The sequence below is a fragment of the Cellulomonas sp. P1_G12_2 genome (assembly GCF_056405535.1).
Window position 1 is genome coordinate 644006 of sequence record NZ_JBFUBX010000002.1, and the last position, 110688, is coordinate 754693.

The following is a 110688-nucleotide window of genomic DNA, read 5'->3' on the forward strand; positions in this document are numbered from 1 at the left end:
TGGTCCCGGGCCTTCTCGCGTCCCGTCCCGCGCCTAGAGTCGGAGGCATGAGCCTGCCGGTCGTCCTGGTGCACGGGCTGCGGACGTCTCGCACGATGTGGCGCGCGCAGGTGCGGGCGCTCGAACGGGTGGGCCGACAGGCGATCGCCGTGGACCTCCCGGGTCACGGCACCCGGATCGGTGAGCCGTTCACCCTGGACTCGGCGGTGGACACGGTCGCGCGGGCGATCGACGGCGTCGGTGGCCGGGCGTTCGTCGTCGGACTCTCGCTCGGCGGGTACGTGGCGATCCGGCACGCCGCCCGGCACCCCGACCAGGTGGCCGGCCTCGTGGCCGCGTCCTGCAGCACGCAGCCGCACCGGGTGCTGCTGGCGGGGTGGTCGGTCGGCGCCCAGGGCATCGCCCGGCTGCCGGACCGAGGTGCGCGCCTCAACCAGTTCTTCGTCGACCGCGTCCTGCCGCTCGAGGGCGCCACGGACGTCGCGGCGGGGGGCTTCGCGCTGGACGCCACGCGGGAGGTCCTGCGCGAGATGATGGTGGCGACGCCGCTGGAGGACCTCGCGCGGATCGAGGCGCCGGTCTGGCTGGTCAACGGGGCGTTCGACCACTTCCGCGGCGAGGAGCGACGGTTCCTGGCCGCGTGCCGCGACGGACGGCTCGTCGTGGTGCCGCGGGCGACGCACCTGGTGAGCCTCGTGGCGCCGGCGCGGTTCACCCGCGTGCTGCTCGAGGCGGTCGACGAGGTCGAGCAGCGCGAGCGTGCGGGTCGCGCCGCAGTCAGGCGTTGAGCGACCAGGCTCGTACGCCCCCGACGATCCCCGCCTGGTTGGGCACGACGACGACGTCGTCGCCGAGCCGGGCGAGCGTCGTGGCGGTGACCTGCCGGGCGTTCCCGCCGCCGAGGTAGAGCCGGTCCCAGACGAACACGGGGCGGAAGCCCTCGACCACGCGGCGCACCCGCCGGGACCAGAGGCCGTCACCGAGCCGGGCTCGCTCGACCTGCCCGATGTACGCGTCGTACGTGGTACCCCACCGGACGGGTGCGTGCGAGAGCTCCAGGTGCGGCGCGAGGACGCCACCGTCGAACAGCGCGGTCCCCAGCCCGGTGCCGAGGGTGAGGACCAGCTCGATGCCCGTCCCGGAGATGACCCCGGCGCCGTGCACCTCCGCGTCGTTGAGGACGAGCGTGGGCAGACCGAGGCGCTCCTGCACGGCCGCCCGGATGTCGTAGCCGGCCCACGCCGTGAACAGGTCCGGGTCGACCGCGGTGCGAGGGCCGGCGCGGGTGACGTAGTGCGGGGTCGCGACGACGACGCCGTGCCGGATCATCCCCGGCATCCCGACGGTGACGCGGTCCGCGGCCGGCAGCCCGGCGGCGATGTCCGCGATCGTGGCCACGAGGCGCTCCGGCGGGAGCGGGTACGGCGTCGGCACCCGCACGGCGGGGGCGTGCAGCGTGCCCGCGGCGTCGAGGACCGACGCCTTGATCCCTCCGCCACCACAGTCGACGGCGAGGGTGAACGGGTTGCTGGACACGGGCCCACGCTAGCGCCGAGTACCGTGTGGGCCCGTGAGCGAACGCCTGGACCCCGCCGAGTCACCCGCCGAGCCGCCCGCCGTGCGGTTGCGACTGGACCTCGCCTACGACGGGACGGGGTTCGCCGGCTGGGCCATCCAGCCGGACCTGCGGACCGTCCAGGGTGTCCTGGAGGCCGCCCTGGGGACCGTCCTGCGCACCGACGGCCCACCGCGCGTGACGGTGGCCGGGCGCACCGACTCGGGCGTGCACGCACGCGGTCAGGTGGCGCACGTCGACGTCCCCGCCGGGCTCATCGAGAAGTCGCGCGGCCGGTCGCGGCGCCCGGTCGACGAGGTGCTGCTCACCCGGCTCGGCGGCATCCTTCCCTCGGACCTGGTCGTGCACGCACTGAGGCGCGCGCCGGACGGCTTCGACGCGCGGTTCTCGGCCTTGAGCCGGCGCTACACCTACCGGATCTGCGACGACTCCGCGCGGCGTGACCCGCTGTCCCGCACGCACGTGCTGTGGCACCGTCGCGCCCTGGACGTCGACGCCATGGCGGCGGCCGCGAAGCCGCTGGTCGGTCGGCACGACTTCGCGTCGTACTGCAAGCCACGGCCCGGGGCGACGACGATCCGGACGCTCGAGGCGTTCGCGTGGTCGAGGCCGGTCGACGGGCCGGACGCAGGACTCGTCGTCGCCACGGTGCGGGCGGACGCGTTCTGCCACTCGATGGTGCGCTCGCTCGTGGGCGCCAGCCTGGCGGTGGGCGAGGGGCGGCAGGCATCCGGCTGGCCCGCCGAGCTGCTCGCCGCCCGGCGCCGCGGGGTGGGGGTGCACGTGGTGGCCGCGCACGGGCTCATGCTCGACGAGGTGAGCTATCCCGCCGACGACGAGCTGGCGGCGCGGGCGGTCCTGACCCGTGCGCGACGGGCGGCCGAGGACCTGCAGCACCCGCCGGGCGCGGGCGACTGCTGCGGCTGAGCGGGCTCAGACCTCGTCGGTGGTTGGTCGGAGTGACGCTCCGCGCCCCTCACCCTCCGCGGCGCTCCAGGTCAGTCGTCGACGTCGTCGCGGTACCGGCGGTCGTCGACGTACTCCTCCTCGATGAGGTGCACGGCGGCCTCCTCGGCGCTCGCGGCGCCCCCAGAGATGCCGGCGTCGATGGCGAACCCGTCGGTGCCGCCGGCCTCGACGGCGCCGTCGTCCTCGATGAGCCGGCCGGCGCGGAACTCCTCGCGCTCGGGACGCGGCCGCGCCTCCCAGACCTCGGGCTCCTCCTGGCCGATGCGCTGGTCGATCGTCTCGCGGTGCGCCTCCTCCCACGCCGTCTCGCCGTAGTGGTTGGCGCGCGGCCGCAGCGGGACCGTGTAGCCCTCATCGAGGAGGTCCTCGACGCCGCGGTCCATCAGCGTGTCCTCGCTGGACAGCTGGTCGGTGTCGCCCTCGCTGTCGAGCTCGGGGTCGGGACTGGTGCCGGAGGTGTCGCTCATGTTCCGACGATAGACCGCGGACCCGCGCTCGGCAGCGAGGCTGTGCGCCGTGCCACAGGCAATGAGATGGGCCGTCGACCGGGCGGCAGGGACACTGGGCGCATGGGCCACCTCGACATCGGCGGCATCGGGTACTTCCTGCCCGACGGACGCCCCCTCCTCGACGACGTGTCGTTCCGCGTCGCCGACGGCGCGCGCGTCGCGCTCGTCGGACCCAACGGCGCGGGCAAGACGACGCTCCTGCGGATCATCGCCGGGGACGAGGCGCCGCACGCGGGATCGATCGGGCGCAGCGGTGGCCTCGGGATCATGCGCCAGGACATCGGCCGCATCGACGACGACCGGTCGATCCGCGACCTGCTCGCCTCGCTCGCGGCGCCCGCCGTCCGGGACGCCGCGGTCGAGCTCGCGGCGGCGGAGCTGGCGATCATGGAGACCGACGACGAGCCGGCGCAGATGAGGTACGCCCAGGCGCTCGTGGACTGGGCCGACGTCGGCGGCTACGAGGCCGAGGCGGGCTGGGACCGGGTGACCGACGCCGTCCTGTCCATCCCGTTCGACGCCGCCCAGCACCGCGAGGTGCGCACCCTGTCCGGCGGCGAGCAGAAGAGGCTCGTCCTGGAGGCGCTGCTGCGCGGCCCCGACGAGGTGCTGCTGCTCGACGAGCCGGACAACGCGCTCGACGTGCCGACCAAGCGGTGGCTGGAGGACAGGCTGCGGGCGTCGAACAAGACCGTGCTGTTCGTCAGCCACGACCGCGAGATGCTCGCCCGCGTGGCCACGCAGGTGGCGACCCTCGAGCCCGGCGTCATGGGGGCCGCGGTCTGGGTGCACGGCGGCGGGTTCGCGTCCTACCACCAGGCGCGCGAGGACCGACGCTCACGGCTCGAGGAGCTGCTGCGGCGCTGGGAGGAGGAGCACGCGAAGCTCAAGGAGCTCGTGCTCACGCTGCGCACGAAGGCCGCGTTCAACGACGGGCTGGCGTCCCGCTACGCCGCCGCGCAGACGCGGCTGCGCAAGTTCGAGGAGGCCGGCCCGCCGACGCTGCTGGCCCGCGAGCAGAACGTCAAGGTCCGGCTCCGCGGGGGCCGCACCGCCAAGCGCGCGGTGGTCGCGACCGGTCTCGAGCTCACCGGGCTCATGCACCCGTTCGACCTGGAGGTCTGGTTCGGCGAACGGGTGGCCGTCCTCGGGTCCAACGGGTCGGGCAAGTCGCACTTCCTGCGGCTGCTCGCCGCCGGCGGCAGCGACCCGTCACCCGAGCACGAACCGGCAGACGACCTCCCTGTCGAGCCCGTGCGGCACACCGGCAGGGTCGTCCTGGGCCCGCGTGTGCGACCGGGCTGGTTCGCGCAGAACCACGGGCACCCCGAGCTGGTCGGGCGGACGCTGCTGGAGATCCTGCACCGCGGCGAGGGTCACCGCGCGGGGCTCGGGCGCGAGCAGGCCAGCAAGGCGCTCGACCGGTACGAGCTCGTGTCCGCCGCGGAGCAGCGCTACGAGACGCTCTCCGGCGGTCAGCAGGCGCGCCTGCAGATCCTGCTGCTCGAGCTCGGGGGAGCGACGCTGCTGCTGCTCGACGAGCCGACCGACAACCTCGACCTGCACTCCGCCGAGGCGCTGGAGACCGGGCTGGCGGCGTTCGAGGGGACGGTGCTGGCGGTGACGCACGACCGCTGGTTCACGCGCACGTTCGACCGGTTTCTCGTGTTCGGCGCGGACGGGGACGTGGTCGAGACGCCCGAGCCGGTGTGGGACGCCGGCCGGGTGGACCGGGTGCGCTGAGCCTTCGACAAGCAGGCTCAGACCAGCAGCAGGACCGCGAGCGCGGCCATCACCACGGCGATGACGACGTCGAGCACCTGCCAGGCGCGCGGGCGGGCGAACACCGGCCGCAGGTAGGTGGCCCCGAAGCCGAGCGCGGTGAACCACACGACGCTGGCGGTGACCGCCCCGGCACCGAACACCCAGGCCCCGGGGTCGTGCTGGTGAGCCAGCGAACCGAGGAGCACCACGGTGTCCAGGTAGACGTGCGGGTTGAGGAACGTGAGCGCGAGGCAGGTCGACACGACGGCACCGAGCGCGGCGGGGCCGTCACCCGCGGGGTCGAGCCGCTCCGGTCGGCGGGCTCGCAGCGCGGCGCCCACGGCCAGCACGAGCAGGAACGCGGCACCCGCGTACCTCGTGACCGCCAGCACCACCGGGTGGTCGGTCACGAGCGCCCCGAGGCCCGCGATCCCCGCGGTGATCAGCAGCGCGTCCGCGACGGCGCACACCGCCACGACGGGCAGCACGTGCTCGCGCCGGATGCCCTGGCGGAGCACGAAGGCGTTCTGGGCGCCGATCGCGACGATGAGGGACAGGCCCGTCAGGAAGCCCGAGAGGGCAGCGGTGGTCACAGGACGACGGTAGGAACCGACGATGGTGAAGTCCAGTTCAGGTTGCTGGAGAACCGTTAGGATCATTCATGTGGCGTTCGACGCGGACCAGCTGAGCGCCCTCGCGGCCGTCGTGCACGAGGGCAGCTTCGACGCGGCCGCACGGCGCCTGCACGTGACCCCGTCGGCCGTCAGCCAGCGGATCAAGGCCCTCGAGCAGCAGGTGGGCCGCGTGCTGGTGCTGCGCACGCGTCCATGCCGGCCCACCGAGGACGGCGAGGTGCTCGTGCGCCTGGCCGGTCAGGTGGAGCTCCTGGGGCGTGATGCGATGGGTCTGCTGGTACCGGCACCGGGAGGCTCCCGGGCCCGGCCGGCCACGCGCCGGCTCCCCGTAGCCGTCAACGACGACTCGATGTCCACGTGGTTCCCCGCCGCGGTCGCCGACCTGCCCGCCGACGTCCTGCTCGACCTGCGGCGCGAGGACCAGGACCTGTCCGCCGACCTGCTGCGCGACGGCACGGTGATGGCCGCGGTCACCGCCGACCCGCGCGCGGTGCAGGGCTGCCGGGTCCGCCGACTGGGCGCGATGCGGTACCTCGCCGTCGCGGCACCGGACCGGCGGGAGCGCTGGTTCGCCGACGGGCTCGGGGCGGAGGCGTTCGCGGCGGCCCCTCTGCTCGCGTTCAACAGGGAGGATGGCCTGCAGGAACGCTTCGTCGCGTCGGTCGTCGGCCGGCGCACGGTCACCCCACGGGTGCACTACGTGCCGTCGCAGTCGGCGTTCGTGGGGCTGGTCGAGGCCGGGCTCGGGTGGGGGATGGTGCCGGAGGTGGCCGCGGCCGAGCGGATCGCCGCCGGTGCCCTGGTGGAGATCCGGGCCGGTCGCCACCTCGACGTCCCGCTCTACTGGCAGCACTGGGCGCTGCGCACGCCGACGCTCGACGACCTGACCGAACGGGTCGTCCAGGCCGCGTCGGCGGCCCTGCGGCCGGTGCGACGCCACGGGCCGCCCGCCACCGCGGGGCGGGAGGGGTGACGCGTTTTGACCCTCCGGCGGCACGGCGGCTACCCTGGTGTCTCGTTGTGCGTCCCCGTTCCGGCGGCTGCTAGTGCCCTCTCAGCACTCAGCACCGAGCCAGAGCGGCAGGGCTGGTGCGTTCCCGCTCGCCGCCCGGAAGCCGACGGAAGCATGCATCGGCGGACCCGCACCCTGCGGAGCTCCGCCCCGACAAGATTCGCAACGAAACGAAGGCTGACGACCGTGCGCACGTACACACCGAAGCCCGGCGACGTCGAGCGGACCTGGCACATCATCGACGCGAACGATGTCGTCCTGGGTCGCCTGGCCACACATGTGGCCACGTTGCTGCGCGGCAAGCACAAGGCAACCTTTGCCCCCCACGTCGACGGCGGTGACTTCGTCATCGTCATCAACGCGAGCAAGGTGGCACTGACCGGCAACAAGCGCGAGAACAAGCTCGCGTACCGCCACTCGGGCTACCCGGGTGGTCTGCGCGCCGTGGCCTACTCCGATCTTCTGGAGAAGCACCCCGAGCGCGCGATCGAGAAGGCTGTCCGCGGCATGCTCCCCAAGAGCTCCCTCGCGCGTCAGCAGCTCACCAAGCTCAAGGTCTACGCCGGTGCGGAGCACCCGCACGCGGCGCAGCAGCCGAAGCCCTTCGAGATCACCCAGGTCTCTCAGCAGGCGTGAGCCGGCTGAGTACAGAGAACAAGGACGCGAGGACACCAGTGGCAGAGACCACGGTCGACATCGACCTCGAGGGCGATGACACCCCCACCAGCTACACCTCCGAGACGGCTGCCCCGACGGGCCGCGGTCAGAGCATCACGGCACCGGCGAACGCACTCGGCCGTCGCAAGGAGGCCATCGCGCGCGTGCGCCTGGTCCCCGGCACCGGTCAGTGGAAGGTCAACGGGCGCACGCTCGAGGACTACTTCCCGAACAAGGTGCACCAGCAGCTCGTGAACTCCCCGTTCAAGCTCGTCGACGTCGAGGGTCGCTTCGACGTCGTCGCGCGCATCACCGGCGGCGGCGTGAGCGGCCAGGCCGGCGCGCTGCGCCTGGGCATCGCCCGTGCGCTGAACGCGATCGACGAGGAGCACAACCGCCCGGCCCTCAAGAAGGCCGGCTTCCTGACCCGCGACGCCCGCGTCGTGGAGCGCAAGAAGGCCGGTCTCAAGAAGGCCCGCAAGGCACCGCAGTACTCGAAGCGCTGATCGACGCACTTCGGCCCGATGGCCCTGCTGGTCTCACGACCAGCGGGGCCATCGGCATGTCTGCGACCATCAGCGAGGGCGGACGCGCGGGGCATGCATCAGCAGCGCCGTGCCGCCAGGACGAAGGAGTCTGACCATGGGCCGACTGTTCGGGACCGACGGCGTGCGTGGGCTCGCCAACCGGGACGTGACCGCCGAGCTCGCGCTCGACCTGTCGGTCGCGGCCGCGCACGTGCTGGGTTCGCTCGGCCAGTTCGAGGGGCACCGGCCCCGCGCGATCGTCGGGCGTGACAGCCGTGCGTCGGGGGAGTTCCTCGCCGCCGCCGTGTCCGCCGGGCTCGCCTCGGCCGGCGTCGACGTCAACAACGTGGGCGTGCTGCCGACGCCGGCCGTCGCGTTCCTCACCGCCGAGCTCGGTGTCGACATCGGCGTGGTGCTCTCCGCGTCGCACAACCCCATGCCCGACAACGGGATCAAGTTCCTGGCGCGCGGCGGGCACAAGCTGGACGACGAGCTCGAGGCCGCCATCGAGGCGCGCATGGGCGAGCACTGGGAGCGGCCGCTCGGCGGTGACGTCGGGCGCATCCGCGTCGACACCGGACGCGCGGGCGAGCAGTACATCGAGCACCTCGTCGGCACCATCGACGTCCCCCTGACGGGCCTGCGCATCGCGGTCGACTGCGCGAACGGCGCCGCGAGCGAGGTCGGACCGGCGACGCTCCGGGCGGCCGGTGCCGACGTCGTCGTCATCAACGCCTCGCCCGACGGGCGCAACATCAACGAGAAGTGCGGCTCGACGCACCCCGAGCAGCTGCAGGCCGCGGTCGTGGCCTCGGAGGCGGACCTCGGGGTCGCGTTCGACGGGGACGCGGACCGGTGCCTGGCCGTCGACGCCGCGGGCAACCTGGTGGACGGCGACCAGATCATGGGCATCCTCGCGATCGCCATGCGTGACCGGGGTGACCTGGTGGCGGACACCCTCGTCACCACCGTGATGAGCAACCTGGGGCTCAAGATCGCGATGAGCGAGGCGGGGATCGCCACGATCGACACCGCGGTCGGCGACCGCTACGTGCTCGAGGCGATGCGCGCCGGGAACTACTCCCTCGGCGGCGAGCAGTCCGGTCACATCATCATGGCGGCGCACGCGACCACCGGGGACGGCGTCCTGACCGCCCTGCAGCTGGCTGCCCGCGTGGCGGCGACCGGGGCGACCATCGCCGACCTGGCGGGCGTGGTCCGGCGGCTGCCGCAGACGCTGGTGAACGTTCCCGGTGTCGACAAGCGGCGTGCCGGGACCGACGAGCGGCTCCTCGACGCGGTGCGTTCCGCCGAGGAGGGTCTCGGCCGGACCGGGCGCGTGCTGCTGCGGTCGTCGGGCACCGAGGACCTCGTCCGCGTGATGGTCGAGGCCGGCACGCAGTCCGAGGCGGACCGCGTCGCGCGCGAGCTCGCCGACGTCGTCCAGCACCGGCTGGCCCTCTAGTGCCGTCCGGGCCCGAGTGGGACCAGGCGCTGCGCGACGTCGCGCTCTGGATCATCGAGTCGGGCACGCGCTCGCCCGAGGGGGTGGCGCCCATCGTGCAGGCCGGGCACCCGGCCCTGCGTGCGGTGTCGACGCCGTACGACGGCCAGCTGTCCGACGAGGAGCTCGCCGTGCTCGTCGACGTCATGCACCGGACGATGCGCGCGGCCCCCGGGGTCGGCCTCGCGGCGCCGCAGCTCGGTCTGCCGTTGGCCCTCGCCGTGCTCGAGGACCCGGGCTCCATCTCGCCGGAGCACGCGGAGGTCCGGGAGCGGGAACCGCTGCCGTTCCGCGTGCTGGTGAACCCGCGGTACACGCCGCTGGACGAGGAGCGCGTCTCGTTCTACGAGGGGTGCCTCAGCGTCGTCGGCTACCAGGCGGTGGTTCCCCGCGCGCGGCGCGTGCACCTGACGGGAGCGGACGAGCGCGGCACCGCGGTCGACGAGATCGTCGAGGGCTGGTCCGCGCGGATCGTGCAGCACGAGACCGACCACCTCGGCGGGACGCTGTACCTGGATCGCGCGGAGCTGCGCTCGCTCGCCGCGACGGACGAGTTCGGTGCCCGGTGGTCGGCCGAACCCAGTCCCGAGGCGGCCGCCCGCGCCCTCTCGTTCCCCCTGGCCTGAACAAGGTCCTGAGGGAGGACCCCGGGTCCGACCCCGGGTGGAATCGGGGCTGCACCAGGGATGAACCGGGGGTCACCCCTATGTCATCCAGGCATCGACGCGCCTTACCGTGGAGCACGACACCGGACGGATCGACCGACGGTGCACGACGCAGGAGCTGATGTCACGTGCTGGAGGGGTGGGCCCTGGCCCTCGTAGGTTCCCCGTGGATCTTCGTCGTGCTCTACCTGTTCGCCACGATCGACGGCTTCTTCCCCCCGATCCCGAGCGAGTCCATCGTGATCGCCCTGTCGGTGGTCTCGATGGCCGAGGGCACGCCCAACCTGGCGTTGATCATGCTCGTAGCAGCCGCCGGCGCGTGGACAGGTGACCAGATCGCCTACCAGATCGGTACCAAGGTCAAGGTGCGGGAGCTGCGACTGCTCCGCACCACCCGCGGGCGGGCGGCCGTCGACTGGGCGGAGAGCGCCCTGGCCAACCGCGGCGCCGCCTTCATCATCGCCGCTCGCTACATCCCGGTGGGCCGCGTGGCCGTCAACATGACGGCGGGTGCCGTCAAGTACAACCGCCGCCGGTTCATGGGGCTCACCGCCATCGCGGCCGTCACGTGGGGCGCCTACTCGTCGCTCATCGGCATCGGCGCGGGCGCCTGGTTGCACAACCACACGATGGTCGCCGTGGTCGTCGGGGTGGTCGGTGGCCTGGTGATCGGGGTAATCGTCGACTGGATCCTGCGCAGGTTCACCGGGCCTCGCACCATCGCCCCGGCGCCGCCGGCAGCGCTCCGACCGGCCGTCGAGGACACCGAGCGGGAGACCGAGACCGCCCCTCCGGTCACAGGACGCTCACGATCCGACCCCGCCGCCTAACGATCCGGTCTCACCCGGTCATTTGCCCCATGACTGTGCTTACTCTCTGACTGTGCCGACGTCGCTGTCGGCGCTCCCGCGCCTGTCGACACCCCCGGGGGTGTGCACCGGCGTGGGCAGAGCAGGCAGGGGGCGAGATGAACGCGCGCGCGCGGTGGGCCATCGGCCTCGTGCTGCCTGCCGCCCTCGTCGCGGGGCTGGCGTCGTCGTGCAGCGCGCCCGACCCCGCGCCCGACGCCCCGACCGCCGTCGTCGCCCCCGCCGCGGACTGCCTGTCCGCGCGGGTGCTCGCCGACCTGGGTCTGGTCGCGGTCGGGGAGTCGGCCGAGACCGGCACACCGCACGCCGACGCCCCTGAGGTGGGGCGCGTCCCCGACGACTTCCGGGCCGCCAGCGTCGTCGTCTGCTCGCCGGGGGGCACCCTGCACGACTCGTCCGGGACGTGGGTGGCGCTCACCGCGAGCTGGCGTGAGGGCGACCTCGACCCGCTCGTCGCGGCGCTGCGACGCGCCTCGGCACCCCAGGGCGGCACCTGCAGCACCGCCGCGGTCGTCCCCCCGGCGCTGTGGCTCGTCGACGCCCTCGGCCGGGCCATCCGGCCGGTGTGGCCGACGGACCGGTGCGGCTCCCCGCAGCGGGCGGTGGCTGACGCGCTCGACGCCCTCCAGGAGACCGACAGCGAGCAGTACCCGGTGCGGCTCATCGCGCCCGCGGACGGGGCCACGACCAGCCCCTGAGCTAGAGCTTGCGGAGCCGGACCCGCTCCACCGAGTGGTCGCGTCCCTTGGTCAGCACCAGGGTCGCCCTGCTGCGGGTGGGCAGGATGTTCTGCACGAGGTTGGGCTCGTTGATGGAGTCCCAGATCTCCTCGGCGAGCTCGATCGCCTCGAGGTCGCTCAGCGCCGCGTACCGGTGGAAGTACGACTCCGGCCGGGCGAACGCGGTCTGCCGGAGTGCCAGGAAGCGGTCCACGTACCAGCGGCGGACGTCGCTGGTACGCGCGTCGACGTAGATCGAGAAGTCGAAGAAGTCGCTGACCGCGAGGTTCGAGGTGCCCTCGGCGGTGGRCCGGGCGGGCTGCAGGACGTTGAGGCCCTCCACGATGAGCACGTCGGGGCGGTTCACCACGATCTCGCGCCCCGGGAGGATGTCGTAGGTCAGGTGGTCGTACACGGGCACGCGGACCTCGGGGCGACCGGCCTTGACCTTGGACACGAACCGCAGGAGCGCCCGGCGGTCGTACGACTCCGGGAAGCCCTTGCGGTCCATCAGCCCGCGACGCTCCAGCTCGGCGTTGGGGTAGAGGAAGCCGTCGGTGGTGATCAGCTGGACCCGCGGGGTCGCAGGCCACCGGGCGAGGAGCTCGCGCAGCAGGCGAGCGGTGGTCGACTTCCCGACCGCCACGGAGCCGGCCACGCCGATGACGAACGGGGTGCCGCCGACGTCCTCGCGCAGGAACGTGCTGGATGCCGCGTGCAGGCCGCGGGTCGCCTCGATGTGCAGGTCGAGCAGGCGGGAGATCGGCCGGTAGATGGCGTCGACCTCGGCCAGGTCGATCGGGTCGCCGAGACCGGCGAGGCGCTCGACGTCCGCGTCCGTCAGGGGCAGCGGGGTGGACGCGGAGAGCCGCGTCCAGGCGTCGCGGTCCAGGTCGACGTAGGGCGTGGCCGGGGTCAGCGACGGTGGCACGGGGACGATTGTGCCTGAGCGGGGAGGAGGAGGCGCACCCAGGGACCCCCGTGAGCCCCGGTAGACTCCCCGCCATGTGTGGAATCGTCGGTTACGTCGGTAGCCAGGTAGCCAGCGATCATCCGCTGGACGTCGTGCTGGAGGGCCTGCGGAGGCTCGAGTACCGCGGGTACGACTCGGCGGGCGTCGCGCTCGTGAGTCCGGACGGGAGGCTCTCGACCGCGAAGAAGGCCGGCAAGCTGGCCAACCTCGTCGAGGAGCTCGACCTGCGTCCGCTCCCGGTCTCGACCGCCGCGATCGGGCACACCCGGTGGGCGACGCACGGCGGCCCGACCGACGTGAACGCGCACCCGCACGTGGCCGGCAAGCTCGCGGTGATCCACAACGGCATCGTGGAGAACTTCGCCTCCCTCAAGGCCGGGTTGGTGGCCGACGGCGTCGAGTTCCTCTCGGAGACCGACACCGAGGTCGCCGCGCAGCTCATCGCGCGCGCCTACGAGTCGACCGGGAACCTCACCCAGGCGATGACCGAGGTCGCCCGCTCGCTGCACGGCACGTTCACGCTGCTGGCCGTGCACGAGGACGCCCCCGACGTCGTGGTGGGCGCCCGGCACGACTCCCCGCTGGTCGTCGGGATCGGCGAGGGCGAGAACTTCCTGGGCTCCGACGTGGCGGCGTTCATCTCGCACACGCGGGAAGCCCTCGAGCTGGGCCAGGACCAGGTGGTGACCATCACGCCGGACACCGTCACGGTCACCGGCTTCGACGGGCTGCCCGCGCAGGCGCGCCGGTACACCGTCGACTGGGACGCCGCCGCCGCCGAGAAGGGTGGCTTCGCCTCGTTCATGGACAAGGAGATCCACGACCAGCCGCACGCCGTCGCGGACACCCTCCTGGGCCGGACCGACGCGCACGGACGCCTGGTCCTCGACGAGGTGCGGATCGACGAGTCGGTGCTCCGGTCGGTCGACAAGATCATCGTCGTCGCGTGCGGCACCGCCGCGTACGCCGGGCACGTGGCCAAGTACGCGATCGAGCACTGGTGCCGGATCCCCGTCGAGGTCGAGCTGGCGCACGAGTTCCGCTACCGCGACCCGGTGGTCAACGAGCGGACGCTCGTGGTCGCCGTGTCGCAGTCCGGCGAGACCATGGACACGCTCATGGCCGTCCGGCACGCGCGCGAGCAGGGCGCCAAGGTGCTGGCGCTGGTGAACACGCACGGCTCGACCATCCCGCGTGAGGCGGACGCGGTCCTCTACACGCACGCCGGCCCGGAGATCGCGGTGGCGTCCACCAAGGCGTTCCTCGCGCAGATCACCGCCGCGTACCTGCTGGGCCTGTACCTGGCGCAGCTGCGGGGCAACAAGTACGCCGACGAGGTGGGGGAGATCCTCTCCGAGCTGCGTGCCATGCCGGACAAGATCCAGCAGGTGCTCGACCGGGCGGACCGTGTGCGACAGACCGCGCGGTCGATGGTGGACACGACCTCGGTCCTGTTCCTGGGCCGGCACGTCGGCTTCCCGGTCGCCATGGAGGGCGCGCTCAAGCTCAAGGAGCTCGCGTACATCCACGCCGAGGGGTTCGCTGCCGGGGAGCTCAAGCACGGCCCGATCGCGCTGATCGAGGAGGGGCAGCCGGTGTTCGTCATCGTGCCCTCGCCGCGGGGCCGCGACTCGCTGCACTCCAAGGTGGTCTCCAACATCCAGGAGATCCGCGCGCGTGGTGCACGCACGCTCGTCATCGCGGAGGACGGCGACACGGACGTGCTGCCGTACGCGGACGAGGTGTTCTACGTGCCGCAGTCGCCGACCCTGCTCGCGCCGCTGCTGACCGTGGTGCCGCTGCAGCTGTTCGCGTGCGAGCTGGCCACCGCCAAGGGGCTCGACGTGGACCAGCCGCGCAACCTCGCGAAGTCCGTCACGGTCGAGTGACGACCGCGTGAGCGTCGCGTGATCATCGGCGTCGGGATCGACGTCGTCGACGTCGCGCGGTTCGTCGACACCCTGCACCGGGTGCCGGCGCTGCGCGACCGGCTGTTCACGCCCGAGGAGCGCCAGATGCCGGAGACCTCGTTGGCCGCGCGGTTCGCGGCCAAGGAGGCGATCGCCAAGGCGCTCGGCGCACCGGCGGGGATGAGCTGGCAGGACGCGACCGTGCGGCGGACCGCGGGCGCCCAGCCGGTGGTCGAGGTGGTCGGCACGGTCGCCGCCGCGGCGGCCGCGCTCGGCGTGGACCGGTTCCACCTGTCCATCTCCCACGACGCGGGCATCGCCTCCGCCGTGGTCGTCGCCGAGCGCGACTGACGCTCAGCGCAGCGCGGGGGCGACCTCGTTCTCGAACAGCTCGATGCCGGAGCGGTCGTAGGCGGCCTCCGAGAAGTAGGTGATCGCGTAGGTCATGCCGAGCTTCTCCAAGGCCTGCAGCTTCTCGACGATCTGCTCCGGCGTGCCCACCAGGGTGCCGTTGCGGAAGTCCTCCGCGACCTCGGCCGCCTTGGCGGGGACGGTGTTGCTCAGGTGCTCCTCGACCCAGGCGATGCGGTCGTCGACCTCGGCCTGCGTGGACCCGATGACCACGTTGTAGTTGGCGGACCGGGTGATCTCCTCGAACGGCCGGCCGATGGCCTCGCAGTGCCCGCGCAGGATCTCGGACTTGTGCGCGAAGGCCTCAGGGGTCCCCGCGAAGTTGGTGTACTGCGCGTGCTCGGCCGCGATGCGGAGCGTCTTCTTCTCGCCTCCGCCGGCGATCCACAGGGGAGGGCCGTCCACCTGGAGGGGGAGCGGGGACAGCTGCGCGCCGTCGACCTTGTAGTGCTCGCCGTCGAGGGTCGCGGTGCCGTTGGTCCACATCTGCTTGAAGATCTGGACGCCCTCGTCGAGCATCGCGATCCGGGTGCCGGCGGACGGGAAGCCGTAGCCGTACGCGAGCCACTCGTGCTCGTACCAGCCGGCGCCGATGCCCATCTCGACGCGACCGCCCGAGATGATGTCCGCCGTGGTGGCCACCTTGGCCAGGTAGGCGGGGTTCCGGTAGGCCATGCAGGTGCACATCTGGCCCAGCCGGACGCGGCTGGTGGTGGCGGCGAACGCGTTGATGAGGCTCCACGCCTCGTGGGTGGCCTCGCCGTTCGGCTCGGGGACCGAGTGGAAGTGGTCGTAGACCCAGATCGAGTCGTAGGTGTCGCCCTGGTCGGCGTGCGTGGCCAGGCCGCTCATGGTCTGCCAGTGGTCGCGGGGGTCGATGCCGGTGAGGTCCTGCCGCCAGCCCTGAGGGATGAAGAGTCCGAAGCGCATGCTCGGCACGTTACCTGCGCATCGGCCGCGGTGCCGGGGGATCGCTCGAATCGATCCGATCGGACAGCCGCCCGCCTGACCCGCCAGGATGGGAGGCGTGCTGCAGACCTGGACCTCCGCGCAGGTACGTGCCGCCGAGGAGCCCCTGCTGGCTGCCGGCGTCCCGTTGATGGAGCGGGCCGCGTTCGCCCTGCACGTCCACGTGGTCGCGGCTCTGCGCGAGCTGCGCGGCACCGTGGCGGGCGCGCGGGTGGTGGTGCTGGTCGGCTCCGGCAACAACGGGGGCGACGCCCTGTACGCCGGGGCGCTGCTCGCCCGGCGGGGCGTGGAGGTCCGGGCGGTGCTCACCGGCGCGCGCGCGCACGAGGGCGGGCTGGACGCGTTGCTCAGGGCGGGGGGACGGGTGCTGCGCCTCGAGGACGCTCCTGAGGCGGCATCGGGCGCCGACGTGCTGCTGGACGGCGTGCTCGGCATCGGCACCGACGGGTCCGGGCTGCGCGGGGCAGCGGGCGACCTGGTCGAGGCGATCGTGGCGCGGGGCCGGCCGTACGTCGTGGCGGTGGACGTGCCGTCGGGCCTCGGCGTCGACGACGGACGCCGCGAGGGCGTGGTCCTCGACGCCGACCTCACGGTGACGTTCGGCGCCGCCAAGCCCGGGCTCCTGCTGCCGCCCGGCGCGCGCGCCACGGGACGGGTCGAGCTGGTCGACCTCGGTCTGCGGCTGGGCGGCGCCCCCGAGGTGGTCCGGCTCGAGCCGGCCGACGTCGCCGACCTCTGGCCCGTGCCGGCGGCCGATGCGCACAAGTACACGCGGGGCGTCCTCGGGGTCGTCGCGGGGTCGCGGGCCTACCAGGGGGCCGCGGTGCTGACGACGGGTGCGGCGGTCCGGGCCGGTGTCGGGATGGTGCGGTACCTGGGCGACGCCGGGGACGCGGTCGTGGCGGCACACCCGGAAGTGGTCGTCGGCCACGGACGCGTGCAGGCGTGGGTGTTCGGGCCGGGCGTCTCCCCGGACGACGCGGGGCAGCGACGTCGCATCGAGTACGCGTTCGAGCACGTGCTGGAGCGCGGGGAGGCGGCGGTGGTCGACGCCGGCGCCCTGGAGCTGCTCCCGCCGCACGTGGGACCGCACGCGGTACTCACGCCGCACGCGGGCGAGCTGGCGCGCGTGCTCAGCCAACGGGGCGAGGACGTCGACCGGCGCGCCGTCGAGGCCGAGCCGCTGCGGTGGGCGCGCCGGGCCCACGAGCTCACGGGGGCCACGGTGCTGCTCAAGGGTCCGGTGACCGTCGTCGCGGGGGCGCAGGGGGCGGTCTACGCCCAGGCGGACGCCCCCGCGTGGCTGGCGACGGCGGGCGCCGGCGACGTGCTGGCCGGCCTGCTGGGCGCCCTGCTGGCGGGCCGGGTGGACGACGTGCACGACGACCCCTCGCTCGCCGCGGCGCTCGCGGCCACGGCCGCGCTCGTGCACGGTCGGGCGGCTCACCGCGCCACCCCGGGCGGGCCGGTCTCGGCACGTGCGGTGGCCGACGCCCTGCCCGGCACGATCGCCGAGCTGCTCCACGCATGACCCTCGCCCCCGATCTCCGCGCCCGCGTGGACGCCCTGCTGGCGAGCGGTCCCCGGCGGCTCCTCGGCATCGTCGGGGCGCCCGGCGCCGGGAAGTCGACCGTGGCCGCGCAGGTGGTCGCCGCGGTCGGTGGCACCGCCGTCGCCGTGCCGATGGACGGGTTCCACCTGGCGCAGACCGAGCTCGAGCGGATCGGCCGCGCGGACCGCAAGGGAGCGCCGGACACGTTCGACGCGGACGGCTTCGTCGCGCTGCTCACCCGCCTGCGGGACCCGGCGCGGACGGTCTACGCACCCGAGTACCGCCGCGACCTGCGCAACCCGGTGGCGGGCGCGATCGCGGTCCCGCCTGAGGCTCGGCTGGTGGTGGTCGAGGGGAACTACCTGCTGCTCGACGACCACGGGTTCGGTCCGGTGGCGGGCCTGCTCGACGAGACGTGGTTCCTGGCGCCCGACGACGGCCTCCGGCTGGACCGGCTGGTGGCGCGGCACGAGGCGTTCGGCAAGTCCGCGGAGGTCGCCCGCGCCTGGTCGCACGGTCCCGACGAGCGCAACGCCCGCCTCGTCGCGGCGACCGCCGGGCGGGCCGACCTGATCGTCCGTCCCGCCTGACGGACGGTGCGAGACTGGTCGCCGTGAGCTACCCCGCACGCGCTGTCGTCGATCTCGCGGCCGTCCGCGCCAACGTCCGGTCACTGGCCGCCCACGCACCGACCGCCCAGGTCATGGCCGTCGTCAAGGCCGACGGCTACGGGCACGGGCTCCTGCCGACCGCCACGGCGGCCCTGGCCGGAGGCGCGACCTGGCTCGGTGCCGCGCAGGTGGACGAGGCCCTGGCGCTGCGGCGCGGGGGGATCGCCCACGCGCGGGTGCTCACCTGGCTGTACGCACCCGGAGCCCCCTTGCGCGAGGCCGTCGACGCCGACATCGACATCTCGGTCTCCGCACCGTGGGCCCTGGCCGAGCTCGCCGCCGCCGCGCGAGCCGCGGGCCGGACCGCGCGAGCCCACCTCAAGGTCGACACCGGCCTCGGCCGGAACGGACTGACGCCGGGCGACCTGGCCGAGCTCCTGCCCGAGGTCCTGCGCCTTCGGGCGGAGGGTGCCGTCGAGGTGGTCGGGCTGTGGAGCCACTTCGCGTTCGCCGACGAGCCCGAGCACCCGACCGTCAAGCTCCAGGCCGAGGTGTTCGCGGAGACCCTCGAGACGGTCGAGGGCGCCGGCCTCACCCTCGAGGTCCGGCACCTGGCCAACTCGGCGGCCACGCTGACCACGCCCGCCGCGCACTACGACCTGGTGCGTCCGGGGATCGCCGTCTACGGCCTCTCGCCGGTGGCGCAGCTCGGGGGACCCGACGACTTCGGGCTCGTGCCCGCGATGACGCTGGAGGCCGAGCTCGCGAACGTCAAGCACGTCCCTGCCGGGCAGGGCGTCTCGTACGCGCACCTGTACGAGACGCCGACGGACACCGTGCTCGGCCTGGTGCCCCTCGGGTACGCCGACGGCATCCCGCGGCACGCGTCCGGCACTCAGGAGCGGCCCGGCGGACCCGTGCGGGTGGGCGGTCGCACGCTCGGCGTGGCGGGCCGGGTCTGCATGGACCAGGTCGTGCTGGACCTCGGACCGGGCGCCACGGAGCAGGCGGGGGACCGCGTCGAGCTGTTCGGCACCGGACGCGACGGCGGACCGACCGCGGAGGACTGGGCGCGCGTCGCGGGGACCATCTCGTACGAGATCGTCACCCGGGTCGGTGCGAGCGTGCCGCGCGTGCACGTCGACAGCGAGCTCCCGGCATGACCGCGGTGACCGTCCGGCTCCCCGATGCCGACGCCACCCGCGCGTACGGACGCGCGCTCGCGGGCGTGCTCCGGGCGGGCGACCTGGTGGTGCTCACCGGCGATCTCGGGGCGGGCAAGACGACCCTGACGCAGGGGATCGGCGCCGGTCTGCACGTGCGGGGGCAGGTGGCGTCGCCGACGTTCATCATCGCGCGGGAGCACCCGCCGGTCGCGCGCGAGGACGGCTCGACCGGACCGACGCTCGTGCACGTCGACGCCTACCGGCTGGGTTCGCTGGAGGAGGTGGACGCGCTCGACCTCGACGCCGGCCTGGACGAGGCCGTGACCGTGGTCGAGTGGGGCGAGGGGTGGGTCGAGTCGCTCGCGCAGGACCGCCTCGAGGTCACCCTGCAGCGGCCGCGCGGCGGAGCTCTTCCCGACGACCTCGACGACGCGGACGCGGGCGAGCGCGTGGTCACCGTGCGGGCCGTCGGTGCGCGGTGGGCGGACGTCGCGCTGCCCGACGCCGACCCGGTGGCAGGCTGACGTCGTGCCCGTCCTCGCGCTCGACACGTCCGCAGCCGTCGCGGTGGCCCTGACCGACGATGCCGGGGTGGTGCTCGCCGCCCGGTCCGACGCGCAGCAGCGGCACCACGCCGAGCTGCTGGCCCCGATGATCGCCGACGTCCTCGCGGAGGCCGGTGTGGACCGCCGCGAGCTCTCCTCGGTCGTCGTCGGCACCGGACCCGCCCCCTTCACCGGGCTGCGCGTGGGGCTGGTCACGGCCCGCACGCTCGCGCTCGCCCTCGGCATCCCCGTGCACGGCGTCCCGAGCCTCGACGCGGTCGCACTCCAGGCGTCCCGCGTGCTGCCGTCCGGCACGGACGTCCTCGTCGCCACCGACGCCCGGCGCCGCGAGGTGTACTGGGCGCTGTACCGGCTGGTCGAGCCCGGAGTGATCGAGGCGCTGGCGGGCCCCGAGGTCGCCGCAGCCGTCGACGTCGCCGCCGACCCGCGCACGGCCGGCGCGGTGGCGATCGGCCGCGGTGCCGTGCTCTACCCGGACGTCCTGCGCGGTGGACCGACGACCGGGTTGCTCGATCCCGACCCCGCGGAGCTCGCGCGGCTGGCCCTGACCCGGACGGCGGCGGGCGAGGAGCTCGGCACCGAGCCGCTCTACCTGCGCCGTCCCGACGCGGTGCCGCAGGCGGCGCGCAAGCGCGTGCTCGGATGACCGAGCAGCCGGGCGACGTCGTCGTCCGCGCCCTGCGCCCGGCGGACCTGCCGGCCCTCGTGCGCATGGAGGTCGAGCTCTTCGAGGCGGCCGCGTGGTCGCCCGAGAGCCTCGCCTCCGAGATCGGCGGGACGGGGCGCTGGTACGTGGGCGTGGTCGTCGACGGGGCGCTGGTGGGGTACGCGGGACTGTGGTTCGACGGGTTCGACGCGCAGGTGATGACGATCGGCACGGACGCACGGTTCCAGGGGCGCGGGCTGGGGCGACGGATGCTGGAGAACCTGCTGGACCGCGCCCGGACGCTCGGTGCGGCCGTCGTGCTCCTCGAGGTGCGCGTGGACAACGACCCCGCCATCCACCTGTACGAGAGCGTCGGTTTCGAGAAGCTCGGGATGCGCCGGGCGTACTACCAGCCGGGCAACATCGACGCGTGGACGATGCGTCTGGTGCTGCGCCGGGACGAGGGAGGACCGGCATGACGAGGGACGCGGTCATCGTGGACGCCGAGACGCTCGCGGCGGCACTGGCGGGCGACGAGCCACCCGTGCTGCTCGACGTGCGCTGGGCGCTGGGCCAGACGGACGGTCACGAGCAGTACCTGTCGGGCCACCTGCCCGGCGCGGTCTTCGTGGACCTGGACACCGAGCTGGCCGCACCGCCGACTCCGCAGGACGGCCGGCACCCGCTGCCCGATCTCGCCGCGTTCGAGGCGGCGGCGCGGCGCTGGGGCGTCTCGGGCGATCGGCCGGTCGTGGCGTACGACGCGGTGGGCGGCACGTCCGCGGCGCGCGTCTGGTGGCTGCTGCGCTGGGCCGGCCTCCGGGACGTGCGGCTGCTGGACGGCGGGCTCGCGGCGTGGACCGCGGCAGGGCTCGCGCTCGAGGCCGGATCGGTGACGCCGGAGCCGGGCGACGTGGTGCTGGTTCCCGGTGCGCTGCCGACGATCGACGCCGACGGGGCCGCCGCCTGGACCGGCTCCCTGCTCGATGCCCGCGCGGCCGAGCGGTACGCCGGAGAGGTCGAGCCCGTCGACCCGCGTGCGGGCCACATCCCGGGGGCGATCTCGGTGCCGACCGCCGGGAACGTGGGCGCCGACGGCACGTTCCTGCCCGACGACGAGCTGCGCGCACGGTTCGCGGGGATCGACGGACCGATCGCCGTGTACTGCGGGTCCGGGGTGACCGCCGCGCACGAGGTCGCCGCGCTCGCCTCGGTCGGCGTCGAGGCGGCGCTGTACCCGGGCTCGTGGTCGCAGTGGTCGAACGACCCCGCGCGCCCGGTGGAGACGGGGAAGGCCGCGCCCCCCGTCTAGGGGATCGCGGCCTCCGGTGTCCGGTCAGACGGTCAGGGACGCCTGCGTGTAGGAGAGGCGCTCGGCGCGCGGGTAGTGCGTACCGGCACCCTGGACGTGCCCGACGTTGACGACGAGGAGCGACTTCCAGCCGTTCTCCGCGAAGAACTCGGCGTCGATGCCCTGGGCGTCCATGCCGCCCATGGGGCCGGCGGCCAGGCCCGCGGCGCGCAGGCCGACGATCAGGTAGCCGGCCTGGATGAGGGCGTTCATGCGGGCCATCGACTCGCGCTGCTCGGGCTGGCCCTCGAGCGCGTCGGCGAGCGCGGCCATGTGCGGCGCGAGCGTCGGGATGTGCGCGTGGAAGCCGGTGTCGGCGGCGAGCACGAGCGAGACGGGGGCCTCGAGCACGCGGTCGCGGTTGCCCTCGTTCATGTGGGCCGCGAGGCGCCGGCGGGCGTCCGGGGTGCGGACCACGAGCAGGCGCAGGGGGATGGTGTTCAGGGCGGTGGGGCCCCACTTGACCAGGTCGTACACCGCGGCGATCTGCTCGTCGCTGATCTCGTCGGGGGTGAACGCGGCGGCGGTGCGGGCCTCGCGGAACAGGAGGTCCGCGACGTCGTCGCCGACGGCCAGACCGGAGGTGGGGAAGTCGAGGCCGTCCAGGACGGTGGAGTCAGTGGTCATGCACGGTTGAAGCGTCAACTACCTGCGGTTGTTCCGGGCGACGGTGTGGCGGTCGTCACCACGTCGCGGCCACCTATCCTGGTCCGCATGGCTGACCCCCTCGTGCTCGGGATCGAGACGTCCTGCGACGAGACCGGCGTGGCCCTGGTGCGTGGCTACGACCTCCTCGTCGACGCCGTCGCCAGCTCGGTGGACGAGCACGCGCGGTTCGGCGGGATCATCCCGGAGATCGCGTCGCGCGCGCACCTCGAGGCCATGGTGCCGACGATCGAGCGGGCGCTGGCCACGGCGGACGTCTCGCTCGGCGCGGTGGACGCCATCGCGGTGACGGCCGGCCCCGGCCTGGTCGGACCCCTGACCGTGGGAGCCTCGGCCGCCAAGGCGCTCGCGCTCGCCCTGGACAAGCCGCTGTACGGCGTCAACCACGTGATCGGGCACGCCGTCGTGGACGAGCTGGTCGACGGCGCCTTCCCCGAGCGCGTCATGGCGCTCGTCGTCTCGGGCGGCCACTCGTCGCTGCTGCTGCTCGACGACACCGTGCACGTCACCGAGCTCGGCTCGACGCTGGACGACGCGGCGGGGGAGGCGTTCGACAAGGTCGGTCGTCTGCTCGGCCTGCCGTACCCGGGCGGCCCGCACATCGACCGGCTGGCCCGCGAGGGGAACCCGACCGCGATCCGCTTCCCGCGGGGGCTCACCGCCGCCAAGGACCAGGCCGCGCACGCCGCCGACTTCTCGTTCTCCGGCCTGAAGACCGCCGTCGCCCGCTGGGTGGAGGCCCGGCAGGACGCGGGCGAGCAGGTGCCGCTCCCCGATGTCGCGGCGTCGTTCGCGGAGGCCGTCGCCGACGTGCTGACCGCCAAGACGATCGCCGCCTGCCGGGCGCACGGCGTGGACACCCTGGTGGTCGGCGGCGGGTTCTCCGCTAACTCCCAGCTGCGGGACATGGCCGCGAAGCGCTGCGCGGAGGCCGGCATCGAGCTGCGCATCCCGCCCATCCGCTACTGCACCGACAACGGAGCGATGATCGCCGCGCTCGGCTCGGCGGTGGTGCGGCGCGGGCTGCCGCCGTCGTCGCTGGACCTGCCCGTCGACTCCTCGATGCCGCTCACCCAGGTACTGGTCTGAGGACCTTCTGCTCTGTCGCGCCACGACGCTCCGGCGTGCCATCAGGGGAAGGGGTCCCGCGCCGCGGGGCGCCGGACCGGAGGCGGTGGGTGCGGTGCGAGGTGCGCGAGTCCTGGTGGCGGTGGCCTCGGCGGCGGTGCTGGCGGGCTGCGTCACGGTGAACCAGCAGCAGGCCGGTCCCGGCATGATGCACGGAGGTGGGCCGGGTGTGTTCCGCTCGACGTGCACCCCGACCGTCGACCCCTCGGGTTCCACCGTCGCGGTCATGCTCGGCGACGGAGGCATGGTCCGCAGGATGCACGGCAGCGGCGCGATGCTCCGGGTCGTGCCCGCGTCGGTCGAGGCGGGAGAGGTGACGCTGGTCGCCCGGAACATGGGCCGGCGGACCCACGAGCTCGTCGTCCTGCCGCTGGCCCCCGGCGCGTCCGTCGGTGAGCGGCCGCAGGGCGTCGACGGCTCCGTGGACGAGACCGGCAGCCTGGGTGAGGCGTCGGCGCCGTGTGCCGAGGGGGCCGGCGACGGCCTGCCCTCCGGAGCCGTCGGATGGGTCACGCTCGACCTCCCCGCCGGACGGTACGAGGTCGTCTGCAACCTGCCGCACCACTACGCCGCGGGCATGGCCGACGAGCTCGTCGTCACCGACGCGAGCTAGGCGGTCGTCGTCGACGGCGCGCGGCGCGGGTTGCGCGTACCGGTCGGCCGGCTCCACACCCGCCACACGCGGGCGCCCAGCAGGAACGGCACCGTGAACACGACGGCGTAGAACACGAGCGCCTGCCACGTGAAGGTGGTGCCCGCCGACACGCCGCCCTCGGTGCTGGTGAAGACGGCCGTCGCGCCCAGGAACTCACGCTCGATCGTCCCGCCGCCCAGCTGATCGAGCGTGTCGAGCGTCCCGAAGGTGTACGCCATGACCAGGTAGACGACCGCGCCGACGGCGAGGCCTCCCCAGACGGCCCCGGTGTTCCAGCGCGGGACGGGCCGGCCCAGCTCGGTGAGGTAGCCGTCCGCGAGCACCCGCGGGTGGCCCAGGTCCGCGACTGCCTGCCGCATGCCCACCTCGGACGCGGCGGCGGTGAGCTCGGTGCGGAGCTCGCGCACGACCGTCTTGTGCTTCGGGAAGTCCTGCATGGCCCAGTCGAACCGCAGGAGGTAGCGCTCGCGGACGAGGGCGTCGCGCAGGGAGGTGCTCATGAGGACTCCTTCGTGGTGGCACGGGCGAGCAGACCGTCGACCGTGAGGGCCAGCTGCTGCCACGCCCGGGCGGTGCTCCAGAGCTGCTCCGCGCCGGTGTCGGTGGGCAGGTAGTACTTGCGGGCGGGGCCCGCGCTGGAGGCGACGAGGCGCGACGAGATCTGGCCGTCGCGCTCGAGGCGGTTGAGCACCGGGTACAGCGTCCCGGCGCCGAGGTCGTCGAGGCCGGCCTCGTGCAGGCGGGTGACCAGCTCGTACCCGTAGGACTCGCGCTCGGTGAGGAGCGCGAGCACGAGCATCGGGAGCACGCCCTTGAGGAGCTGGGGATCGCGGGGCTCGTCCATGACGCCCACGCTATGCCTAGTAGTAGGTATTGACAAGTAGTGGGCGTGGCCCAGTTCTGCTAGAGCGGGCGACCGGCCTTGAGCTCGGCGACGAGGGAGCGCACGACGGCGTCGAGCTCACCGGCGTGACGCCGGGCGACCGCGCGCTGACGCTGGTACGACGCGCCACGGCGCAGGATGACGCGCACCTGCTCGAGCTCGGCGGCGCAGCCGAGGCGCTCGGCGACGGGGGCCAGCTCGACCAGCCAGCGGCCGATCGCGTCCGTGACCAGCTCCTCGTCACCGGCCGCGTTCGTGATGATGATGGCGTCCATGCCGTACCGCGCGGAGCGCCACTTGTTCTCCTGGGCGAACCACGGCGGCAGCGTCGGCAGGCTCTCCCCGCGGTCCAGCATCGAGGAGAAGTGCTCCACGAAGCAGTGGGTCAGCGCGGAGATCGCGGCGACCTCCAGGAGGTTCGAGGCGCCGTCGGCGATCCGCATCTCCAGCGTGCCGAACCGCGGCGACGGGCGGACGTCCCACCGGATCTCGTCGAACTGGTCGATGACGCCGGTGTGCATCATGTCGCCCACGTACTGCTCGAGCTGCGACCACTCCTCGAAGGCGAACGGCAGGCCCGCGGTCGGCAGCTGCTGGAACAGCAGGGCGCGGTTGGACGCGTAGCCGGTGTCCTTGCCACCCCAGAACGGGGACGACGCCGACAGCGACAGGATGTGCCCGAAGACGCCGAGCATCGCGTGCGCGATGGGCAGCACCTTGTCCCGGTCCTCGATGCCGACGTGCACGTGCACCCCGTAGATGAGCATCTGCCGGCCCCACCACTGCGTCCGGTCGATGAGGGTCGCGTACCGCTGCTTGTCGGTGACCTTCTGCTGCGCCCAGTTGGCGAACGGGTGCGTCGCGCCACCCATGAGCTCGATGCGCAGCGGGGACGCGGCCGCCTCGACCTCGTCGAGGGCCTGCTGCAGGTCGGCCGTCGCCTCCGCGATCGTGCGGCACTTGCCCGAGCGGATCTCCACGGTGTTGAGCAGCAGCTCCTGCGTGATGAGGGGGTGCTCGGAGCCGTCGGCGGGCCGGACGGCCGCCAGGATGGCCTCCGCGGCCTGGCGCAGGTCCCCGGAGTCGGCGTCGACGAGGGCGACCTCCCACTCGATCCCGACGCTCGACCGCTCGGAGTGCGCGAACGGCACCCGCACCGGCACGGCCATCAGACGGGCTCCACCACGAGCACCTGCTGGCTGCCCGCGACGCGCGTGAGGATGATCGTCCCCGTCGCGCTGCCGCGCAGGTCCAGCTGCCGGCGGAGCTGCTCCGGCACCACGGCCGTCCCGCGCTTCTTGATGGTCAGCTTCCCCACGTCACGTCCTCGCAGGTAGGTCCGGAGCCGCTTGAGGCCGAACGGCATCGTGTCGAGCACGCGGTACGCGGTGGCGGTGGGCAGGGGCGTCAGCGCGTCCGAGGTCACGTAGGCGATCGTGGGGTCCACGAGTCGTCCCTGCACCTGGTGCGCGATCTCGCCGACCAGCCCGGCGCGGATGACGGCCCCGTCGGGCTCGTAGAGGTAGCCGCCGACCGGGCCGGACGCCGGACGCTCGTCCGAGGTGGCGCGCACGACGTGGGCCTCGCCGGCGCGGAGCACCAGGGCGGACCGGCCGGGTCCCTCCGGCGCGAGCGGGCCGAACCAGAGGCCCACCTCGACCACGTCGCCGTCGACCGAGACCCATTGGGCCTGCGCGTCGTCGGGCAGGGCGGTGTGCGGGATGCCGGGGCCGAGCTTGAGGCCGAGCGCGGGTACCCGGTCGCGCACCGCGAGGACCGCGTCGAGGGACGGCTCGTAGGCGGACGGGTCGAACACGCGGCTGCCCGACGAGGTCCGGCGGGCGGGGTCGGCGTACACGCCGTCGACCCCCTCCGCCTCCAGGTCGAGGGCGAGCCCGTCGCCGTGCCGCACCTCGGCGTCGGGGAAGTGCCGCAGGTTCACGGTGGCGATCGCCGCGGTCGCCTCGTCGAGATCGATGGCCAGCACCCGCAGGCCGATGCCCGCGAAGGCCATCGCGTCCGCGCCGATCCCGGTGGTCAGGTCGGCCACCCGGGTGCTGCCGGCGTCGCGGAACCTGCGCGCGTGGTGGGCCGCGACGGTGAGGCGCGTCGCCTGCTCGAGGCCCGCGGCGGTGAAGAGCATGCCGTCGGCGAACGTGCCGAACTTCGCGGCGGCCTTCGCGCGCAGGCGCGACTGGGTGAGCGCGGCGGCGACCAGCGCGGGATCGATGCCCTCGTCGCGCATCCGCTCCGACAGGGCGAGCGTGCGGCTCTCGTCGTACGGCGGCAGGGCGGACAGCAGTGCCCAGCCCGCCGGGCTGAGCAGCTGGGCGATGCCCTCGCGATCCATGCGGCGATCCTCGCACGCAGAGACTCGCCAGGACCGCTCGTTGGCACTCGCCTTGACCGAGTGCTAACCGGTTCCTAGAGTGAGTGGCTGGCACTCTCCCGGTGAGTGTGCCAGCAGCGCTCCAGGGCACGGCACCCGCGACGACGTGTCCGAGAGCGCGCACGTACCTCAGAGAACTACTCACATGCGAAGGGGAGGTCCGCTGTGTCGGTCTCCATCAAGCCCCTCGAGGACCGGATCGTCGTCAAGACGCTCGAGGCAGAGGCGACGACCTCTTTCGGTCTCGTCATCCCGGACAGTGCCAAGGAGAAGCCCCAGGAGGGCGAGGTCCAGGCGGTCGGACCCGGCCGTGTCGACGACAACGGCAACCGGATCCCGCTCGACGTCGCCGTCGGCGACAAGGTCATCTACTCCAAGTACGGCGGCACCGAGGTCAAGTACGACGGCGAGGAGTACCTCATCCTCTCCGCGCGCGACATCCTCGCGATCGTCGTCAAGTGAGCTGAGGGGCGCCACGCGCCCCGCTCGCTCGCGAAGGCCCCCCACTGCAGCTGCCGTGGGGGGCCTTCGCGCGTCCGGGGCCGGACGCACCAGAGCCCCTCTCCCCGATCGTGCCGACGAGGAGAGGGGCTCTGGTCGTGCAGCTCTGGTTCAGCCCACGCGGCTGGCGCGGCCGCGCTGGGCGAGCACCGCGGAGCGCTCGTCCTCGGAGAGGCCGCCCCACACGCCGTAGGGCTCGCGCACGGCGAGGGACTGCTCGAGGCACTCCTTGATCACGGGGCACGTGGCGCAGATCGCCTTGGCCGCCTCGGCGCGGCGCCGGCGGGCCGAGCCGCGCTCACCCTCGGGGTGGAAGAAGAGGTCCTGGTCCTCGTCGCGGCAGGCTCCGTCGAACTGCCACTCCCACAGGTCCATCACCGGTCCGGGAAGGCGCGAGATCTCGGCCATGAGTTCCTCCTCAGTCGATCCGTCGAAGTCCGCCGTGTGGGCGGCTGCGCCGGGAAGTCGTGTACACGGGAACCAGATGGTGTCCACCGGGGTGACGCGTTGGAGAGGACGTTACAACCGCGCCAGAAGTTGTTCAAGACCCGTTCGCACATTGATTCGGTGGCGCGATTGTGCATGAAGCCCCTGGTCGGCGTGTCGGGCGCCGACACGCCCGATGAGGCCGAATCGCGTCGGCCTGGCAGAATCGCGCCATGGTGACGCGCGAGGACGACGAACCGACGGGGCCTCCGGCGCCGGCGCTCGCCGTCGCCGCCGTCGCGCGGCGGCTCGGTGTGGCACCCGCGACGCTGCGCACGTGGGACCGCCGGTACGGGCTCGGGCCGTCGGAGCACTCCGCCGGGGCGCACAGGCGCTACTCGGCGGTCGACGTCGAGCGGCTGCTGGTCATGCGGCGGCTCACGCTGGACGGCGTGGCACCGGCGGAGTCCGCACGGATCGCCCTGGCGACCGACGTGACCGCCGGGACCCCCGCCCGGTCCCAGGACGGGGGCGTGCCGACCACACCGACCGCGGTCGTCGACGCCGCGCTCGCCGGTGACGTCGCCGGGTGCGCGCGGCTGCTGGCGATCGACGAGGGAGCCGACGTCGCGCTCTGGTGGACGGGCCTGCTGGAGCCGGTCATGTCCGCGCTCGCTCGTCGCACGGTCGTCGACCCGCCCGGGGTCGACGCGGTCGCCGCGGTGCACGCGGGCGCCCTCGCCGCCCTGCGGGAGCACCAGGTACCGCTGACGGGGACCCGCCGTCCCGTCGTCCTCGTGCTCGTCGTCCCCCGGGAGGCGCGGCCGCTCGTCGCGCACGCCCTCGCCGGGGCGCTCGCGGCGCAGGGGGTCGATGCGCGCATCGTCGGGGGGCCGGTGGGTCCGCACCACGCCGTCGAGCTCGCTGCCATGACACGCGCACGGGCGGTCGTGACCATCGGGCTGCGGGCCGACGCGGACCTCGAGGTGGTCGACCGGCTCGCGCGCGAGCAACCTGACCTCGCACAGTTCGTCATGGTCCCGGACGGTGCCGCCGACGCGGTCCCGCTGGACCGGTCCGTGCATCGCGCCCGGACGTTCACCGGCCTGCTCCACGAGGTGCTCGCGGTCGCGACGTCGAGCGGTGAGCCCTGAGGGCACGGCCGAGTGGGGGAGACATTCCACGCAGGCGTCGCAGGGGCGGACGAAGCCCCTCTCGCAGCGGGGACGGATCGTCTCTCCGGCTAACTTCAGCGTGATCATCAGCCGATAGCACTCAGGTGCCCCACACGGGGCCCGAGAGGGGAACCAACATGGCGGGAGTCGTGGTCTGTCACGGCTCGGCGGTCGTTCGAGAGCGGCTCGTCGTGACCTCCATCGGCGTGCCCGCGCTCGGTCCGGTCCGTGCGGCGTCGTCGGTGGACGAGCTGCTGAGCCTGGCTCGGCGCATGCCGCCGACGGTCGTCCTGCTCGACGCGCACCTGGCGGCCCCCGGTGCGATCGAGGCGATCCGCCGGCTGCGCGCGGTCGCGCCCGCCGCCGCCATCGTGCTCCTCGCGCTGCCCGACGACAGCGTGGCGCTCGACCGGGCGCTCGCGCTCGGTGCCCGCGGGTTCCTGGCACCCGACGTCGGCCGCGCGGAGCTGTCCGCCGTGGCGGCGCACGTGCTGGCCAGTCCCGTGCTGCCTGCGCAGACCGTGCCCCGCACGCAGCCCGTGGACGTGCCCAGCCAGGGCAGCTTCCGCGCCAGCGACCTGCGCACGCCCGCGGCCGGGGTGTCCACGGTCGGGGCGCCCGACGCCAACGCAGCCCCGGTCGGTGTGCCCACCACGGGAGCGATCCCCGGCGTGCCGCTGACCAAGCGAGAGATCGAGGTGCTCACCGGCATGAGCCACGGTCGCTCCAACGCGCAGATCGGCGCGGAGCTCTACCTGTCCGAGGACACGGTGAAGACCCACGCGCGCCGGCTGTTCCGCAAGCTCGGTGCCAACGACCGGGCCCAGGCGGTCGCGATCGGGCTGCGCCGCGGTCTCATCCAGTAGGGCGGGACCCTCAGCACGCGTGCGCCCGCGTATCCTTGCCGGATGACGGAGCACTCGCCTGCCGACCCGTTCGCCCGCGTCGGGCTCACCTACGACGACGTGCTCCTCCTGCCGGGGGAGACGGACGTCATCCCGAGCGAGGTGGACACGTCCTCGCGCCTGACGCGCGAGATCACCGTGCGGGTCCCGCTGCTGTCCGCCGCGATGGACACCGTCACGGAGTCGCGCATGGCCATCGCCATGGCGCGCCAGGGCGGCATCGGCATCCTGCACCGCAACCTGTCCATCGAGGACCAGGCCCACCAGGTCGACCTCGTGAAGCGCTCCGAGTCCGGCATGATCACCGACCCCGTCACGGTGGGACCGGACGCGACGCTCGCCGAGCTGGACCACCTCTGCGGCATCTACCGCGTGTCCGGGCTGCCGGTCATCGACGAGATCGGGCTGCTGCTCGGCATCATCACCAACCGCGACCTGCGGTTCGTGCCGCCGCAGGAGTTCGAGACGCGCCGCGTCCGCGAGGTGATGACGCCGATGCCGCTGGTCACCGCGCCCGTCGGCATCGCGCGCGACGACGCGGCGGCGCTGCTGGCCAAGCACAAGATCGAGAAGCTCCCGCTCGTCGACGACGCGGGCATCCTGCGCGGGCTGATCACCGTCAAGGACTTCGTGAAGTCCGAGCAGTACCCCGACGCGACGAAGGACGGCGAGGGACGGCTCGTCGTCGGCGCCGCCATCGGCTTCTTCGGGGACGCCTGGGAGCGGGCCTCCGCGCTGGTCGAGGCCGGCGTCGACGCGCTGGTCGTCGACACCGCGAACGGCCACGCGCGCCTGATGCTCGACATGGTCCGCAAGCTCAAGTCCGACCCGTCGACCCGCCACGTCCAGGTCATCGGCGGCAACGTCGCCACGACCCCGGGCGCGCAGGCGCTGGTGGACGCGGGCGTCGACGCGGTCAAGGTCGGCGTCGGACCCGGCTCGATCTGCACCACCCGCGTCGTCGCCGGCGTCGGCGTGCCGCAGGTGACCGCGATCTACGACGCCGCCCGCGCGTGCAAGCCCGCCGGGGTCCCGGTCATCGGCGACGGCGGCCTGCAGTACTCCGGGGACATCGCCAAGGCGCTGGTCGCCGGCGCGGACACCGTGATGCTCGGCTCCCTGCTGGCCGGCTGCGACGAGTCGCCGGGCGAGCTCGTGTTCGTCAACGGCAAGCAGTTCAAGCACTACCGCGGGATGGGTTCGCTCGGCGCGATGGCGTCCCGAGGCCGGATCTCCTACTCCAAGGACCGGTACTTCCAGGCCGATGTGTCCTCCGACGAGAAGATCGTCCCCGAGGGCATCGAGGGCCAGGTGCCGTACCGCGGCCCGCTGTCGGCGGTGGCGCACCAGCTGATCGGTGGCCTGCACCAGTCGATGTTCTACGTCGGTGCGCACACGATCCCGCAGCTGCAGGAGCGGGGACAGTTCATCCGGATCACCGCGGCCGGGCTCAAGGAGTCCCACCCGCACGACATCCAGATGACGGTCGAGGCGCCCAACTACACCGGCCGCTAGGGGAGCAGGGGCAGCTTCCCGACGATCTTGTCCACGCGGTTGCGCGGTCCGACGATGCTGACCGCGTAGTACGCGGGCGCATCAGCGGTCGCCACCTCGGCCAGGTACTCGTCGTACACGCGCGTGTGCTGCGCGGACGCCGGCATGTCCGCGACGAACACCCCCAGGGAGGCGGCGGCCTTCGCGCGGACCTGCGCGAGCTGGTCGGCCGAGGCGGACAGCACCGAGCAGCCGGCCCAGGGGAGCCCGGGGTGGTCGGAGCCCGTGGCGTCCCGGGCGGTGGGACCGAGCAGGCCGTCGACCCCGCTCGAGGTCGCGGCCGACACGCAGACGGCCGCGTTGGCCGCGCGGCCCGGCGGCAGCGACTCGTCGACGACCACCACCCACTTCAGGCGCGCGGCCCGGGTCGGCTCACCCGTGCGGATCTCGTCGGGCTCGAAGCCGACTCGTGTCGGGGTGTCGATCGACATGCTGCGCTCCTCGTTCGTACGTCAGGACATGAGAAGGGTAGGCATGGATCCGGTGCGCTATCAATCAGCCCGTACGACATACGGATAGAGTGGCCGGATGGCGCATCTCGACGCACTTGATACGGCGATCCTGCGGGAGCTGCAGGTCGATGCACGGCGGACCAACCGCGACGTCGCGGCGGCGGTGGGGGTGTCACCGACCACCGCGCTGGACCGCACGCGCTCGCTGCGGGACCGCGGCGTCATCCGCGGGGCGGTCCTCGACGTGGACCTCGCGGAGATCGGTCGACCCGTGCAGGCGCTCATCGCGCTGCGGGTCCGGCCTCCCACGCGGCAGAACATCGAGGGGTTCCGCACGTGGGCGGCGGCGCTGCCTGAGGTGATCGGCGTGTTCGTCACCAGCGGGTCGGAGGACTTCCTCCTGCACGTGGCGGTGGCGGGGAACGACCGGCTCTACGCGTTCGTGATCGACCGGCTCACCGAGCGGCCCGAGGTCGCCGACGTCCGGACGTCGATCGTGTACGAGCACCTGCGCAGCGGGGTCGTCGAGCCGGTCCCGGTGCTAGGACGCGACTAGCCGGCTCGCTCCGGCGTCCGGACGGATCGCCGCCCACACGTCGTCGAGCGAGATGCCCAGGGCGGTGGTGATCGCGGCGATCGTCGAGAACGACGGGGTGGGCACGCGTCCCGTCTCGATCTTGCGGAGCGTCTCCGGTGAGATGCCTGCGGTGAGGGCGACCTCGACCATGGAGCGGTCGGAGCGCGCCTGTCGCAGGAGCGCACCGAGGCGCTCTCCGCGCTCGACCTCGGCGGGGGACAGGGGCAGTCGGACCATGACGCCAATGATAATACCGGGATATGATTACCGGTATACCTATCCCCTCGTCTGCAAGGTGGCCAGCATGATCGAGCTCTTCAGTCCCGCCGAGCTGCGGCGCGCGACCGCCAGCGGAGCGTTCGTCGGCGGTGTCCTGCGACAGATGCAGGAGCGCACCGCGGTGGGCACCAACCTGCTGGAGATCGACGCGTGGGTGGCGCAGCTGATCGCTGACGCCGGTGCGGTGTCGAGCTACGTCGACTACGCGCCCTCGTTCGGGAGCGGACCCTTCGGGCACGTCATCTGCACCTCGGTGAACGACGCCGTGCTGCACGGGCTCCCGCACGACTACGCCCTGCGCGACGGCGACCTGCTCACCCTCGACTTCGCCGCGTCGCTCGACGGCATCGTCACCGACTCGGCGGTGAGCTTCGTCGTCGGGGACGCGGTCGACGAGGCGGACGCTCGCATGATCGACACCACGCGCGAAGCCCTCGACGCGGGCATCGCGGCAGCGGCGCCGGGCGCGCGGATCGGCGACCTGTCGCACGCGATCGGCAGCGTGCTCACCGCGGCGGGCTACCTGGTCAACACCCAGTTCGGCGGGCACGGCGTCGGGTCGACCATGCACCAGGACCCGCACCTCCCGAACGCGGGCCGGCCCGGCCGCGGGTACGTCCTGCGTCCCGGCCTGCTCCTCGCCATCGAGCCCTGGGTCATGGCCGACACCGCGACGCTCGTCACCGACCCCGACGGTTGGACCCTGCGGAGCGCCACCGGCGCGCGGACGGCGCACAGCGAGCACACCGTGGCGATCACCGACGACGGACCGGTCGTCCTGACGGCGTAGCGAGGGCGTCAGTCGCGGAACGTCTCGATCTGCGCGCCGAGCTGCACCAGGCGGTCCTGCAGCTGCTCGTACCCGCGGGCGATGATGTCGACGTCCCGGAGCACCGAGGTGCCCTTGGCGGCGAGCATCGCGAGCAGGATGACCACCGCGGGGCGCAGGGCCGGCGGGCACGACACCTCGGCGCCCGACCAGTGCGTCGGCCCGGAGACCTGCAGGCGGTGGGCGTCGAGCAGGCGGACGTCGGCGCCGAGGCGGGTGAGGTCGGTCAGGTGGATCGCGCGGCCCTCGTACACCCAGTCGTGGATCAGGGTGGAGCCCTCCGCGCACGCCGCGATCGCCGCGAAGAACGGCAGGTTGTCGATGTTGAGCCCAGGGAACGGCATCGGGTGGATCTTGTCGATCGGCGCGCGCAGCTCGCTAGGGTGCACGGTGACGTCGACCAGGCGGGTGCGGCCGTTGGCGGCGGCGTACTCGTCGGACAGCGTGTAGCGCAGGCCCATCTCGGCCAGCGTCGCCAGCTCGATCTCCATGAACTCGATGGGCACGCGGCCGACCGTGATCTCGGAGCCCGTGACGATGCCGGCGGTGAGCAGGCTCATGGCCTCCACCGGGTCCTCCGAGACGGCGTACTCCACGTCGGCGTCGATGTCGGCCAACCCGTGCACGCGCAGGGTCGTGGTGCCGATGCCGTCGATGCGGACGCCGAGCAGCTCCAGGTAGAAGCACAGGTCCTGGACCATGTAGTTGGAGCTGGCGTTGCGGATGGTCGTCACGCCCTCGCGCCGGGCGGCCGCCATGATGACGTTCTCGGTGACGGTGTCCCCGCGCTCGGTGAGCACCACCGCGAGGTCCGTCGCCCCGCCACGGGTGACCAGCCCGTGGTAGTCGCCGGCGGTGGCCGTGACGTCCAGGCCGAACGGGCGCAGGCCGATCAGGTGCGGCTCCACGGTCCGGGTGCCCAGGTCACAGCCGCCCGCGTAGGGCAGCCGGAACTCGTCCTCGAGGCCCAGCAGCGGGCCGAGGAACATGATGATCGAGCGGGTGCGGCGGGCGGCGTCCACGTCGATCGCGTCGAGCTGGAGGTGCTCGGGAACGACGATCTCGAGGTCGCGGCCGTCCGTCGACCAGGTGGCGCGGACGCCGATGGAGCGCAGGACCTCGACGATCCGGTCCACCTCGACGATCCGGGCGACGTTGCGCAGCCGCGTGGTGCCGCGGTTGAGCAGCGAGGCGCACAGGAGCGCGACGGCGCCGTTCTTGCTGGTGTTGACGTCGATCCGGCCGCTCAGCGTCTGGCCACCGTGCACGCGCAGGTGCGTGCGCTGCGGACCGCCGAGCGTGACGATCGGGGAGTCGAGGGCGGCGCCGATGCGCGTGAGCATCTCGAGGCTGACGTTCTGCGCGCCCTGCTCGATGCGGTGGATCGCCGACTGGCTGGTGGCCAGGCGCTCGGCCAGCTGGGCCTGGGTGAGGCCGCGGTGCTGGCGCGCGGAGCGGACGAGGGAGCCGACGTGCGCGAGCTGGTCCTCGATGATCGGGAGCGATCCCGTGCTCGTCGGAACCGGGGTGGTCGTCGTAGTCATGGGGAAGACGCTAACTCATGGATGAGATATTGCCACGGCGAACGGCATCATCGAATCGGTCAGATCCGTCACGTCGGTGCGCATCGAACTCAGCCGCGATATGACGCGCGTCTCACCAGAGTGTCCCGACGGGCTCACGCGTCGGCCACGCGTCCGAGGCGCCGGGTCCGTCGAAGCCCTGCTCAGCGCGCCACGCGTTGAACCCCTCGGCCCAGGCCTGGTGTGCCGTGGACTGGTACTCGTGCAACGTGTCGAGGTCGAGCGCGGCCAGGTGCGGGAACCGCCCGACGATCCGCTCGAGCACGTCGAGCGTCGCGACGACGTCCACGTCCGCAGTGTGCAGGTTCCCCGACTCGACCACCTCGTAGTAGCCGCACAGGTCGACCAGCTTGCGCTTGCCACGCCGGAACTGGTCCTCGGCGCGGTCGAGCACGAGGGGGTCGATGACCGGGCGGGCGTCGCTGCACAGGCGGTCCGGCAACGTCCGCAGACGGTGCCGCCGCAGCTCCGCGTCGAGCAGGCACAGGTCGAACGCGGCGTTGTAGGCGACGACCGGGACGCCACCGCGGAAGGCCTCGGCCAGATCGGTCGCGATCTCCTCGAGCGCCTCACGCGGGGGCCGGCCGTGCTCGCGGGCGTGCTCCGTGCTGACGCCGTGGATGGCGGCCGCCGCCTCGGGGATGTCGACCCCGGGGTTGATCAGCCAGCTGCGGACGTGGGTCCCGGAGGAGTCGCGGCGGACGAGTGCGGCGGTGACGATCCGGTCGTTGTCGACGTCTACGCCCGTGGTCTCGGTGTCGAAGCCGAGCAGTGGCCCGTCCGTCCAGCTCATCGTGTCCCGCTCTCGTCCTGCGTGGTGCGTGCAGAGCCAGACTCGCACCGAGGTCCGACATCGCCGGGGAGGGCTGCCCGCGTGCCGCGGTTTCGGGTCCGCACCCTGCACCCCGGTAGCCTGGCCGGGTGAGCAACGAGATCGAGATCGGCCGCGGCAAGCGCGGACGCCGCGCCTATTCCTTCGACGACGTCGCGGTCGTCCCGTCGCGGCGGACCCGTGACCCCGAGGAGGTCTCGGTCGGCTGGCAGATCGACGCCTACCACTTCGACCTGCCGATCATCGCGGCCCCGATGGACTCGGTGATGAGCCCGGCCACCGCGGTCGCCCTCGGCAAGGCCGGCGGTCTCGGCGTGCTGGACCTCGAGGGCCTCTGGACCCGGTACGAGGACCCGACGCCGCTGCTCGCGGAGATCGCCACGTTCGACAGCGCCCGCGCGACCGCCCGCATGCAGGAGATCTACGCGGCACCGATCCAGGCGGAGCTGATCACCGCACGCCTCAAGGAGATCCGCGCCGCGGGCGTCACCGTCGCGGGCGCCCTGTCGCCGCAGCGCACCAACGAGTTCTGGCGCACCGTCGTCGACGCCGGCGTCGACCTGTTCCTCATCCGCGGCACCACCGTGTCGGCCGAGCACGTGTCGGGCCGGGCGGAGCCGCTCAACCTCAAGCGGTTCATCTACGAGCTGGACGTCCCGGTCATCGTCGGCGGCGCCTCGACCTACACCGCGGCCCTGCACCTCATGCGGACGGGTGCGGCGGGTGTCCTCGTCGGGTTCGGCGGCGGCGCCGCGCACACCACCCGCCTGTCGCTGGGCATCCACGCGCCGATGGCGTCGGCGGTCGCGGACGTGGCGGCTGCGCGACGCGACTACCTCGACGAGTCCGGGGGCCGGTACGTGCACGTGATCGCCGACGGCGGTGTCGGGCGTTCCGGTGACCTGGTCAAGGCCGTCGCGTGCGGCGCGGACGCCGTGATGCTCGGTGCCGCACTCGCCCGGGCCACCGAGGCGCCGGGCCGGGGCTGGCACTGGGGTCCCGAGGCGCACCACCCGCAGCTGCCCCGCGGCGAGCGGGTCGAGGTGGGCACCGCGGGGTCGCTCGAGCAGATCCTGTTCGGGCCCGGTCACACGGCCGACGGCACGCTCAACCTCATCGGCGCCCTGCGCCGCGCGATGGCCACGACCGGCTACTCGGACCTCAAGGAGTTCCAGCGCGTCGAGGTCGTCGTCAGCCCGTACCAGCCGCACTGACCCCACCTCCCACAGACGCCCGGAGGCGCCCCGCAACGGGCGTCGCCGGGCGTCGTCGTGTCCGGATGTCCGAACAGGTCCGATGCCCGATCCGGATCGGCCAGAGGTCCTAGCGCGTCTGCGTTTCAACCTGCTATGCGCGAGGAACGAATGTTGGTTTAGCCCTGCTTGAGTCCGAGTCTGCTTGACGTTGTCCGCGTGGCTGCTGCATGCTGCGTCTCGGCAGGCGTCACCGACGACGCCTGCCGGCACTCGACGGAGACGTCGGACGTGCCGCGCACGGACAGAGAGGCAAGGCATGTACGCACAGGAGCGCCACCAGCAGATCCTCCTTCGTGCGCGCGCCGACGGCCGGGTCGACGTGGCTCACCTGGCGGCCGAGCTGGACGTCACCCCGGAGACCGTGCGCCGAGACCTGAGCGCCCTGGAGCGGCTCGGCCTCGTGCGTCGCGTGCACGGCGGGGCGATCCCCGTCGAGCGGCTCGGCTTCGAGCCGGGCATCGCCGACCGGGAGCGCATGCTCGCGGGGGAGAAGGAGCGGATCGCCAAGGCGGCGCTCGACGAGCTGCCCGACGGCGGCGCGATCATCCTCGACGCCGGCACCACGACCGTGCGGCTCGCCGAGATGCTCCCGCAGGACCGCGAGCTGACCGTCGTCACGCACGCGCTGCCGGTAGCGATCGTGCTGGCCACCCGGCCGAACATCACGCTGCACGTCGTCGGCGGCACGATCCGTGGACGCACCCTCGCCGCGGTCGGCACCTGGGCCGAGCGGGCTCTCGCCGACGTGCGCGTCGACACCACGTTCCTCGGCACCAACGGCCTGACCGTCGAGAACGGGCTGACCACCCCCGACCTCGCGGAGGCCGCCGTCAAGCGCGCGCTCGTCGCGGCCGGCCGGCGCACGGTCGTCCTGGCCGACCACACCAAGGTCGGCCGGTCCGACCTCGCCATCGTCGCGCCCCTGTCGGCCGTCGACACCCTCGTCACCGACACCGGCATCGACGCCGAGCTCGCCGACGAGATCGAGTCCGCCGGACCACGCGTGGTCCGGGCCTGACGCACCCACGCCTGACTGAACAACGCACCGCACCGATCGAAGGAGAACGATGAAGGTCTTCCGCTTCTACGCCCCCGGCGACACCCGGATCGAGGACGCCCCCGAGCCGACGACCGGCGCCGGCGAGGTCAAGATCCGGGTCCGTGCCTGCTCGATGTGCGGCACCGACGTGAAGATCTCCACCTCGGGCCACCAGCGCATCCGGCCGCCCCGCGTCATGGGCCACGAGATCGCCGGCGAGATCGTCGAGGTCGGCGAGGGCGTGACCGGCTGGGAGCCGGGCGACCGCGTCCAGGTCATCGCGGCCATCCCGTGCGGCGACTGCGAGTTCTGCACGTCCGGACTCATGACCATCTGCCCGAACCAGGTGTCGATGGGCTACGACTTCGACGGCGGGTTCGCGCCGTTCATGATCGTGCCGCCCGCGGTGCTCAAGGTGGACGGCCTCAACCGGATCCCCGAGGGCGTCGGGTTCGCCGAGGCCTCGGTCGCCGAGCCGTTCGCCTGCGCGATCAACGCCCAGGAGCTCGTCGACGTGCACGACGGCGACACCGTCGTCGTGGTCGGCTCGGGCCCGATCGGCTGCCTGCACGTCCGGCTCGCCCGGGCGCGCGGTGCCGCCGAGGTGTACCTCGTCGAGCTGAGCCGCGAGCGCCTCGACCTCGCCTCCGAGGTGGTCAAGCCCGACGCGGCCATCTGCTCCGCCGAGGTGGACCCGGTGGAGGCCGTCCTCGAGCTCACCGGTGGCAAGGGCGTGAGCGTCGTCATCACGGCGGCGGCGTCCGGTGCCGCCCAGGAGCAGGCGCTGCGCATGCTGGCGCCGCGCGGTCGGTTCAGCCTCTTCGGCGGACTGCCCAAGGACAAGCCGACGATCACCCTCGACTCGAACCTCGTGCACTACAAGGAGCTGATGCTCATGGGTGCCAACGGCTCGAGCCCCGACCACAACAAGCAGGCGCTCGCCATGATCGCCGACGGGCGCGTCCCGGTCTCCGATCTCATCACCCACCGGCTGCCTCTCGACCAGGTCGTCGAGGGCATCGACATCGTCCGCTCGGGAGCGGGCATCAAGGTCACGATCGAACCCTGACGATCGCGACCGTTCCACACCAGATCAACGACGATCACAGAGCGGAGTGAGCCGCACATGGCCACCACAACAGCAGGTGCTCCACCCGTGTCCCGAGGCAAGGCCGCGCAGGTCCATGTCCAGAGGTTCGGTGCCTTCCTGACCGGCATGATCATGCCCAACCTGCCGGCATTCCTGGCATGGGGCCTGATCACTGCACTCTTCATCGCCGTCGGCTGGCTGCCGAACGGCGTGCTCGGCGGGTTCGGCAACGCCGACCTGCCGGGCGCCTGGTCGGGCGCGGCGACGCAGCTCGTGATGGCTGACGACGGCACGACGTTCCACCAGTACCTCGGGCTCGTCGGCCCGATGGTGACCTTCCTGCTCCCGCTGCTCATCGCGAACGCGGGCGGCCGGATGGTCTACGGCGAGCGCGGCGGGGTCGTCGCGTCCATCGCGACGGTCGGCATCATCGTCGGCAGCACGGTCCCGATGTTCCTCGGCGCCATGATCCTCGGCCCGCTGTCGGCGTGGATCATGATGAAGATCGACTCGATCTGGGACGGAAAGATCAGACCCGGGTTCGAGATGCTCGTCAACATGTTCTCGGCCGGCATCGTCGGCGGAGCACTGTCGGTCGGCGCGTTCTACGGTGTCGCCCCGATCGTGACCCAGATCAGCACGTGGCTCGGCAACATCGTCCAGCTGATGGCCGACAACCACATCCTGCCGTTCATGAGCGTGATCGTGGAGCCGGCCAAGGTGCTGTTCCTCAACAACGCGATCGGCAACGGCGTGCTCGTGCCCCTGGGCGCGGCGCAGGTCGCCGAGCAGGGCAAGTCGCTGCTGTTCCTCGTCGAGGCCAACCCCGGCCCCGGCCTGGGCATCCTGCTCGCCTACACGCTCCTCGGTGTCGGTGCGGCGCGCTCGACGGCCCCCGGCGCGATCATCGTGCAGTTCTTCGGTGGCATCCACGAGGTGTACTTCCCGTTCGTGCTCATGAAGCCGACCCTCATCATCGCGGCGATCGCCGGTGGCATGACGGGCATCGGGACCAACGTCGTGATGGGCAGCGGGCTCGTCGGTCCGGCGGCACCGGGCAGCATCTTCGCGGTCTTCGCGCAGACGGCCCGAGGCAGCTTCCCCGGCGTGATCCTGTCGGTCGTGCTCTCCGCGACCGTGTCGTTCCTCATCGCGGCCGTCATCCTGCGGGCCACCCGCAAGCGTGACCTCGCGGCGGGGGAGAGCGGCGACCTCACTGCCGCGATCGCCCAGACCGAGGCGAACAAGGGCAAGAGCAGCGCGGCACTGAGCGCGCTGGTCGTCGAGCAGCACACCGCCGAGCAGGCAGAGGCCGCCCTGGCGGCCGGTGGGACGACGACGGTCACCGCGGTCCGACCGATCCGGTCGATCGTGTTCGCGTGCGACGCCGGCATGGGGTCGAGCGCGATGGGCGCCAGCGTCCTGCGCGACAAGCTGCGGAAGGCCGGCGTCGAGGGCGTGACGGTGGTCAACAAGGCCGTCGCCAACCTGCAGGACGACGTCGACCTGGTGATCAGCCAGCGCGAGCTGACCGACCGTGCACGCAAGCACGCACCGAGCTCGCGGCACGTCTCGGTGGACAACTTCATGAACAGCCCCGTGTACGACTCCGTCGTGCAGGAGGTCAAGGAAGGCGCTGCCGGGGACGGAGTCACGGCATCGTGAACGACATCCTGACCAGGGACCTCGTCGTCGCGTCGGGGCGGGCGACCACCCGCGACGAGGCGATCCGGGAGGCGGGCGAGCTGCTCGCGTCCTCGGGCGCGGTCACTGCGCAGTACCTCGACGCGATGGCCGAGCGGGAGCGCACGGTGTCCACCTACATGGGCAACTTCCTGGCGATCCCGCACGGCACGAACGCCGCCAAGGACGCCATCGTCCGCTCGGCGCTCTGCCTGGTCCGTTACGACGAGCCGATCGACTGGGCCGGCAACCCGGTGCGGGTCGTCGTCGGGATCGCCGGCGTCAACGACGAGCACCTCGGCATCCTCGGCAAGATCGCGGTGATCTTCGCCGACGAGGACGAGGTACGCCGCGTCCTGGACGCGTCGACCGCGGACGAGCTGTACGACATCGTCCAGCGGGTAAACACGTGAGCACCGACTGACGGCCGAGGCCCCGGCGCGGGCACGACGCGCCGGGGCCTCGGCACCCTGGACCACCACTTCGACGGAGCACACCTTGATCATCACGGTCACCCCCAACCCGAGCCTCGACCGCACCTTCGACGTCGACGTCCTCGCGGTCGGCGAGGTCACCCGCGCGCACGGCACGCACGTGCACGCCGGCGGCAAGGGCATCAACGTCTCGCGGGCGCTGGCCCGGCACGGGATCCCCACGCGCGCCGTCCTCCCGGTTGGCGGCGCCGACGGCGCCGAGCTGGTCGAGCTGCTCGGCGGGCTGGGCGTACCCGCCCGAGCCGTCCCCGTGCGGGGCGCCACCCGCAGCAACGTCGCGGTCGTCGACGCCCGCGGCGTGACCACCAAGGTCAATGCCGCCGGTCCGACGCTCGACGACGACGAGGCCGCGGCACTCGTGGCCGCCGTCGAGCGCGAGCTGGACATCGCGGGGGCTGCCGGTTCCTGGCTGGTGCTCGCCGGCAGCGTGCCCCGCGGTGCGGGCGCCGACCTCTACCCCCGGCTCGTGGCGGCGGCCGCCGCCCGCGGCATTCCCGTGGCGGTGGACGCCTCGGGCAAGGCGCTCGAGGCGACGGTCCGGGCGGGCGGCACCGCGCTGCTCAAGCCGAACCTCGACGAGCTCTGCGACGTGCTGCGCGCGTCCCTGACCACCGTCGGCGAGATCGTCGCGGGCGCCCGGTCGGTGCTCGCACGCGGCCACGACAGCGCGCTGGTGTCCCTCGGCGCCGATGGTGCGCTGCTCGTCACGGCGACGCGGAGCTGGTGGGCCGGCGGCTCGCCGATCGTGCCCCGCAGCACCGTCGGCGCGGGCGACTGCACGCTCGCCGGCTTCCTCGCCACCGACGGCGAGCCCATCGAACGCCTGCGGGCCGCCGTCGCCTGGGGGCGGGCGGCCGTGGGACTGCCGGGCAGCGCGATCCCCGGACCCGACGACCTCGACCTCGCCGCCGTGCAGGTGGTCGCCGAACCCGACGCGGCACTGGACCCCGTCGACCTGTTCCGGACCGCCCCCGCCGGTCTCGCCTGAGACCCCACGCCTTCCTCGTCACCACTGCTCCAAGGAGAACTGCCATGACCGAACGCACCGTCGCGATCGCCTCCGCCCAGGGCCTGCACGCGCGGCCCGCCTCCCTGTTCGCGCAGGCAGCGGGTGCTGCGGGCATCCCCGTCACCATCGCGAAGCAGGGCGGTTCGCCCGTGAACGCCGCCAGCGTGCTGATGGTCATGACGTTGTCCGCCGGGCACGGCGAGGAGGTCGTCCTGACCGCGGACGGGCCCCAGGCCGACGACGTGCTGGACTCCCTGGTCGGGCTGCTGGCCACGGACCTGGACGCAGACGCGTGAGCGTCGCGGCCGGACACCGCACCCTCGTCGGCGTGGGGGTCGGGCGTGGGCTCGTCGTCGGGCCGGTCGCCAAGGCGTACCCGTCGCCCGTCATCCCTGCCCAGGGCGGCGGCGACCCCGCGCAGCTCGGGCCCGCGTTCGACCAGGTGGCGAGCTCCCTCGAGAGTCGCGCGCAGGCCGCGACCGGTGCGCTCGCCGCCGTGCTCGGCGCGACTGCACAGATGGCCGCCGACCCTGCGCTGCGCGCCGAGGCCGAGCAGCGCGTCGCGGCGGGGGAGACCCCGGCCGAGGCCGTCGACCGCGCCATCGCGCGGTTCGTCGACATGTTCACCGCCGCGGGCGGGGCGCTCGCGGAACGGGTGACCGACCTGCGCAGCGTGCGCGACCGCGTCGTCGCCGTGCTGCTCGACCTCGACGAGCCCGGCGTCCCTCCGCTGACCGAGCCGAGCGTCGTGGTCGCAGCCGACCTGGCACCGGCCGACACCGCGGAGCTCGACGTCCGCCAGGTCCTCGCGATCGTCACCGAGCGCGGCGGGCCCACGGGCCACACCGCGATCATCGCCGGCCAGCTCGGCATCCCGTGCATCGTCCGCACGACCGGGATCATGGACCTCGAGCCCGGCACCGAGGTGGCCGTGGACGCCGTCGCGGGGACGGTCACCGTCGACCCAGGTCCGGAGATCCGGGAGCAGTCGCGTGCGCGCCGGGCGGCGGCGACCGCTCTGGAGTCGGACACGGCCCCCGGGGCGACGGCCGACGGTACCGCCGTGAAGCTGATGGCCAACATCGGCACCGGCAAGGACGCCGACCGGGCCAGCGCGGTCCCCACGGAGGGCGTCGGGCTGTTCCGGACCGAGGTGCTCTACCTGGGGCGTGCGACGGCTCCGTCGCAGGCCGAGCAGGTCACCGAGTACAGCCGCGTCCTGCGGGCGTTCGAGGGCGGGAAGGTGGTGGTGCGCACGCTCGACGCGGGTGCCGACAAGCCGCTCCCGTTCGTGACGCAGGCCGGGGAGGAGAACCCGGCGCTGGGCGTGCGTGGCTACCGCCTGGTGCGGTCGCACCCGGAGCTGCTCGACACCCAGCTCGAGGCGCTCGCTCGCGCGCAGGCCGAGACCGGCACCACGCCGTGGGTGATGGCGCCGATGGTCACGACCCCCGCCGAGGCGCGCGACTTCGCCACCCGGGCACGGGCGGCGGGGATCACGATCGTCGGGGTGATGATCGAGGTCCCGGCGGCGGCGCTGCGCGCGCGGGAGATCCTCGCCGAGGTGGACTTCGTCTCGCTGGGCACCAACGACCTTGCGCAGTACACGATGGCCAGCGACCGGCTCCGCGGCGAGCTGGCCGACCTGCTGGACCCGTGGCAGCCGGCGGTGCTCGACCTGGTGGACAGCACGGCACGGGCCGGTCTGCGGGCGCGCAAGCCCGTCGGGGTGTGCGGGGAGTCGGCGTCGGACCCGGTGCTTGCCCTGGTGCTCGTCGGGCTCGGGGTGACCAGCCTGTCGATGTCGGTGGGCGCCATCCCCGCGGTCCGGTACGCGCTGCGGCACCACACGTCCGCCGAGTGCGCGACGATGGCCGCCGCCGCGCTGGCGGCCCAGTCGGCGGGCGAGGGGCGCGCTGCCGTCCTGGCCCTGGTGCACTCGGACGTGCGCGAGACGCTGGGCGTGTGAGCGGGACGAGGTCCCGTGGATCTCGATAACCCGCGCGTACTCTCGCCGGTATGGCGCACGACCCGGGACACATCGAGCTCCACGACCCCGAGACCGACCCGCTCGCGACGTACGTGCTCGAACCGGACGACGTCCGTCCGCTGCTGAGCCGCGTCGTCTCGTCCGCCGCGGCCGGGACGTTCACGTCGCACGCCCCGTTCACGGGCGGCCCGATCGCCGCGATCCCGCTGTCCACGCCGGACGACGTGGCGCGTGCCGCGAAGGCGGCGCGCGCCGCCCAACGGCTGTGGGCGGCGCGGCCGCTGCGCGAGCGGACCGCGGTGCTCTCGCGCGTGCACGACCTGGTGCTCGAGCGGCAGAGCGACGTGCTCGACCTCATCCAGGTGGAGTCGGGCAAGGCGCGCGCCTCGGCGTTCGAGGAGGTCTGCGACATCGCGCTCGTGGCCCGCCACTACGCCGCGCGCGCAGGCCGCTACCTCGCGCCGCGCCGGGTCCCCGGCCTGATCCCGGGCGTGACGACGACGCGCGTGCTGCGGCACCCGGTCGGCGTCGTCGGCATCATCGCGCCGTGGAACTTCCCGCTGACCCTGACGCTCGGGGACGTGCTGCCCGCGCTGGTGGCCGGCAACGCGGTCGTCCTGCGGCCCGACCCGCAGACCGCTCTGACGTCGCTGTGGGCCGCCGAGCTGCTCGAGGTCGCCGGGCTGCCCGACGGGCTGCTCCAGGTGGTCGTCGGCGACGGACCGACCGTCGGGGCGGCCGTCGTGGAGAACGTCGACCACGTGAGCTTCACCGGCTCCACCCGCACGGGCCGGGTCGTCGCCGCGCACGCCGGGGAGCGGCTGGTGCCGGCCACCCTGGAGCTGGGCGGCAAGAACCCGATGTACGTCGCGGACGACGTTGACGTCGAGGTCGCCGCCGAGGGTGCCGTGCGTGCCTGCTTCGTCGGCGCCGGGCAGGTCTGCGTGAGCATCGAGCGGATCTACGTGCACGAGGACGTGGCCGACGCGTTCACCGCGGCGTTCGTCCGGCGCACGAAGGCGCTGCGTCTCGGGTCCGGGCTGGACTACCGGTCGGACATCGGGTCGCTCACGTCCGCCGCGCAGCTGGCCACGGTCGTCGAGCACGTCGAGGATGCCGTCGGGCACGGGGCGACCGTGCTGGCCGGCGGGGTGCACCGCTCGGACGTCGGGCCCTGGTTCTACGAGCCGACGATCCTCACCGACGTGCCGGACGAGGCGCGGCTGGTGCGCGAGGAGACGTTCGGGCCGGTCGTGGCCATCTCCCGCGTGGCCTCCGACGACGAGGCCGTCGCAGCGATGAACGACAGCGACCTCGGTCTGAACGCCAGCATCTGGACCGCGGACACCCGGCGCGGCGCCGCCCTCGCCGAGCGCGTCCGCGTGGGAACCGTGAACGTCAACGAGGGCTACGTGGCCACGTGGGGCTCGGTCGGGGCGCCGCAGGGTGGGGTCGGCGCGTCGGGCATCGGCAGCCGGCACGGCCGCGAGGGCCTCTGGGCGACCACCCGGGTGCAGACCGTGGCGGTCCAGCACGGCGTGCACGGGGTGCTCGGCGGCCCCGGCGTCGGGCTGCACCGGATGTTCGACCTGGGCCCCGAGACGTGGCCCCGCTTCTACACCGAGGTGCTGCGGACGCTCAAGGCCCTGCGGCTGCCCTGACGACCCGTCAGGCGTGCCCCGCGGCCGCCGGAGCCGGGTCCGACTCGTCGCTGGTGCCCTCGTACCCGGCCGCCTCGACCGTGGCGACCGCCTGGCGCGCGATGGCGAGCTCCTCGTTGGTCGGGACCACCATCACGATCGTGCTGGCCCAGTCCGGAGAGATGATCGTCGGCTCCTTCTTGCGGCCCTCGTTGCGCTCCAGGTCCACCGCGATGCCCATCGCCTCGAGCCCCTGCAGCGCACGCGCGCGGACGATGTCGTCGTTCTCGCCGACGCCCGCCGTGAACACGATGACGTCGACCCGGCCGAGGACCGCGTGGTACGCGCCGATGTACTTGCGCAGCCGGTGCACGTAGACGTCCAGCGCGAGGGTCGCGTCCTCGTCGCCGGCCTCGACGAGCTTGTGCAGCTCGCGGAAGTCGTTCTCGCCCGCGAGCCCCTTGAGGCCCGACCGGCGGTTGAGCAGGTCGTCGATGTCGTCGACCGACATGCCCGCGTTGCGCTGCAGGTGGATGAGCACGGCGGGGTCGACGTCGCCGGACCGGGTGCCCATGACCAGGCCCTCCAGCGGCGTCATGCCCATGGACGTCTCCACCGCCACGCCCCCGCGGACCGCCGACGCCGACGCGCCGTTGCCCAGGTGCAGCACGATCTGGTTGAGGTCCTCGAGCTTGCGCCCGAGCACCCGCGCGACCTTGCCGGACACGTACTGGTGCGACGTCCCGTGGAACCCGTAGCGCCGCACGTCGTGCGCCTTGGCCACGGCCCGGTCGATCGCGTAGGTGGCCGCCGCCTCGGGCAGCGTGCGGAAGAACGCGGTGTCGAAGACGACCACGTGGGGCACGTCCGGCAGCAGCTCGCGGGCCACCTGGATGCCCGTGAGGTTGGGCGGGGTGTGCAGCGGCGCCAGCGGCGCGAGGGCGTCGATCTGCGCGACGACGTCGTCGTCCACGATCACGGGGGACCCGAAGACCGAGCCGCCCTGCACCACGCGGTGACCGACCGCGACGACGTGCGCCTCGGCAAGGTTCGGACCGACCTCGTCGAAGAGCGCGAGGACCGCGCGCAGGCCGGCGCCGTGGTCGGGGACCGCGTCGGTGCGCACGGTCGTGTTCCCGGCGTACGTGTGCTTGACCAGGCCCTCGGTCTCGCCGATGCGCTCGACGAGACCCGAGGCGATCGCCTCGCCGCCGACCGGGTTGACGAGCTGGTACTTGATCGACGACGAGCCGGAGTTCACGACGAGCACGCTGCCGTGAGCGCCGTGCGCGGAGCCGGGGTGGGGCTGGGTGATCGGGGTCACGAGGCTTCCTCTGCTTGCGCCTGGATGGCGGTGATCGCGACGGTGTTGACGATGTCCTGCACCAGGGCGCCGCGCGACAGGTCGTTGACCGGCTTGCGCAGCCCCTGGAGCACGGGGCCGATGGCGACGGCTCCGGCGGAGCGCTGCACGGCCTTGTAGGTGTTGTTGCCGGTGTTCAGGTCCGGGAACACGAAGACCGTCGCACGGCCGGCCACGGCCGAGTCCGGCATCTTCGTCTTCGCCACGGAGGCGTCCACGGCGGCGTCGTACTGGATCGGGCCCTCGACCGACAGATCCGGCCGACGCTCCCTGACCAGCGCGGTCGCCGTGCGGACCTTCTCGACGTCCGCGCCCGAACCGGACTCACCCGTGGAGTACGACAGCATCGCGATGCGGGGCTCGATGCCGAACTGCTGGGCGGTGCCTGCGGACGAGATCGCGATGTCCGCCAGCTGCTCCGCCGTCGGGTCGGGGATCACCGCGCAGTCGGCGTAGACGAGCACCCGGTCCTCGAGGCACATGAGGAACGCGCTCGACACGCTCGACGTGCCGGGCGCGGTCTTGATGATCTCGAAGGACGGCTTGATGGTGTGCGCCGTGGTGTGCGCGGCGCCGGAGACCATGCCGTCGGCCAGGCCGAGCTGGACCATCATCGTGCCGAAGTAGGAGACCGACGAGACGATCTCCCGCGCCCGCTCGACCGTCATCCCCTTGTGCTTGCGCATCTCGGTGTACGCCTCGGCGAACTTCTGCAGCAGGACCGGGTCGTGGGGGTCGATGATCGCGGCGGCGTCGAGGTCGAGGCCCAGCTCCGTGGCGCGCGAGCGGATGGCCGGCTCCTCGCCCAGGATCGTGATCTGGGCGACCCCGCGCTGCAGCAGGGTGGACGCCGCGCGCAGGATCCGGTCGTCGCCGCCCTCGGGGAGGACCACGTGCCGCTTGTTCGACCGGGCGCGGTCCAGCAGGGCGAACTCGAACATCAGCGGCGTGACGACCTCGGGCCGCTCCACGTCCAGCGCCGCCAGGAGCGCGGAGCCGTCGACGTGCTGCTCGAACAGGGAGAGCGCGGTGTCGATCTTGCGCTGCGAGTCGCCGGTGAGGCGGCCGTGCGTGTCGGCGACCGCGCTCGCGGACCGGAACGTGCCCAGCTCGGTGCTGAGGATCGGCAGCCTGCTCCCGAGGCCGTTCACCAGCCGCGCGATCAGGGGCGCCGGGCGGAACCCGCCGTTGAGGATGATCCCGGCCAGGGACGGGAACCCCTCGGCCTGGTGCGCCATGAGCAGCCCGAGCAGCACGTCCGACCGGTCGCCCGGCGTGATCACGACGGCGCCGTCGGTCAGCTTGCCCAGCAGGTGCTCCATGGACATCGCGCCGACGATGACGTCGAGCACCTCGCGCTGCAGCAGGGACTCGTCGCCCGCGATGAGCGTCCCGCGCACCGAGTCGGACAGCTGCCGGACGGTCGGGGCCGTGAGGATCGGGTTCTCGGGCACCGCCCACGACGGCAGGCCGGTGCCGGCACGCAGGGCGTCCCGGACGCCGCTGACCGAGCCCGGGGCGCAGCGGTTGGCGACCACCGAGACCACCTGCGCGTGGTTGGCGTGCATCTCGGTGACGACCACGTCGGCCACCTGGGCGATCACGGCGGGCTTGCGGTGCCCCCCGTTGATGACGAGCACCACGGGGGCGCCGAGGTTCGCCGCGATGCGGGCGTTGTAGGCCAGCTCGGTGGGTCCCGCGACGTCCGTGTAGTCCGTGCCGACGACGACCACGGCGTCGCAGCGCCGCTCCACGTCGTGGTACCGGGACACGATCTGCGCGAGCGCCTGCTCCGGGTCGTGGAGCACCTGCTCGTACGTGACCCCGACGCACTCCTCGTACGTGAGGTCCACGCCGTCGTGCTGCAGGAGCAGCTCGAGCACGTAGTCCCGCACATCTGTGGAGCGCGCCACCGGTCTGAACACCCCGACGCGCTGGACCGTGCGGGCCAGGAGGTCCACCAGGCCGAGCGCGACCATGGACTTGCCGGAATCTCCCTCGGGGGAGGTGACGTAGATGCTGCGGGCCACGGTGGGCTTCTCCGATGTGGGTGGAACGGGTGGAACGGCTGCTGCGGTGGTGCGTGACCGTGGGGCGGGCAGCGGCGCCCGCCCCACGGACGTGGGGGTGCTACTCGTTGTCGCCGCCGGTCGAGAGCGTCGCCGCCACCTGACCGGAGTCGGACTCGTCCTGCGCGTCGGGCCAGACCCAGTCGCGGACCTCGGGCAGGTCGTCGCCGAACGCGCGGGTGTACTCGCGGGCCCGGAGGCGCTCGTCGACCATCTTCTGCCGCAGGTTGGCCTGGGCCGTGCGCAGGTGAGGCACGTTGTCGATGACGTCGATGACCAGGTGGAACCGGTCGAGGTCGTTGAGCATGACCATGTCGAAGGGCGTCGTCGTGGTGCCCTCCTCCTTGTAGCCGCGCACGTGGATGTTGGTGTGGCCCTTGCGGCGGTACGTGAGCCGGTGGATGAGCCACGGGTACCCGTGGTACGCGAAGATCACCGGCTTGTCGTCCGTGAACAGACCGTCGAACTGGGCGTCGGACAGGCCGTGCGGGTGCTCCCGCGCGTCCTGCAGGCGCATCAGGTCGACCACGTTGATCACGCGGACCTTGAGGTCGGGCAGCTCCCGGCGCAGGATGTCCGCCGCGGCCAGCACCTCGAGCGTCGGCACGTCACCGGCCGCGCCGAGGACGACGTCGGGCTTCTCGCCCGGCACCTCCGAGCCCGCCCAGTCCCAGATCCCGAGCCCGCGCGTGCAGTGCGCCACGGCCTGGTCCATGGTCAGGAAGTTCGGTGCCGGCTGCTTGCCCGCCACGACCACGTTGACGTACTGCCGGCTGCGCAGGCAGTGGTCGTACGTGGACAGCAGCGTGTTCGCGTCCGGCGGCAGGTAGACGCGGATGACGTCGGACTTCTTGTTGACCACGTGGTCGATGAACCCCGGGTCCTGGTGGCTGAAGCCGTTGTGGTCCTGGCGCCACACGTGGCTGGACAGCAGGTAGTTCAGGCTCGCGATCGGGCGGCGCCACGGGATGTCGTCCGTGACCTTCAGCCACTTGGCGTGCTGGTTGAACATCGAGTCGATGATGTGGATGAACGCCTCGTAGCAGTTGAACAGGCCGTGGCGCCCGGTCAGCAGGTACCCCTCCAGCCAGCCCTGGCACTGGTGCTCGCTGAGCATCTCCAGCACGCGGCCGGCGCGTGCCAGGTGCTCGTCGACCTCGGCACCGAGGAACTCCGCGTTCCACTGCTTGTCCGTGGTCTGGAACACCGACTGCAGGCGGTTCGACGCGGTCTCGTCGGGTCCGAAGATCCGGAAGTTGTCCGGGTTGAGCCGGATCACGTCGGTCAGCCAGTCGCCGAGCACGCGCGGCGCCTCGCTCATCGAGCCGCCCGGCACCGGCACGTCGACCGCGTACTCGCGGAAGTCCGGCAGGCGCAGGTCCTTGAGCAGCAGGCCGCCGTTGGCGTGCGGGTTGTCGCTCATCCGCAGGTGTCCCTGGGGCGCGAGCGCGCGGATGTCGTCGTGCAGCTTGCCGTTCTCGTCGAACAGCTCGTTGATCCGGTACGACTCCAGCCACTGCCGCAGCACGTCGAGGTGCTCCGGGGTGTCCCGCGCGCTGGCCAGCGGCACCTGGTGCGCCCGCCACGACCCGGTGGTCTTCTTGCCGTCGATGTAGTCCGGACCGGTCCAGCCCTTGGGCGTGCGGAACACGATCATCGGCCACTGCGGGCGCTGCTCGTTGCCGGCGTGGGCGCTGCGCTTGATCTCCGCGATCTCGTCGAGCACCTCGTCGAGCAGCGTGGCGAACCGGCGGTGGATCTCCTCGTGCGACTCGTCGTCGAAACCGGCGACGAACATGTGCGGCTTGTGCCCGTAGCCGACCATGAGCGACGCGAGCTCGTCCTCGGGGATGCGCGCCAGCACGGTCGGGTTGGCGATCTTGTAGCCGTTGAGGTGCAGGATCGGCAGCACGACGCCGTCGTTCTCGACGTTGACGAACTTGTTCGAGTGCCAGCTGGTGGCCAGCGGGCCGGTCTCCGCCTCGCCGTCGCCGATGACGGTGGCGACCAGGAGGTCCGGGTTGTCGAACGCGGCGCCGTAGGCGTGGCTCAGCGCGTAGCCCAGCTCGCCGCCCTCGTGGATCGACCCCGGGGTCTCGGGGGCGACGTGGCTCGGGATGCCGCCCGGGAACGAGAACTGCCGGAACAGCCGGTGGACGCCCTCGGTGTCCTCGGTGATGTCCGAGTAGTACTCGGAGTAGGTCCCGTCGAGGTAGGCGCTGGCGACGAGGCCGGGGCCGCCGTGACCGGGGCCCGTGATGTAGATGGTCGACTGCTCACGCTCGGCGATCGCGCGGTTCAGGTGCGCGTACAGGAACGTCAGACCGGGCGTGGTGCCCCAGTGCCCGAGCAGACGCGGCTTCACGTGGTCGCGTGTGAGGGGCTCGCGCAGCAGCGCGTTGTCCAGCAGGTAGATCTGGCCGACCGACAGGTAGTTGGCGGCTCGCCACCACTGGTCGATGCGGTTCAGGGTCTCGGCGTCGAGAGCGTCCCCGCTCCCGGTCCGCCACGTGCCGCGATGCGACGTCGTCGTGCTCATGCGCGCTCCCCAGTCGTCGTTCCGGCGAACGCGCCGGTCCGGTGTCAGCCTTGCGTCGGGCCCCGTGGCCCCCGGAGGACCTTGGTCCTCCCCGGGGTGCGCGGGACTACTTGTCATACAACCGCACTCAGCCCTCCGGCGCAGGAGGGGCAGGCGAACGGATTCCGAACGTCCGATGGCCCGCCGACCGGACGGCTGCGCAGGTCAGCGGGGTTCTAGGCGGCTCGAGCAGGGGTTGCGGGTGCGGGGAGGGCGGTCCCTGCGAGGTACCGTGAGGCGTGACCGAGCAGAGCCCCGCAGCCGTTGCGCGCAGCCGCGCGACGGGGTCGGTGCCGGGCAGTGACGATGGTCACGGCCGCCCGCCCGGGCGCGTCGCCGGGCCGCCGGTTCTCTCCGGGTGGTCGCAGGCCGAGAGGCGCCCGCCGACGACGATGCTCCGCGCCGCGGTCCGGCCCCGCATGCTCCTGCTCCTCGTCCTCCTGCTCGCAGCTGCCGCGCTGTGCGCCCGGCTCGGTGCGTGGCAGCTGGACCGCGCGCAGGTGCACGGCTCGGCCGCGGCGGAACGGCACACCGCCGAGCTCGTCGCCGCGCCGGCGGTCCCGCTCGACGACGTGCTTGCGCCGCAGACCACGTTCACCGGCGACCTCGTCGGCCGCAAGGTGTCCGCGGCGGGCACCTACGACACCGCCGGCCAGCTGCTGGTCACGGGCCGCGCGCACGACGGGACCACCGGTCTGCTCGTCCTGACACCGCTGACGACGAGCGACGGTGACGTGCTCCCGGTGGTGCGCGGCTGGGTGGCGACGCCCGCCGACGCCGACGAGCCGCCGGCGGGACCCGTCGAGGTCACCGGGTACCTGCAGGCGTCCGAGCAGGCGGGAACCGGGGTGGCCGACGGACGGACCGACGCCATCAGCTCCGCCGAGCTGCTCAACTCCTGGGGCGGGCCGATCTACACGGGGTACCTGGTGGTCTCCTCGTCCGAGCCCGCCCAGGCGCCCACCGTCGCCCTGCTGGACCCGCCGACGAAGCCGGGCGCGGGGCTGAACATCCAGAACCTCGCCTACGCCGCGCAGTGGTGGATCTTCGGCGCGTTCGCGGTGCTGCTCTGGCTCCGCCTGGTGCGCGACGAGGCCCGGGGCCAGGCTCCGGTCTCCGAGCCGGACCGGGGTGGCGGCGCGCCCGCCTGAGGCGCCACCTCCACCCCGTCGGGTCAGCAGCCGGGCCGTCAGGCTAGATCTGGGTGCAGTAGGACTGCGCCATTGCGTCGAACTCGTCCGCCGTGTGGGCGCGGGGCGTGTGGTCGTCGACGCCGCCGATCGCCCAGATGGACCCGACCGGGAGGTCATCGATGTCGACCGACGTGAACTCCGGGCCGTCCGCGCTCCATGAGTTGTCGGACGAGCCAGCGAAGGCGCGGTACGTCGAGGTCGCGTACAGGCTCCGCTCGAACTCTGCACCGAGGGGCACGGCTCCCCGGTCGGTCACCCGCTCGAGGAAGTCCCAGCGGCCGACTTCGTCGTCGGAGGACGTAGCGCCCCCTTGCACGGCGTAGACCACGACCGTGTCGACCCCGCCCTTGCACATCTGGACGATGGCCGACACCGTCCCGTCCGCCTCGCGCTCGAGCCCCACCACGCCGCCTGAAGATACGGTGCAGCCTGCGACGAGGGCCGTGACCGCGGCACCTACGGCGGCGGCGAAGGCCAATGATCGAGCGTTCATGCAGGTGAGAGCAGAGGTCCGTGCATGCCTCTGTGCTCACGGGCCGATCACGACTCAGATCCGATGAGCGTCTGCTCAGCCCAGCGGAGGACGGCGGCGCAGCTCCTTGACCGCGCGGCGCTTCTGCTCGCCCTGCACCCGGCGCACCTGCGATCCCCGGCTCGGCCGGGTGGCGCGGCGGGTCGGTCCCGGGGGAGCGAGGGCGTCGTCGAGCAGCGCGTGCACCCGGGTGAGCGCCGCCTCGCGGTTGCGCAGCTGGGACCGGTACTCCTGGGCGCTCAGGGTGAGCAGCGAACCCCGCAGCCGGCCGGCCAGTCGTTCCAGGACGCGGTCCTGCTGGGTCGGGCTGGTCCAGGGGATCCGCGCCAGGTCGACCGTCAGCTCGACCCTCGAGTCGGTGGTGTTGACCGACTGACCCCCCGGGCCGCTGGAGCGCGAGAAGCGCCACGCGAGGGCGTCGTCCGGAACGACGACACCCCCGCGCAGCACCAGTGGACCGGTCACGTCAGTCGTGCTGCCACGAGTGCCACAGCGCGGCGTAGTCGCCGCCGGCGGCGACCAGCTCGTCGTGCGGGCCGATCTCCACGATCCGGCCGCCGTCGACCACCGCCACCCGGTCCGCGTCGTGCGCGGTGTGCAGGCGGTGTGCGATGGCGACGACCGTGCGCCCGGCGAGAACGGCCGACAGCGACCGCTCGAGGTGCCGGGCCGCCCGCGGGTCGAGCAGCGAGGTCGCCTCGTCGAGCACCAGCGTGTGCGGGTCGAGGAGCACCAGCCGCGCCAGCGCGATCTGCTGCGCCTGCGCCGGGGTGAGCGCGACGCCGCCGGAGCCGACCTCGGTCTCGAGCCCCTCGGGCAGCGCCTGCACCCACTCCCAGGCGTCCACCGCACGCAGGGCACGCTCGAGCGCGGCCGCGTCGGCGTCCACCTGGGCGAGGCGAAGGTTGTCGGCCACCGACCCGACGAACACGTGGTGCTCCTGGGTGACCAGGGCGACGTGCCCGCGCAGCTCCTCGAGCGGCAGGTCGATCAGCGGCACGCCCCCGACCGTCACCGTGCCGTCCGTGGGCGGGTGGATACCGGCGAGCATCCGGCCGAGCGTCGACTTGCCGGCACCGGACGGTCCGACGACCGCCAGGCGCTCCCCGGCCGCGAGGTCGAGATCGATGCCGTGCAGCACGTTGTGACCCTCGCGGTACGCGTAGGTGAGATCCCTGGCGGCGATGTCCTCGTCGACCGGCGTGCCCTCCCGGGTCTGGCGGTCGGGCTCGACCAGCTGGACGCCGACGATCCGCGCGAGCGACGTGGCGGCCACCTGGATCTCGTCGACCCAGAAGATCAGCTCCCAGACGGGACCGGTGATCTGGTACGTGTACAGGACGATCGTCGTCACCGCGCCGACCGAGACGTGCCCCTGCGAGGCCAGGTAGCCGCCCCAGAACAGCACGGCGGCGGGGGCCAGGACGAACGTGAGGTCGATGCCCGGGAACAGGATCGTGCGCAGCCGGAGCGTCGCCTTCTCCGCCTCGAACGCCTCCGCCAGGTCGTCGTTCACCCGCTGCATGCGGCGCGCGCCGAGACGGAGGGCGTCGACCGTCCGGGCACCCTCCACGGACTCGGTGATCGTGCCGTTGAGCACCGCGTACGCCGCGGACTCGCGCTGGTACGCCGGGGTCGCGCGCTTGAGGTACCAGCGCACGATGAACAGCAGCGTCGGGACGCCGAGGAACATCGCCAGCGAGACCACCGGCGAGAGCACGAGGCACGCGACGATCGTCAGCGAGATGGTGACGACCGCGACGATCACGCGCGGCACGCCGAAGCGGACCGCGTGCTGCAGCTTGTTGACGTCGTTGGTGGTGCGCGCCACGAGGTCGCCCGTACCCGCGCGCTCCACAGTGGACAGCGGCAGGGCCGTAACCTTCTCGATGAACTCCTCGCGCAGCTCCGCGAAGACCTCCTCGCCGAAGATCATCGACGAACGCTGGGCGAACCGGATGAGGACCGTCTGGGCCAGCACGGCTGCCGCACCGATGGCGATGAGCGTGTTGACGTACCCGACGGTGGTGCCGTCGGTCACGGCGTCGATGAGCATGCCCAGCAGCCACGGGCCGGCCAGCCCCGCGGTGGCGGCCAGCGTGTGCAGGACCGCGATCAGCGTCAGCGGCCGGTGGTGCTTGCGGAACAGCAGGCCGGCGTAGGCGCGGACCGTCGCCGAGTCGGCGATGGGGAGCTTCATGACTGACCTCCTCTGTTCTCTCCTGCCGTGCCCGCGGACTGCGCGGCCATCAGCTCCTGGTACAGGCGCTCGTCGTCCTCGAGCGCCTCGACCGTGCGGTTCTCCAGCGACTCCTCGTCCATGTTCCGCCCGACGACGGCCCGGTAGGCGCGGGCCACCTCGAGGTCGCCGGCGCCGTGCACGAGCAGCGCGTCGTGCGTGCCGCGGGCGACGACGACGCCGTCCTGCACGAACGCGACCTCGTCGACGTGGTCCAGCACCAGCGGGCTGGCCGTCACGACGAGCGTGGTCCGGCCGCGCCGGACGTCCGCCAGCCGTGCCGCGATCCGCGCCTCCGTGTGGGCGTCGACCGCGCTGGTCGGCTCGACGAGCACGAGGATCTCGGGGTCGATGAGGAGCGCCCGCGCGAGGGCGACTCGCTGCCGCTGCCCGCCGGACAGCGAGCGGCCCTTCTCGGGCAGCTCACCGGCGAGCCCGTCGGGCACCGAGTCGAGCACGTCCTGCGCGTCGGCCGTGCCGATCACGCGCAGCAGGTCGTCCTCGGAGGCGTCGCCGCGCACGTCGAGCTCCTGGGCCAGGAGTCCGGAGAACAGGTGCGGCGTCGCCTCCGCGACGACGATGCGTTGGCGGACGACGTCCTTGTCCAGCTCGGACAGGAGCACGCCACCCAGGCGCACGGGGGTGTCCTTCTCGGCCTCGTCGTCGAACCGGCCGAGCCGGGTCGCGATGCGCGCGGTCTCGTCGGGGTCGACGCTCACCAGCGCGACCACCCGGCCGGCCGCGAGGTCCAGGCCGCTGACCTCGTCGACCAGCGACGAGTGCGATCCCGGCGCGGCGGCCGTCCCGCCGGTCGCTCCCGTGGCGGGGACGACCTGGAGCACCTTGACCACCTTGCCGGCGCCGATGTGCGCGCGCGTCGCGGCCTGCAGCATCTGCGTGGCGTTCTGCACGGGCCACGACAGGAACGCCGCGAAGCCGTACGTGGACACGAGCTGACCGGGCGTGATGGTGCCGGCCAGCGCCATGTGCGCGCCGAGCCAGATGAGCGTGATGACGAACGCGCCGGGCAGCAGCACCTGCAGCGCGTCCAGGATCGACTGCGTCTTGGCGACCTCGACCCCGCGGCGCCGCGTCTCCTGCGACTGCGCGCGGTAGCGGCCGGTGAAGACCTCCTCGCCGCCGATGCCGCGCAGGATGCGCAGCCCCGAGACGGTGTCCGAGCCGAGCGTGGTCAGTCGGCCCGACGCCTCGCGCTGAGCCGCCTGCCGTCGGGAGAGCGGCTTGACCAGCAGGCCGAGGATCGCGGCGACCGTGGGCAGGCCGAGCACCACCACGAGTCCGAGCGGGACGGACACGCGCAGCATGAGCACCGCGACGATGCCGTACGCGACGAGGCTGCCGAGGAAGTGCGCGGCCATCGCGAAGACCTCGCCGATGCGCAGCGCGTCGTTGGCCACCGCGGAGACGACCTCGCCCGTCGGGAGCTCCTTGGTGATCGTGTGGCCGGAGCGGGCGACGGTCCTGCCGACCAGCTGCGACGAGGTGAAGGCCGCGCGGAGCCAGTTGTTGACGTCGTACCGGTGCCCGATGGCGGACGCCGTGATGATCACGGCACCGAGCGCCAGGAGCGTGCCGCACGCCCGCCACAGGTCGGGGCCGAAGCCGCTGTCCAGACCGTCGTCGATCGCGCGACCGACCACGTACGGGGTGAACGCCTGGCACGCGAACATGGTGATGCCGAGGCCGACCGCCGTCAGGAGGATGCCCCACTGCCGGCGCGCGAGCCACCAGAGCAGCGCGACGGGCCCGCTCAGAGGCGGGGTACCGGGATCGTCGAGGGGGAGGGAACGCACGAGGAGCCACGTTACGTGCGGGTACTGACATCGATCGAACCGTTTTCCGTGACGTCGGACGCAGGACGGACCTCCCCTGCGCGCCGACTACCCTGAGGGCGTGACGCAGACGCCTGACCTGGCCGCCACCACCCACCGCCCCGTGCTCGTCGTCGACTTCGGCGCGCAGTACGCGCAGCTCATCGCGCGGCGCGTGCGCGAGGCCAACGTGTACTCCGAGATCGTGCCGCACACGGCGTCGGTCGCGGACCTGCTGGCCAAGGACCCGGCGGCGATCATCCTGTCGGGCGGCCCCTCGTCGGTGTACGCGACCGGTGCGCCGTTCGTCGATCCCGCCCTGTTCGAGGCGGGCGTCCCCGTGCTCGGCATCTGCTACGGATTCCAGGCCATGGCGGCGGCGCTCGGCGGGACGGTCGCCCAGACCGGCCAGCGTGAGTACGGCGGGACGGCCGTCGAGGTCACGTCCGCCGGCACGGTGCTGTCCGGCAGCCCGGACTCGCAGACGGTGTGGATGAGCCACGGCGACGCGGTGCACGCCGCGCCCGAGGGGTTCGAGGTGCTCGCCACGTCGGCGGGCAGCCCGGTCGCCGCGTTCGAGGACCGCGCCCGTCGCCTGTACGGCGTGCAGTGGCACCCCGAGGTCAAGCACTCGCCGCTCGGCCAGAAGGCGCTCGAGAACTTCCTGTACGAGGGCGCCGGCCTGGTCCCCGACTGGAACGCCGGGAACGTCGTCGCGGAGCAGGTGGAGAGGATCCGCGCGCAGGTCGGCGACGCGCGGGTCATCTGCGGGCTCTCCGGCGGCGTGGACTCCTCGGTGGCCGCGGCACTCGTGCAGAAGGCCGTCGGCAGCCAGCTGACCTGCGTGTTCGTCGACCACGGCCTGCTGCGGTCCGGCGAGGCCGAGCAGGTGGAGAAGGATTTCGTCGCCGCCACGGGCGTGCAGCTCAAGGTGGTCGACGCCCGCGAGCGGTTCCTGCACGCGCTCGCCGGGCACACCGACCCCGAGACCAAGCGCAAGATCATCGGCCGCGAGTTCATCCGGGTGTTCGAGCAGGCGGCGCGAGAGATCATCGAGGGCTCAGCGGAGGCCGGCGAGGGCGAGGAGGTCAAGTTCCTCGTCCAGGGCACCCTCTACCCGGACGTGGTCGAGTCCGGCGGTGGCGAGGGCGCGGCGAACATCAAGTCGCACCACAACGTGGGCGGGCTGCCCGACGACCTGCAGTTCGAGCTGGTCGAGCCGCTGCGCACCCTGTTCAAGGACGAGGTCCGTGCGGTCGGCCTGGAGCTGGGGGTGCCCGAGGGCATCGTCTGGCGCCAGCCGTTCCCCGGACCCGGGCTGGGCATCCGCATCATCGGCGAGGTGACCGCCGAGCGCCTCGACATCCTGCGCGCGGCCGACGTCATCGCCCGCGAGGAGCTGACCCGCGCGGGACTGGACCGCGACATCTGGCAGTGCCCGGTCGTGCTGCTCGCGGACGTGCGCTCGGTGGGCGTGCAGGGCGACGGCCGGACCTACGGGCACCCGGTCGTGCTGCGGCCGGTGTCGTCGGAGGACGCGATGACCGCCGACTGGACCCGCCTGCCCTACGACGTCCTGGCGACGATCTCGACCCGGATCACCAACGAGGTGCCCGAGGTCAACCGCGTCGTCCTCGACGTGACGAGCAAGCCGCCGGGCACGATCGAGTGGGAGTGACTGGGAGTGACACAGTGACCGAGACCCCGACCACGACGAACGTGGACCCCTGGGTGCGCAAGGCCGCAGGGGCGACGAAGCGCTACCGCGTGCTCGCGTGGATCACCGGCACCATGCTGCTGCTGCTCTGCGTCGAGCTGGTCCTCAAGTACGTGTTCCACGCGAGCGGGGTGGACGCCTCCGGCACGCCGAACCCGGTCATCGGCTCCTGGATCGCGTACGCGCACGGGTGGATCTACGTCGTCTACCTGGTCACGGTCTTCGACCTCTGGTCGAAGATGCGCTGGCGGCTCGGGCGGCTCGCGACGATGGCCGCGGCCGGCGTCGTGCCGGTCATGTCGTTCATCCTCGAGCGCAAGGTGCACGCGCAGGCGCTCGCCCGCATCGAGGCCGCCGGTGGCGCACGCGGGTGACATGTCCTGTGTCGTGGTCAGTCGTCCGGTTCGCGCCGTTACGGTGAGCGCGTGCTGATCGTCCACGTCTCCGACTGCTACGCACCGCGCACCGGGGGGATCGAGTCGCAGGTGGGTGACCTCGCCGCGCGGCAGGTCGCCGCCGGGCACGAGGTGCACGTCCTGACGGCCACGCTCGGCGTCGGCGGCGAGCGCGGGGGTGTCGTCGACCTGGAGCACGGGGTCCGCGTGCACCGGCTCGGTGCACGGCTCCCGTTCGACCTCCCCGTGAACCCCGTCGGCCCGCGACTGGTCCGCGAGGCCTACGCCGCCCTGCGTCCCGACGTCGTGCACGTGCACGCCGGGGTGCTGTCCCCGTTCGCGTACGACGGTGCCCGGATCGCCCTCGACGCCGGTCTGCCGACGGCGATCACGTGGCACTGCATGCTCGACGGCGTGGTCGGTGCCCTGCGGACCGCAGTGGGTCGGACGCACTGGCAGCGGACGCCCGCCGCGCTGAGCGCCGTCAGCCACGCCGCGGCCGCCCGTGTGCGCGAGGTGTTCGGTACCGAGGTGTCGGTGATGCCGAACGGGATCGACCTCGACCTCTGGGCCCCCAGGAGCTTCTCCGAGGGGCGGGGGCGCCCCGGCGAGCACGGGCCGCTGCGGCTGGTGTCGACGATGCGCCTCGCACCGCGCAAGCGGGCGGTGCCGCTGGTCGAGCTGGTCGGCCAGGCCGCGCGTCGGCTGCCGCCCGATCGGTTGCGCCTGTCGATCATCGGGTCCGGGCCGGCCCAGGGCCGGGTCGCGTCGGCGGTGGCGGGGCAGGGGCTGCAGCACGTCGTGGACCTGCGCGGTCGGCTGACCCGGCCCCAGGTCCGCAGCGCCTACACCGACGCCGACGTGTTCCTCGCCCCGGCGGAGCTCGAGGCGTTCGGCATCGCCGCGCTCGAGGCCCGCACGGCCGGGCTGGCGATCGTCGCCCGGCGCGGCACGGGGATCGAGGAGTTCGTCGAGGACGGTGTGGACGGCCTCCTGGTCGCCGACGACGCCGAGATGACCGAGGCGATCGTGCAGCTCGCGCGAGACGGCCGCCTGCTCGAGGGCATGCTCTCGCACAACCGCGCGGTGCGGCCCCGGTTCGGGTGGGACGACGTGCTGGCCGCCGCGGACGGCGAGTACGCGAGGGCACGCGCGGCGAAATCTCCCACTTCGTCACCCGCCCCTCACTAGAGTCGGTCTCGTTGGACGGTTCTGTCAGGGGCCGCACGGCACACCTGCCCGTCCTCTGGGGGTTCAGAGAGGGAGACATGACGACGACGACGGGACAACCGAGGTCGGTCCGCGTGCTCGGGCTGCTGACCATCATCTTCGGGATCATCTTCATCATCGCGGGTGGCATCACGTGGGGCGCCGTCGCCAGCAACCTGGCGGCCGAGCAGATCACGGTGTCCGAGGACGCGCAGGCGTTCGGCGGCCAGCTGGTCGACACCCCGTGGGAGGCCTGGTTCCAGGCCGACATCATCAACACCCACGCACTCGAGGCCACCGACGGCCAGACCTACGCGCAGCTGGACCAGGACGACGAGCGCCGCGGCACGGTCATGACGGCCTCGTTCCTGCGCGCCTCGTTGTTCACGTCGGTCGTGGCGTTCGGCGTCGCGCTGCTCGTGGTCGGCATCGGCGTCGTGTTCATCCTCATCGGGTGGGCGCTGCGCAAGGTCGGCACCACCACCTACTCCGACACCTCCGTCAGCGGGACCCCGGACCCGGTGGTCTGACGCCCCCGGACGTGCGACGGCCGGGCGGAGGTCTCTCCGCCCGGCCGTCGCCGTCTGCCCGTCTGCTCAGCGCCGGGCGTTGCGTGCTCCGCTCACGATCGAGCCGACCAGCAGCGCGGTCCCGGCGACCGCGAGGAGCACGATCATCGCGAGCTGGAGGTCGATCTCGACCCCCGCCGCCCACGCGAGCAGGCCGACGCCGATCGCGGCGATGACCAGGCCCCAGACGACGGTCCCGACCCGCAGGCGGCGGCGGGGCGGGTCGACGGGTGCGGGCTCGGACGGCGCGACCTCCGCGACGAACGGGTCCGGGCTGCTGGACGGCACGTCGGCCGGCGCGGGGCGCTCCGACGGGGAGTACAGCGCGCCGATCGGGGACGTCTCCGGGCCGGGCTCGGGCGACCCGAACGGTGCCGGCTGCGTGACGGGCAGCGGCGTCGTCTCGTCGAGCGCGAGCACGGGGTGCTCGTCGTCAGCGGTCTCCTCGACCGGGAGGACGGCGGTGTCGTCGGCGGCGGGCTCCGGGTCGGAGACCGGCAGGGCGAGCGTCTCGTCGTCGTCGCGGGGGGTCTTGTCGGTGGACATCAGTTCTCCTCGATGATCGAGACGTCGCCGGCGCCGATCTGCACCTGCAGGGCGAGCTGCGGGCCGTCGGGGCCGACGTCGTCGGTCGTGAAGGTGCGGGGGTTGAGGCCGACACCGTCGACGCTCCTGCTCTGGCCGTCGACGTCCCAGCGCACCGTGCCGGCGCCGGCCTCGACGTCGGCGGTCACGCTCGCGTCGGCGGGCACGATGACGGTCAGGTCACCGGCGGCGAGCGAGATCGGGACCTCGAGCGTCTCCGAGGTCAGGGTCACCTCGGTGAGGTCGATGGTGGCGTCGCCGAACCCCATGGAGAAGCCGTCCGCGGCCTCGGAGCGGTCGGTGACCACCGCGACGCCGTCGGCCGCGAAGTCGTGCCGCGCGTCCGAGGACCAGTTCCACGTCGTGTTCTGGACGGCGCCGAGGGGCACGGCGGCGATGATGCCGACGACCGCCAGCCCGCCGAGCGCGCCGCTGGTGCGGCCGCGCAGACCGGACACGATGATGCCGAGACCGGCCAGGACGATGCCGATACCCAGCGCGGTGAGCGCGACGGGTCCGGTGAAGTCGCCCGAGCGCTCGGCCATCAGCAGCAGAGCGAGGGCCAGCAGGCTGAGCGCGACGACCACACCGACCGTGCCGACGCCGGCGCCGGGGGTGCGCGGACGCTGGGGGCGCGGGGGCCGCGGGGGACGCGGCGGCTGCACGGGTCGGGGAGCAGGAGCGGGAACAGGAGCCGGCTGCGGTGCGGCGTAGGACGTCCAGGCAGGGGCAGGTGCCGGGGGGACGCCGTAGGCGGACGTCGTCGGCGGGGTGTCCGTGACCGGCGTGGCGTACGTGCTCGCGGCGGGGTAGCTCGCGGCGGGGTAGCTCGCTGCGGGGTAGCTCCCTGCGGGGGCGGGCGGCACGTACGGCGTGAACGGCGGCGCCGGGGGGCGCGGCTGGGACGACTTCTGGTTGGCGACGACCGCGATCAGCGTGACGATCCCGCCGATGAACGCGAGCCACAGGATGCCCTGGACCCATCCGGGCGGACCCCAGAAGAAGAACCAGCTGTCGCCGCGGTTGATGCCGACGATGACGAAGGCGAGGGCGCCGAGCAGCGCGATGTCGAACCGGCCGAGGATCATCTCCTCGAGGTGGATTCGACCGTCGCGTCGCTCGGGCAGCAGCGCCCAGGCGACGCCGTACGCCACCAGGCCGAGGCCGCCCAGCAGGAGCGTCGCGACGAAGATGCCGCGGACCAGCAGGGGGTCGATCCCGAAGCGGTCGCCGATGCCGCCGCTGACGCCGCCGATCCAGCGGTCGTCGGCGCGGGTGATGCCGAGGCGGCGCACCCCGGCGAAGAAGCTGTTCGAGTGCTGCGCGGGGGCCGGGTCCGGTGCCGGGGCGGCCGGTGCCGGCTCCGGGCCGGCGGGGGTGGTCGTGTCCATGACTCGATCCTGCTCGCCCGGACGCGCGCCCGGCATCGGGTGGTCCCCTGAGCGCACCCTGATCCTGGGTCCGCGAACCCCTGAACCGACCCCGGACGCGACCCCGGAAGGCCTCGCGGCGTGTGACGATCGGACCGTGCACCCGACCACGCCCGTTCTCGCGCCGACGCGCCGGCTGCCGCTGCGTCGTCCCGCGCGCGGGCGGTGGTTCGGTGGTGTAGCCCTCGGCCTGTCTGCGCATCTCGACCTGCCGGTCGGGCTGGTGCGGTTGGCGTTCGTCGTGCTCACCCCCGTCGCAGGCGTCGGCCCTCTGCTGTACGTGTTCTGGTGGCTCGCGGTCCCGGCGGGCGACCCCGCCGCGGCTGCGCAGGACATCCGCCCGAGCGCGCTGAGCCGTCTTGCCCGTCGGCAGGCCGTCATCGAGCCCGGTCGGCGCATCCCCGTGACGGACATCGCCATCGGCGCGGTGCTGGTGATCGCGGCCGCGTTGCTGATCGCGGTCCGGTCCGGGGCCGACGTGGACGCGGACTGGCTCCTGCCCGCCCTGATCGTCCTCTCGGGGCTGTGGCTGGCGTGGAGCCAGCTCGACGAGCTGCAGCGCGGGCGCCTGCGGGACCGGGCCGGCGGGCGGACTCCCGTGAGCCTCCTGCGGGTCGCCGGCGGGATCCTGCTCGCGGGCGTCGGCGTGCTCCTGTTCGTCGGCCTCGCGTCCGGGGAGGGCGTCGACACGGCGACCCTCGCGCAGTCGATCGTCGCGGCGCTCGTGATGCTCGGCGGCGTGGCCCTGGTGCTCACGCCCTGGTGGCTGCGGCTGGTGCGGGAGCTCGGCGACGAGCGGGCCGCCCGCGCGCGCGAGTCGGAGCGCGCGGACATCGCCGCCCACCTGCACGACTCCGTGCTCCAGACGCTGGCCCTGATCCGCTCGCGGGCCGACGATTCCGCGGAGGTCGCCCGCATGGCGCGTGCGCAGGAGCGCGAGCTGCGCGAGTGGCTCTACGACGACCGCCCGGCGCCGGGCACCTCGGTGGCGGCGGCGCTGCGGGGGATCATCGCCGAGGTGGAGGACTCGCGCTCGGGTCCGACCGGCGACCCCGTGGCCGTCGAGTCGGTGGTGGTCGGGGACCGGGTCCCCGACGCCGACACCGAGGCGCTGCTGCAGGCGACGCGCGAGGCGCTGGTCAACGCGGTGGTGCACGGGCGGCCGCCGGTGTCGCTCTACCTCGAGGTGGGTGCGACCGAGGTCGAGGTGTTCGTCCGCGACCACGGCGACGGGTTCGACCTCGACGAGGTGGGCACCGACCGGTTCGGGGTGCGGGAGTCGATCATCGGGCGGGTGCGTCGTCGTGGCGGCGCCGCCACCGTCACCAGCAGCCCCGAGCGCGGGACCGAGGTGCACCTGGTGGTGCCGATCCGGGTGTCGGACGAACAGGGAGTGCAGTCATGAGCGAGCCAGTCGACGTGGTGCTGGTGGACGACCACCACATGTTCCGGACCGGCGTGAAGGCGTCGCTCGACGCCGGCGTGCGGGTGATCGGCGAGGCGGACACGGTCGACGAGGCGATCCGGCTGGTGCGCGAGCTGAAGCCCCCGGTCGTGCTGCTCGACGTGCACCTGCCCGGCGGCGATGGGGGAGGCGGCGCCGAGGTGATCAAGGCGTGCACCGACCTGCTGGGCCAGACCCGGTTCCTCGCCCTGTCGGTGTCCGACGCCTCCGAGGACGTGGTCGCGGTCATCCGCGCCGGCGCCCGCGGGTACGTCACCAAGGCGATCGACGGCACCGACCTGTCCGACGCGGTCCGCCGCGTGGCCGGCGGGGACGCCGTGTTCTCGCCGCGGCTGGCAGGGTTCGTGCTCGACGCGTTCGGCGCGGCCGCGGGCGACATCGCGATCGGAGACGACGAGCTGGACCGGCTCTCCGCCCGCGAGCGCGAGGTCATGCGGCTCATCGCGCGCGGGTACTCCTACCGCGAGGTGGCGTCCGAGCTGTTCATCTCGATCAAGACCGTCGAGACCCACGTCTCGGCGGTCCTGCGCAAGCTCCAGCTGTCCAGCCGCCACGAGCTGACGCGCTGGGCGGCGGCACGACGGCTGCTGTAGCCCGGGGAGCCCTAGGCTCCTGCGGGTGAAGCAACGCGTCGCGGCCTACGCCATCGTCGTCGAGTCCGGGCGGGTGCTGCTCCCGCACTGGTTGGAGGGGCCAATCTCGGGGTGGACCCTTCCCGGCGGCGGCATCGACCCGGGGGAAGACCCTGCCGACGCCGCCGTGCGGGAGGTGTACGAGGAGACCGGGTACCACGTGGTGCTCGACGAGCTGCTAGGCATCGACTCGATCGTCATCCCGGCCGCCACGCGTCTCGACCCCACCGAGGGAGACCTCCACGGGTTGCGGATCATCTACCGCGCCCACGTCGTCGGCGGTGAGCTGCGCGACGAGGCCGACGGCAGCACCGACACCGCGGCGTGGTTCGACCTGGCCGAGGTGGCGGGGCTCGACCGGGTCGAGCTGGTCGACATCGGCCTGCGGCTGGCCGGGCACTAGAGGGATCCGTACCAGGCCTGCAGGTACGCGTCCGAGCGGGCCGAGCCGAGGATCCCCGGGGACATCCGATTCATCACGTAGGCGAACGTGAGCCCGCGGTCGACGTCGTTGACGACGAGCGAGCCGCCCCAGCCACCCCAGAACGCCACGCGTCCCTCGGGGATGTACGGAGTGCTCGCCGGGTGGGACACCGCGTAGCCGAGACCGAACCGCAGGGGCACGCCGAGCACGAGGTCGACGTTGTCGGTGTGCTGCGCGAACACCAGGTCGACGGTCGCGGGGGAGAGCAGCCCGCCCCCGCCGTTCGTGAGCACCGACTGGACCGTCGCCACCGAGCGCGCGTTGCCGTGGCCCCCGGCGCCCCCGATCCCGGCGGCCTTCCACTCCCGGGTCCAGGTGATCGAGGCGTCGAGCACCGGCCCGGTCAGCGTGCGGCGCGCGGGGGAGTCCGGTGGCAGCTGCGTGAGGTCGATCTGCGAGGGCGGCGGCGGGACGACGTGGCTGACGCGCACGTCCTGTGCTGGCGGCAGGCCGAGCCAGAAGTCGGCGCCCAGCGGCTCCGCGATCTCGGCGCGGAAGAACTCGCCGAGCGGCCGGCCCGTGACGCGCAGGACGAGCTCGCCCACCAGGTGCCCGTAGTCGAGCAGGTGGTAGCCGGACAGCGTGCCGGGCGGCCACCACGGCGCCTGGGCGGCGAGCCGGGCGGTCGCGGCGGGGACGTCGAGGATGTCCTCGCCGGTGACCGGCTGGTCCCAGCCCGAGACGCCCGAGGTGTGGTTGAGCACGTGCCTGACCAGCACGCCCTCCTTGCCTGCCGCCTTGAACTCGGGCCAGTAGGCGCCGACCGGCTCGTCCGGGTCGAGCAGCCCTCGGTCGACGAGCAGCAGCGCGCACAGGGATGCCATGGTCTTGGAGATCGACCACACGTTGGTCAGCGTGTCCGCCGTCCACGGCGTCGTCCGCGCGGGGTCCGCCCAGCCGCCCCAGAGGTCGAGCACGAGCGTGCCCCGCTCGACGACGGCGACGCTCGCGCCGAGCTCCGCGCCCGCGTCGAGGTGCTGCTGGAACGAGGCGCGCAGTGCGGAGAACCGCTCGTCGGCGAAGCCCTGGACCGGCGTGCTCGTCATCGAGCCCTCCTGCGTCGGCGGATCGTGTGTACTCTGACCTGCAACATACCGCGCGGTCGGTATGGCGACAACGTCGTCGACTCCGGAGGTGCACGTGCAGATCGTGGGCGCGGTGCTGGAACGGGCGGGCTCCCCGGCTCCGTTCGCGACCTCCCGGCCGTTCACCGTCGGCGCCCTGGAGCTGGACGGCCCCGGACCCGGTGAGCTGCTGGTCCGCATCGAGGCCGCGGGCGTCTGCCACTCGGACCTGTCGGTCGTCGACGGCAACCGGGCCCGGCCCACGCCGATGCTGCTCGGGCACGAGGCCGCGGGGATCGTCGCGGAGCTGGGCCCCGGCGTCGACGACCTGGCCACGGGTGACCGCGTCGTCATGACCTTCCTCCCGCGCTGCGGAGGCTGCCCCGAGTGCGCGACCGACGGGCGCCTGCCGTGCCGGGTCGGCAGCGCGGCGAACGGGCGGGGCTCGCTGGTGGGCGACGGCATGCGGCTGCACCGCGGCGGCGAGCCGATCCACCACCACCTGGGTGTGTCCGCGTTCGCCAGCCACGCGGTGGTCAGCCGCACGTCCGTCGTGCGGGTCGATCCCGACGTGCCGCCCGAGGTCGCGGCCCTGCTCGGCTGCGCGGTGCTCACCGGCGGGGGAGCGGTGGTCAACGCCGGCCGACCGCGGCAGGGTGACACCGTGATGGTCGTGGGGCTCGGAGGCGTGGGGATGGCTGCGCTGCTGGTCGCGGTCGCGCTCGGGTTCGACGTCATCGGGGTCGACGCGGTCGCGGACAAGCTGGAGGCCGCGCGCGCCAATGGGGCGGCCGCGACGTACTCGCCGCAGGACCTGCCCGTCCGAGCACCCGTGGTCATCGAGGCCGCCGGGAACGCCCGAGCGTTCGAGACGGCCGTCGCCGCGACGGCGCCGGGCGGGACGACGGTGACGGTCGGCCTGCCCGCTCCCGGCGCTCGCGCGTCCGTCAGCCCGCTCACCCTCACCTCCGAGGCCCGGACCGTCGTCGGCAGCTACCTCGGCTCCGCCGTCCCGGCCCGCGACATCCCGCTCTACGTCGACCTCTGGCGCTCGGGTCGGCTCCCGCTCGAGCGCCTGGTCTCCTCGCGCATCACGCTGCACGACCTCGACGTCGCCATGGACCGCCTCGCGGCCGGTGGCGAGCTCCGCCAGCTCATCGTTCTCGACGAAAGGACCCCCTCGTGACACGCACTGCCCTGGTGACCGGCGCCGCCCGCGGCATCGGCGCCGCGACCGCCCTCCGGCTCGCCGCCGACGGCTTCCAGGTGGCCGTCCTCGACCTGCGCGAGGAGGACTGCGCGGGCACCGTCGACGCGATCCGCGCTGCCGGGGGTTCCGCGATCGGCCTCGGTGCCGACGTCGGCCTGACGCAGGACGCCGTCTCCGCCGTCGCGCGCGTGGCCGACGAGCTCGGGGCGCCCACCGTCCTGGTCAACAACGCCGGCATCCTGCGCGACAACCTCCTGTTCAAGATGACCGAGGCCGACTGGGACTCCGTCATCTCGGTGCACCTGCGCGGCGCGTTCCTCATGAGCCGCGAGGTCCAGAAGCACCAGGTGGCCGCCGGCTGGGGGCGGATCGTCAACCTGTCCAGCACGTCGGCGCTGGGCAACCGAGGGCAGGCCAACTACGCGACCGCCAAGTCGGGGCTGCAGGGGTTCACCAAGACGCTGGCCATCGAGCTGGGCAGGTTCGGGGTCACCGTGAACTCGGTGGCCCCCGGGTTCATCGCCACCGACATGCTGCGGCAGACCGCCGAGCGGCTCGGCATCACGTTCGAGCAGTTCCTCGACGGGGCGGCCAAGGAGATCCCGGTCGGGCGCGTGGGCCAGCCCGACGACATCGCGAACGCCGTCTCGTTCTTCTGCTCGGAGGCAGCGAGCTTCGTCAACGGGCAGGTCCTCTACGTGGCCGGCGGGCCGAAGGCGTGATCGCGGTGGACACCCCCGCAGGGTTGCTCGACGCCCTCGGTCAGAGCGCGACCGCCGACCGCTGGTTCTCCGTCGACCAGGCGCGGATCGACGCGTTCGCCGACACCACGGACGACCACCAGTGGATCCACGTCGACCCGGTCAGGGCCGCCGCTGGGCCGTTCGGCGCGACCGTCGCGCACGGGTACCTCACGCTCTCCCTGATCCCGGCGCTGACCGACGGGCTGGTCGAGGTCGGCGGGACCGGGCTGGTGGTCAACTACGGCCTCGACCGCGTGCGGTTCCTGCAGCCGGTGACCGCCGGCTCCCGCATCCGGGCGACGTCCACCGTGACCTCCGCCGAACCGACGCCCCAGGGCGTCCGCGCGACCTTCACGGTCACTGTCGAGATCGAGGGCGCGACCAAGCCGGCCCTGATCGCGGAGACCGTCGTCCTCTACTTCGCGGCGGCCTGAACGCCCGCAACGTCCGAGGAAGTGAGCGCCCCAGCAGCCACTTCCTCGGACGTTGGGTGTTCGCGGAGGGTCAGGAGACCCGCTCGACCACCATCGCCATGCCCTGGCCGCCGCCGACGCACATGGTCTCCAGGCCGAACGTGCCGTCCTGCACCGCGAGGCCGTGCAGCAGGGTCGTCGTCAGTCGGGCGCCGGTGCTCCCGAACGGGTGACCCACCGCGATCGCGCCCCCGTGGACGTTGAGCTTGTCGTGGTCGATGCCGAGCGCGCGCGCCGACGGGAGCACCTGTGCGGCGAACGCCTCGTTCAGCTCGACCAGGTCGATGTCGGCGATGGTCATGCCCGCGCGGGACAGCGCCATCAGCGACGCGTCCACCGGTCCGAGGCCCATGATCTCCGGCGAGAGGCCGCTGACCCCGGTGGACACGATGCGGGCGAGCGGGGTCAGGCCGAGCTCGTCGACGATCCGGTCGCTCACGATCACCACCGCGGCGGCGCCGTCGTTGAGCGGGCAGCAGTTGCCGGCCGTGACCGTGCCGTCGGGGCGGAACACCGGGTTCAGGCCGACCAGCGCCTCGACCGTGACCCCGGCTCGGGGGCCGTCGTCGGCCGACACGACCGTGCCGTCCGGCAGGGTCACCGGGGTGATCTCGTCGGCCCAGAACCCGTTGGCCAGGGCCTTCTCCGCGCGGTTCTGGGAGAGCGCGGCGAACTCGTCCTGCTCCCGCCGGGTGGTGCCGGTGAGCGCGGCGACGTTCTCGGCCGTCTGACCCATCGCGATGTACGCGTCGGGGAGCAGTCCGCTCTCGCGGGGGTCGGTCCACGTCTCGCCGGACACCGCCCGTGCGGCCGTGCGTCCCACCGCCTCGGCGAACCGTGGGTTCTGCAGGTCGACGCCGGGGATGTAGTCCGAGGAGCCGACGACCGACCGGCTCACGCACTCGACGCCGGCGGACACGAACACGTCGCCCTCGCCGGCCTTGATCGCGTGGAACGCCATCCGGGTGGTCTGCAGCGACGACGAGCAGTACCGGTTGACGGTGGTGCCCGGGACGGAGTCGAGGCCGAGCAGCACCGCGACGATCCGCGCCATGTTCATGCCCTGCTCGCCGCCGGGCATGCCGCAGCCGAGCAGCAGGTCCTCGACGCGGCCGGGGTCGAGCGCGGGGACCTGCGCGAGGGCGGCGCGGACCATGGAGGCGGCGAGGTCGTCGGGACGCACCTGTGCCAGGGACCCCTTGAACGCGCGGCCGATGGGGGAGCGGGCGGTCGCGACGATGTACGCCTCGGCCATCAGACGAACGCCGCGATGCCGGTGATGGCACGCCCCACGATCAGGGTGTTCATGTCGCGCGTGCCCTCGAACGAGTACACGGCCTCGGCGTCGGCCATGTAGCGCGCGACGCCGTGGTCCAGCTGGATGCCGTTGCCGCCGAGCGTCTCGCGGCACAGCGCCACGGTCTCCCGCATCGCGGTCGTGGTGGAGGCCTTGGCCAGTGCCGAGTGCTGGTCGCCCTGGCGGTCCTCGTCCTGCAGCTGTGCCGCCCGGACGCACAGGGCGATGCTCGCCGTGATGTTGCCCAGGCACCGGGCGAGCCGGTCCTGGACCAGCTGGAACGACGCGATCGGCTTGCCGAACTGCTCGCGCTCCAGCGCGTACCGCACGGTGGCCTCGTAGGCGCCGACCGCCACCCCGACCGCCTGCCACGCGACCTCCGCCCGGGTCAGGCGCAGGACGGTGGCGACGTCCTTGAACGAGTGGATGTTCGGCAGCCGGTCGGCCTCGTCGACGATCACGCCGTCGAGCAGGATGTCGGCGTTCTGCACCGATCGCAGGGCCTGCTTGCGCTCGATCTTGGTGGCGGAGAACCCGGGGGTGCCGCGGCGCACGATGAATCCCTTGACCTGGTCGTCGGCGGTGTCGCGCGCCCAGATGACCGTGAGGTCCGCGAACGTGGCGTTGCCGATCCAGCGCTTGGCGCCGTTGAGCACCCAGGTGTCGCCGGTGCGGTGCGCGGTGGTGCGCAGGCCGCGTGCCGTGTCCGAGCCGGACAGCGGCTCGGTGAGCCCGAAGGCGCCGACCAGCTCGCCGCGGCTCATGGGCGGCAGCAGCTCGGCCCGCTGCTCGAGGGAACCGCCGACGCCGATCGCGCCCATGGTCAGCCCGTTCTGCACGCCGATGAAGGTGGAGAACCCGGCGTCCACCCGGGAGAGCTCGAGCGCGACCCACCCGCGGTAGACGGCGCTGTTCTCGAACCGGACGGTCTCCGGCCACATCGGCCCCAGCAGCCCGAGCTCACCGACCCGCGGGATGAGGTGCACGGGGAACTCGGCGCGGTCCCAGCAGTCGTCCGCGATCGGCCGGACCTCGGTCTCCAGGAACTCCCGGATCTCCATGACGTGCTCGTTCTCGACCGGCGTGAGCAGGTCCTGGAAGGAGTAGAAGTCGCTGGTCAGCAACGCGTGGGTCACGTCTGTCTGTGTCACGTCATGGCTCCGCTCGTCGATCGGCTCTGATCTCGCTCCGAGTCTGCATCATTTTCCCAGATGTTGCATACCCCCTGTCCCGGAGGAGTAGGTTGCCGCCATGTCGCACCTCGACGTCATCGGAGGCGGGCTCGGCCGCATCGGCACCCGCGTCGCGCCCTCGTGGCTGTCCCAACGGCTGGAGGACGGTGAGCACGCCGAGGCGCTGCGGGCGTTCGTCGCCGCCCGCGAGACGTTCATCGAGGGTGCGCGGATCGACATGGGTCGCCTGGCGACGAAGCTCGGCGTCGACCGCACCTCGCTGTTCCGCTGGGTGGGCAACCGCGACGCGCTCCTCTCGGAGGTCCTCTGGTCGCTGGCGGTCCCCACGCTCGAGCAGGCGGAGGCCGCGACGCGGGGCACCGAGGGCGCCGCGCGGGTGGCCGCGGTCCTCACGCACTTCGCGCGCGACCTCATCACCGCTGACTACTTCCGGGGCTTCCTGCGGCGCGAGCCGGCGCGTGCCCTGCGGCTGCTGACCACCAAGGAGAGCGACATCCAGCGGCGGTACGTCGCCGTCGTCGAGGCCTTGGTTCGCCAGGAGCTGGGCGACCAGCCGTTCGACGGGGCCGTCGGCGCGCACGACCTGGCGTACCTGCTGGTCCGCGTCTCCGAGTCGTTCACCTACGCGGACCTCATCACGGGCGACGTGCCGAGCGCCGAGCGCGCCCGGGCGGCGTTCGAGCTGGTGCTGCGGCCATGACGTTCCCGCACCGCGCTCCGTTCCCCACGAGGTGGAACGACAACGACGTCTACGGGCACCTCAACAACACCGTCTACTACGAGGCCATGGACACGACGATCAACGTCTGGCTCATGACCTCGGCCGGCCTCGACCCGTCCGCCGGGGAGCCGATCGGCGTCTGCGTGTCGTCGTCGTGCGAGTTCCGCGCCTCCGCGAGCTTTCCCGAGCCGCTCGAGGTGGGCCTGCGGGCCGGCCGGCTCGGGACGAGCAGCGTGACGTGGGAGCTCGGCATCCTGCGCGACGGCGACGTGGTCGCCGAGGGACGGTTCGTGCACGTGTTCGTCGACCACGCGACGCGGCGCCCCGTCCCGATCCCCGCGCACATCCGCGAGGCCATCGAGCGCGAGCTCGTCGTCTGATCGGGTAGCATACCGACCGGGCGGTATGACGACGTGCCTCCCGGAGAGGCGGTCGACGATGACCCGACGCATGCCGGACCCGCCCGGGCTCGACGTGGCGCGACTCGAGTCGTACCTGAGGCGTGAGCACCCGGCCACCGTGGACGACGGTCCGCTGTCGGCACGGGTGATCGCCGGAGGGCGCAGCAACCTCACCTACCGGGTCGACGGCGGCCCGGAGCCCCTGGTCGTCCGCAGGCCGCCGCTCGGTCACGTGCAGACCACCGCGCACGACATGGCCCGCGAGTTCCGGGTCATCTCGGCGCTGCGGGGATCCCGCGTCCCGGTCCCGCCGGCGGTCGCGCTGGTGGAGGACCCGTCCGCGGGCACGGGCACGGTGTTCTACGTCATGCACCTCGTGGAGGGGTCGGTGCTGGCCCACCAGGCCCAGAACACCACCTACACCGCGGCCGAGCTGCGCACCGTGAGCCTGGAGCTGGCCTCGCTGCTCGCCGAGCTGCACGCGATCGACCCCGCGGACGTCGGGCTCGCCGACCTGGGGCGGTCCGACGGATACCTCGACCGGCAGCTGCGGCGATGGCGCGCCCAGCTGGACGGGTCGCGCTCGCGGCCGGTGCCGAGCCTCGACGACCTGCAGGAACGCCTGGCGGGACGCGTGCCGACGACGCGGCGCAGCAGCATCGTGCACGGCGACTACCGGCTGGACAACGCGCTCGTCGGGGGAGTGGTCCCGCACATCACGGCGATCCTCGACTGGGAGATGGCCACCCTGGGTGACTCGGCGGTGGACCTCGGGATGCTGGGCCTCTACTGGCACATCCGCGGCATCGCCGGTGCCGAGGGGGTCGCGCCCAGCGCGGTCGACCCGGCCGCGGGCTACCCGGAGTTCGACGAGCTCGTCGACACCTACTGCACCCGCCTGGGCACCAGCGTGCCGGAGCTCGGCTGGTACCGGGCGTTCGCCGCGTACAAGCTCGCGGTCATCCTCGAGGGGATCCACTTCCGGTTCCTCGGCGGGGACACGGTCGGCGACGGGTTCGACCGGATCGGGGGACTGGTCGGGCCGCTCGCCGACGAGGGCCTGGCGCAGCTGGCCGGGGTGCGCTGATGGACTTCGCGCCCGACGCCGTGACGGTCGACGTCGTCGGCCGCGTGCAGGCGTTCCTCGACGAGCACGTCTACCCCGCCGAGCCGGTGCTGGAGGCGGAGCTGGCGGCGACCCCGACCGAGTGGGGCACGCGGCCGGTGGTCCGGCGGCTGCAGGGGCTGGCCGGCGAGCAGGGCCTCTGGAACCTCTTCCTGCCGAGCGTCCTCACCAACCTCCAGTACGCGCCGGTGGCTGAGCTCACCGGCCGCAGCCCGCGYCTGGCCCCGGCGGCGTTCAACTGCGCGGCCCCGGACACCGGCAACATGGAGCTGCTCTCCGAGTTCGGCACGCCCGAGCAGAAGGAGGAGTGGCTGGAGCCGCTCCTGGACGCCGAGATCCGGTCCGCGTTCTGCATGACCGAGCCGGACGTGGCGTCGTCGGACGCCTCGCAGATCGCCACGCGCATCGTCCGCGACGGCGACGAGTACGTGATCACCGGCCGCAAGTGGTGGTCGACCGGTGCCATGAACCCCGAGTGCGCGCTGCTGGTGGTGATGGGAGCCACCGACCCGTCGGCGCAGCGGCACCGGCGCCAGAGCATGGTGCTGGTGCCGCGGGACGCCCCGGGCGTGCGGATCGTGCGGCCGCTGACCGTGTTCGGGTACGACGACCGCGACCACGGGGGGCACGCGGAGATCGTGTTCGAGGACGTGCGCGTGCCTGTGGCCAACATCCTGTCCGGGGAGGGCGAGGGTTTCGCCATCGCGCAGGCGCGGCTCGGCCCGGGCCGGATCCACCACTGCATGCGGTCGCTCGGCATGGCGGAGCGGGCGATGGACCTGGTCGTCGAGCGCGCGCGATCCCGGACCGCCTTCGGGCGCCCGCTCGCCGACCAGGGCGTCGTGCGCGAGTGGGTGGCCGAGTCCCGGCTCCAGATCGAGGCGCTGCGCCTCCTGGTACTGAAGACGGCCTGGCTCATGGACACGGTCGGCAACCGCGCGGCCATGACCGAGATCCAGGCCATCAAGATCGCGGTCCCCCGGGCCGTGCAGCAGATCCTCGACCGCGCCATCCAGCTGTTCGGCGCGGCCGGCCTGTCCGGTGACCAGCCGCTGGCCGAGATGTTCGCCGCCGCCCGGGCCCTGCGCCTGGCAGACGGACCGGACGAGGTCCACCTCGCCTCACTCGGGCGAGCCCAGCTGACGAATGAGAGGTAGGGACAGTGTCCACAATGCCTTCTGATCAGGCTCTCGATGGCGCGGGCTACGCCAGCCTGTCCGTCGCGGCGATCCTCGCCGAGACCGCCCACCGCACCCCTGACCGCACGGCGTTCCTCCTGGGCGACCAGGTGGTCCGCTACGGCGAGCTGTGGGACCAGACGCGCTCCTACGCGGGTGCCCTCCGGGCTCGCGGCATCGGACCGGGCGACCGCGTCGCCATGATCGTGCCGAACGTGCCCGACTTCGCCCGCGTCTACTACGGCGTGCTGGCCCTGGGTGCGGTCGTCGTGCCGGTCCACCTGCTGTTCAAGGCGGACGAGATCGAGTTCGTCCTGCGCGACTCCGGCGCGACGCTCCTGGTCGCCGCGGCGCCGATGCTCGCCGAGTCGGCGCCCGCGGCGGCCCGGGCCGGCATCCCGCTGCTCACGGTGCTGGTCCCCGACGGCATGGCGGTCCCCTTCCCCCGACTCGAGGACGAGGCGGCAGCGGCGGACCCGATCGACCGGTACGAGTCCGTGCACCCGATCAGCGCCGCGACGATCCTCTACACGAGCGGCACCACGGGCCGGCCCAAGGGGGCGGTCGGCTCGCACCTGTCGATCGTCGAGCAGGTGCACGTGGCCCTCATCGACCTGTTCGACATGCGTCGCGACGACGTCGTCTTCGGCGGCCTGCCGCTCTTCCACACGTTCGGGCAGGTCTCGGTGATGAACACCGCGTTCCGCCGGGGTGCCGCCGTGATCCTGCTGCCGAAGTTCGACCCGGACCAGGCCCTCGCGCAGATGGTCCACCACGGCGCCACGGTGTTCACGGCAGTCCCGACGATGTACATCGGCCTCCTCCAGGCCGCCGCGCGCAGCACGGCCCGACCACCTCTGCGGTACGCGGTGTCGGGCGGCGCGGCGCTGCCCGTGGCGGTGCTCGAGGTGTTCTCGCGGGAGTTCGCCGCGGAGGTGCACGAGGGGTACGGGCTGACGGAGACGTCGCCGGCCGTCGCGTTCAACCGTGTCGGTGAGCCGATCCGGCCCGGCACCGTCGGGCGACCGCTGTGGGGCGTGGACATCGCGATCGCGGACGCGCAGACCGACGACCGCATCGTCCCCGTGCCCGCCGGCGAGCTGGGCGAGATCGTGATCCGCGGGCACGCGCTGTTCAAGGGCTACCTGGGCAACCCGGAGGCCTCTGCTGCCGCGGTCGTGGACGGCTGGTTCCGCACGGGTGACCTGGGCACCATGGACGCCGACGACATCGTGACGATCGTGGACCGCAAGAAGGACATGATCGTGCGCAACGGCTACAACGTGTACCCGAGCGAGGTCGAGGACGTGATGATGCGGCACCCCGCAGTCGCGTTCGCGGCGGTCTTCGGGCTCCCCGACGAGGCGCGCGGGCAGGAGGTGCACGCCGCGGTGGTGCTCCTCGACGGGCACGAGGCGACGCCCGACGAGCTGGTCGCGTTCACGCAGGAGCGCATCGCGGCCTACAAGTTCCCCCGCGTGGTGCACCTGGTGGACGCCCTGCCGCTCGGCGGCAGCGGCAAGGTGCTCAAGCGCGAGCTCGTGGCGCAGTTCTCCACGGTGGCCGCCGAGGCCTGAGACGGACCGGAGGCCCGGCCCCCTCGTGGGGGACCGGGCCTCCGGCGCGTGCGGGCTCAGGCGGTCGGGATGCCGTCTCCCTCGAGCGGTACGGCCTCGCCCGTGTAGGGCACGACGTCCCCGTCGCCCGCGTCCGTGGTGAAGATCGGGCCCACGTAGTCCTGGACACCCTTGTCGACGGCGGTGATGCCGACTCCCTCGAAGGCCGCGTGGCTGTCCTTGGCGAAGCTCAGCGGCACGATCCCGTTGCCCGTCAGCGCCCCCACCTCGAGGGCGTCGAGCACGCTCGCGCGCGTCGGGTCGTCCCCGGCCTTGGCGAGTGCCTGCGCGAACAGGTACCCGACCGACATCCCGAAGATGGTGTTCCCGCTGAACGGTGCGCCGTCGTTGTACTCGTCGTTGATCTCCTGGAAGAGCGTGACCCACTCGTCGTCCGGGCTGAACGGCAGGTAGTTGGAGCTGACGAAGCCCTGGAGCAGCAGCGGCGCGACGTCCTCGCCGAGGTAGCCGACCAGCGTCGGGTAGTCCCCGCCGGACGACGACGACACCCACTGGGCCGGGTACTTCATCTTGGCGGCGGTGCCGAGTGCCAGGGCGGTGAACCCGTTGACGGTGGCCAGGAAGTTGACCTCGCAGCCCGCCGCCTGCATGGCGCCGATCTGCGCGACGACGTCCTGCACCGACACGGAGTACGTCTGCGTCGAGGCGAGCCCGTCGGCGCCCAGCACGGTCCGCAGGCCGGTGGTGAAGTCAGTGCCGAAGTCGTCGTCCTGACCGAGCACGCAGTACGTCTTGTCGGGCCAGGTCTCCTGCGCGTACGTGGCCAGCGCCTTCGCCTCCACGATGTAGCTCGCGTTGTACGCGAACGTCCACGGGTACTTCTCCGGCTGGTCCCACTGGGGGCTGCCCGAGGCGACGAACAGGTCCGGCACCTCGTTCTCGTTGAGGTAGTCGACCACCGACGAGTGCGTGGGGGTGCCGAGGCCGTTGAGCACCGCGAACACCTCGTCCTCCTGGACCAGCTCGCGCACGACGGTCTGCGTGGTCGCCGGGTTGTAGCCGTCGTCCTTGACCACGTACTCGATGCTGCGGCCGTTGATCCCGCCGTTGTCGTTGACGTAGTCGAAGTACGCCTTCGTCGCCGCCGAGATCGACGAGTAGCCCGCCGCGGCAGGTCCGGTCAACGGGGTGTGCGTGCCGATCGTGATGGTGTCGTCCGTGACGCCGGGCGACGCCTCGGGGGTGGAGCACGCGGACAGGCCGGCCGCGACGAGCGCCGTGGCGACCAGCGCGGGGATGGACCGGGAGCGCTGTGACATCGGTGTCACCTCTGTTCTTCGGTAGGGACGAGGACCAACGCGTGTTCTTCCGTGCGGACGGGGTCGTCGATGGGTCTGCGCCGGGCGGTGAGTGCGCCGTGCAGGCCCTGCGGGGCGAGTGCCATGACCGTGATGAGCAGGAGGCCGAAGACGAGGACCGCGAGGTTGCCGTCGAGGCGCTGAGCGGCATCGGTGGGGAGCCCCGCGGTCAGTCGGCCGATGAGCCAGGGCAGGAGGACGATGACGGCCGAGCCGAGCCCCGCGCCGAGGATGCTGCCCAGACCGCCGATCACGACGGCGACCACGAGCAGGAGCGAGAAGCCGACGGTGTACGCCCCCGGGCTCACGGCCTGGGCGACGAAGCACAGGATCGCGCCGCCGAGCCCCGCCGCGACGGAGCTGGCCGTGAACGCCAGCACCTTCACGCGTCCCGCGGGGATGCCGCTGAGCCGCGCGGCCACCTCGTCGTCACGGACCGCCTGCATCCGCAGCCCGAACCGCCCGCCGCGCAGCGCGGTCAGGCCGGTCACGACGACGGCCGCGACGACCACCGCCACCATCGCCTGCCACTGCTCGAGCGCGATCACCCGCCGGAACGCGTCGGGCACGCCCTCGAACGCGGTCTGGACGCCCTGGTCGCCGTGCAGCACGGTGGACCAGGTGGAGGCGACCGCGGGCAGGGCGACGACGACGGCGAGCGTCAGCCCGGCGAGGTACGGCCCCGAGAGGCGGGCGGCCGCGAGGCCGAGCAGCAGCCCGACGACCGCGCTCACCAGCGCCCCGGCGAGCAGGGCGACCACGAATCGTGCGACGCCGCCGAACGGCAGGGCGTTGCTGGTGAGCGCGTAGCCGTACCCGCCGACAGCCATCAGGGCGGCGTGCCCCAGGGAGAGCTGCCCGGTGGCACCGACGAGCACGGTGAGCCCGGCCGTCGCGCACAGGTAGGCGGCGACCAGGGCGAGCTGGTAGTTGCGGAACGGGTCGAGCGCGAACGTGCCCAGCAGCGCGACCAGGGTCCACCCGGCCGCGAGCAGGAGCGTGCGGGCGAGCGGGCGCTGGCCGGGCAGGCGCTGCCGGCGGCTCATGCGTGCCTCGCCGCTGCTGCCGCGAACAGGCCGGCGGGTCGCAGCAGGAGCACGAGCACCAACAGGCCGAGCACCGCGATCGGCACCAGCCCGGCGCCGAGGTACCCGGTCACCAGGCTCATCGCCACACCGACCACGACACCCCCGACGAGGGCACCGACCGGCGAGTCCAGGCCACCGACCACCGCGACCGTGAAGCCGAGCACGAACAGCGAGTCGGTGGCGTGCGGGTTGAGGCCGAGGCTCGTCGGCACCAGCAGCAGCGCCGCGAGCGAGCCGACGACGCTGGACAGGACCCAGCCGAGGGTGACGGTCCGCGAGACCCGGACGCCCAGCAGCCGGGACACCTCGGGGGCGAACGCGGCGGCACGCATCTGCAGCCCGAGCGAGGTCCACCGGAACAGGACGGCCAGCACCACCATGACCACCACCGCGGTGACCAGCACGAACAGGTCGTACGGGGAGAGCAGCGGCACGCCGCCGACGAGCGCCGCGCTGTCGTCGAACGGGACGCGCATCGGCCGGTAGTCCGGACCGAACACGATCCCCAGCGCCGACTGCAGGACCATCACCAGCCCGATCGCCAGGATCACGCCCGACAGGGGAGACCGGGGCGACGCGAACCGCATCACCCCCCGCTCGACGGCGAACCCGAGAAGGCCGCCGGACACCAGCGCGGCCACGAGCCCGAGCCAGTAGCTGCCGGTCAGCGCCGTGACCTCGAACGCCACGTACGTGCTCACCACCGCCATCGCGCCCTGCGCGAAGTTGATGACGCGCGCGCCGCGCCAGATGAGCACGAGGGCCAGCGCGAACAGCGCCAGCACGGCGCCGCGCGCGAGGCCGGTGCCCAGGAGGAAGACGAGTCGGTCCATCAGAACCCCAGGTAGGCGTGGCGGAGGCGCTCGTCCGCGGCGAGCTCGTGCGCCGGGCGCGACGCCACGACCTCACCGAGACCGAGGACGACGCCGTGGTCGGCGACGGACAGCGCACCGACGACGTTCTGCTCGGCGAGCAGGACGGTGAGCCCGGTGCGGTCGGCCAGGCCGCGCAGCACCCCCATGATCTGGGCGACCACGCGGGGTGCGAGCCCGAGCGACGGCTCGTCGAGCAGCAGGACGGTGGGCCGCGCGACCAGCGCACGACCGAGCGCGAGCATCTGCCGCTCGCCGCCGGAGAGCTGGTGGCCGGCGTGGTTCCTCCGGCGCGCCAGCGGCTCGAACAGCGCGTAGACCTCGGCGATCGCCCCGCGCCGGTCGGCCCCGCGCCACAGCCCGCCCAGCCGCAGGTTCTCGTCCACGGTCAGCTCGGCCACGACCCCGCGGCCCTCGGGCACGTGGGCGAGCCCGCTCCGGACGCGGTCCTCGACGCTCACCGCGGCGAGGTCTCGACCGGCCAGCCGGACCGTGCCGCTGGTCGGGGGCACCAGTGCGCTGAGGGTGCGCAGCAGGGTCGTCTTGCCCGCTCCGTTGGCGCCGACCAGCGCGACGATGCTGCCCGCGGGGACGTCGAGGTCCACGTCCCGCAGCACGGGCGCCCCGCCGTAGCCGACCGTGAGGCCGCGGACCTCGAGCAGAGCGGTCACGACGCCGTCACCTCGATCCCCAGGTAGGCCTCGTCGACCGCCGGGTCGCCCGCGACCTCGTCGGGAGTGCCGGACGCGATCACGCGGCCGAAGTCGAGCACGACCACGCGGTCGCACACGCCCATCACGAAGTCGACGTGGTGCTCCACCAGCAGCACGGCGCAGCCGGTGGAGGCGGTGTGGCGGACCAGGTCGCCGAGCGCTGCGATGTCGTCGGTGCCGAGTCCCCCGGCGGGCTCGTCGAGGAGCAGCAGACGGGGCTCGGCGACGAGCGCCCGGGCCAGCGCGACCTTCTTCTGCTCCGGGTAGGGCAGGTCGCCGACGGGCCGGTCGGCGTGCCCGGCCAGGCCGAGGGCGTCGAGCTGCCGCTGGGCGTCGGCGCCCGGGTCGTGCGCGCCCAGGCGGCCGGCCAGGACGTTCTCGCGGACGGTGAGGCCGCGGAACAGGCCGAGCCCCTGGAGCGTGCGGGCGACGCCGCGCGCAGCCAGCCGCGTCGGGTCGGGCACCAGCGGGTGGCCGCCGACCGCGAGGGAGCCCGCGCTCGGACGGACCAGGCCGCAGACGGCGTTGAAGAGGGTCGTCTTGCCCGCGCCGTTGGGGCCGATGAGCCCGACGACCTCCCCCTCGTCGACGTGCAGGGAGACGTCGTCGAGGGCGGCGAGGCCGCCGAACCGCACGCTGAGGCCGCGGACGGCAAGGCGCGGGGCACCCTCTCGGGGAGGAGCTGTCAGTGCGGACATCGGCACCTCTTCGTGTCGGTGAGGACGAACGTACAACAGAAACCGACCGGACGGTATGTCCCTGCGAGCACAGTTGTGTCACGGCCGCGCGGAGCCGGTCAGGAGTGCGGGATGCCCGCGATCATGCCGCCGTCGACCACCAGCTCGGTGCCCGTGGTGTAGGCGGAGTCGTCGGACGCGAGGAAGACCACGGTGCCCGCGACGTCGGCGGCGTCCGCCGGCCGGCCGAGGGGGATGGCCGTCGCCGTGGGGTCCAGCCGCGCGGTCATGGGCGTGAGCACGAAGCCCGGGTGCACGGAGTTGACCCGGATGCCGTCGCGCCCCAGCTCGACCGCGAGCGACTTGGTCAGGCCCCGGACCCCGAACTTGGAGGCGACGTAGCCGTGCAGGTGGTCGCCCCCGCGCATGCCCTCCACCGACGAGATGTTGATGATCGACCCACGGCCGGCCGCCTTCATCGCCGGCACCACGGCCTGCGCGCCCAGGAACACACCCGTGAGGTTGACCGCGATGACGGCGTCCCACTTGGCGAGCGGGTAGTGGTCGATCGGTCCGGCGTTCGCGATCCCCGCGTTGTTCACCAGCACGTCTACCGCGCCGAAGGCCGTCAACGTCCGGTCGACGGTCCCGGCCCAGCTCTCCGGGGAGGTGACATCCAGGTGCACGGCCAGCGCGCGGTCGCCCAGTTCGGTGGCCAGCGCGCCTGCGGCGTCGTCGACCAGGTCCGCGACCACGACGCTCGCCCCCGCGGCGTGCAGGGCGCGCACGAAGGCCGACCCGAGCCCGCCCGCGGCGCCGCTGACGATCGCGACGCGCCCGTCGAGCGCGCTCACGGGACCCGGACCACGAGGCGCCCGGTGGTGCCGCCGTCGGCGAGCCGCTGCACCGCCGCGGGAGCGTCCTCGAACGCGACGACCTCACCGACGACCGGCCGGATGCGCCCCTCGTCGATGAGCCGCGTGAGCTCGACGTGCGCGGCGTCCACCAGCCCGGGACGGCGCTGCGCGTAGAGCGCCCAGTGCAGGCCCAGCACGCCGTAGTTCTTCACCAGCGCGTGCCCGGCGTTGACCGCCTGGATCGTCCCGCCCGCGAAGCCCACCACCACGATCCGGCCCTCGAACGCGATGCACCTGGTGGACTGCTCGAAGGCGGTCCCGCCGACGGGGTCGAACACCACGTCGGCACCCGCACCTGCGGTCTCGGCCTTGACCACCGCCACGACGTCCTGCGCCGACCGGTCGATCACGACCTCCGCGCCGGCCTTCCGGGCGACCTCCGCCTTGGCCGCGCTGCCGACCACCCCGATCACGCGGGCACCCGCGGCGGCCCCGAGCTGCACGGCAGCGGTGCCCACGCCGCCGGCCGCCGCGTGCACGAGCAGGGTCTCGCCGCGTTGCAGGGCTGCGCGCCGGTGCAGCCCGAACCAGGCGGTCTGGTAGCCGATGGTCAGCGCGGCTGCCTCCGCGTCGTCGAGCGCGGCCGGCGCCGGGAACACCTCGCGCTCGTCGAGCACCGCGAGCTCTGAGAGCACGCCGATCCGGGACCCGACGACCCGGTCGCCGAGCGCCACGCGGGACACCCCGTCGCCGAGGCCGACCACCTCGCCGCACAGCTCGATGCCGGGAGAGAAGGGCAGCGCCGGGCGGACCTGGTACTCGCCGCGGGCGAGCAGCACGTCGGGGAAGTTCACCGCGACGGCGCGCACCCGGACGAGCACCTGCCCGGGACCGGGAGTGGGGTCCGCGACGTCGGCGAGCTCCAGGACCTCGGCGGGCTCGCCGTGCCGGGTCACGTGCCAGGCGCGCACGGGGCTCAGGCCTTGATCGCGACGAGGAAGAGGTCCGTCAGCTGCCGGGCGAGGACCCCCTTGTCCTCGGCGCCGTCGGGGGAGTACCAGTTCGACAGGTAGTGCACGTCCGCGAAGAAGTGGGCGACGAGCACTGCGCGGGGGATGTCGGTCCGGTAGAGGCCCTCCTCCTGGCCGCGCTCGATCAGCCCCGCGAACACGTCGTGGTACTGCCGGCGTCGGCGCGTGACCTCCTTCTGACGGGGCTCGGAGAGCATGTGGACGCTGCGGAAGAAGACCGTGCCCTCGGGCAGGAAGTCGATCGACGTCTCGACCACGTCCACGCAGACGTCGTGCAGCGTCTGCGCGGTCGGCGCGCCGCGCCCGACGATCTCCTCCAGGTGGTGCGTCTGGAGCGTCAGCATCCGCTCGTAGATCGAGAAGAGGAGGTCGTCCTTCGACTCGAAGTAGTGGTACATCGCGCCCTTGGTGACGCCGGCCGCCTCGACGATCTGCTGCACCGAGGTGTTGGCGTACCCCTGGGTGGAGAACAGGTCGACGGCGGCCCGCGTGATGTCGTCGACGACGCTGGACGTGGCCATGGTGGTGCCTCTCTCGTGTGCGACTAGCCGACGGCGACGGCACTCGCGCCGCCGTCGATGGTGAGCGTATGGCCGGTGATCCACGCGGCGTCGTCGGACAGCAGGAACGCGACCGGGCCCGCCACGTCCTCGGGCTCCCCGATGCGTCCGAGGGGGTAGACCGCGGCCAGGGCGGCCTCGCGGTCGCCCTCGTAGAGCGCCTGCGCCAGCCGCGTGCGGACGACGGCGGGGGCGACGGCGTTGACCCGGATCCCGGGCGCCAGCTCGACCGCGAGCTGTTGCGTGAGGTTGAGCAGGGCGGCCTTGGAGACGCCGTAGAACGCCACGCCCGGGCTGGCCGACAGGCCCGCGACCGAGCCGGTGTTGACGATCGAGCGGCGCAGCCCCGCCCCGACCGCCGCCCGTGTCCAGTCGAGCGCGGCGACGACGTTGACCTCGAGGATCTTGCGCACCACGGAGCTCTCGATCTCCAGAGCGGGGCCGTAGGCGGGGTTGATCCCGGCGTTGTTCACCAGGTGGTCGAGACCGCCGAAGCGGTCCCGCACGAGGGCGAGGACCGCGGCGCGGTGGTCCTCGTCGTCGGCCTTGCCCGCGACACCCACCGCGTGGCCCTGGGCGATGGCGTCGAGGCGCGCGACGGCCTGCTCGAGCGACTCCGGCTTGCGGCCGGTGATGACCACCGTGGCACCCTCGGTGACCAGCCGGTCCGCCACGGCCAGACCGATCCCGCGGCTCGCCCCGGTGATCAGGGCGACCCTGCCCTCGAACCTGCGCATGCCCGCTCCTTCGATACCGACTGTTCGGTATGCCGCCAGACAGTAGCGCATCGGCGTGGTGCTTTATCTGACGCTGCGTCAGATAGGCTCCTCGCATGGATCTCGTCTACCACCTGCTCGTCGTCCTCCACCTGCTCGGCTGGGCCATCGTGCTCGGCGGCACGCTGGTCAACCTCCGCACCCCGAAGATCGCCACCGGCGTGCTGCACGGCATCCTCACCGCGCTGGTCACCGGCATCGCGCTGGCCGGCATCGCGTCCGCCGGACTGGCCGGGCACGAGCCGGACACCACCAAGATCGCCGTCAAGCTCGTCGTCGCGGTCGTCGTCACCGTGCTGGTCGTCCTGGGCGTGCGCAAGCCGTCGCGCGTGACCACCGGCTACCTGGGCGCGATCGCCGGCCTGACGGCGCTGAACGTCGCGATCGCGGTGCTCTGGCGCTGACGTTACTGTCCACCCCGTGAACTCCGTCGGTGACCTCCTGGTCGGGCTCGTGGTGCTGGTCGGGCTCTTCGGGGTCATCGTCCAGGTCCTGCCCGGCGGGCTGCTCGTGGCCGGCGCGGTCATCGTCTGGGGCGTCGTCACCGGGGGAGTCGCGGGCTGGACCGTCGTCGCGATCACCGTCGTGGTCACGGCGCTGGCGTTCGTCGGCAAATACCTGCTGGCGGGCCGGCACCTCAAGCGCGCGGGCGTGCCGTCCTCGACGCTGGTCTGGGGCGGCATCGCGGGCGTCGTCGGGTTCTTCGCCATCCCGGTCGTCGGTCTGTTCGTGGGCTTCGTGCTCGGGATCTACGTCGCGGAGTACCTCCGGTCGCGCGAGCCCCGGCCGGCGTGGCGGGCGACCGTCGCAGCCCTGCAGGCCACGGGCCTGACGATCCTGGTGGAGCTCGCCGCGGCCCTCGTGGCCACCGGCGCGTGGCTGACCGCGCTCGCCCTGCGCTGACCCGGCACGTCCACAGGTCCAGGACGGGATTGTCGGTCCCGGCGCCTATCCTGGGAGTGCCATGACGTCGCTCTTCGAGAACCTCTCCCTGCCCCTGCCGGGCGCCTCGGCAGACCCCTCCGGCGACGCCGCGGCCGAGGCCGCAGCCGCCCGCCGCCGCGCCGAGGCGGACCGCCTGCTCGTGGGGCTCAACCCGCAGCAGCGCGAGGCCGTGATGCACGAGGGCGGTCCGCTGCTCATCGTCGCCGGCGCCGGCTCGGGCAAGACGCGGGTGCTCACCAACCGCATCGCGTACCTGCTGGCCACGGGCCGGGCGCGCGCGGGCGAGGTCATCGCGATCACGTTCACCAACAAGGCCGCCGCGGAGATGCGCGAGCGGGTGGAGGGCCTCGTCGGCCCGGCCGCCGGCCGCATGTGGGTGTCCACGTTCCACTCGGCGTGCGTGCGGATCCTGCGCCGCGAGGCGGCGACCCTGGGGCTGCGGTCCAGCTTCTCCATCTACGACTCGGCCGACTCGCAGCGCCTGCTCACCCTCGTCGCGCGCGAGCTCGACCTCGACGCCAAGCGCTACCCCGCCAAGGCGCTGGCGAACAAGATCTCCTCGCTCAAGGACGAGCTGGTGGACCCCGAGACCTTCGCGGCGACGTCCGGCGGAGGCGCGGCCAACGACTTCGACACCGCGCTGGCCCAGGTCTACACGCGGTACCAGGCCCGGTTGAAGCAGGCGCACGCGCTCGACTTCGACGACCTGATCATGACCACCGTGCACCTGCTGCGCGCGTACCCCGCCGTGGCCGAGCACTACCGGCGCCGGTTCCGGCACGTGCTGGTCGACGAGTACCAGGACACCAACCACGCGCAGTACGCGCTGGTGCGCGAGCTGGTGGGCTCCTCGCGCGGGATCGTCGACGACTCCACCGACATGGAGCTCCCCCGCGGCGAGCTCACGGTCGTCGGCGACGCCGACCAGTCGATCTACGCGTTCCGCGGCGCGTCCATCCGGAACATCCTCGAGTTCGAGGTGGACTACCCGGACGCCCGGACCATCCTGCTCGAGCAGAACTACCGGTCGACGCAGACCATCCTGTCCGCGGCCAACGCCGTGATCAGCCGCAACCCCGGCCGGGAGAACAAGCGCCTGTGGACCGACTCGGGGGCGGGCGCGCAGATCGTCGCGTACGTCGCGGACACCGAGCACGAGGAGGCGCGGTTCGTCGCGGAGGAGATCGACCGGCTGGGCGACTCCGACGGTGTGCGCCCCGGTGACGTCGCCGTGTTCTACCGCGCGAACGCGCAGTCCCGGGCGCTCGAGGAGGTGCTCATCCGCGTCGGCCTGCCGTACAAGGTGGTCGGCGGCACCCGGTTCTACGAGCGCAAGGAGATCAAGGACGCGGTCGCCTACCTGCGCGCCATCGCCAACCCCGACGACGACGTCAACCTGCGGCGCATCCTCAACGTGCCCAAGCGTGGCCTCGGCGACCGGTCGGAGGCGATGGTCGCGTCGTTCGCGGAGCGCGAGCGCATCTCGTTCGGCGCGGCGCTCGACCTGCTGGACGAGGTGCCCGGTCTCGGCACCCGCGCGATCACGGGCCTCACGGCCTTCGCGGCGATGATGACCGACCTGCGCGCGCTGGCGGCGGCCGCCGGCCCGGCCGAGGTGCTCGGCGCGGTGCTGGACCGGTCCGGCTACCTCGCGGAGCTGCGCGCCAGCGAGGACCCGCAGGACGCCTCGCGCGTCGAGAACCTGGCCGAGCTGCACGCCGTCGCCTCCGAGTTCGAGCAGAGCGACCCCGAGGGCGACCTGTCCGACTTCCTCGAGCGCGTCTCGCTCGTCGCGGACTCCGACCAGATCCCGGACGACGACGGCGGGGACGACGGCGGCGAGAGCAGGCCGGACCCCGGCGTGATCACCCTGATGACGCTGCACACCGCCAAGGGCCTCGAGTTCCCCGTCGTCTTCCTCACCGGCATGGAGGACGGCACGTTCCCGCACCTGCGGTCGCTGTCGGACTCGCAGCAGCTGGAGGAGGAGCGCCGGCTCGCGTACGTCGGGCTCACCCGCGCGCGCGAGCGGTTGTACATCTCGCGCGCCGCCGTCCGTACGGCGTGGGGTGTGCCCAACGAGTTCCCGCCCAGCCGGTTCCTCGACGACCTGCCGGACGAGCTCATCGACTGGCGCCGCCGGGAGTCGTCGACCTCGCAGCTGCGCGGCGGGTGGGGCTCGGGCTACGGGTCGTCCGGCGGGGGCGGCGGCTATCGGGCGTCGTCGGCACCGCGGACCGAGCGCAAGCCGCTCCCGTCGACCGGTGCCACGTTCGGCTCGGCCAAGCCGCGACCGGACTCCGCGATCCCACAGCTGGCCATCGGCGACCGCGTCACGCACGACTCGTACGGCCTGGGCACGGTCATCGGCCTCGAGGGGGCCGGGCCCAACGCCGTGGCCAAGGTCGACTTCGGTACCGACGGCACCAAGCGCCTGCTGCTCAGGTTCTCGCCGGTCACCAAGCTGTAGCGGTCCGCCCGGGAGAGGCGGCGTGCGCGCGTGGCGAACCTGCCCCGCGCGGCCACCGCGGCCCAGTCGGTCGGCATCCCGGTCCCCTCAGCCCACCGGGACGTCGGCCCACACGGCGATGACCGACTCGCGCGCGGCCGTGGGTCCCACGCCCAGGGAGCTGAGCGCCCGGTACGCGGCGGTGTCGTCCAGCCGGACGACCGCGAGCAGCAGGTGGCCGGTGTCGATCCTGCGGTGCTTGACGCGGATCGCCTCGCGCAGCGCGATCTCGAGCAGCTTCTTGGCCGACGGCTCGAAGGGCAGGTGCCCGGCCCGGCTGCGTGGCTGGGTGTCGAGCGCGCCCGGACCGAACGACGCCTCGACCTGGGCGCGGACGGCATCCAGGTCGATGCCCACGCCGGCGAGCGCGTCGGCGTCGATGGCGCCCGGCGGCAGCGCGCGGACCGTGGCGAGCACGTCGGCATGCGTGACGCCGAGCCGCTCCAGGGCCTGGGCGGCCACGGTGTCGGGGGAGCGGAGCATGCCCAGCAGCACGTGCTCGGTCCCGATCCGGTCGGCACCGAGCACGCGTGCTTCCTCCTGCGCGCCGACGACCGACTCGCGGGCGTCCTTGGCGAACTTCTCGAACATCAGCCGACCCTCTTCCCGTACTTCTTGTGGACCGCCTGCCGGGAGACGCCCAGGGCGTCGGCGACCTGCTGCCAGGACCAGCCGAGCCGACGGGCGCGCTCGACGTGCAGAGCCTCCAGCCGGTCGGCGAGAGCGCGGAGCGCCCGCACCGCCCGCAGGCCCTCGGCAGGCTCGGCAGCACTCGCGGCTGCGGTCATGAGCTCATCGGACATGCCGTCAACCTACGTTGACAATAGGGGGATGTCAACCGCGGTTGACGCGCGGCCGCGTCGCAGGGCGTCCGCAGATTCGAGCGCCAGGACGACCGAAGGTGCGGACGTCCCGTTCCTGGCCAGGCAGCGTCCGCGGATCAGCGCGCTATGACGATCGAACGTGCGGACGTCCCGCTCCCGGCGGAGCAGCGTCCGCGGGTCAGCGCGCTGGGGCGACCGAATGTGCGGACGTCCCGCTCCCGGCTGGTCAGGGGTGGGGGATCACCTGGGGGCGGGCCAGGTCCCGGTTGTCGATGACGACCGTGGCGCGGGACGCGGGCCGGCACGCGGCGAGGTAGCGGCGCTGGCCCTCGACGTAGCGAGAGTTCGCGGGGTGGGTCGGGTCCGGCGGGGAGCCGTCGCGGACGGCCATGCGGGCGAACGTCTCGGCGAAGTCGACGTCGAGGTACACCGAGAAGTCCCACCAGGCGGCGAGCTCGTCGCGATGCAGGAAGATCCCGTCGAGCACGAGCACCGTGCGGTCCGTGCCCGCCTCCCGCGGGAGGTGCAGCGCGGTGTCGGTGGCGACGTCCCGCACGGCCCGCCGGAACCGGCGCGAGCCACCGGGCGCGAACGGCTCGAGCACCTCGGTGCGCAGGGCGTCGTAGTCGTAGGAGTCGGCCCAGAACCCCTCGGGGGAGTGCCGTCCCTGGCGGTAGCGCTCGTCGCGGGGTCGGTGGAACCCGTCGACCGAGATGCGCACCACGTCCCGGCCCTCCCGGCGCAGCTCGGCGGCGAGCCCGTCGGCGAAGGTGGTCTTGCCGGCGCCGTCCATGCCGTCGACCCCGACGAGCACGGGCCGGCCGAGCGTGCGGGGGTCGGGCACGCCGCCCGTCACCTCGCGCAGGACTGCGAGTCGCGCGACCGACGCCGTGGGCGCCGTGTCCGAGGGCGCGCTCACCGTGCGTGACCGTCGACGTCGGTGCCGAGCAGGACAGCCACGATCGTCACCGGATCCATGCCGGGAACGTAGCGGATTGCGGCGGTTCCGGGGAGGGGTTGCGGAGAAGCGGTGGACGAGGAGGGGTTGTGCACGCCACATCTCTCGATGTGAAGATATCTCCACGCTGCGGCTACCATCATCCGGGGCGTTTCGGCCGCACAGAGGCCGTCGAATGCCGGTTGATGAGAGGACCCAGACCAGGTGGACCTGTTCGAGTACCAGGCACGTGACATCTTCGAGAAGCATGGCGTTCCCGTGCTCGGCGGCGTCGTCGCCACCACCCCGGAGGAGGCCCGCGCCGGCGCGGAGCAGCTCCTGGGCGGTCAGCCGGGCGTCGTGGTGGTCAAGGCGCAGGTCAAGGTCGGTGGCCGCGGCAAGGCCGGCGGCGTCAAGCTGGCCCGGTCGGCGGACGACGCAGCCGAGAAGGCCACCGAGATCCTCGGCATGGACATCAAGGGCCACACGGTCCACCGCGTGATGATCGCGGCCGGCGCGAAGATCGCGACGGAGTTCTACTTCTCCCTCCTGCTGGACCGCGCCGAGCGCCGCTACCTGGCCATGTGCTCGGTCGAGGGCGGCATGGACATCGAGCAGCTCGCCGTGGAGCGTCCCGACGCCCTCGCCAAGGTGGCCGTCGACCCGCGCACCGGCATCGACCAGGCCAAGGCCGACGAGATCGTCCGCGCCGCCGGGTTCGACGCCGAGATCGCCCCCAAGGTCGCGACGGTGCTCCAGACGCTGTGGACGGTCTACCGGAGCGAGGACGCCACCCTGGTCGAGGTGAACCCGCTGGTCCTCACCGAGGACGGCGAGATCGTCGCGCTGGACGGCAAGGTCACGCTCGACGAGAACGCCTCCTTCCGGCACCCGGAGCACGCCGGGCTCGAGGACGCCGCCGCGGCGGACCCGCTCGAGGCGCGCGCCAAGGAGAAGGACCTCAACTACGTCAAGCTCGACGGCGAGGTCGGCATCATCGGCAACGGCGCCGGGCTCGTGATGAGCACGCTCGACGTCGTCGCGTACGCCGGTGAGTCGCACGGTGGCGTGAAGCCGGCCAACTTCCTGGACATCGGGGGCGGCGCCAGCGCCGAGGTCATGGCCGCGGGCCTGGACATCATCCTCACGGACCCGCAGGTCAAGGCGGTCTTCGTGAACGTCTTCGGCGGCATCACGGCGTGCGACGCCGTCGCCAACGGCATCGTGGCCGCCCTCGAGATCCTGGGCGACGAGGCCTCCAAGCCGCTCGTCGTGCGACTCGACGGCAACAACGTGCTCGAGGGTCGTCGGATCCTCGCCGAGGCCGGTCACCCGCTCGTCACGATCGCGGACACGATGGACGGCGGCGCCGACAAGGCGGCCGAGCTCGCCCACGCCGCGGCCTGAACCCCCTGACGCAGAGAGAAGCAGACACCACCATGGCGATCTTCCTGACCGAGGCATCCAAGGTCATCGTCCAGGGCATGACGGGCTCCGAGGGCCAGAAGCACACCACCCGCATGCTCGCGTCCGGCACGTCCGTCGTCGGCGGGGTGAACCCGCGCAAGGCGGGGACATCAGTGACGTTCACTGCTGGAGAGACAGCCGTGGACGTCCCCGTGTTCGGCACCGTGGCCGAGGCCATGGACGCCACCGGGGCTGATGTCTCCGTCGTGTTCGTCCCGCCGGCCCACACCAAGGCTGCGGTCGTCGAGGCGATCGATGCCGGCATCCCGCTCGTCGTCATCATCACCGAGGGCGTCCCGGTGGCCGACACCGCCGAGTTCTTCGCGCTCGCGCTGGACAAGGGCGTGCGGCTCATCGGCCCCAACTGCCCCGGCCTGATCAGCCCCGGAAAGTCCAACGTCGGCATCATCCCGGCGGACATCACGGGCCCCGGCCGCATCGGCCTGGTGTCCAAGTCGGGCACGCTGACCTACCAGATGATGTACGAGCTGCGGGACCTCGGGTTCTCCACGGCCATCGGCATCGGCGGCGACCCCATCATCGGCACCACGCACATCGACGCCCTCGCGGCGTTCGAGGCGGACCCCGACACCGAGGTCATCGTGATGATCGGTGAGATCGGGGGCGACGCCGAGGAGCGTGCCGCCGCGTACATCTCCGAGCACGTCACCAAGCCGGTCGTCGGCTACGTCGCCGGCTTCACCGCGCCCGAGGGCAAGACCATGGGCCACGCCGGCGCCATCGTCTCCGGCTCGTCGGGCACCGCGCAGGCCAAGAAGGAGGCCCTCGAGGCCGCCGGCGTCAAGGTCGGCAAGACGCCGTCCGAGACGGCCGTCCTCGCGCGCCAGCTCCTGAGCTGACCCGTTCCGTCCCGTCGACCCCGGTGAGCCTGCGCTCGCCGGGGTCGACGTGTCTCACCGGACAGCCGACGCGCCGGGTGGGGTTCGCCGGTCCGGCTCCCGCGGCGGCGACGATGGCACGGTGAGCGCCACCGGCCCCCGCACGGGGGGCACCCCCGTCGTCGACCGTCGCCGACGCCGCACGCTGTCCGACGAGCCGACGCCGACGTTCTTCACGAGCGCGCTCGACGGCGCCCCGCGCTGGGTCGCCGGGGTCCTGTCCGCACTGCAGGCTGCCCTGCTGTCGTTCCTCGTGCTCGCCCTGCCGGCCGTGGCGGCGTACGTCGCAACCTCGGCGGACCCCTCCAACAGCGGCGTCGGCTGGTTCCGTTCGGTCGGCGTCGGGTCCGCCCTGTGGCTCCTCGGGCACGGCGTGCCCGCCCACGTCGGTCCGGTCGTGGTGTCGCTCGTGCCGCTCGGCGTGACCGCGCTCGCGCTCTTCGTCTGCTACGCGTCGGCCCGCAGGTCCGGGCTGGCGACCTGGCCCTCCTACTGGGCGGGTGTCGGGACGTACACGCTGGTCACGGTCCTGGTGGCGCTGGTGTCGGGAGTCTCCGGGACCGGGCTCGGGCGGGCCCTCGTCGGGGGAGCGCTGGTCTCCTCCGTCGGGCTGGGCGCGGGTCTGCTGGCTCGACCCGAGGCGCCCTCGGTCCGGACGCTCTCGCGACGCGTCTGGGTACGGGTGCCGGCTCCTGCGCGCACCGGCGCGGCGGGGGGCGTGCTGGCCACCGCGTGCTTGGTCCTCGTCGCCGCCCTGGTGACGACCCTGTGGGTGGTGGCGGGCCGCGCGACCATCGGGGACGTCGTGCGGGGGCTCGGCCTCGATGCCGTCGGAGGCGTGGTGCTCGCGGTCGCCGAGCTGGCCTACCTGCCCAACCTGGTGGTGTGGGCGCTCGCGTGGCTGACCGGCGCCGGCTTCGCGGTCGGCGAGGGGACGCACTTCGCTCCCGACGGCGTGGTCGGCGGAGCGCTGCCCGCGGTGCCGATGCTCGGCGCGCTGCCCGCCGCGGACATCGCCGGACCGGCCACGAGCCTGGTTCCGCTCCTGGTGGTCGCGGTCGGCGCGCTCGTCGGTCTGTACGTGCACCGCCGGCTGGCGACCGAGCGGTGGTGGGAGTGCCTCGCGGCGTGCTCGACCGCTGCCCTCACCACGGTCGTCGTCGTCGCGGCCCTGGTCACGGCGGCGAGCGGCGGGATCGGGCCGGACAGGCTGGCCGACGTCGGTGCGCAGGGTGCGGTGGTGGGGCTCCTCGCGGGCGCGGGCGTGCTCGTCGGGGCGCTCCTGGTGGCGCTGCCGGGGGACCTGCCGCTGCGCGCCGAGCTGGGGCGGTCAGTGCGACGGCTGCTCCGCCGGGGCGACCAGGGCGGCGCCTGACGACGTGCGCGACGCACGCGTCGGCGGTGCTCCGGTGGCGGCCGGCGCGTCAGCGTCGCCGGCAGGGAGGCGACGGGACAGCGCGGCCGCGAGGGTGGCGAGCGCGACGAGGACCGCGCCCACCAGGTGGAAGGCCTGCAGCGCCCCCCGGGTGCCGGTCCCGCGTGCCGCCACGGATGCGAGGACGCCGACGCCCACGGACCCGCCCAGCCGCTGGGAGATGGTGTAGAGCGTGTTCCCGTCGGCCAGCTCGTGCTCCTCGAGCGGCGCGAGGAACGCGATGAGCAGCGGTGTCGTGACCAGCCCCGCTGCGGCCGCGCGCCCGCACAGGATCGCGGCCGTCACCCACAGCGGAGTGGTCTGCGTGAGCGTGAGCAGGGCCGCGCTGGACAGGGCCAGCACGGCGAACCCGAGCGTGACGAGGTCGCGGAGCGGCATCCACCTCGACATCCGCTGTCCGAGGACCGTGCCGAACCCCATGACGATGCCTTGGGGGAGGAGTGCGACGCCGGTGGCCAGGGCCGTGTGTCCCTGCACGCCCTCGGTGAACACCGGCATGAGGAAGACGGTGCCGAAGGCGATGACGGACGCCACGACCTGCAGCACGAGGACCAGCACCGACCGCCCGCCGCGCACGACGTCGAGCCGGAGCGCGGGTTGGTCGCGCCGGCCTGCGGACCAGCCGAACGCGACGAGCAGGGCGACGCCCGCGAGGAGCAGGACGTAGAGGTCCGCGTGACGCCATCCCGCCGAGGTGCCACGGGTCGCCGCGAGCAGGGTGCACACCAGCCCGCTCGCGAGCAGGACGAAGCCCAGCGGGTCGAAGCGCGCGTCCGTCCGGGGGCGCTCTCCGACCGGCGGCAGCCGGAGCATCAGGAGCAGCCCGAGGGCACCGAGGGGCACGTTCACCAGGAAGACCCACCGCCACCCGCCCGCACCGATCAGCAGGCCGCCGAGCGTGGGACCGAAGGTGGGGGCGAGGAACAGCACCAGGGCGGCAGACAGTGGGATCTTCCCGCCGCCACCGACGCCGTCCTTGCCGAGCAGGATGCTGAGCGCGAGCGGCACGAGGGGCGCGCCGACGAAGCCCTGGAGCACGCGCGAGGCGATCAGCACCTCGATGGTGGGCGCCACCGCGCAGAGGGTGGAGGCGGCGACGAAGAGCACCATGCTCACGACGTAGACGCGCATCGTGCCCAGCCGGCGCGAGGCGTAGGCGGTGAGCGCGAGGCCGACCGCCAGCGACAGGAGGTACCCGCTGACGACCCACTGGACGGCGTCCAGCCCTGCGGTGAGCTCGTGCGCGACGTCCGGCACGGCGACGTTGACGATGCTCGAGTCCAGCATGCTGAGCACCGGGCCGACGAGCAGACCGAAGCGCGCGACCGAACCCAGCGTGGCACCGGAGCCTTGCGGCGCCCGCGTACGGTTCACGGCCGCTCCGCCTCCGCCCGCAGCGCCTCGATCCACAGGAGCTCCTGCTCCAGTCGCTCCACCAGCTGTTCCTGTGCACGGCGCCGCCACGACCGGGCGGGGTCGGCGTCGGCGAGCAGCGAGCGCACCTGGACGAGCGCGGCCTGCACGACGTCCTGCCGGGCCTGCAGGACGGCCCGCCGCGCCGGCACGGCGAGCTCGTCGAAGAAGCTCACGCGGAGCAGGAACTCCTCGTCGTCGGCTGCCAGGTCCGGGGGGAGCGTCGAGACGAGCTCCGTCAGCAGCTCACGTCCCCTCGGGGTGAGGGCATAGACGTTGCGTGCAGGCCTGCCCTCCTGCGGCTCGACGGTCTTGGTCACCGCCCCTGACTGCTCGAGCCGTCGCAGCGCCGGGTACAGCGAGTTGTTGTTCACCGCGGCGATGGACGGGCGACGTACGCGCCGCTTGAGCTCGTAGCCGTGCACGGGACCGCGCCGCAGCACGCTCAGCGCGTAGATCTCGATCGTCATCCGTCCACACTAACCTAGTATTCACTGGACGATGCTGGGTTTCGCATCTGCTCGGCATGATGAGTCGTCGCGCCCTAGGAGCCCGTCTCGAGCGAGTTGCGGAGGTCGTCCAGGTCCTGCTCGTACTGCGACTCGCAGGCGTTGGTCGCACTGATCGTCAGCGCGCCCTCGAGGCACTCCTGCTTGTCCTGCTGCACCGGCCAGAGCGCCAGCTGGACCCCGAGGATGAGCGTCCACGAGAGCGCGATGACGATCCCGACGGCGAGCAGCGGCACCAGGCTGCGGGTCCGCGCGCGCCCCGCGACGATCAGCCCCCGGATCCCCACGGCCAGGGCGGCGACCGCGAACAGGAGCCCCGCGGCCTGCCAGGGCAGCGGCAGCGTGGCCACCAGGACCGAGCCGAGCACGAGCACGCCGAACAGCCGGATGAGGCGCGTGGCGTGCGCGGCCTCCTCCGGGTCCGGGGGCTGACGCTCGGGAGCAGCCGGAGCCTGCGGCCGGGGCATGGGCGGCGGCCAGGACGGTCCGTCCTGCGGCGCGGGCGCGTCCGTCCGGTCGGCGTCCGGGGGCGCGTAGGGGTTGCTCACTCCTGCATTCTCGCCCACCGGTGGGGTCGGCGGACGCGCGTGCCCGGGCCGCGCGGTGGCCAGTAGGGTCGGCCCGTGACGCACGAGACGCCCCACCGCCCCACCCCGGCCACCCGCGACTCGGGCCGGCTCGTGGTCCTGGTCTCGGGCACGGGCTCCAACCTTGCCGCGCTGCTGGCCGCGCACGACGACCCCGCCTACGGCGCCCGCGTGGTCGCCGTGGTGGCGGACCGCAGCGGGATCCGGGCGCTGGACATCGCGCGCGAGGCCGGCATCCCGACCGCGGTCGTCTCGCTCAAGGACTTCGACGACCGCGCGGCCTGGGACGCGGCCGTCACCGAGACGGTGTCGGTCTTCTCGCCGGACCTCGTTGTCCTCGCCGGGTTCATGAAGCTGTTCGGCGCGACCTTCCTCGGGCGCTTCGGCGGCCGGATCCTGAACACGCACCCCGCGCTGCTGCCGTCGTTCCCGGGCGCGCACGGCGTGCGGGACGCGCTCGCGTACGGCGTCAAGGTCACCGGCTGCACGGTCATGGTGGTCGACGAGGGCGTCGACACCGGACCGATCCTCGCGCAGGCCACGGTCGCGGTGGAGCCCGACGACGACGAGGCCACGCTGCACGAGCGCATCAAGACCGTCGAGCGGGAGCTGCTGGTCGAGTGGGTGGGCCGGATCGCGCGCGAGGGCCTGCGGGTCGAGGGCCGGCGCGCGATCGTCGGGTGATGCACCGGCTAGACTCGGCCACGGTCGTGACTGGCGCAGGTGGGTGCAACCACCGGGGAGCGGCCGCAGTGCCCCGCCACGCACCGCCCGCCTGGGTGCATGGGTCCGCCCTAGCCGACCCTGCACACCCGGGAGCGCCATGTCCGAGAACACCTTCCAGCGGCCCGTCCGCCGAGCCCTGGTCAGCGTCTACGACAAGACCGGCCTGACCGACCTCGCCGCGGCGCTGCACGCCGCCGGCGTCGAGATCGTCTCCACCGGCTCCACCGCCGCGACCATCGCCGCGACCGGTGTGCCCGTGACCCGCGTCGAGGACCTCACCGGCTTCCCGGAGTGCCTCGACGGGCGCGTCAAGACCCTGCACCCGCGCGTGCATGCCGGAGTGCTGGCCGACACCCGGCTCCCCGCGCACCTCGCGCAGCTCGAGGATCTCGGCATCGAGCCGTTCGAGCTGGTCGTCGTCAACCTGTACCCGTTCACCGCGACGGTCGCGTCCGGCGCCGGGCCCGACGAGTGCGTCGAGCAGATCGACATCGGCGGCCCGTCGATGGTGCGCGCCGCCGCGAAGAACCACCCCAGCGTGGCCGTCGTGGTCGACCCGGCGCGGTACGACGAGGTCGTCGCAGCCGTGGGCGCCGGCGGGTTCACGCTCGCCGCCCGACGCCTGCTCGCGGCGGACGCCTTCGCCCACACCGCCGCCTACGACGCCGCGGTCGCCAGCTGGTTCGCGGCGGAGTACGCGCCCGACGAGCAGGCCGCCGACTCCGGCTTCCCGGCGTTCACGGGGACCACGTGGGTGCGCGGCGAGGTGCTGCGCTACGGCGAGAACCCGCACCAGCAGGCCGCCCTGTACCTGACGCCCGACGGTGCCGCGGGCCGCGGTCTGGCCGGCGCCGAGCAGCTGCACGGCAAGGCGATGAGCTACAACAACTACGTCGACGCCGACGCCGCGTGGCGTGCCGCGCACGACCACACGGACCCCGCGGTCGCGATCATCAAGCACGCCAACCCGTGCGGTATCGCGGTCGGCACCGACGTGGCCGACGCCCACGCGAAGGCCCACGCGTGCGACCCCGTGTCGGCGTTCGGCGGCGTCATCGCCACCAACCGCACCCTGACCGCCGCCGCGGCCGAGCAGATCGCACCCGTGTTCACCGAGGTCGTCGTCGCGCCCGCGTTCGAGCCCGAAGCCCTCGAGATCCTCAGCCGCAAGAAGAACATCCGCCTGCTCCAGGTCACCCCCGTGGACGGGGTGGGCACCGAGCGTCGCGCGATCAGCGGCGGCCTGCTCGTCCAGGAGCTCGACCAGGTGGACGCCCCGGGCGACGACCCTGCCGGGTGGACGCTCGCGGCGGGAGCACCGGCTGATGCGACGACGCTCGCCGACCTCGCGTTCGCGTGGCGGGCCGTGCGCGCGGTCAAGTCGAACGCGATCCTGCTCGCCGACGCCGGTGCGTCCGTGGGCGTGGGGATGGGCCAGGTCAACCGGGTGGACTCCTGCCGGCTGGCCGTCGAGAGGGCCAACGCCGGGGACGCCGAGCGGGCGCGCGGGGCCGTGGCCGCCTCCGACGCGTTCTTCCCGTTCGCCGACGGCGCGCAGGTGCTCATCGACGCCGGCGTGCGCGCGATCGTGCAGCCCGGTGGGTCCGTCCGCGACGAGGAGGTCATCGCCGCGGCGCAGGCCGCCGGGGTGACGCTCTACCTCACCGGGACGCGCCACTTCGCGCACTGAGGTCAGGCGAGCGCGGCCTCCCGCAGGGGCCGCCCCGGGTCGCGCGCCAGCGTGCGGTCGAGCCGGGGCAGCCCCGCGCCGGTGAACAGCCGGCGCGCGGCGCCCACGTCGCGGGGGCGGTCCACGGTGAGGATCGCGCCCACCTCGTCGGAGCCGCGCCGGTACCACAGCGCCGCCCAGCCCTCGCCGGACGGGCTGCCGCGGAGCACCACCTCGTCCTGGGTGCGGGGGAGTCCGAAGAGCGCCAGCTCGTGCCCGAGCTGGGTGGAGAAGACGTAGGGCGCGACGTCCGCCGCGGTGTCGTCGGGCGTGCCCAGCAGGTCGGCGACGAGCCCGGCGGGTGCGCGCAGCGCTCCGTCCCAGTGGCCGCCCGGGATCCAGCCGTGCCGGGCGGACCGCCGGAGCGCGACGTCGCCCACGGCCCGGACGGAGCGGGGCGCGCCGATGACCGTGTGGTGCTCGTCGACCCGCAGTGAGCCGTCGTCCTCGCGGGGGAGGGCGCCGGCGAGCCAGTCGGTGGTCGGACGGGCACCCACGGCCGCGAGGACGACGTCCGCCTCGATGAGCTTCCCGTCGGCCAGGCCCACGCCGTTGGCGCCCACCTCGACCACGTGCTCGCCCGTCAGCAGCCGCACACCGGCCGCGGCGTACCAGGAGGTGGTCAGCTCACCCACGACCTGCCCGAGCGCCCCGGCGAGCGGCGCCCCCGTCGCCTCGACCACGACCACCTCGACGCCCGCGGCGGCGGCGACCCCTGCCACCTCGGCGCCGATCCAGCCCGCGCCGATCACCACGAGGCGGTTCCCCGGCTGAAGGGCCGCGCGGAGGCGGTCGGCATCCGCGGCCGTGTGCAGCGTCAGCGCGGCCTCCCACCCCGGCGGGCGGACGGCGTGCGCGCCGCTGGCGATGACCAGCGCGTCGGCCGACAGCGGGCCGTCGTCGGTCTGCACCTCGGGGTGCGCGCCCGAGAGCGACAGCGCGCGCGCCGGGGAGCTCAGGTGGACCTCGTCCGCGAGCGCGAGCAGGTCGACACCGATCTCGTCGGTGAGCCAGGTGGGCGTGGTGCGGTCGAGGAGGTGCTTGGACAGCGGCGGCCGGTCGTACGGCGCGATGCCCTCGGTGCCGAGCACGACGACCCGTCCGTCGAACCCCCGCTCGCGCAGCGCCGCCACCGTCTGGGTGGCCGCAAGTCCCGCGCCGACGACCAGCACGTCACGCGGTCGGGAGGGGTCGAGGGGCTCGTCGTCGGTCCGGGCGCTCACCTCGCAACGGTAGTCTCCCGTCGGGAGGCACGAGCGAGATGGTGAAGGAGCGCATGAGCGGGGGAGCCGGGGTGCATCGAGCGGCTCCTGCTCACCCCGGCGCCGGAACGCCGGAGCGCGTCGAGAAGCCCGTGCAGGACGTGCGGCCCGTCGACCCGCCGTCGACCGGGCCCATCCCCGTCGAGGAGGCCCCGCTCGACCCGCGCGCCATCGCGCGCGCGTCGCTCGACGCCGCCCGGAACGTGTCGTTGTGGTGGACCAGCTCCGGCATCGTCGTCGCCACCGTGGTGGCCCTCGTGGTCGGCACCCGGGCAGGCGCGCTGGTGCTCGCCGGCGTGGCGCTCGTCGGCGCGGTCGTCCGGGCCGTGCTGCCCTCACCGGGTCCCGTGGCGCTCACGGTGCGGGCGAAGGCGATCGACGTGGCCGTGCTCGCCCTGTTCGGCGTGGGCATCGCGCTGCTCGCGCAGATCCTTCCCCGCTGACCAGCAGGGACGCACGGACGCCCGGCACCACGAGGGCACCGGGCGTCCGGTCGTGCGGGTGGGGCTCAGCGCTCCGAGACCACCAGGACGTCGTCCGTGGTCACGTACGCGTCGTCCTCCTCGAGCAGGTTGTCCTCGACCGGCTCCGCGGCGAATGCGCGGTAGATCAGGCCGGCGAGCGCGGCACCGACCAGCGGGGCCACCCAGAACAGCCAGAGCTGGCCGAGCGCCCAGCTCTCGGAGAAGATCGCCGCCGCCGTCGAGCGGGCCGGGTTGAGCGACGCGTTGGTCACCGGCATCGCGACGAGGATCAGGACGGCCAGCGACAGACCGATCGCGAAGGGCGCCTGGACGTTCGYGGACCGACGGTCCGTCGCGCCCAGGATGACGCCGACGAACACGGCCGTCACGACGATCTCGACGAGCAGACCGATGATCAGCGAGAACTCCACCGTGCCCTGCGAGGCGGTCGCCAGCGGCGAGTGCTCGCCGAAGCCGTTGGCGACGTTGGTGAAGAACGTCTTCGCCGTGTCCTCGGGGTTCTGCGTGATGGCGCTGGGGAGCTTCGACGGGATGGTGATGAACAGGATCGCGGCCGCGAGGATGCCACCGACCAGCTGGGCGAGCCAGTAGGGCAGGACGTCCTTCCACGGCGTGCGGCCGCCGATGGCGGCGCCGAGCGTCACGGCCGGGTTGAAGTGGCCACCGGAGACGTGGCCGACCGCGATGATCGCGGCGAGCACCGCGATGCCGAAGCCGAGCGCCACGGCGAGCCCGTCGACCTGGCTCAGGCCGGAGTAGAGGGCGATGCCGAGACCGACGAGCACGAGCGCGAAGGTGCCGAACGCCTCGGCGCCGAGGCGCGAGACCAGGCCCGGGCCGGTGACGACGACGGTGCCGGCGGGCACCACGTACGCGTCGAGCTCCTCGACGACGACGTCCTCGTCCTTCTCCTCCGGCGCGACCGTCGCCTGCTCGGCGACCTCCTCGGCCGCGGCGGCTGCGGTCGTCTCCTCGGGCGCGGGGGCGCCCTCGGCCGCGGTGGTGTCGGGCTCCGGGGTGGCGGCCTTGTCGGGGTTGTCCTGTGACATGTCGATCCTGTCGTGAGTAACCGTCGGTGGAAGAGCTGGTGCGCGGGGAGACTGCCACGCCCGGCTGTGCGGCCGTGACGACGCGGCGCTCGGCGTCGCTCCCCTGATGGGGGCCAGCATGCCAGGCCCGCGCAGTCCGGTCACGACAAACGCCGCCCGCAGGCGACCCACGCAGATCTCTCGACGTCGAGTAATCTTGTCCGCGGACCCGCGCCGGCAGACGCTCCATCGTGCCGTGCCCCCACCCGTCCCCAGCACAGGAGATTCCCGCATGGCGAAGATCAAGGTTGTCGGCCCGGTCGTCGAGCTCGACGGCGACGAGATGACGCGCATCATCTGGCAGTTCATCAAGGACCGCCTGATCCACCCGTACCTCGACATCGACCTGCGCTACTACGACCTGTCGATCCAGAACCGCGACGCCACCGACGACCAGGTGACCGTGGACGCGGCGAACGCGATCAAGGAGCACGGCGTCGGCGTCAAGTGCGCCACGATCACGCCCGACGAGGCCCGCGTCGAGGAGTTCGGCCTGAAGAAGATGTGGGTGTCGCCCAACGGCACCATCCGCAACATCCTCGGTGGCGTCGTCTTCCGCGAGCCGATCATCATCAGCAACATCCCGCGCCTGGTGCCGGGCTGGAACAAGCCGATCATCATCGGCCGTCACGCCTTCGGGGACCAGTACCGCGCGACCAACTTCAAGGTCCCCGGCGCCGGCTCGCTGACCATGACGTTCACGCCCGCCGACGGGTCGGAGCCGATCCACCAGACGGTCGTCACGTACCCCGAGGGCGGCGGCGTCGCCATGGGCATGTACAACTTCAACGACTCGATCCGCGACTTCGCGCGCGCCTCGTTCGCCTACGGCCTGCAGCGCGGCTACCCGGTGTACCTGTCGACGAAGAACACGATCCTCAAGGCCTACGACGGCTCGTTCAAGGACATCTTCCAGGAGGTGTTCGACGCCGAGTACGCGGCGGACTTCGCCGCCGCCGGGCTCACCTACGAGCACCGCCTCATCGACGACATGGTCGCCGCGGCCATGAAGTGGGAGGGCGGCTACGTCTGGGCGTGCAAGAACTACGACGGCGACGTGCAGTCGGACACGGTCGCGCAGGGCTTCGGCTCGCTCGGGCTGATGACGTCCGTGCTCATGACGCCCGACGGCAAGACCGTCGAGGCGGAGGCCGCGCACGGCACCGTGACGCGCCACTACCGCCAGCACCAGGCCGGCAAGCCGACGTCGACCAACCCGATCGCGTCGATCTACGCCTGGACCGGTGGCCTGAAGCACCGCGGCAAGCTGGACAGCACGCCCGAGGTCACGCAGTTCGCGGAGACGCTCGAGCAGGTCGTCGTCGAGACCGTCGAGTCGGGCGCGATGACCAAGGACCTCGCGTCGCTGGTGGGCCCGGACCAGGCGTGGCAGACCACCGAGGAGTTCCTCGCGACGCTCGACGCCAACCTGGCGGCCAAGCTCGCCTGACCTCGCACAACACGGACGGCGTCCACCTTCGGGTGGGCGCCGTCCGTCGTCTGCGGGGTAGCGTGAGGGCGCCGCCGTCGCCGATCGAAGGAGCCCGTTCCGTGGCCAGCTCGCCCGTCACCGTGACCGTCACCGGAGCCGCCGGCCAGATCGGCTACGCGCTGCTCTTCCGCATCGCGTCCGGCCAGCTGCTCGGCCCCGACACCCCCGTCCGGCTGCGCCTGCTGGAGATCCCCCAGGCGGTCAAGGCCGCCGAGGGCACCGCGATGGAGCTGGACGACTGCGCGTTCACCACGCTGGACAGCGTCGAGATCTACGACGACGCCATGGCCGCGTTCGACGGCGTCAACGTGGCCCTGCTCGTCGGCGCGCGGCCCCGCACGGCCGGGATGGAGCGCGGCGACCTGCTCTCCGCCAACGGGGGCATCTTCAAGCCCCAGGGCGAGGCGATCAACGCCGGCGCCGCCGACGACGTCCGGGTGCTGGTCGTCGGCAACCCGGCCAACACCAACGCGTTCATCGCGGCGTCCCACGCGCCGGACGTCCCGAGGGAGCGGTTCACCGCGATGACGCGCCTCGACCACAACCGTGCGGTCTCGCAGCTGGCGACGAAGACCGGCGCGAAGGTCGCGGACATCGCGCGCCTGACCATCTGGGGCAACCACTCCGCCACGCAGTACCCCGACCTCTCGCACGCGACCGTCGCTGGCCGCCCCGCGCTCGAGGTCGTCGGCGACGACGCCTGGGTGCGCGACACGTTCATCCCGACCGTGGCCAAGCGGGGCGCGGCGATCATCGAGGCGCGCGGCGCCTCGTCGGCGGCGTCCGCGGCGAACGCGGCCATCGACCACGTGCACACCTGGGTGCACGGCACGCCCGCGGGCGACTGGACCTCGGCAGGCATCGTCTCCGACGGCTCGTACGGGGTGCCCGAGGGGCTGATCTCGTCGTTCCCCGTCACGTCCGAGGGCGGAAGCTGGCGGATCGTGCAGGGCCTCGACGTCGACGAGTTCTCCCGCGGCCGGATCGACGCGTCCGTCGCGGAGCTGGTCGAGGAGCGCGACGCGGTGCAGGCGCTGGGTCTTCTCTGACCGTGTGGGCCGAGGAGGTCGCTGTCGCACGCCCGGGCACGGGCTGGGGGGCGTTCCTCGGCTGGGTGCTGCTGGGCTCCGGGATCGGGGTCGGCTTCGGGCTCGGCCGCGTGGTCGGGACCGTCGGCCTGTTCGGGGCGCTCGGCCTGCTGCTCGTCGTCGGTGTGCTCGTCGTGCGCCAGGGTCCCCGACCCGCCCAGCTCGGGATCGTCACCGGGCTCGGAGCCCTGCCCCTGGCGATCGGCTGGCTCAACCGGTTCGGCCCCGGTGAGTTCTGCACCGGTGGCGTGACCGGGGCGTCGGAGTGCATCGCGCAGGCGAACCCGTGGCCGTTCGTCCTGGTCGGGGTGGTCGTCGCCGTCGTCGGCATCGTGCTGTTCGCGCGTGCCCGCCGTGCACCGGGGCGGCTCGTCGCGCCGCCGCGCGCCTGACGTGCGGGTCGCCATCCGGGTCCGGCCCGGCGCGTCCCGCACGAAGGTCGGCGGCACGCACGCCGACCGGCTGGTGGTCGCCGTGAGCGCCCGAGCGGTCGACGGCGCCGCCACGCAGGCCGCGCTCGACGCCCTCGCCAAGGCGCTCGGCGTGCGGCCGCGGCAGGTCCGGCTGGTGTCGGGGGCGACCAGCCGCGACAAGCTGGTGGAGGTCGACGCCGACGAGGCGGAGATCGCCGGGCGGCTTGCCGAGCTCCGGGGCTAGAGGACGGACCGGATCGCCTCGACCAGCGCCCCCGGGTTGTCGTGCTGGACGAAGTGCCCCGTCGCGGGCAGGATCCGCACCTCCACGCCGAGCCGGTCGTGCAGCGCCCACGCCGCCTGGTGCCGCGCGGGCGGGGAGAGCTCGCCGACGGTGACCAGGACGCGCCCCTGCCCGGGGCTCGGAGCGGCGGGCTCGAACCGCCGGAACATCGCGAGGTCGCGGCCGACGGATCCCGGGTCGGTCGGCGCCATCGACCGGTCCCAGGACGGTCCGTAGAGCGCCGCCCCGAACCCGGGCACACCTCCGGCTGCGTACCCGGCGACGACGTGGTCCAGCAGGCCCGGGACCAGGGAGCCGACCGCCGGCTCGTGCAGGACCGCTGCCGCGAGCACCCGGTCGGACGCCGCGAGCGCGAGCCCGAGGGTGGCGCCCCCGCTGACACCGACCACGACGGCGCCCGCGGCGTCGTCGGCCAGGGCGGCGAGCTCGACGGCGAGGTCGCCGCTGCTCGCGCGGTCGGGGGCGACGACGTCGAGCCCGTCGGCGCGCAGGAGGTCGGCCACCGGGTCCCAGACCCGTGCCGTCGTCGCTGCGCCGTGCACGAGGAGCACGCGGGTCCGGGGCATGGCGAGAGCGTAGGTGGACGGTGGAAGGCCGKCGCCCTCCGGACACGCAAGCGTTACGTGTGCCGCGAATGTCCGAAACATCACGCTCCTAGTCTCCCCGCATGGATACACGAGCGGATACCGCTGTGGATACTGCTGCTCGGCCGAGCCGACCATGACCACCGACGCCGTCGCCCGCGCACGCGGCCGGGTCGGCAAGCCGGCCGCGCTCCTCGAGGTGCGCAGCCTGTCCAAGCGCTTCGGTGAGGTGCAGGCCAACTGGGACGTCGACCTCACGGTCCTGCCCGGCACGGTGCACGGGCTGATCGGCGAGAACGGCGCCGGCAAGAGCACGTTGCTCAAGATGATCTACGGCGTCTACACGCCCGACGAGGGACGGATGTTCGTCGACGGCGCCCCCGTGGCACCGGGCAGCCCGGCCGACGCGCGCACCCTCGGCATCGGCATGGTGTTCCAGGACCTGCGACTGGTGCCCGCGCTCACGGTCGCCGAGAACATCGCGCTCGCGCTCCCGGAGGGCCCGAGGCTGCGCCTCACGCAGCTGGCTGCCCGCATCACCGAGGCGTCGGAGGCGTACGGGCTGGCGGTCGACCCGTCCGCGCAGGTCCGCCACCTGTCCATCGGCGAGCGGCAGCGCGCGGAGATCCTCAAGGTCCTCATGACCGGTGCTCGGCTGGTCATCCTCGACGAGCCGACGAGCGTGCTCGCGCCGCAGGAGGTCGAGGCCCTGTTCGGCGTCGTGGCGCAGCTGCGCGACCGAGGCCTGGGCGTCGTCCTCGTGACGCACAAGCTGGGGGAGGTGCGCGCGATCGCCGACCAGGTGACCGTGCTGCGCGGTGGGCAGGTGATCCTCAACGCGGAGGACCCCGGCAACTTCTCCGACGCCGAGCTGGTCGAGGCGATGGTCGGCCGGCGGGTGCCGCCGCTCGCGGTGGAGCGTGCCGCGGTGCCGCCGCGGGACCACCCGGTGCTCACGCTGGCGGGCGCCACGGCGCTGGGCGACCGCGGGCACGTGGCGCTCAAGGGCGTGGACCTCGACGTCTACCCCGGCGAGCTGGTCGGCGTGGCCGGGGTCGCGGGGAGCGGCCAGAAGGAGCTGTGCGAGGTCGCGCTCGGGCTCCGGCCGGTCACGTCGGGGTCGGTCGACGTCGGGGACGGAGCCGCGGTCGCGGTGCCGGAGGACCCGGTCGCGGACTCGGTGGTGCCGGGGCTGACGGTGCTGGAGCACATGGTGCTCGACGGCCGGGCGGTGCCCCGACGCGGGCTCGGCGTCGACTGGCCGGCCGTCGGTGCGCGCACCGCGGTGCTGGACGAGCGCGTCGGTCTGCACATGGCGCCCACCAGGCGCACGCTCTCGTCGCTGTCCGGGGGGAACATCCAGCGGGTCCTGCTCACCCGCGAGCTCGGTCAGGACGCCGCCCTCGTGGTCGCGGCCTACCCGAGCCGCGGCCTCGACGTCGCGAACACCCGCCGGACGCAGGAGCTGCTGCTCGAGCACCGGGCCCGCGGGGCCGGTGTGCTCATGGTCTCGGAGGACCTGGACGAGCTCATCGCCGTCGCCGACCGGATCGCCGTGATGCACGACGGGCACGTGGTCGGGGTCGTCGACACGGCCGACGCCGACCGGATGTCCCTCGGACGACTGATGCTCGGAGGTGTCGCATGAGCCAGGAGGTGGCGAAGGAGGCCCCCGCGTCCGCCGCGGCCGCGCCGGCTGCCGACGCCACCCGTCGCGTGTGGCCCCGCGGAACCGCGCTCCTGCGCTGGGTCGGAGCCCTGATCGCCGGCCTCGTGGTCTTCGGGGCGTTCGTGCTGGCCAACGGCGCGGACCCGTTCGCGGTGTACGCCGACATCTGGACGTCGACCCTGACGCAGCCCGGGCAGTTCCAGCAGATCGTGCTGCGCGCGGCGCCCATCGCGCTCGCGGGCCTCGCGGTCGTCGTGCCGGCGCGCGCGGGGCTGGTGAACGTGGGCGGCGAGGGTCAGCTGATCATCGGGGGCGTCGCCGCGGCGGGTGTCGCGCTCTGGCTCACGCCGGTCGCGTCGCCGTGGCTGATCATGCTGCTGATGATCGTGGCCGCGATGGCTGCGGGCGCGGCCTGGGCCGGCATCGCCGCCGCCATGCGCCTCGTCGTCAAGGTCAATGAGGCAGTCACCACCCTTCTCCTCAACTACGTGGCGCTCTACTCGATGCTCTTCCTCATCCTCGGTCCCTGGAAGGACCCGGCAGCCCTCGGGCAGTCCACGAGCGTGGAGCTCAACGACGCGATGAAGCTCCCGGTGTTCGCCGGGACCGCGATCCACGTCGGGGTGGCGCTCGCGGTGGTCGCCGCGGGGGCCGTGTGGTTCGCGCTGACCCGCACCACGTGGGGCTTCCGGCTCTCGGTGGTCGGCGGCAACGCCGAGGCCGCCCGCCGCGCGGGCCTGCCGGTGGTCACGCTGCTGCTCACCGCGCTGCTCCTCGGCGGTGCGCTGGCCGGGCTCGCCGGGTTCATCCAGTTCGCGGGGATGGAGTACAAGCTCCGGCCGACGTTCGGCCTGACCATCGGCTACGTGGCGTTCCTGGCCAGCTGGCTGTCTCGGCACAAGCCCCTGCCGCTGCTGCTCGCGTCGCTGGTGCTGGCCGCGATCGCGGTCTCCGGCAACAGCCTCCAGATCGGCTCGGGCCTGCCGGCGGCGAGCGTCAACATCCTCATGGGGCTCGTCCTGCTGGCCGTCCTCGGCTGGACCGGCCCGCGGAAGGTGCGCTCGTGATCATCGACATCCTGGCCGGGGCAGTGCGCGGCGGCACGTCCATCATGTACGCGGGCCTCGGGGAGACGATCTCCGAGCGGGGCGGCGTCATCAACCTGGGCACCGAGGGCGCGATGCTGCTGGGTGCCCTCGGCGGGTACGCGGTGACGGCGGAGACGGGGAACCCGTGGCTCGGCGTCCTGGGCGGCGCGCTCGCGGGCGCCCTGCTCAGCCTGGTGCACGCGGTCCTCGTGGTCAGCCGGCGGGCCAACCAGTTCGCCAGCGGGCTCACCCTCTACTTCCTGGCACTCGGCGTCACGTCCCTGTTCGGGGTCTCCTACGTCAGCCGCCAGATCAACGCGTTCACGCCCGTCCCCGTGCCGGGGCTGAGCGAGATCCCCGGGCTCGGCCCGATCCTGTTCGACCACGACCCGCTGGTCTACGTCGCCTACGTCGCGGCGCCGGTCATCTGGTGGGTGCTGTTCCGCACGCGCGTCGGACTGCTGGTGCGCACGGCGGGCGAGCGGTCGGAGGCGCTGGAGGTGAACGGGTACTCCGTCCAGGCCGTGCGGTACTGCGCGACGGTCGCGGGTGGGGCTCTGGCGGGGATCGGCGGCGCGCACATCTCCATCGCCTACGCCAACAGCTGGTTCGAGAACATGATCGCCGGTCGGGGGTTCATCGCCGTGGCCCTGGTGATCTTCGCGATGTGGAACCCGGTCCGCATCATGGCCGGCGCGTACCTGTTCGGCGCTGCGCTGTCGCTGGCCTCCGTCCTGCAGACCTCCGGCATCGCCGTCAACCAGTTCGCGCTGAACGCCGTGCCGTTCGTCCTCACCCTCGTCGTCCTGGCGATCCTGGGCCGCCGCACGATGCTGGCCGCCCCGGACGAGCTGCTCAAGGTGTTCGACAACAGCCGCACCACCTGACCCCCGCCATCCCTGTCCCGTCCTCGGAAGGATCACCATGCGCCTCACCCGAACAGCACGCGTGTGTCTCGTCGCGGCGGTGGTCGCGGTCCTCGCCGCGTGCAGCCCCGCCGTCAGCACCCCGGAGGGCGACGGTTCCGCTCCGGCCGGCGACTCCGCACCCGGGGCGGACGCCACGAAGGTCGGAGTCATCGCCGTCGGGCCGAAGGACGACTTCGGCTACAACCAGGCGGTCTCCCAGGGCGTCGAGGCGCTGCGTGGGGAGTTCCCCGACATCGAGGTCCTCGAGGCGTACAACATCCCCGAGGACGACACGGCCGCCACGACGATGGAGAGCATGGTCGCGCAGGGGGCGACCATCATCTTCGCCACCAGCTACGGCCACCTGGACGCGGCCAAGCAGGTGGCCGACGCCCACCCCGAGGTCGTCGTGGTCCACCAGGGCGGGCTGCTCGACCCGGTGCCCGCGAACATGGGGACCTACTTCGGCAGCGTGTTCGAGCCGGTCTACCTGGCGGGCATCGCCGCGGGGGCCGCGACGCAGA

114 protein-coding genes and 1 riboswitch (1 of these 115 running past the window's edge) are annotated in these 110688 nt (G+C 73.0%); of the genes, 69 read left to right on the forward strand and 45 right to left on the reverse strand.

Annotated features, from left to right (window positions below):
• Positions 1 to 47 precede the first annotated feature (47 nt).
• Positions 48 to 788 (forward strand): alpha/beta fold hydrolase, encoded by a 741-nt coding sequence (locus AC1DXT_RS11080; protein ID WP_477061372.1) that lies wholly within the window; start codon positions 48 to 50, stop codon positions 786 to 788.
• Here AC1DXT_RS11080 and AC1DXT_RS11085 read toward each other — a convergent pair.
• Entirely contained in the window at positions 778 to 1536 is a 759-nt protein-coding gene (locus AC1DXT_RS11085; RefSeq protein ID WP_477061373.1) for an ROK family protein, read from the reverse strand. The two genes, AC1DXT_RS11080 and AC1DXT_RS11085, sit on opposite strands and share 11 nt — an antisense overlap.
• A 34-nt stretch (positions 1537 to 1570) precedes the next feature.
• On the opposite strand from AC1DXT_RS11085, the gene truA reads away from it, so the two are divergent.
• Entirely contained in the window at positions 1571 to 2503 is a 933-nt protein-coding gene (truA, locus tag AC1DXT_RS11090) for a tRNA pseudouridine(38-40) synthase TruA (protein ID WP_477061374.1), read from the forward strand.
• 71 nt (positions 2504 to 2574) lie between these two features.
• Here truA and AC1DXT_RS11095 read toward each other — a convergent pair whose 3' ends face one another.
• Positions 2575 to 3012 carry a DUF5709 domain-containing protein gene (locus AC1DXT_RS11095; RefSeq protein ID WP_477061375.1) on the reverse strand — a complete coding sequence of 146 codons (438 nt, stop codon included), beginning with the start codon at positions 3010 to 3012 and terminating at the stop codon, positions 2575 to 2577.
• 102 nt (positions 3013 to 3114) lie between these two features.
• On the opposite strand from AC1DXT_RS11095, the gene AC1DXT_RS11100 reads away from it, so the two are divergent.
• Positions 3115 to 4797: an ABC-F family ATP-binding cassette domain-containing protein gene (locus tag AC1DXT_RS11100; RefSeq protein ID WP_477061376.1), complete on the forward strand. Its 1683-nt coding sequence runs from the start codon at positions 3115 to 3117 to the stop codon at positions 4795 to 4797.
• 17 nt (positions 4798 to 4814) lie between these two features.
• On the opposite strand, the gene AC1DXT_RS11105 is transcribed toward AC1DXT_RS11100, so the two are convergent.
• Complete coding sequence (locus AC1DXT_RS11105) at positions 4815 to 5411, reverse strand: LysE/ArgO family amino acid transporter (protein ID WP_477061377.1); 597 nt, start codon at positions 5409 to 5411, stop codon at positions 4815 to 4817.
• Between the two features lie 70 nt (positions 5412 to 5481).
• Here AC1DXT_RS11105 and AC1DXT_RS11110 point away from each other — a divergent pair, with 70 nt between their 5' ends.
• From AC1DXT_RS11110 to AC1DXT_RS11140, 7 genes are all read left to right on the forward strand, one after another.
• Positions 5482 to 6426 carry a LysR family transcriptional regulator ArgP gene (locus AC1DXT_RS11110; protein WP_477061378.1) on the forward strand — a complete coding sequence of 315 codons (945 nt, stop codon included), beginning with the start codon at positions 5482 to 5484 and terminating at the stop codon, positions 6424 to 6426.
• Positions 6427 to 6651: 225 nt separating this feature from the next.
• The gene (gene rplM / locus AC1DXT_RS11115) at positions 6652 to 7101 is read left to right on the forward strand and encodes a 50S ribosomal protein L13 (protein ID WP_055912203.1); all 450 of its coding nucleotides are present in this window, start codon (positions 6652 to 6654) and stop codon (positions 7099 to 7101) included.
• 38 nt (positions 7102 to 7139) lie between these two features.
• Positions 7140 to 7628 carry a 30S ribosomal protein S9 gene (rpsI, locus tag AC1DXT_RS11120; protein ID WP_056088985.1) on the forward strand — a complete coding sequence of 163 codons (489 nt, stop codon included), beginning with the start codon at positions 7140 to 7142 and terminating at the stop codon, positions 7626 to 7628.
• Between the two features lie 136 nt (positions 7629 to 7764).
• Positions 7765 to 9114 carry a phosphoglucosamine mutase gene (gene glmM, locus AC1DXT_RS11125; RefSeq protein ID WP_477061379.1) on the forward strand — a complete coding sequence of 450 codons (1350 nt, stop codon included), beginning with the start codon at positions 7765 to 7767 and terminating at the stop codon, positions 9112 to 9114.
• A gap of 29 nt (positions 9115 to 9143) precedes the next feature.
• Entirely contained in the window at positions 9144 to 9779 is a 636-nt protein-coding gene (locus AC1DXT_RS11130; protein ID WP_477061636.1) for a peptide deformylase, read from the forward strand.
• A gap of 167 nt (positions 9780 to 9946) precedes the next feature.
• On the forward strand, positions 9947 to 10648 hold the full coding sequence (locus tag AC1DXT_RS11135; protein ID WP_477061380.1) for a DedA family protein: 702 nt from the start codon (positions 9947 to 9949) through the stop codon (positions 10646 to 10648).
• A gap of 137 nt (positions 10649 to 10785) precedes the next feature.
• A complete protein-coding gene (locus tag AC1DXT_RS11140; RefSeq protein ID WP_477061381.1) occupies positions 10786 to 11385 on the forward strand; it encodes a hypothetical protein in 600 nt (199 codons plus the stop codon).
• Position 11386: 1 nt separating this feature from the next.
• Here AC1DXT_RS11140 and coaA read toward each other — a convergent pair whose 3' ends face one another.
• Complete coding sequence (coaA, locus tag AC1DXT_RS11145; RefSeq protein ID WP_477061382.1) at positions 11387 to 12337, reverse strand: type I pantothenate kinase; 951 nt, start codon at positions 12335 to 12337, stop codon at positions 11387 to 11389.
• Between the two features lie 74 nt (positions 12338 to 12411).
• On the opposite strand from coaA, the gene glmS reads away from it, so the two are divergent.
• Both glmS and AC1DXT_RS11155 read left to right on the forward strand, forming a co-directional pair.
• Positions 12412 to 14268, forward strand: coding sequence for a glutamine--fructose-6-phosphate transaminase (isomerizing) (gene glmS / locus AC1DXT_RS11150; RefSeq protein WP_477061383.1), 1857 nt, complete (start codon positions 12412 to 12414; stop codon positions 14266 to 14268).
• An 18-nt stretch (positions 14269 to 14286) separates the two neighbouring features.
• Positions 14287 to 14640 (forward strand): holo-ACP synthase, encoded by a 354-nt coding sequence (locus AC1DXT_RS11155; protein WP_056088999.1) that lies wholly within the window; start codon positions 14287 to 14289, stop codon positions 14638 to 14640.
• Between the two features lie 3 nt (positions 14641 to 14643).
• Here AC1DXT_RS11155 and AC1DXT_RS11160 read toward each other — a convergent pair whose 3' ends face one another.
• Positions 14644 to 15630 (reverse strand): LLM class F420-dependent oxidoreductase, encoded by a 987-nt coding sequence (locus tag AC1DXT_RS11160; RefSeq protein WP_477061384.1) that lies wholly within the window; start codon positions 15628 to 15630, stop codon positions 14644 to 14646.
• A gap of 88 nt (positions 15631 to 15718) precedes the next feature.
• Between AC1DXT_RS11160 and AC1DXT_RS11165 the strand changes: the two genes are divergently transcribed.
• Genes AC1DXT_RS11165 through AC1DXT_RS11195 form a run of 7 tightly spaced genes read left to right on the forward strand, consistent with a single transcriptional unit; the run spans position 15719 to position 21522 of the window.
• Entirely contained in the window at positions 15719 to 17200 is a 1482-nt protein-coding gene (locus AC1DXT_RS11165) for a bifunctional ADP-dependent NAD(P)H-hydrate dehydratase/NAD(P)H-hydrate epimerase (RefSeq protein ID WP_477061385.1), read from the forward strand.
• Complete coding sequence (locus AC1DXT_RS11170; RefSeq protein WP_477061386.1) at positions 17197 to 17811, forward strand: nucleoside/nucleotide kinase family protein; 615 nt, start codon at positions 17197 to 17199, stop codon at positions 17809 to 17811. Before AC1DXT_RS11165 ends, AC1DXT_RS11170 begins: the two co-directional genes overlap by 4 nt.
• Before the next feature lie 23 nt (positions 17812 to 17834).
• Complete coding sequence (gene alr, locus AC1DXT_RS11175; RefSeq protein ID WP_477061387.1) at positions 17835 to 18995, forward strand: alanine racemase; 1161 nt, start codon at positions 17835 to 17837, stop codon at positions 18993 to 18995.
• On the forward strand, positions 18992 to 19522 hold the full coding sequence (gene tsaE, locus AC1DXT_RS11180; RefSeq protein ID WP_477061388.1) for a tRNA (adenosine(37)-N6)-threonylcarbamoyltransferase complex ATPase subunit type 1 TsaE: 531 nt from the start codon (positions 18992 to 18994) through the stop codon (positions 19520 to 19522). The genes alr and tsaE overlap by 4 nt, the downstream gene beginning before the upstream one ends.
• Before the next feature lie 4 nt (positions 19523 to 19526).
• Complete coding sequence (gene tsaB, locus AC1DXT_RS11185; protein WP_477061389.1) at positions 19527 to 20210, forward strand: tRNA (adenosine(37)-N6)-threonylcarbamoyltransferase complex dimerization subunit type 1 TsaB; 684 nt, start codon at positions 19527 to 19529, stop codon at positions 20208 to 20210.
• The gene (gene rimI / locus AC1DXT_RS11190) at positions 20207 to 20689 is read left to right on the forward strand and encodes a ribosomal protein S18-alanine N-acetyltransferase (RefSeq protein ID WP_477061390.1); all 483 of its coding nucleotides are present in this window, start codon (positions 20207 to 20209) and stop codon (positions 20687 to 20689) included. Before tsaB ends, rimI begins: the two co-directional genes overlap by 4 nt.
• Complete coding sequence (locus AC1DXT_RS11195) at positions 20686 to 21522, forward strand: sulfurtransferase (RefSeq protein WP_477061391.1); 837 nt, start codon at positions 20686 to 20688, stop codon at positions 21520 to 21522. Before rimI ends, AC1DXT_RS11195 begins: the two co-directional genes overlap by 4 nt.
• Positions 21523 to 21546: 24 nt before the next feature.
• Here AC1DXT_RS11195 and AC1DXT_RS11200 read toward each other — a convergent pair whose 3' ends face one another.
• Complete coding sequence (locus tag AC1DXT_RS11200; protein ID WP_477061392.1) at positions 21547 to 22188, reverse strand: malonic semialdehyde reductase; 642 nt, start codon at positions 22186 to 22188, stop codon at positions 21547 to 21549.
• An 87-nt stretch (positions 22189 to 22275) separates the two neighbouring features.
• Between AC1DXT_RS11200 and tsaD the strand changes: the two genes are divergently transcribed.
• Both tsaD and AC1DXT_RS11210 read left to right on the forward strand, forming a co-directional pair.
• On the forward strand, positions 22276 to 23316 hold the full coding sequence (gene tsaD, locus AC1DXT_RS11205; protein ID WP_477061393.1) for a tRNA (adenosine(37)-N6)-threonylcarbamoyltransferase complex transferase subunit TsaD: 1041 nt from the start codon (positions 22276 to 22278) through the stop codon (positions 23314 to 23316).
• A 94-nt stretch (positions 23317 to 23410) separates the two neighbouring features.
• Complete coding sequence (locus AC1DXT_RS11210) at positions 23411 to 23968, forward strand: sulfocyanin-like copper-binding protein (RefSeq protein ID WP_477061394.1); 558 nt, start codon at positions 23411 to 23413, stop codon at positions 23966 to 23968.
• Here the strand turns inward: AC1DXT_RS11210 and AC1DXT_RS11215 are convergent.
• The 4 genes from AC1DXT_RS11215 to AC1DXT_RS11230 are packed head-to-tail and all read right to left on the reverse strand — an operon-like array spanning position 23965 to position 27243.
• Positions 23965 to 24510 (reverse strand): hypothetical protein, encoded by a 546-nt coding sequence (locus AC1DXT_RS11215; protein WP_477061395.1) that lies wholly within the window; start codon positions 24508 to 24510, stop codon positions 23965 to 23967. The genes AC1DXT_RS11210 and AC1DXT_RS11215 overlap by 4 nt on opposite strands.
• A complete protein-coding gene (locus AC1DXT_RS11220) occupies positions 24507 to 24854 on the reverse strand; it encodes a PadR family transcriptional regulator (protein ID WP_477061396.1) in 348 nt (115 codons plus the stop codon). Before AC1DXT_RS11220 ends, AC1DXT_RS11215 begins: the two co-directional genes overlap by 4 nt.
• A gap of 59 nt (positions 24855 to 24913) precedes the next feature.
• Complete coding sequence (locus tag AC1DXT_RS11225) at positions 24914 to 26062, reverse strand: glutamate--cysteine ligase (RefSeq protein WP_477061397.1); 1149 nt, start codon at positions 26060 to 26062, stop codon at positions 24914 to 24916.
• Entirely contained in the window at positions 26062 to 27243 is a 1182-nt protein-coding gene (locus AC1DXT_RS11230; RefSeq protein WP_477061398.1) for a class I SAM-dependent methyltransferase, read from the reverse strand. The genes AC1DXT_RS11225 and AC1DXT_RS11230 overlap by 1 nt, the downstream gene beginning before the upstream one ends.
• A 204-nt stretch (positions 27244 to 27447) precedes the next feature.
• On the opposite strand from AC1DXT_RS11230, the gene groES reads away from it, so the two are divergent.
• Complete coding sequence (gene groES / locus AC1DXT_RS11235) at positions 27448 to 27744, forward strand: co-chaperone GroES (RefSeq protein WP_056089045.1); 297 nt, start codon at positions 27448 to 27450, stop codon at positions 27742 to 27744.
• A 150-nt stretch (positions 27745 to 27894) separates the two neighbouring features.
• On the opposite strand, the gene AC1DXT_RS11240 is transcribed toward groES, so the two are convergent.
• Positions 27895 to 28191, reverse strand: coding sequence for a WhiB family transcriptional regulator (locus tag AC1DXT_RS11240; RefSeq protein ID WP_056089049.1), 297 nt, complete (start codon positions 28189 to 28191; stop codon positions 27895 to 27897).
• A 251-nt stretch (positions 28192 to 28442) separates the two neighbouring features.
• Here AC1DXT_RS11240 and AC1DXT_RS11245 point away from each other — a divergent pair, with 251 nt between their 5' ends.
• The 3 genes from AC1DXT_RS11245 to guaB all read left to right on the forward strand — a co-directional run bounded on the left by AC1DXT_RS11245 (position 28443) and on the right by guaB (position 31804).
• Complete coding sequence (locus AC1DXT_RS11245) at positions 28443 to 29363, forward strand: MerR family transcriptional regulator (protein ID WP_477061399.1); 921 nt, start codon at positions 28443 to 28445, stop codon at positions 29361 to 29363.
• Positions 29364 to 29575: 212 nt separating this feature from the next.
• Entirely contained in the window at positions 29576 to 30250 is a 675-nt protein-coding gene (locus AC1DXT_RS11250; protein ID WP_477061400.1) for a response regulator transcription factor, read from the forward strand.
• A 42-nt stretch (positions 30251 to 30292) separates the two neighbouring features.
• Complete coding sequence (guaB, locus tag AC1DXT_RS11255) at positions 30293 to 31804, forward strand: IMP dehydrogenase (RefSeq protein ID WP_477061401.1); 1512 nt, start codon at positions 30293 to 30295, stop codon at positions 31802 to 31804.
• On the opposite strand, the gene AC1DXT_RS11260 is transcribed toward guaB, so the two are convergent.
• Positions 31801 to 32274, reverse strand: coding sequence for a DUF2000 domain-containing protein (locus AC1DXT_RS11260; protein WP_056089063.1), 474 nt, complete (start codon positions 32272 to 32274; stop codon positions 31801 to 31803). The genes guaB and AC1DXT_RS11260 overlap by 4 nt on opposite strands.
• A gap of 97 nt (positions 32275 to 32371) precedes the next feature.
• Between AC1DXT_RS11260 and AC1DXT_RS11265 the strand changes: the two genes are divergently transcribed.
• Positions 32372 to 32851, forward strand: coding sequence for an Lrp/AsnC family transcriptional regulator (locus AC1DXT_RS11265; RefSeq protein WP_477061402.1), 480 nt, complete (start codon positions 32372 to 32374; stop codon positions 32849 to 32851).
• Here AC1DXT_RS11265 and AC1DXT_RS11270 read toward each other — a convergent pair.
• Entirely contained in the window at positions 32837 to 33109 is a 273-nt protein-coding gene (locus AC1DXT_RS11270) for a helix-turn-helix domain-containing protein (protein ID WP_477061403.1), read from the reverse strand. The two genes, AC1DXT_RS11265 and AC1DXT_RS11270, sit on opposite strands and share 15 nt — an antisense overlap.
• Before the next feature lie 67 nt (positions 33110 to 33176).
• On the opposite strand from AC1DXT_RS11270, the gene map reads away from it, so the two are divergent.
• The gene (gene map / locus AC1DXT_RS11275) at positions 33177 to 33941 is read left to right on the forward strand and encodes a type I methionyl aminopeptidase (RefSeq protein WP_477061404.1); all 765 of its coding nucleotides are present in this window, start codon (positions 33177 to 33179) and stop codon (positions 33939 to 33941) included.
• A gap of 8 nt (positions 33942 to 33949) precedes the next feature.
• On the opposite strand, the gene AC1DXT_RS11280 is transcribed toward map, so the two are convergent.
• A complete protein-coding gene (locus tag AC1DXT_RS11280; protein ID WP_477061405.1) occupies positions 33950 to 35524 on the reverse strand; it encodes a helix-turn-helix domain-containing protein in 1575 nt (524 codons plus the stop codon).
• Between the two features lie 112 nt (positions 35525 to 35636).
• Positions 35637 to 36356 (reverse strand): exonuclease domain-containing protein, encoded by a 720-nt coding sequence (locus AC1DXT_RS11285; protein ID WP_477061406.1) that lies wholly within the window; start codon positions 36354 to 36356, stop codon positions 35637 to 35639.
• A 128-nt stretch (positions 36357 to 36484) separates the two neighbouring features.
• On the opposite strand from AC1DXT_RS11285, the gene AC1DXT_RS11290 reads away from it, so the two are divergent.
• The 9 genes from AC1DXT_RS11290 to AC1DXT_RS11330 all read left to right on the forward strand — a co-directional run bounded on the left by AC1DXT_RS11290 (position 36485) and on the right by AC1DXT_RS11330 (position 46617).
• Positions 36485 to 37609 carry a GuaB3 family IMP dehydrogenase-related protein gene (locus tag AC1DXT_RS11290; RefSeq protein WP_421743583.1) on the forward strand — a complete coding sequence of 375 codons (1125 nt, stop codon included), beginning with the start codon at positions 36485 to 36487 and terminating at the stop codon, positions 37607 to 37609.
• 298 nt (positions 37610 to 37907) lie between these two features.
• The gene (locus AC1DXT_RS11295) at positions 37908 to 38669 is read left to right on the forward strand and encodes a DeoR/GlpR family DNA-binding transcription regulator (protein ID WP_056089085.1); all 762 of its coding nucleotides are present in this window, start codon (positions 37908 to 37910) and stop codon (positions 38667 to 38669) included.
• Between the two features lie 49 nt (positions 38670 to 38718).
• Positions 38719 to 39759, forward strand: coding sequence for a zinc-dependent dehydrogenase (locus tag AC1DXT_RS11300; RefSeq protein WP_477061407.1), 1041 nt, complete (start codon positions 38719 to 38721; stop codon positions 39757 to 39759).
• 57 nt (positions 39760 to 39816) lie between these two features.
• Positions 39817 to 41445 (forward strand): PTS mannitol transporter subunit IIBC, encoded by a 1629-nt coding sequence (locus AC1DXT_RS11305; RefSeq protein WP_477061408.1) that lies wholly within the window; start codon positions 39817 to 39819, stop codon positions 41443 to 41445.
• Entirely contained in the window at positions 41442 to 41876 is a 435-nt protein-coding gene (locus tag AC1DXT_RS11310) for a PTS mannitol transporter subunit IIA (RefSeq protein ID WP_477061409.1), read from the forward strand. The genes AC1DXT_RS11305 and AC1DXT_RS11310 overlap by 4 nt, the downstream gene beginning before the upstream one ends.
• 85 nt (positions 41877 to 41961) lie before the next feature.
• Entirely contained in the window at positions 41962 to 42945 is a 984-nt protein-coding gene (locus tag AC1DXT_RS11315; RefSeq protein ID WP_477061410.1) for a 1-phosphofructokinase family hexose kinase, read from the forward strand.
• Positions 42946 to 42989: 44 nt separating this feature from the next.
• Positions 42990 to 43262 carry an HPr family phosphocarrier protein gene (locus tag AC1DXT_RS11320; RefSeq protein WP_477061411.1) on the forward strand — a complete coding sequence of 91 codons (273 nt, stop codon included), beginning with the start codon at positions 42990 to 42992 and terminating at the stop codon, positions 43260 to 43262.
• A complete protein-coding gene (gene ptsP / locus AC1DXT_RS11325; RefSeq protein ID WP_477061412.1) occupies positions 43259 to 44935 on the forward strand; it encodes a phosphoenolpyruvate--protein phosphotransferase in 1677 nt (558 codons plus the stop codon). Before AC1DXT_RS11320 ends, ptsP begins: the two co-directional genes overlap by 4 nt.
• A gap of 50 nt (positions 44936 to 44985) precedes the next feature.
• A complete protein-coding gene (locus tag AC1DXT_RS11330) occupies positions 44986 to 46617 on the forward strand; it encodes a succinic semialdehyde dehydrogenase (protein ID WP_477061413.1) in 1632 nt (543 codons plus the stop codon).
• 7 nt (positions 46618 to 46624) lie between these two features.
• Here AC1DXT_RS11330 and AC1DXT_RS11335 read toward each other — a convergent pair whose 3' ends face one another.
• The 3 genes from AC1DXT_RS11335 to AC1DXT_RS11345 all read right to left on the reverse strand — a co-directional run bounded on the left by AC1DXT_RS11335 (position 46625) and on the right by AC1DXT_RS11345 (position 52567).
• Complete coding sequence (locus AC1DXT_RS11335) at positions 46625 to 47920, reverse strand: acetate/propionate family kinase (RefSeq protein WP_477061414.1); 1296 nt, start codon at positions 47918 to 47920, stop codon at positions 46625 to 46627.
• Positions 47917 to 49989, reverse strand: a complete 2073-nt coding sequence (pta, locus tag AC1DXT_RS11340; protein WP_477061415.1) for a phosphate acetyltransferase — start codon at positions 49987 to 49989, stop codon at positions 47917 to 47919. Before pta ends, AC1DXT_RS11335 begins: the two co-directional genes overlap by 4 nt.
• 100 nt (positions 49990 to 50089) lie before the next feature.
• On the reverse strand, positions 50090 to 52567 hold the full coding sequence (locus AC1DXT_RS11345) for a phosphoketolase family protein (protein WP_477061416.1): 2478 nt from the start codon (positions 52565 to 52567) through the stop codon (positions 50090 to 50092).
• Between the two features lie 278 nt (positions 52568 to 52845).
• Here AC1DXT_RS11345 and AC1DXT_RS11350 point away from each other — a divergent pair, with 278 nt between their 5' ends.
• A complete protein-coding gene (locus AC1DXT_RS11350) occupies positions 52846 to 53757 on the forward strand; it encodes an SURF1 family protein (RefSeq protein ID WP_477061417.1) in 912 nt (303 codons plus the stop codon).
• A 43-nt stretch (positions 53758 to 53800) separates the two neighbouring features.
• Here AC1DXT_RS11350 and AC1DXT_RS11355 read toward each other — a convergent pair whose 3' ends face one another.
• The 4 genes from AC1DXT_RS11355 to AC1DXT_RS11370 all read right to left on the reverse strand — a co-directional run bounded on the left by AC1DXT_RS11355 (position 53801) and on the right by AC1DXT_RS11370 (position 58384).
• Positions 53801 to 54292 (reverse strand): hypothetical protein, encoded by a 492-nt coding sequence (locus tag AC1DXT_RS11355; protein WP_477061418.1) that lies wholly within the window; start codon positions 54290 to 54292, stop codon positions 53801 to 53803.
• Positions 54293 to 54367: 75 nt separating this feature from the next.
• Complete coding sequence (arfB, locus tag AC1DXT_RS11360) at positions 54368 to 54796, reverse strand: alternative ribosome rescue aminoacyl-tRNA hydrolase ArfB (protein WP_477061419.1); 429 nt, start codon at positions 54794 to 54796, stop codon at positions 54368 to 54370.
• A gap of 1 nt (position 54797) precedes the next feature.
• Complete coding sequence (locus tag AC1DXT_RS11365; RefSeq protein ID WP_477061420.1) at positions 54798 to 56531, reverse strand: ABC transporter ATP-binding protein; 1734 nt, start codon at positions 56529 to 56531, stop codon at positions 54798 to 54800.
• The gene (locus AC1DXT_RS11370) at positions 56528 to 58384 is read right to left on the reverse strand and encodes an ABC transporter ATP-binding protein (RefSeq protein WP_477061421.1); all 1857 of its coding nucleotides are present in this window, start codon (positions 58382 to 58384) and stop codon (positions 56528 to 56530) included. The genes AC1DXT_RS11365 and AC1DXT_RS11370 overlap by 4 nt, the downstream gene beginning before the upstream one ends.
• Positions 58385 to 58484: 100 nt before the next feature.
• On the opposite strand from AC1DXT_RS11370, the gene guaA reads away from it, so the two are divergent.
• The 4 genes from guaA to AC1DXT_RS11390 all read left to right on the forward strand — a co-directional run bounded on the left by guaA (position 58485) and on the right by AC1DXT_RS11390 (position 62253).
• Complete coding sequence (gene guaA / locus AC1DXT_RS11375) at positions 58485 to 60080, forward strand: glutamine-hydrolyzing GMP synthase (protein WP_477061422.1); 1596 nt, start codon at positions 58485 to 58487, stop codon at positions 60078 to 60080.
• A 14-nt stretch (positions 60081 to 60094) separates the two neighbouring features.
• A complete protein-coding gene (locus AC1DXT_RS11380; protein WP_477061423.1) occupies positions 60095 to 60493 on the forward strand; it encodes a DUF3817 domain-containing protein in 399 nt (132 codons plus the stop codon).
• A 51-nt stretch (positions 60494 to 60544) separates the two neighbouring features.
• Positions 60545 to 61705, forward strand: coding sequence for a glycosyltransferase family 4 protein (locus AC1DXT_RS11385; protein ID WP_477061424.1), 1161 nt, complete (start codon positions 60545 to 60547; stop codon positions 61703 to 61705).
• A gap of 77 nt (positions 61706 to 61782) precedes the next feature.
• Entirely contained in the window at positions 61783 to 62253 is a 471-nt protein-coding gene (locus AC1DXT_RS11390; RefSeq protein WP_477061425.1) for an aromatic ring-opening dioxygenase LigA, read from the forward strand.
• Between the two features lie 66 nt (positions 62254 to 62319).
• On the opposite strand, the gene AC1DXT_RS11395 is transcribed toward AC1DXT_RS11390, so the two are convergent.
• Positions 62320 to 62838 (reverse strand): hypothetical protein, encoded by a 519-nt coding sequence (locus AC1DXT_RS11395; protein ID WP_477061426.1) that lies wholly within the window; start codon positions 62836 to 62838, stop codon positions 62320 to 62322.
• Positions 62838 to 64268: a PspC domain-containing protein gene (locus AC1DXT_RS11400; RefSeq protein ID WP_477061427.1), complete on the reverse strand. Its 1431-nt coding sequence runs from the start codon at positions 64266 to 64268 to the stop codon at positions 62838 to 62840. The genes AC1DXT_RS11395 and AC1DXT_RS11400 overlap by 1 nt, the downstream gene beginning before the upstream one ends.
• A gap of 136 nt (positions 64269 to 64404) precedes the next feature.
• Here AC1DXT_RS11400 and AC1DXT_RS11405 point away from each other — a divergent pair, with 136 nt between their 5' ends.
• The 3 genes from AC1DXT_RS11405 to AC1DXT_RS11415 are packed head-to-tail and all read left to right on the forward strand — an operon-like array spanning position 64405 to position 66807.
• Positions 64405 to 65712, forward strand: coding sequence for an ATP-binding protein (locus AC1DXT_RS11405; RefSeq protein ID WP_477061428.1), 1308 nt, complete (start codon positions 64405 to 64407; stop codon positions 65710 to 65712).
• On the forward strand, positions 65709 to 66365 hold the full coding sequence (locus AC1DXT_RS11410; RefSeq protein WP_477061429.1) for a LuxR C-terminal-related transcriptional regulator: 657 nt from the start codon (positions 65709 to 65711) through the stop codon (positions 66363 to 66365). The genes AC1DXT_RS11405 and AC1DXT_RS11410 overlap by 4 nt, the downstream gene beginning before the upstream one ends.
• 25 nt (positions 66366 to 66390) lie before the next feature.
• Positions 66391 to 66807: an NUDIX hydrolase gene (locus tag AC1DXT_RS11415; RefSeq protein ID WP_477061430.1), complete on the forward strand. Its 417-nt coding sequence runs from the start codon at positions 66391 to 66393 to the stop codon at positions 66805 to 66807.
• Here AC1DXT_RS11415 and AC1DXT_RS11420 read toward each other — a convergent pair.
• Positions 66804 to 67934 (reverse strand): serine hydrolase domain-containing protein, encoded by a 1131-nt coding sequence (locus tag AC1DXT_RS11420; RefSeq protein WP_477061431.1) that lies wholly within the window; start codon positions 67932 to 67934, stop codon positions 66804 to 66806. The genes AC1DXT_RS11415 and AC1DXT_RS11420 overlap by 4 nt on opposite strands.
• Positions 67935 to 68028: 94 nt before the next feature.
• Between AC1DXT_RS11420 and AC1DXT_RS11425 the strand changes: the two genes are divergently transcribed.
• Genes AC1DXT_RS11425 through AC1DXT_RS11435 form a run of 3 tightly spaced genes read left to right on the forward strand, consistent with a single transcriptional unit; the run spans position 68029 to position 70339 of the window.
• On the forward strand, positions 68029 to 69138 hold the full coding sequence (locus AC1DXT_RS11425; RefSeq protein WP_477061637.1) for an alcohol dehydrogenase catalytic domain-containing protein: 1110 nt from the start codon (positions 68029 to 68031) through the stop codon (positions 69136 to 69138).
• Complete coding sequence (locus AC1DXT_RS11430) at positions 69135 to 69884, forward strand: SDR family oxidoreductase (RefSeq protein ID WP_477061432.1); 750 nt, start codon at positions 69135 to 69137, stop codon at positions 69882 to 69884. Before AC1DXT_RS11425 ends, AC1DXT_RS11430 begins: the two co-directional genes overlap by 4 nt.
• A 5-nt stretch (positions 69885 to 69889) precedes the next feature.
• Positions 69890 to 70339 carry a MaoC family dehydratase gene (locus AC1DXT_RS11435; RefSeq protein ID WP_477061433.1) on the forward strand — a complete coding sequence of 150 codons (450 nt, stop codon included), beginning with the start codon at positions 69890 to 69892 and terminating at the stop codon, positions 70337 to 70339.
• 70 nt (positions 70340 to 70409) lie between these two features.
• Here AC1DXT_RS11435 and AC1DXT_RS11440 read toward each other — a convergent pair whose 3' ends face one another.
• Entirely contained in the window at positions 70410 to 71633 is a 1224-nt protein-coding gene (locus AC1DXT_RS11440; protein WP_477061434.1) for an acetyl-CoA C-acetyltransferase, read from the reverse strand.
• A complete protein-coding gene (locus AC1DXT_RS11445; protein WP_477061435.1) occupies positions 71633 to 72826 on the reverse strand; it encodes an acyl-CoA dehydrogenase family protein in 1194 nt (397 codons plus the stop codon). The genes AC1DXT_RS11440 and AC1DXT_RS11445 overlap by 1 nt, the downstream gene beginning before the upstream one ends.
• A 100-nt stretch (positions 72827 to 72926) precedes the next feature.
• Here AC1DXT_RS11445 and AC1DXT_RS11450 point away from each other — a divergent pair, with 100 nt between their 5' ends.
• Genes AC1DXT_RS11450 through AC1DXT_RS11470 form a run of 5 tightly spaced genes read left to right on the forward strand, consistent with a single transcriptional unit; the run spans position 72927 to position 77871 of the window.
• Complete coding sequence (locus AC1DXT_RS11450) at positions 72927 to 73568, forward strand: QsdR family transcriptional regulator (RefSeq protein ID WP_477061436.1); 642 nt, start codon at positions 72927 to 72929, stop codon at positions 73566 to 73568.
• Positions 73565 to 73969 carry an acyl-CoA thioesterase gene (locus AC1DXT_RS11455; protein ID WP_477061437.1) on the forward strand — a complete coding sequence of 135 codons (405 nt, stop codon included), beginning with the start codon at positions 73565 to 73567 and terminating at the stop codon, positions 73967 to 73969. Before AC1DXT_RS11450 ends, AC1DXT_RS11455 begins: the two co-directional genes overlap by 4 nt.
• Before the next feature lie 58 nt (positions 73970 to 74027).
• Positions 74028 to 75077 carry a phosphotransferase family protein gene (locus AC1DXT_RS11460; protein ID WP_477061438.1) on the forward strand — a complete coding sequence of 350 codons (1050 nt, stop codon included), beginning with the start codon at positions 74028 to 74030 and terminating at the stop codon, positions 75075 to 75077.
• Positions 75077 to 76273: an acyl-CoA dehydrogenase family protein gene (locus tag AC1DXT_RS11465; protein WP_477061439.1), complete on the forward strand. Its 1197-nt coding sequence runs from the start codon at positions 75077 to 75079 to the stop codon at positions 76271 to 76273. Before AC1DXT_RS11460 ends, AC1DXT_RS11465 begins: the two co-directional genes overlap by 1 nt.
• 14 nt (positions 76274 to 76287) lie before the next feature.
• Positions 76288 to 77871 (forward strand): long-chain-fatty-acid--CoA ligase, encoded by a 1584-nt coding sequence (locus AC1DXT_RS11470; RefSeq protein ID WP_477061440.1) that lies wholly within the window; start codon positions 76288 to 76290, stop codon positions 77869 to 77871.
• 56 nt (positions 77872 to 77927) lie between these two features.
• Here the strand turns inward: AC1DXT_RS11470 and AC1DXT_RS11475 are convergent, their stop codons facing one another.
• The 9 genes from AC1DXT_RS11475 to AC1DXT_RS11515 all read right to left on the reverse strand — a co-directional run bounded on the left by AC1DXT_RS11475 (position 77928) and on the right by AC1DXT_RS11515 (position 85764).
• On the reverse strand, positions 77928 to 79190 hold the full coding sequence (locus AC1DXT_RS11475; protein ID WP_477061441.1) for an ABC transporter substrate-binding protein: 1263 nt from the start codon (positions 79188 to 79190) through the stop codon (positions 77928 to 77930).
• Between the two features lie 5 nt (positions 79191 to 79195).
• Entirely contained in the window at positions 79196 to 80275 is a 1080-nt protein-coding gene (locus AC1DXT_RS11480; protein WP_477061442.1) for a branched-chain amino acid ABC transporter permease, read from the reverse strand.
• Positions 80272 to 81150, reverse strand: a complete 879-nt coding sequence (locus AC1DXT_RS11485) for a branched-chain amino acid ABC transporter permease (protein WP_477061443.1) — start codon at positions 81148 to 81150, stop codon at positions 80272 to 80274. The genes AC1DXT_RS11480 and AC1DXT_RS11485 overlap by 4 nt, the downstream gene beginning before the upstream one ends.
• Positions 81150 to 81860, reverse strand: coding sequence for an ABC transporter ATP-binding protein (locus tag AC1DXT_RS11490; protein ID WP_477061444.1), 711 nt, complete (start codon positions 81858 to 81860; stop codon positions 81150 to 81152). Before AC1DXT_RS11490 ends, AC1DXT_RS11485 begins: the two co-directional genes overlap by 1 nt.
• On the reverse strand, positions 81857 to 82600 hold the full coding sequence (locus AC1DXT_RS11495) for an ABC transporter ATP-binding protein (RefSeq protein ID WP_477061445.1): 744 nt from the start codon (positions 82598 to 82600) through the stop codon (positions 81857 to 81859). Before AC1DXT_RS11495 ends, AC1DXT_RS11490 begins: the two co-directional genes overlap by 4 nt.
• 98 nt (positions 82601 to 82698) lie before the next feature.
• Positions 82699 to 83433 (reverse strand): SDR family NAD(P)-dependent oxidoreductase, encoded by a 735-nt coding sequence (locus tag AC1DXT_RS11500; protein ID WP_477061446.1) that lies wholly within the window; start codon positions 83431 to 83433, stop codon positions 82699 to 82701.
• The gene (locus AC1DXT_RS11505; RefSeq protein ID WP_477061447.1) at positions 83430 to 84407 is read right to left on the reverse strand and encodes an NADPH:quinone oxidoreductase family protein; all 978 of its coding nucleotides are present in this window, start codon (positions 84405 to 84407) and stop codon (positions 83430 to 83432) included. Before AC1DXT_RS11505 ends, AC1DXT_RS11500 begins: the two co-directional genes overlap by 4 nt.
• Positions 84408 to 84412: 5 nt before the next feature.
• Positions 84413 to 84988: a TetR/AcrR family transcriptional regulator gene (locus AC1DXT_RS11510; protein ID WP_477061448.1), complete on the reverse strand. Its 576-nt coding sequence runs from the start codon at positions 84986 to 84988 to the stop codon at positions 84413 to 84415.
• Between the two features lie 23 nt (positions 84989 to 85011).
• Positions 85012 to 85764, reverse strand: a complete 753-nt coding sequence (locus AC1DXT_RS11515; protein ID WP_477061449.1) for an SDR family oxidoreductase — start codon at positions 85762 to 85764, stop codon at positions 85012 to 85014.
• 95 nt (positions 85765 to 85859) lie between these two features.
• Here AC1DXT_RS11515 and AC1DXT_RS11520 point away from each other — a divergent pair, with 95 nt between their 5' ends.
• The 3 genes from AC1DXT_RS11520 to pcrA all read left to right on the forward strand — a co-directional run bounded on the left by AC1DXT_RS11520 (position 85860) and on the right by pcrA (position 89218).
• A complete protein-coding gene (locus tag AC1DXT_RS11520) occupies positions 85860 to 86207 on the forward strand; it encodes a hypothetical protein (RefSeq protein ID WP_175348111.1) in 348 nt (115 codons plus the stop codon).
• A gap of 16 nt (positions 86208 to 86223) precedes the next feature.
• The gene (locus tag AC1DXT_RS11525; RefSeq protein ID WP_477061450.1) at positions 86224 to 86706 is read left to right on the forward strand and encodes a DUF456 domain-containing protein; all 483 of its coding nucleotides are present in this window, start codon (positions 86224 to 86226) and stop codon (positions 86704 to 86706) included.
• Between the two features lie 61 nt (positions 86707 to 86767).
• Positions 86768 to 89218, forward strand: a complete 2451-nt coding sequence (gene pcrA / locus AC1DXT_RS11530; protein ID WP_477061451.1) for a DNA helicase PcrA — start codon at positions 86768 to 86770, stop codon at positions 89216 to 89218.
• An 87-nt stretch (positions 89219 to 89305) separates the two neighbouring features.
• Here pcrA and AC1DXT_RS11535 read toward each other — a convergent pair whose 3' ends face one another.
• From AC1DXT_RS11535 to AC1DXT_RS11545, 3 genes are all read right to left on the reverse strand, one after another.
• Positions 89306 to 89848, reverse strand: a complete 543-nt coding sequence (locus tag AC1DXT_RS11535; protein ID WP_477061452.1) for a Clp protease N-terminal domain-containing protein — start codon at positions 89846 to 89848, stop codon at positions 89306 to 89308.
• Positions 89848 to 90060, reverse strand: a complete 213-nt coding sequence (locus tag AC1DXT_RS11540; protein ID WP_057210438.1) for a helix-turn-helix transcriptional regulator — start codon at positions 90058 to 90060, stop codon at positions 89848 to 89850. The genes AC1DXT_RS11535 and AC1DXT_RS11540 overlap by 1 nt, the downstream gene beginning before the upstream one ends.
• A gap of 247 nt (positions 90061 to 90307) precedes the next feature.
• Entirely contained in the window at positions 90308 to 91000 is a 693-nt protein-coding gene (locus AC1DXT_RS11545; RefSeq protein WP_477061453.1) for an AAA family ATPase, read from the reverse strand.
• Positions 91001 to 91243: 243 nt separating this feature from the next.
• On the opposite strand from AC1DXT_RS11545, the gene sucC reads away from it, so the two are divergent.
• The 3 genes from sucC to AC1DXT_RS11560 all read left to right on the forward strand — a co-directional run bounded on the left by sucC (position 91244) and on the right by AC1DXT_RS11560 (position 94759).
• Positions 91244 to 92425 (forward strand): ADP-forming succinate--CoA ligase subunit beta, encoded by a 1182-nt coding sequence (sucC, locus tag AC1DXT_RS11550; RefSeq protein WP_477061454.1) that lies wholly within the window; start codon positions 91244 to 91246, stop codon positions 92423 to 92425.
• A gap of 32 nt (positions 92426 to 92457) precedes the next feature.
• Positions 92458 to 93345 (forward strand): succinate--CoA ligase subunit alpha, encoded by an 888-nt coding sequence (gene sucD, locus AC1DXT_RS11555; protein ID WP_477061455.1) that lies wholly within the window; start codon positions 92458 to 92460, stop codon positions 93343 to 93345.
• Between the two features lie 121 nt (positions 93346 to 93466).
• Entirely contained in the window at positions 93467 to 94759 is a 1293-nt protein-coding gene (locus AC1DXT_RS11560) for a cell division protein PerM (RefSeq protein WP_477061456.1), read from the forward strand.
• On the opposite strand, the gene AC1DXT_RS11565 is transcribed toward AC1DXT_RS11560, so the two are convergent.
• The 3 genes from AC1DXT_RS11565 to AC1DXT_RS11575 form a co-directional block, all read right to left on the reverse strand.
• Complete coding sequence (locus AC1DXT_RS11565; protein WP_477061457.1) at positions 94715 to 96193, reverse strand: DHA2 family efflux MFS transporter permease subunit; 1479 nt, start codon at positions 96191 to 96193, stop codon at positions 94715 to 94717. The genes AC1DXT_RS11560 and AC1DXT_RS11565 overlap by 45 nt on opposite strands.
• Positions 96190 to 96702 carry a PadR family transcriptional regulator gene (locus AC1DXT_RS11570; protein WP_477061458.1) on the reverse strand — a complete coding sequence of 171 codons (513 nt, stop codon included), beginning with the start codon at positions 96700 to 96702 and terminating at the stop codon, positions 96190 to 96192. Before AC1DXT_RS11570 ends, AC1DXT_RS11565 begins: the two co-directional genes overlap by 4 nt.
• Positions 96703 to 96776: 74 nt before the next feature.
• Entirely contained in the window at positions 96777 to 97289 is a 513-nt protein-coding gene (locus tag AC1DXT_RS11575; protein WP_477061459.1) for a hypothetical protein, read from the reverse strand.
• Positions 97290 to 97364: 75 nt separating this feature from the next.
• Between AC1DXT_RS11575 and purN the strand changes: the two genes are divergently transcribed.
• Both purN and purH read left to right on the forward strand, forming a co-directional pair.
• Entirely contained in the window at positions 97365 to 98012 is a 648-nt protein-coding gene (purN, locus tag AC1DXT_RS11580; RefSeq protein WP_477061460.1) for a phosphoribosylglycinamide formyltransferase, read from the forward strand.
• A gap of 16 nt (positions 98013 to 98028) precedes the next feature.
• A riboswitch (ZMP/ZTP riboswitch) is annotated at positions 98029 to 98116 on the forward strand.
• A 35-nt stretch (positions 98117 to 98151) separates the two neighbouring features.
• Positions 98152 to 99744, forward strand: a complete 1593-nt coding sequence (gene purH / locus AC1DXT_RS11585; protein WP_477061461.1) for a bifunctional phosphoribosylaminoimidazolecarboxamide formyltransferase/IMP cyclohydrolase — start codon at positions 98152 to 98154, stop codon at positions 99742 to 99744.
• 2 nt (positions 99745 to 99746) lie between these two features.
• On the opposite strand, the gene AC1DXT_RS11590 is transcribed toward purH, so the two are convergent.
• Positions 99747 to 101006, reverse strand: a complete 1260-nt coding sequence (locus AC1DXT_RS11590) for an FAD-dependent oxidoreductase (protein WP_477061462.1) — start codon at positions 101004 to 101006, stop codon at positions 99747 to 99749.
• Between the two features lie 53 nt (positions 101007 to 101059).
• Between AC1DXT_RS11590 and AC1DXT_RS11595 the strand changes: the two genes are divergently transcribed.
• Complete coding sequence (locus AC1DXT_RS11595; RefSeq protein ID WP_477061463.1) at positions 101060 to 101488, forward strand: DUF3017 domain-containing protein; 429 nt, start codon at positions 101060 to 101062, stop codon at positions 101486 to 101488.
• A 65-nt stretch (positions 101489 to 101553) separates the two neighbouring features.
• Here the strand turns inward: AC1DXT_RS11595 and AC1DXT_RS11600 are convergent, their stop codons facing one another.
• Complete coding sequence (locus AC1DXT_RS11600) at positions 101554 to 102579, reverse strand: MIP family channel protein (RefSeq protein ID WP_477061464.1); 1026 nt, start codon at positions 102577 to 102579, stop codon at positions 101554 to 101556.
• 271 nt (positions 102580 to 102850) lie between these two features.
• On the opposite strand from AC1DXT_RS11600, the gene AC1DXT_RS11605 reads away from it, so the two are divergent.
• From AC1DXT_RS11605 to AC1DXT_RS11620, 4 genes are all read left to right on the forward strand, one after another.
• Positions 102851 to 104068 carry an NADP-dependent isocitrate dehydrogenase gene (locus tag AC1DXT_RS11605; protein WP_421734594.1) on the forward strand — a complete coding sequence of 406 codons (1218 nt, stop codon included), beginning with the start codon at positions 102851 to 102853 and terminating at the stop codon, positions 104066 to 104068.
• Between the two features lie 101 nt (positions 104069 to 104169).
• On the forward strand, positions 104170 to 105159 hold the full coding sequence (locus AC1DXT_RS11610) for a malate dehydrogenase (RefSeq protein WP_477061465.1): 990 nt from the start codon (positions 104170 to 104172) through the stop codon (positions 105157 to 105159).
• 2 nt (positions 105160 to 105161) lie between these two features.
• Complete coding sequence (locus tag AC1DXT_RS11615; RefSeq protein ID WP_477061466.1) at positions 105162 to 105590, forward strand: hypothetical protein; 429 nt, start codon at positions 105162 to 105164, stop codon at positions 105588 to 105590.
• 1 nt (position 105591) lies between these two features.
• A complete protein-coding gene (locus tag AC1DXT_RS11620) occupies positions 105592 to 105855 on the forward strand; it encodes a DUF167 domain-containing protein (RefSeq protein ID WP_477061467.1) in 264 nt (87 codons plus the stop codon).
• On the opposite strand, the gene AC1DXT_RS11625 is transcribed toward AC1DXT_RS11620, so the two are convergent.
• Positions 105852 to 106481, reverse strand: a complete 630-nt coding sequence (locus AC1DXT_RS11625; protein ID WP_477061468.1) for an alpha/beta fold hydrolase — start codon at positions 106479 to 106481, stop codon at positions 105852 to 105854. The two genes, AC1DXT_RS11620 and AC1DXT_RS11625, sit on opposite strands and share 4 nt — an antisense overlap.
• Before the next feature lie 154 nt (positions 106482 to 106635).
• Here AC1DXT_RS11625 and AC1DXT_RS11630 point away from each other — a divergent pair, with 154 nt between their 5' ends.
• The 4 genes in view from AC1DXT_RS11630 to AC1DXT_RS11645 are tightly spaced (at most 37 nt apart) and all read left to right on the forward strand, a layout consistent with a single transcriptional unit that may run on beyond the window.
• Positions 106636 to 108147, forward strand: a complete 1512-nt coding sequence (locus AC1DXT_RS11630) for an ABC transporter ATP-binding protein (RefSeq protein ID WP_477061469.1) — start codon at positions 106636 to 106638, stop codon at positions 108145 to 108147.
• A complete protein-coding gene (locus AC1DXT_RS11635) occupies positions 108144 to 109235 on the forward strand; it encodes an ABC transporter permease (protein WP_477061470.1) in 1092 nt (363 codons plus the stop codon). Before AC1DXT_RS11630 ends, AC1DXT_RS11635 begins: the two co-directional genes overlap by 4 nt.
• Complete coding sequence (locus AC1DXT_RS11640; RefSeq protein ID WP_477061471.1) at positions 109232 to 110143, forward strand: ABC transporter permease; 912 nt, start codon at positions 109232 to 109234, stop codon at positions 110141 to 110143. The genes AC1DXT_RS11635 and AC1DXT_RS11640 overlap by 4 nt, the downstream gene beginning before the upstream one ends.
• 37 nt (positions 110144 to 110180) lie before the next feature.
• A protein-coding gene (locus AC1DXT_RS11645) for a BMP family ABC transporter substrate-binding protein (RefSeq protein WP_477061472.1) crosses the window boundary here: on the forward strand, positions 110181 to 110688 show its 5' portion. Its footprint extends 644 nt past the window's final position; only the first 508 of its 1152 coding nucleotides appear in the window; its start codon is at positions 110181 to 110183; its stop codon lies off the right edge, out of view.

Excerpts from the sequence above, each read along its gene's own strand:
- AC1DXT_RS11285 (WP_477061406.1), bottom strand. The coding sequence starts at position 36,356 with ATGAGCTGGACGGACGGGCCACTGCTCGGCTTCGACACCGAGACCACG.
- rimI (WP_477061390.1), top strand. The coding sequence starts at position 20,207 with ATGACCGAGCAGCCGGGCGACGTCGTCGTCCGCGCCCTGCGCCCGGCG.
- AC1DXT_RS11630 (WP_477061469.1), top strand. The coding sequence starts at position 106,636 with ATGACCACCGACGCCGTCGCCCGCGCACGCGGCCGGGTCGGCAAGCCG.
- tsaD (WP_477061393.1), top strand. The coding sequence starts at position 22,276 with ATGGCTGACCCCCTCGTGCTCGGGATCGAGACGTCCTGCGACGAGACC.
- AC1DXT_RS11395 (WP_477061426.1), bottom strand. The coding sequence starts at position 62,838 with ATGTCCACCGACAAGACCCCCCGCGACGACGACGAGACGCTCGCCCTG.
- AC1DXT_RS11080 (WP_477061372.1), top strand. The coding sequence starts at position 48 with ATGAGCCTGCCGGTCGTCCTGGTGCACGGGCTGCGGACGTCTCGCACG.
- AC1DXT_RS11265 (WP_477061402.1), top strand. The coding sequence starts at position 32,372 with ATGGCGCATCTCGACGCACTTGATACGGCGATCCTGCGGGAGCTGCAG.
- AC1DXT_RS11215 (WP_477061395.1), bottom strand. The coding sequence starts at position 24,510 with ATGAGCACCTCCCTGCGCGACGCCCTCGTCCGCGAGCGCTACCTCCTG.
- AC1DXT_RS11100 (WP_477061376.1), top strand. The coding sequence starts at position 3,115 with ATGGGCCACCTCGACATCGGCGGCATCGGGTACTTCCTGCCCGACGGA.
- AC1DXT_RS11320 (WP_477061411.1), top strand. The coding sequence starts at position 42,990 with ATGACCGAACGCACCGTCGCGATCGCCTCCGCCCAGGGCCTGCACGCG.
- pcrA (WP_477061451.1), top strand. The coding sequence starts at position 86,768 with ATGACGTCGCTCTTCGAGAACCTCTCCCTGCCCCTGCCGGGCGCCTCG.
- sucD (WP_477061455.1), top strand. The coding sequence starts at position 92,458 with ATGGCGATCTTCCTGACCGAGGCATCCAAGGTCATCGTCCAGGGCATG.
- AC1DXT_RS11535 (WP_477061452.1), bottom strand. The coding sequence starts at position 89,848 with ATGTTCGAGAAGTTCGCCAAGGACGCCCGCGAGTCGGTCGTCGGCGCG.
- AC1DXT_RS11595 (WP_477061463.1), top strand. The coding sequence starts at position 101,060 with ATGAGCGGGGGAGCCGGGGTGCATCGAGCGGCTCCTGCTCACCCCGGC.
- AC1DXT_RS11440 (WP_477061434.1), bottom strand. The coding sequence starts at position 71,633 with ATGGCCGAGGCGTACATCGTCGCGACCGCCCGCTCCCCCATCGGCCGC.
- AC1DXT_RS11240 (WP_056089049.1), bottom strand. The coding sequence starts at position 28,191 with ATGGCCGAGATCTCGCGCCTTCCCGGACCGGTGATGGACCTGTGGGAG.
- AC1DXT_RS11200 (WP_477061392.1), bottom strand. The coding sequence starts at position 22,188 with ATGACCACTGACTCCACCGTCCTGGACGGCCTCGACTTCCCCACCTCC.
- glmS (WP_477061383.1), top strand. The coding sequence starts at position 12,412 with ATGTGTGGAATCGTCGGTTACGTCGGTAGCCAGGTAGCCAGCGATCAT.
- AC1DXT_RS11495 (WP_477061445.1), bottom strand. The coding sequence starts at position 82,600 with ATGTCCGCACTGACAGCTCCTCCCCGAGAGGGTGCCCCGCGCCTTGCC.
- AC1DXT_RS11365 (WP_477061420.1), bottom strand. The coding sequence starts at position 56,531 with ATGAAGCTCCCCATCGCCGACTCGGCGACGGTCCGCGCCTACGCCGGC.
- AC1DXT_RS11305 (WP_477061408.1), top strand. The coding sequence starts at position 39,817 with ATGGCCACCACAACAGCAGGTGCTCCACCCGTGTCCCGAGGCAAGGCC.
- AC1DXT_RS11330 (WP_477061413.1), top strand. The coding sequence starts at position 44,986 with ATGGCGCACGACCCGGGACACATCGAGCTCCACGACCCCGAGACCGAC.
- glmM (WP_477061379.1), top strand. The coding sequence starts at position 7,765 with ATGGGCCGACTGTTCGGGACCGACGGCGTGCGTGGGCTCGCCAACCGG.
- AC1DXT_RS11480 (WP_477061442.1), bottom strand. The coding sequence starts at position 80,275 with ATGAGCCGCCGGCAGCGCCTGCCCGGCCAGCGCCCGCTCGCCCGCACG.
- AC1DXT_RS11245 (WP_477061399.1), top strand. The coding sequence starts at position 28,443 with ATGGTGACGCGCGAGGACGACGAACCGACGGGGCCTCCGGCGCCGGCG.
- AC1DXT_RS11400 (WP_477061427.1), bottom strand. The coding sequence starts at position 64,268 with ATGGACACGACCACCCCCGCCGGCCCGGAGCCGGCACCGGCCGCCCCG.
- AC1DXT_RS11410 (WP_477061429.1), top strand. The coding sequence starts at position 65,709 with ATGAGCGAGCCAGTCGACGTGGTGCTGGTGGACGACCACCACATGTTC.
- AC1DXT_RS11355 (WP_477061418.1), bottom strand. The coding sequence starts at position 54,292 with ATGAACGCTCGATCATTGGCCTTCGCCGCCGCCGTAGGTGCCGCGGTC.
- AC1DXT_RS11220 (WP_477061396.1), bottom strand. The coding sequence starts at position 24,854 with ATGGACGAGCCCCGCGATCCCCAGCTCCTCAAGGGCGTGCTCCCGATG.
- AC1DXT_RS11625 (WP_477061468.1), bottom strand. The coding sequence starts at position 106,481 with ATGCCCCGGACCCGCGTGCTCCTCGTGCACGGCGCAGCGACGACGGCA.
- AC1DXT_RS11540 (WP_057210438.1), bottom strand. The coding sequence starts at position 90,060 with ATGTCCGATGAGCTCATGACCGCAGCCGCGAGTGCTGCCGAGCCTGCC.
- AC1DXT_RS11260 (WP_056089063.1), bottom strand. The coding sequence starts at position 32,274 with ATGTCGATCGACACCCCGACACGAGTCGGCTTCGAGCCCGACGAGATC.
- AC1DXT_RS11230 (WP_477061398.1), bottom strand. The coding sequence starts at position 27,243 with ATGGATCGCGAGGGCATCGCCCAGCTGCTCAGCCCGGCGGGCTGGGCA.
- AC1DXT_RS11470 (WP_477061440.1), top strand. The coding sequence starts at position 76,288 with ATGCCTTCTGATCAGGCTCTCGATGGCGCGGGCTACGCCAGCCTGTCC.
- AC1DXT_RS11520 (WP_175348111.1), top strand. The coding sequence starts at position 85,860 with ATGGATCTCGTCTACCACCTGCTCGTCGTCCTCCACCTGCTCGGCTGG.
- purH (WP_477061461.1), top strand. The coding sequence starts at position 98,152 with ATGTCCGAGAACACCTTCCAGCGGCCCGTCCGCCGAGCCCTGGTCAGC.
- map (WP_477061404.1), top strand. The coding sequence starts at position 33,177 with ATGATCGAGCTCTTCAGTCCCGCCGAGCTGCGGCGCGCGACCGCCAGC.
- AC1DXT_RS11485 (WP_477061443.1), bottom strand. The coding sequence starts at position 81,150 with ATGGACCGACTCGTCTTCCTCCTGGGCACCGGCCTCGCGCGCGGCGCC.
- AC1DXT_RS11450 (WP_477061436.1), top strand. The coding sequence starts at position 72,927 with ATGTCGCACCTCGACGTCATCGGAGGCGGGCTCGGCCGCATCGGCACC.
- AC1DXT_RS11455 (WP_477061437.1), top strand. The coding sequence starts at position 73,565 with ATGACGTTCCCGCACCGCGCTCCGTTCCCCACGAGGTGGAACGACAAC.
- AC1DXT_RS11165 (WP_477061385.1), top strand. The coding sequence starts at position 15,719 with ATGGGAGGCGTGCTGCAGACCTGGACCTCCGCGCAGGTACGTGCCGCC.
- AC1DXT_RS11460 (WP_477061438.1), top strand. The coding sequence starts at position 74,028 with ATGACCCGACGCATGCCGGACCCGCCCGGGCTCGACGTGGCGCGACTC.
- AC1DXT_RS11160 (WP_477061384.1), bottom strand. The coding sequence starts at position 15,630 with ATGCGCTTCGGACTCTTCATCCCTCAGGGCTGGCGGCAGGACCTCACC.
- AC1DXT_RS11390 (WP_477061425.1), top strand. The coding sequence starts at position 61,783 with ATGACGACGACGACGGGACAACCGAGGTCGGTCCGCGTGCTCGGGCTG.
- tsaE (WP_477061388.1), top strand. The coding sequence starts at position 18,992 with ATGACCGCGGTGACCGTCCGGCTCCCCGATGCCGACGCCACCCGCGCG.
- AC1DXT_RS11420 (WP_477061431.1), bottom strand. The coding sequence starts at position 67,934 with ATGACGAGCACGCCGGTCCAGGGCTTCGCCGACGAGCGGTTCTCCGCA.
- AC1DXT_RS11635 (WP_477061470.1), top strand. The coding sequence starts at position 108,144 with ATGAGCCAGGAGGTGGCGAAGGAGGCCCCCGCGTCCGCCGCGGCCGCG.
- AC1DXT_RS11510 (WP_477061448.1), bottom strand. The coding sequence starts at position 84,988 with ATGGCCACGTCCAGCGTCGTCGACGACATCACGCGGGCCGCCGTCGAC.
- AC1DXT_RS11570 (WP_477061458.1), bottom strand. The coding sequence starts at position 96,702 with ATGACGATCGAGATCTACGCGCTGAGCGTGCTGCGGCGCGGTCCCGTG.
- AC1DXT_RS11345 (WP_477061416.1), bottom strand. The coding sequence starts at position 52,567 with ATGAGCACGACGACGTCGCATCGCGGCACGTGGCGGACCGGGAGCGGG.
- AC1DXT_RS11295 (WP_056089085.1), top strand. The coding sequence starts at position 37,908 with ATGTACGCACAGGAGCGCCACCAGCAGATCCTCCTTCGTGCGCGCGCC.
- AC1DXT_RS11270 (WP_477061403.1), bottom strand. The coding sequence starts at position 33,109 with ATGGTCCGACTGCCCCTGTCCCCCGCCGAGGTCGAGCGCGGAGAGCGC.
- AC1DXT_RS11475 (WP_477061441.1), bottom strand. The coding sequence starts at position 79,190 with ATGTCACAGCGCTCCCGGTCCATCCCCGCGCTGGTCGCCACGGCGCTC.
- AC1DXT_RS11170 (WP_477061386.1), top strand. The coding sequence starts at position 17,197 with ATGACCCTCGCCCCCGATCTCCGCGCCCGCGTGGACGCCCTGCTGGCG.
- AC1DXT_RS11605 (WP_421734594.1), top strand. The coding sequence starts at position 102,851 with ATGGCGAAGATCAAGGTTGTCGGCCCGGTCGTCGAGCTCGACGGCGAC.
- AC1DXT_RS11225 (WP_477061397.1), bottom strand. The coding sequence starts at position 26,062 with ATGGCCGTGCCGGTGCGGGTGCCGTTCGCGCACTCCGAGCGGTCGAGC.
- AC1DXT_RS11515 (WP_477061449.1), bottom strand. The coding sequence starts at position 85,764 with ATGCGCAGGTTCGAGGGCAGGGTCGCCCTGATCACCGGGGCGAGCCGC.
- AC1DXT_RS11300 (WP_477061407.1), top strand. The coding sequence starts at position 38,719 with ATGAAGGTCTTCCGCTTCTACGCCCCCGGCGACACCCGGATCGAGGAC.
- AC1DXT_RS11095 (WP_477061375.1), bottom strand. The coding sequence starts at position 3,012 with ATGAGCGACACCTCCGGCACCAGTCCCGACCCCGAGCTCGACAGCGAG.
- guaB (WP_477061401.1), top strand. The coding sequence starts at position 30,293 with ATGACGGAGCACTCGCCTGCCGACCCGTTCGCCCGCGTCGGGCTCACC.
- AC1DXT_RS11195 (WP_477061391.1), top strand. The coding sequence starts at position 20,686 with ATGACGAGGGACGCGGTCATCGTGGACGCCGAGACGCTCGCGGCGGCA.
- AC1DXT_RS11280 (WP_477061405.1), bottom strand. The coding sequence starts at position 35,524 with ATGACTACGACGACCACCCCGGTTCCGACGAGCACGGGATCGCTCCCG.
- AC1DXT_RS11140 (WP_477061381.1), top strand. The coding sequence starts at position 10,786 with ATGAACGCGCGCGCGCGGTGGGCCATCGGCCTCGTGCTGCCTGCCGCC.